The organism is Sphingomonadaceae bacterium OTU29LAMAA1, from assembly GCA_024072375.1.
In the GTDB taxonomy this organism is placed as follows: Bacteria; Pseudomonadota; Alphaproteobacteria; order Sphingomonadales; family Sphingomonadaceae; genus Sphingomonas.
The window spans coordinates 3,419,427-3,533,880 of record CP099617.1; the positions used below are offsets into that span (position 1 = coordinate 3,419,427).

Annotated in this window: 110 protein-coding genes (2 of these 110 only partly in view); 79 read left to right on the forward strand and 31 right to left on the reverse strand. The window is 66.6% G+C overall.

Features of this window, described 5'->3' with window-relative positions:
• The 4 genes from dnaJ to NF699_16390 all read left to right on the forward strand — a co-directional run.
• Positions 1–575 carry the 3' portion of a molecular chaperone DnaJ gene (dnaJ, locus tag NF699_16375; GenBank protein USU04595.1) on the forward strand. The gene continues 544 nt to the left of window position 1, outside the view, so the window shows 575 of its 1,119 coding nt (coding positions 545–1,119); the start codon falls outside the window, past its left edge; the stop codon is at positions 573–575.
• 239 nt (positions 576–814) lie between these two features.
• Positions 815–1,252: a TM2 domain-containing protein gene (locus NF699_16380; GenBank protein USU04596.1), complete on the forward strand. Its 438-nt coding sequence runs from the start codon at positions 815–817 to the stop codon at positions 1,250–1,252.
• A 328-nt stretch (positions 1,253–1,580) separates the two neighbouring features.
• Positions 1,581–3,002 (forward strand): DUF4139 domain-containing protein, encoded by a 1,422-nt coding sequence (locus NF699_16385; protein USU04597.1) that lies wholly within the window; start codon positions 1,581–1,583, stop codon positions 3,000–3,002.
• Entirely contained in the window at positions 3,002–4,555 is a 1,554-nt protein-coding gene (locus tag NF699_16390) for a hypothetical protein (protein ID USU04598.1), read from the forward strand. Before NF699_16385 ends, NF699_16390 begins: the two co-directional genes overlap by 1 nt.
• A 6-nt stretch (positions 4,556–4,561) precedes the next feature.
• Here the strand turns inward: NF699_16390 and NF699_16395 are convergent, their stop codons facing one another.
• Positions 4,562–5,647 (reverse strand): retroviral-like aspartic protease family protein, encoded by a 1,086-nt coding sequence (locus NF699_16395; protein ID USU04599.1) that lies wholly within the window; start codon positions 5,645–5,647, stop codon positions 4,562–4,564.
• 117 nt (positions 5,648–5,764) lie between these two features.
• On the opposite strand from NF699_16395, the gene NF699_16400 reads away from it, so the two are divergent.
• Positions 5,765–6,280 carry a metallophosphoesterase gene (locus NF699_16400; protein ID USU04600.1) on the forward strand — a complete coding sequence of 172 codons (516 nt, stop codon included), beginning with the start codon at positions 5,765–5,767 and terminating at the stop codon, positions 6,278–6,280.
• A 29-nt stretch (positions 6,281–6,309) separates the two neighbouring features.
• Here the strand turns inward: NF699_16400 and NF699_16405 are convergent, their stop codons facing one another.
• Positions 6,310–6,606, reverse strand: a complete 297-nt coding sequence (locus tag NF699_16405; GenBank protein ID USU04601.1) for a response regulator — start codon at positions 6,604–6,606, stop codon at positions 6,310–6,312.
• Between the two features lie 159 nt (positions 6,607–6,765).
• Between NF699_16405 and NF699_16410 the strand changes: the two genes are divergently transcribed.
• The 4 genes from NF699_16410 to gyrB all read left to right on the forward strand — a co-directional run bounded on the left by NF699_16410 (position 6,766) and on the right by gyrB (position 12,178).
• Positions 6,766–7,548 carry a ubiquinone biosynthesis protein COQ4 gene (locus tag NF699_16410; protein USU04602.1) on the forward strand — a complete coding sequence of 261 codons (783 nt, stop codon included), beginning with the start codon at positions 6,766–6,768 and terminating at the stop codon, positions 7,546–7,548.
• A 70-nt stretch (positions 7,549–7,618) separates the two neighbouring features.
• Positions 7,619–8,674: a DNA replication/repair protein RecF gene (gene recF / locus NF699_16415; protein ID USU04603.1), complete on the forward strand. Its 1,056-nt coding sequence runs from the start codon at positions 7,619–7,621 to the stop codon at positions 8,672–8,674.
• Between the two features lie 83 nt (positions 8,675–8,757).
• Positions 8,758–9,516, forward strand: a complete 759-nt coding sequence (locus NF699_16420) for an OmpA family protein (GenBank protein USU04604.1) — start codon at positions 8,758–8,760, stop codon at positions 9,514–9,516.
• Between the two features lie 157 nt (positions 9,517–9,673).
• The gene (gene gyrB, locus NF699_16425; GenBank protein USU04605.1) at positions 9,674–12,178 is read left to right on the forward strand and encodes a DNA topoisomerase (ATP-hydrolyzing) subunit B; all 2,505 of its coding nucleotides are present in this window, start codon (positions 9,674–9,676) and stop codon (positions 12,176–12,178) included.
• A 278-nt stretch (positions 12,179–12,456) separates the two neighbouring features.
• On the opposite strand, the gene NF699_16430 is transcribed toward gyrB, so the two are convergent.
• Positions 12,457–13,341: a LysR family transcriptional regulator gene (locus tag NF699_16430; protein USU04606.1), complete on the reverse strand. Its 885-nt coding sequence runs from the start codon at positions 13,339–13,341 to the stop codon at positions 12,457–12,459.
• An 81-nt stretch (positions 13,342–13,422) separates the two neighbouring features.
• On the opposite strand from NF699_16430, the gene NF699_16435 reads away from it, so the two are divergent.
• Genes NF699_16435 through mmsB form a run of 4 tightly spaced genes read left to right on the forward strand, consistent with a single transcriptional unit; the run spans position 13,423 to position 17,570 of the window.
• Positions 13,423–14,964, forward strand: a complete 1,542-nt coding sequence (locus tag NF699_16435; protein ID USU04607.1) for a CoA-acylating methylmalonate-semialdehyde dehydrogenase — start codon at positions 13,423–13,425, stop codon at positions 14,962–14,964.
• Positions 14,965–14,969: 5 nt separating this feature from the next.
• Positions 14,970–15,512: a hypothetical protein gene (locus NF699_16440; protein USU04608.1), complete on the forward strand. Its 543-nt coding sequence runs from the start codon at positions 14,970–14,972 to the stop codon at positions 15,510–15,512.
• Positions 15,513–15,518: 6 nt separating this feature from the next.
• Complete coding sequence (locus tag NF699_16445; protein USU04609.1) at positions 15,519–16,664, forward strand: acyl-CoA dehydrogenase family protein; 1,146 nt, start codon at positions 15,519–15,521, stop codon at positions 16,662–16,664.
• 33 nt (positions 16,665–16,697) lie between these two features.
• The gene (mmsB, locus tag NF699_16450) at positions 16,698–17,570 is read left to right on the forward strand and encodes a 3-hydroxyisobutyrate dehydrogenase (protein USU04610.1); all 873 of its coding nucleotides are present in this window, start codon (positions 16,698–16,700) and stop codon (positions 17,568–17,570) included.
• A 113-nt stretch (positions 17,571–17,683) separates the two neighbouring features.
• Here the strand turns inward: mmsB and radC are convergent, their stop codons facing one another.
• On the reverse strand, positions 17,684–18,400 hold the full coding sequence (radC, locus tag NF699_16455; protein ID USU04611.1) for a DNA repair protein RadC: 717 nt from the start codon (positions 18,398–18,400) through the stop codon (positions 17,684–17,686).
• A 74-nt stretch (positions 18,401–18,474) separates the two neighbouring features.
• Here radC and NF699_16460 point away from each other — a divergent pair, with 74 nt between their 5' ends.
• From NF699_16460 to NF699_16540, 17 genes are all read left to right on the forward strand, one after another.
• On the forward strand, positions 18,475–21,603 hold the full coding sequence (locus NF699_16460) for a YdbH domain-containing protein (GenBank protein USU04612.1): 3,129 nt from the start codon (positions 18,475–18,477) through the stop codon (positions 21,601–21,603).
• Positions 21,604–21,620: 17 nt separating this feature from the next.
• Positions 21,621–21,827: a YnbE family lipoprotein gene (locus NF699_16465; GenBank protein USU04613.1), complete on the forward strand. Its 207-nt coding sequence runs from the start codon at positions 21,621–21,623 to the stop codon at positions 21,825–21,827.
• 1 nt (position 21,828) lies between these two features.
• Positions 21,829–22,200 (forward strand): YdbL family protein, encoded by a 372-nt coding sequence (locus NF699_16470; GenBank protein USU04614.1) that lies wholly within the window; start codon positions 21,829–21,831, stop codon positions 22,198–22,200.
• Positions 22,201–22,480: 280 nt separating this feature from the next.
• On the forward strand, positions 22,481–22,807 hold the full coding sequence (locus NF699_16475) for an AtpZ/AtpI family protein (GenBank protein USU04615.1): 327 nt from the start codon (positions 22,481–22,483) through the stop codon (positions 22,805–22,807).
• Between the two features lie 50 nt (positions 22,808–22,857).
• Positions 22,858–23,649, forward strand: a complete 792-nt coding sequence (locus tag NF699_16480; protein USU04616.1) for a F0F1 ATP synthase subunit A — start codon at positions 22,858–22,860, stop codon at positions 23,647–23,649.
• A 67-nt stretch (positions 23,650–23,716) separates the two neighbouring features.
• Positions 23,717–23,944 carry a F0F1 ATP synthase subunit C gene (locus NF699_16485; GenBank protein ID USU04617.1) on the forward strand — a complete coding sequence of 76 codons (228 nt, stop codon included), beginning with the start codon at positions 23,717–23,719 and terminating at the stop codon, positions 23,942–23,944.
• Positions 23,945–24,006: 62 nt separating this feature from the next.
• Complete coding sequence (locus NF699_16490; protein USU04618.1) at positions 24,007–24,501, forward strand: ATPase; 495 nt, start codon at positions 24,007–24,009, stop codon at positions 24,499–24,501.
• The gene (locus NF699_16495) at positions 24,494–25,126 is read left to right on the forward strand and encodes a hypothetical protein (protein USU04619.1); all 633 of its coding nucleotides are present in this window, start codon (positions 24,494–24,496) and stop codon (positions 25,124–25,126) included. Before NF699_16490 ends, NF699_16495 begins: the two co-directional genes overlap by 8 nt.
• Before the next feature lie 232 nt (positions 25,127–25,358).
• On the forward strand, positions 25,359–25,679 hold the full coding sequence (locus NF699_16500) for a multidrug efflux SMR transporter (GenBank protein USU04620.1): 321 nt from the start codon (positions 25,359–25,361) through the stop codon (positions 25,677–25,679).
• Positions 25,680–25,744: 65 nt separating this feature from the next.
• On the forward strand, positions 25,745–26,176 hold the full coding sequence (locus NF699_16505) for a hypothetical protein (GenBank protein ID USU04621.1): 432 nt from the start codon (positions 25,745–25,747) through the stop codon (positions 26,174–26,176).
• Positions 26,177–26,222: 46 nt separating this feature from the next.
• Positions 26,223–28,145 (forward strand): excinuclease ABC subunit UvrC, encoded by a 1,923-nt coding sequence (uvrC, locus tag NF699_16510; protein USU04622.1) that lies wholly within the window; start codon positions 26,223–26,225, stop codon positions 28,143–28,145.
• A gap of 73 nt (positions 28,146–28,218) precedes the next feature.
• A complete protein-coding gene (locus tag NF699_16515; GenBank protein USU04623.1) occupies positions 28,219–31,017 on the forward strand; it encodes a DUF3857 domain-containing protein in 2,799 nt (932 codons plus the stop codon).
• A gap of 54 nt (positions 31,018–31,071) precedes the next feature.
• Complete coding sequence (locus NF699_16520) at positions 31,072–32,022, forward strand: polysaccharide deacetylase (protein USU04624.1); 951 nt, start codon at positions 31,072–31,074, stop codon at positions 32,020–32,022.
• Positions 32,019–32,900, forward strand: a complete 882-nt coding sequence (locus NF699_16525; protein ID USU04625.1) for a GNAT family N-acetyltransferase — start codon at positions 32,019–32,021, stop codon at positions 32,898–32,900. The genes NF699_16520 and NF699_16525 overlap by 4 nt, the downstream gene beginning before the upstream one ends.
• A gap of 57 nt (positions 32,901–32,957) precedes the next feature.
• The gene (gene recO, locus NF699_16530) at positions 32,958–33,689 is read left to right on the forward strand and encodes a DNA repair protein RecO (protein ID USU04626.1); all 732 of its coding nucleotides are present in this window, start codon (positions 32,958–32,960) and stop codon (positions 33,687–33,689) included.
• 34 nt (positions 33,690–33,723) lie between these two features.
• Positions 33,724–34,761 carry a 3-isopropylmalate dehydrogenase gene (gene leuB / locus NF699_16535; protein ID USU07128.1) on the forward strand — a complete coding sequence of 346 codons (1,038 nt, stop codon included), beginning with the start codon at positions 33,724–33,726 and terminating at the stop codon, positions 34,759–34,761.
• A complete protein-coding gene (locus NF699_16540; GenBank protein USU04627.1) occupies positions 34,758–35,855 on the forward strand; it encodes a glycosyltransferase family 2 protein in 1,098 nt (365 codons plus the stop codon). Before leuB ends, NF699_16540 begins: the two co-directional genes overlap by 4 nt.
• Here NF699_16540 and NF699_16545 read toward each other — a convergent pair.
• A complete protein-coding gene (locus tag NF699_16545) occupies positions 35,852–37,078 on the reverse strand; it encodes a phospholipid carrier-dependent glycosyltransferase (protein ID USU07129.1) in 1,227 nt (408 codons plus the stop codon). The genes NF699_16540 and NF699_16545 overlap by 4 nt on opposite strands.
• A gap of 187 nt (positions 37,079–37,265) precedes the next feature.
• On the opposite strand from NF699_16545, the gene NF699_16550 reads away from it, so the two are divergent.
• Genes NF699_16550 through NF699_16565 form a run of 4 tightly spaced genes read left to right on the forward strand, consistent with a single transcriptional unit; the run spans position 37,266 to position 40,159 of the window.
• Positions 37,266–38,471: an aminotransferase class I/II-fold pyridoxal phosphate-dependent enzyme gene (locus tag NF699_16550; GenBank protein USU04628.1), complete on the forward strand. Its 1,206-nt coding sequence runs from the start codon at positions 37,266–37,268 to the stop codon at positions 38,469–38,471.
• 10 nt (positions 38,472–38,481) lie between these two features.
• Complete coding sequence (apaG, locus tag NF699_16555) at positions 38,482–38,880, forward strand: Co2+/Mg2+ efflux protein ApaG (GenBank protein ID USU04629.1); 399 nt, start codon at positions 38,482–38,484, stop codon at positions 38,878–38,880.
• On the forward strand, positions 38,877–39,665 hold the full coding sequence (locus tag NF699_16560; protein USU04630.1) for a LysR family transcriptional regulator: 789 nt from the start codon (positions 38,877–38,879) through the stop codon (positions 39,663–39,665). The genes apaG and NF699_16560 overlap by 4 nt, the downstream gene beginning before the upstream one ends.
• Entirely contained in the window at positions 39,662–40,159 is a 498-nt protein-coding gene (locus tag NF699_16565; protein USU04631.1) for a GNAT family N-acetyltransferase, read from the forward strand. The genes NF699_16560 and NF699_16565 overlap by 4 nt, the downstream gene beginning before the upstream one ends.
• Positions 40,160–40,235: 76 nt before the next feature.
• Here the strand turns inward: NF699_16565 and NF699_16570 are convergent, their stop codons facing one another.
• Complete coding sequence (locus NF699_16570) at positions 40,236–41,513, reverse strand: serine hydrolase (protein ID USU04632.1); 1,278 nt, start codon at positions 41,511–41,513, stop codon at positions 40,236–40,238.
• Positions 41,514–41,533: 20 nt separating this feature from the next.
• Complete coding sequence (locus tag NF699_16575; protein USU04633.1) at positions 41,534–42,388, reverse strand: ABC transporter permease; 855 nt, start codon at positions 42,386–42,388, stop codon at positions 41,534–41,536.
• 64 nt (positions 42,389–42,452) lie between these two features.
• Here NF699_16575 and NF699_16580 point away from each other — a divergent pair, with 64 nt between their 5' ends.
• The gene (locus NF699_16580) at positions 42,453–43,148 is read left to right on the forward strand and encodes a GcrA family cell cycle regulator (protein ID USU04634.1); all 696 of its coding nucleotides are present in this window, start codon (positions 42,453–42,455) and stop codon (positions 43,146–43,148) included.
• 284 nt (positions 43,149–43,432) lie between these two features.
• Here the strand turns inward: NF699_16580 and NF699_16585 are convergent, their stop codons facing one another.
• A complete protein-coding gene (locus NF699_16585; GenBank protein ID USU04635.1) occupies positions 43,433–44,272 on the reverse strand; it encodes an outer membrane beta-barrel protein in 840 nt (279 codons plus the stop codon).
• Positions 44,273–44,451: 179 nt separating this feature from the next.
• On the opposite strand from NF699_16585, the gene parE reads away from it, so the two are divergent.
• Together parE and NF699_16595 are read left to right on the forward strand one after the other, a co-directional pair.
• Positions 44,452–46,434, forward strand: a complete 1,983-nt coding sequence (gene parE, locus NF699_16590) for a DNA topoisomerase IV subunit B (protein ID USU04636.1) — start codon at positions 44,452–44,454, stop codon at positions 46,432–46,434.
• 58 nt (positions 46,435–46,492) lie between these two features.
• Positions 46,493–47,764: a hypothetical protein gene (locus NF699_16595; protein USU04637.1), complete on the forward strand. Its 1,272-nt coding sequence runs from the start codon at positions 46,493–46,495 to the stop codon at positions 47,762–47,764.
• 75 nt (positions 47,765–47,839) lie between these two features.
• Here NF699_16595 and NF699_16600 read toward each other — a convergent pair whose 3' ends face one another.
• Positions 47,840–48,106, reverse strand: coding sequence for a hypothetical protein (locus tag NF699_16600; GenBank protein ID USU04638.1), 267 nt, complete (start codon positions 48,104–48,106; stop codon positions 47,840–47,842).
• 299 nt (positions 48,107–48,405) lie between these two features.
• On the opposite strand from NF699_16600, the gene NF699_16605 reads away from it, so the two are divergent.
• The 5 genes from NF699_16605 to queE all read left to right on the forward strand — a co-directional run bounded on the left by NF699_16605 (position 48,406) and on the right by queE (position 53,257).
• Positions 48,406–49,602, forward strand: coding sequence for an aspartate aminotransferase family protein (locus tag NF699_16605; GenBank protein USU04639.1), 1,197 nt, complete (start codon positions 48,406–48,408; stop codon positions 49,600–49,602).
• Positions 49,603–49,745: 143 nt separating this feature from the next.
• Complete coding sequence (gene argF, locus NF699_16610; protein ID USU04640.1) at positions 49,746–50,660, forward strand: ornithine carbamoyltransferase; 915 nt, start codon at positions 49,746–49,748, stop codon at positions 50,658–50,660.
• A gap of 145 nt (positions 50,661–50,805) precedes the next feature.
• Positions 50,806–51,714 carry an Hsp33 family molecular chaperone HslO gene (locus NF699_16615; GenBank protein USU04641.1) on the forward strand — a complete coding sequence of 303 codons (909 nt, stop codon included), beginning with the start codon at positions 50,806–50,808 and terminating at the stop codon, positions 51,712–51,714.
• 207 nt (positions 51,715–51,921) lie between these two features.
• Complete coding sequence (gene queC, locus NF699_16620; GenBank protein ID USU04642.1) at positions 51,922–52,620, forward strand: 7-cyano-7-deazaguanine synthase QueC; 699 nt, start codon at positions 51,922–51,924, stop codon at positions 52,618–52,620.
• Between the two features lie 4 nt (positions 52,621–52,624).
• Positions 52,625–53,257, forward strand: coding sequence for a 7-carboxy-7-deazaguanine synthase (gene queE, locus NF699_16625; GenBank protein ID USU04643.1), 633 nt, complete (start codon positions 52,625–52,627; stop codon positions 53,255–53,257).
• 45 nt (positions 53,258–53,302) lie between these two features.
• Here queE and NF699_16630 read toward each other — a convergent pair whose 3' ends face one another.
• The 3 genes from NF699_16630 to lipB all read right to left on the reverse strand — a co-directional run bounded on the left by NF699_16630 (position 53,303) and on the right by lipB (position 55,230).
• Complete coding sequence (locus NF699_16630) at positions 53,303–54,034, reverse strand: hypothetical protein (GenBank protein ID USU04644.1); 732 nt, start codon at positions 54,032–54,034, stop codon at positions 53,303–53,305.
• Between the two features lie 184 nt (positions 54,035–54,218).
• On the reverse strand, positions 54,219–54,479 hold the full coding sequence (locus NF699_16635; protein USU04645.1) for a hypothetical protein: 261 nt from the start codon (positions 54,477–54,479) through the stop codon (positions 54,219–54,221).
• An 88-nt stretch (positions 54,480–54,567) separates the two neighbouring features.
• Positions 54,568–55,230, reverse strand: a complete 663-nt coding sequence (gene lipB, locus NF699_16640) for a lipoyl(octanoyl) transferase LipB (GenBank protein ID USU04646.1) — start codon at positions 55,228–55,230, stop codon at positions 54,568–54,570.
• A gap of 119 nt (positions 55,231–55,349) precedes the next feature.
• Here lipB and NF699_16645 point away from each other — a divergent pair, with 119 nt between their 5' ends.
• Together NF699_16645 and NF699_16650 are read left to right on the forward strand one after the other, a co-directional pair.
• Positions 55,350–56,222, forward strand: a complete 873-nt coding sequence (locus NF699_16645) for a hypothetical protein (protein USU04647.1) — start codon at positions 55,350–55,352, stop codon at positions 56,220–56,222.
• The gene (locus tag NF699_16650) at positions 56,219–56,974 is read left to right on the forward strand and encodes a hypothetical protein (GenBank protein USU04648.1); all 756 of its coding nucleotides are present in this window, start codon (positions 56,219–56,221) and stop codon (positions 56,972–56,974) included. The genes NF699_16645 and NF699_16650 overlap by 4 nt, the downstream gene beginning before the upstream one ends.
• Here the strand turns inward: NF699_16650 and NF699_16655 are convergent.
• From NF699_16655 to NF699_16665, 3 genes are all read right to left on the reverse strand, one after another.
• On the reverse strand, positions 56,953–57,546 hold the full coding sequence (locus NF699_16655; GenBank protein ID USU04649.1) for a GNAT family N-acetyltransferase: 594 nt from the start codon (positions 57,544–57,546) through the stop codon (positions 56,953–56,955). The two genes, NF699_16650 and NF699_16655, sit on opposite strands and share 22 nt — an antisense overlap.
• A gap of 4 nt (positions 57,547–57,550) precedes the next feature.
• Entirely contained in the window at positions 57,551–58,396 is an 846-nt protein-coding gene (gene hemF, locus NF699_16660; GenBank protein USU04650.1) for an oxygen-dependent coproporphyrinogen oxidase, read from the reverse strand.
• A 178-nt stretch (positions 58,397–58,574) separates the two neighbouring features.
• Positions 58,575–59,036: a tRNA (cytidine(34)-2'-O)-methyltransferase gene (locus tag NF699_16665; GenBank protein ID USU04651.1), complete on the reverse strand. Its 462-nt coding sequence runs from the start codon at positions 59,034–59,036 to the stop codon at positions 58,575–58,577.
• 193 nt (positions 59,037–59,229) lie between these two features.
• Between NF699_16665 and petA the strand changes: the two genes are divergently transcribed.
• The 5 genes from petA to NF699_16690 all read left to right on the forward strand — a co-directional run bounded on the left by petA (position 59,230) and on the right by NF699_16690 (position 63,560).
• A complete protein-coding gene (gene petA / locus NF699_16670; protein USU07130.1) occupies positions 59,230–59,796 on the forward strand; it encodes a ubiquinol-cytochrome c reductase iron-sulfur subunit in 567 nt (188 codons plus the stop codon).
• 14 nt (positions 59,797–59,810) lie between these two features.
• A complete protein-coding gene (locus NF699_16675) occupies positions 59,811–61,097 on the forward strand; it encodes a cytochrome b N-terminal domain-containing protein (GenBank protein USU04652.1) in 1,287 nt (428 codons plus the stop codon).
• A 24-nt stretch (positions 61,098–61,121) separates the two neighbouring features.
• A complete protein-coding gene (locus tag NF699_16680; protein USU04653.1) occupies positions 61,122–61,964 on the forward strand; it encodes a cytochrome c1 in 843 nt (280 codons plus the stop codon).
• A gap of 263 nt (positions 61,965–62,227) precedes the next feature.
• Entirely contained in the window at positions 62,228–62,758 is a 531-nt protein-coding gene (locus NF699_16685; GenBank protein ID USU04654.1) for an adenine phosphoribosyltransferase, read from the forward strand.
• 94 nt (positions 62,759–62,852) lie between these two features.
• On the forward strand, positions 62,853–63,560 hold the full coding sequence (locus NF699_16690; GenBank protein USU04655.1) for a hypothetical protein: 708 nt from the start codon (positions 62,853–62,855) through the stop codon (positions 63,558–63,560).
• A 51-nt stretch (positions 63,561–63,611) separates the two neighbouring features.
• On the opposite strand, the gene NF699_16695 is transcribed toward NF699_16690, so the two are convergent.
• The 3 genes from NF699_16695 to ychF all read right to left on the reverse strand — a co-directional run bounded on the left by NF699_16695 (position 63,612) and on the right by ychF (position 66,949).
• A complete protein-coding gene (locus tag NF699_16695) occupies positions 63,612–64,058 on the reverse strand; it encodes a MaoC family dehydratase (protein ID USU04656.1) in 447 nt (148 codons plus the stop codon).
• Between the two features lie 10 nt (positions 64,059–64,068).
• Positions 64,069–65,250, reverse strand: a complete 1,182-nt coding sequence (locus NF699_16700; protein USU07131.1) for an ectonucleotide pyrophosphatase/phosphodiesterase — start codon at positions 65,248–65,250, stop codon at positions 64,069–64,071.
• 598 nt (positions 65,251–65,848) lie between these two features.
• Positions 65,849–66,949 carry a redox-regulated ATPase YchF gene (gene ychF / locus NF699_16705; protein USU04657.1) on the reverse strand — a complete coding sequence of 367 codons (1,101 nt, stop codon included), beginning with the start codon at positions 66,947–66,949 and terminating at the stop codon, positions 65,849–65,851.
• A gap of 143 nt (positions 66,950–67,092) precedes the next feature.
• Between ychF and NF699_16710 the strand changes: the two genes are divergently transcribed.
• Positions 67,093–67,734, forward strand: a complete 642-nt coding sequence (locus tag NF699_16710) for a trimeric intracellular cation channel family protein (GenBank protein USU04658.1) — start codon at positions 67,093–67,095, stop codon at positions 67,732–67,734.
• A gap of 4 nt (positions 67,735–67,738) precedes the next feature.
• Here the strand turns inward: NF699_16710 and NF699_16715 are convergent, their stop codons facing one another.
• Genes NF699_16715 through sppA form a run of 3 tightly spaced genes read right to left on the reverse strand, consistent with a single transcriptional unit; the run spans position 67,739 to position 70,569 of the window.
• A complete protein-coding gene (locus tag NF699_16715; protein USU04659.1) occupies positions 67,739–68,077 on the reverse strand; it encodes a hypothetical protein in 339 nt (112 codons plus the stop codon).
• Positions 68,078–68,132: 55 nt separating this feature from the next.
• Complete coding sequence (locus NF699_16720) at positions 68,133–68,693, reverse strand: GNAT family N-acetyltransferase (protein ID USU04660.1); 561 nt, start codon at positions 68,691–68,693, stop codon at positions 68,133–68,135.
• Position 68,694: 1 nt separating this feature from the next.
• Positions 68,695–70,569: a signal peptide peptidase SppA gene (sppA, locus tag NF699_16725; protein ID USU04661.1), complete on the reverse strand. Its 1,875-nt coding sequence runs from the start codon at positions 70,567–70,569 to the stop codon at positions 68,695–68,697.
• Positions 70,570–70,703: 134 nt separating this feature from the next.
• Between sppA and NF699_16730 the strand changes: the two genes are divergently transcribed.
• From NF699_16730 to NF699_16750, 5 genes are all read left to right on the forward strand, one after another.
• A complete protein-coding gene (locus tag NF699_16730; GenBank protein ID USU04662.1) occupies positions 70,704–71,441 on the forward strand; it encodes a hypothetical protein in 738 nt (245 codons plus the stop codon).
• On the forward strand, positions 71,438–72,409 hold the full coding sequence (locus tag NF699_16735; protein ID USU04663.1) for a hypothetical protein: 972 nt from the start codon (positions 71,438–71,440) through the stop codon (positions 72,407–72,409). Before NF699_16730 ends, NF699_16735 begins: the two co-directional genes overlap by 4 nt.
• Positions 72,410–72,570: 161 nt before the next feature.
• Entirely contained in the window at positions 72,571–72,858 is a 288-nt protein-coding gene (gene groES, locus NF699_16740) for a co-chaperone GroES (GenBank protein USU04664.1), read from the forward strand.
• 106 nt (positions 72,859–72,964) lie between these two features.
• Positions 72,965–74,608 carry a chaperonin GroEL gene (gene groL, locus NF699_16745; protein USU04665.1) on the forward strand — a complete coding sequence of 548 codons (1,644 nt, stop codon included), beginning with the start codon at positions 72,965–72,967 and terminating at the stop codon, positions 74,606–74,608.
• A 350-nt stretch (positions 74,609–74,958) separates the two neighbouring features.
• Positions 74,959–75,420 carry a DUF3429 domain-containing protein gene (locus NF699_16750; protein ID USU04666.1) on the forward strand — a complete coding sequence of 154 codons (462 nt, stop codon included), beginning with the start codon at positions 74,959–74,961 and terminating at the stop codon, positions 75,418–75,420.
• On the opposite strand, the gene NF699_16755 is transcribed toward NF699_16750, so the two are convergent.
• Positions 75,421–76,407, reverse strand: coding sequence for a sugar phosphate nucleotidyltransferase (locus NF699_16755; GenBank protein ID USU07132.1), 987 nt, complete (start codon positions 76,405–76,407; stop codon positions 75,421–75,423).
• Between the two features lie 228 nt (positions 76,408–76,635).
• On the opposite strand from NF699_16755, the gene NF699_16760 reads away from it, so the two are divergent.
• The 5 genes from NF699_16760 to NF699_16780 are packed head-to-tail and all read left to right on the forward strand — an operon-like array spanning position 76,636 to position 84,235.
• Positions 76,636–78,024 (forward strand): TIGR03013 family PEP-CTERM/XrtA system glycosyltransferase, encoded by a 1,389-nt coding sequence (locus NF699_16760; GenBank protein USU04667.1) that lies wholly within the window; start codon positions 76,636–76,638, stop codon positions 78,022–78,024.
• A 4-nt stretch (positions 78,025–78,028) separates the two neighbouring features.
• On the forward strand, positions 78,029–80,056 hold the full coding sequence (gene prsK, locus NF699_16765; GenBank protein USU04668.1) for a PEP-CTERM system histidine kinase PrsK: 2,028 nt from the start codon (positions 78,029–78,031) through the stop codon (positions 80,054–80,056).
• A complete protein-coding gene (prsR, locus tag NF699_16770) occupies positions 80,053–81,408 on the forward strand; it encodes a PEP-CTERM-box response regulator transcription factor (GenBank protein ID USU04669.1) in 1,356 nt (451 codons plus the stop codon). The genes prsK and prsR overlap by 4 nt, the downstream gene beginning before the upstream one ends.
• Entirely contained in the window at positions 81,401–83,389 is a 1,989-nt protein-coding gene (locus tag NF699_16775) for a tetratricopeptide repeat protein (protein USU04670.1), read from the forward strand. The genes prsR and NF699_16775 overlap by 8 nt, the downstream gene beginning before the upstream one ends.
• A gap of 39 nt (positions 83,390–83,428) precedes the next feature.
• Positions 83,429–84,235 carry an ATP-binding protein gene (locus NF699_16780; GenBank protein ID USU04671.1) on the forward strand — a complete coding sequence of 269 codons (807 nt, stop codon included), beginning with the start codon at positions 83,429–83,431 and terminating at the stop codon, positions 84,233–84,235.
• Here the strand turns inward: NF699_16780 and NF699_16785 are convergent.
• Positions 84,232–86,010, reverse strand: coding sequence for an ATP-binding cassette domain-containing protein (locus tag NF699_16785; protein USU04672.1), 1,779 nt, complete (start codon positions 86,008–86,010; stop codon positions 84,232–84,234). The two genes, NF699_16780 and NF699_16785, sit on opposite strands and share 4 nt — an antisense overlap.
• Before the next feature lie 123 nt (positions 86,011–86,133).
• Between NF699_16785 and NF699_16790 the strand changes: the two genes are divergently transcribed.
• The 4 genes from NF699_16790 to NF699_16805 are packed head-to-tail and all read left to right on the forward strand — an operon-like array spanning position 86,134 to position 89,272.
• Positions 86,134–86,454, forward strand: a complete 321-nt coding sequence (locus NF699_16790; GenBank protein USU04673.1) for a hypothetical protein — start codon at positions 86,134–86,136, stop codon at positions 86,452–86,454.
• A gap of 12 nt (positions 86,455–86,466) precedes the next feature.
• Positions 86,467–87,132: a response regulator transcription factor gene (locus NF699_16795; protein ID USU04674.1), complete on the forward strand. Its 666-nt coding sequence runs from the start codon at positions 86,467–86,469 to the stop codon at positions 87,130–87,132.
• Between the two features lie 10 nt (positions 87,133–87,142).
• Positions 87,143–88,546: a HAMP domain-containing histidine kinase gene (locus tag NF699_16800; GenBank protein USU04675.1), complete on the forward strand. Its 1,404-nt coding sequence runs from the start codon at positions 87,143–87,145 to the stop codon at positions 88,544–88,546.
• A gap of 45 nt (positions 88,547–88,591) precedes the next feature.
• Complete coding sequence (locus NF699_16805) at positions 88,592–89,272, forward strand: HPP family protein (protein USU04676.1); 681 nt, start codon at positions 88,592–88,594, stop codon at positions 89,270–89,272.
• On the opposite strand, the gene NF699_16810 is transcribed toward NF699_16805, so the two are convergent.
• Entirely contained in the window at positions 89,232–90,230 is a 999-nt protein-coding gene (locus tag NF699_16810) for an LLM class flavin-dependent oxidoreductase (GenBank protein USU04677.1), read from the reverse strand. The genes NF699_16805 and NF699_16810 overlap by 41 nt on opposite strands.
• A 95-nt stretch (positions 90,231–90,325) precedes the next feature.
• Between NF699_16810 and NF699_16815 the strand changes: the two genes are divergently transcribed.
• From NF699_16815 to NF699_16835, 5 genes are all read left to right on the forward strand, one after another.
• Positions 90,326–90,991 (forward strand): pyrimidine 5'-nucleotidase, encoded by a 666-nt coding sequence (locus NF699_16815; GenBank protein USU04678.1) that lies wholly within the window; start codon positions 90,326–90,328, stop codon positions 90,989–90,991.
• Entirely contained in the window at positions 90,988–91,800 is an 813-nt protein-coding gene (dapD, locus tag NF699_16820) for a 2,3,4,5-tetrahydropyridine-2,6-dicarboxylate N-succinyltransferase (GenBank protein ID USU04679.1), read from the forward strand. The genes NF699_16815 and dapD overlap by 4 nt, the downstream gene beginning before the upstream one ends.
• 208 nt (positions 91,801–92,008) lie before the next feature.
• The gene (locus tag NF699_16825) at positions 92,009–93,445 is read left to right on the forward strand and encodes a carbohydrate porin (GenBank protein ID USU04680.1); all 1,437 of its coding nucleotides are present in this window, start codon (positions 92,009–92,011) and stop codon (positions 93,443–93,445) included.
• 83 nt (positions 93,446–93,528) lie between these two features.
• On the forward strand, positions 93,529–94,503 hold the full coding sequence (gene glpX, locus NF699_16830; protein USU04681.1) for a class II fructose-bisphosphatase: 975 nt from the start codon (positions 93,529–93,531) through the stop codon (positions 94,501–94,503).
• 265 nt (positions 94,504–94,768) lie between these two features.
• Positions 94,769–95,503 carry a CPBP family intramembrane metalloprotease gene (locus tag NF699_16835; protein USU04682.1) on the forward strand — a complete coding sequence of 245 codons (735 nt, stop codon included), beginning with the start codon at positions 94,769–94,771 and terminating at the stop codon, positions 95,501–95,503.
• On the opposite strand, the gene NF699_16840 is transcribed toward NF699_16835, so the two are convergent.
• The 4 genes from NF699_16840 to NF699_16855 all read right to left on the reverse strand — a co-directional run bounded on the left by NF699_16840 (position 95,475) and on the right by NF699_16855 (position 99,453).
• Positions 95,475–96,236, reverse strand: coding sequence for an ABC transporter permease (locus tag NF699_16840; GenBank protein USU04683.1), 762 nt, complete (start codon positions 96,234–96,236; stop codon positions 95,475–95,477). The two genes, NF699_16835 and NF699_16840, sit on opposite strands and share 29 nt — an antisense overlap.
• On the reverse strand, positions 96,233–97,162 hold the full coding sequence (locus tag NF699_16845; protein USU04684.1) for an ABC transporter ATP-binding protein: 930 nt from the start codon (positions 97,160–97,162) through the stop codon (positions 96,233–96,235). Before NF699_16845 ends, NF699_16840 begins: the two co-directional genes overlap by 4 nt.
• 228 nt (positions 97,163–97,390) lie before the next feature.
• Positions 97,391–98,104 carry a thioredoxin domain-containing protein gene (locus NF699_16850; protein ID USU04685.1) on the reverse strand — a complete coding sequence of 238 codons (714 nt, stop codon included), beginning with the start codon at positions 98,102–98,104 and terminating at the stop codon, positions 97,391–97,393.
• The gene (locus NF699_16855) at positions 98,101–99,453 is read right to left on the reverse strand and encodes a M48 family metalloprotease (GenBank protein USU04686.1); all 1,353 of its coding nucleotides are present in this window, start codon (positions 99,451–99,453) and stop codon (positions 98,101–98,103) included. Before NF699_16855 ends, NF699_16850 begins: the two co-directional genes overlap by 4 nt.
• Positions 99,454–99,624: 171 nt before the next feature.
• On the opposite strand from NF699_16855, the gene NF699_16860 reads away from it, so the two are divergent.
• Genes NF699_16860 through NF699_16870 form a run of 3 tightly spaced genes read left to right on the forward strand, consistent with a single transcriptional unit; the run spans position 99,625 to position 104,068 of the window.
• A complete protein-coding gene (locus NF699_16860; protein ID USU04687.1) occupies positions 99,625–102,159 on the forward strand; it encodes a transglycosylase domain-containing protein in 2,535 nt (844 codons plus the stop codon).
• 56 nt (positions 102,160–102,215) lie between these two features.
• Positions 102,216–103,343, forward strand: coding sequence for a peptide chain release factor 2 (gene prfB, locus NF699_16865; protein ID USU04688.1), 1,128 nt, complete (start codon positions 102,216–102,218; stop codon positions 103,341–103,343).
• Entirely contained in the window at positions 103,340–104,068 is a 729-nt protein-coding gene (locus NF699_16870) for a methyltransferase domain-containing protein (GenBank protein USU04689.1), read from the forward strand. The genes prfB and NF699_16870 overlap by 4 nt, the downstream gene beginning before the upstream one ends.
• A gap of 27 nt (positions 104,069–104,095) precedes the next feature.
• On the opposite strand, the gene NF699_16875 is transcribed toward NF699_16870, so the two are convergent.
• A complete protein-coding gene (locus NF699_16875) occupies positions 104,096–104,485 on the reverse strand; it encodes a hypothetical protein (protein USU04690.1) in 390 nt (129 codons plus the stop codon).
• Positions 104,486–104,582: 97 nt separating this feature from the next.
• Here NF699_16875 and NF699_16880 point away from each other — a divergent pair, with 97 nt between their 5' ends.
• From NF699_16880 to NF699_16910, 7 genes are all read left to right on the forward strand, one after another.
• A complete protein-coding gene (locus NF699_16880; protein USU04691.1) occupies positions 104,583–105,377 on the forward strand; it encodes a thymidylate synthase in 795 nt (264 codons plus the stop codon).
• Positions 105,374–105,838, forward strand: coding sequence for a dihydrofolate reductase (locus tag NF699_16885; protein USU04692.1), 465 nt, complete (start codon positions 105,374–105,376; stop codon positions 105,836–105,838). The genes NF699_16880 and NF699_16885 overlap by 4 nt, the downstream gene beginning before the upstream one ends.
• A 223-nt stretch (positions 105,839–106,061) precedes the next feature.
• The gene (locus NF699_16890) at positions 106,062–107,279 is read left to right on the forward strand and encodes a dipeptidase (protein ID USU04693.1); all 1,218 of its coding nucleotides are present in this window, start codon (positions 106,062–106,064) and stop codon (positions 107,277–107,279) included.
• A gap of 10 nt (positions 107,280–107,289) precedes the next feature.
• Positions 107,290–108,216: a bifunctional riboflavin kinase/FAD synthetase gene (locus NF699_16895; protein USU04694.1), complete on the forward strand. Its 927-nt coding sequence runs from the start codon at positions 107,290–107,292 to the stop codon at positions 108,214–108,216.
• Positions 108,217–108,273: 57 nt separating this feature from the next.
• Positions 108,274–111,072, forward strand: coding sequence for an isoleucine--tRNA ligase (ileS, locus tag NF699_16900; GenBank protein ID USU04695.1), 2,799 nt, complete (start codon positions 108,274–108,276; stop codon positions 111,070–111,072).
• Positions 111,065–111,574 (forward strand): signal peptidase II, encoded by a 510-nt coding sequence (gene lspA / locus NF699_16905; protein USU04696.1) that lies wholly within the window; start codon positions 111,065–111,067, stop codon positions 111,572–111,574. The genes ileS and lspA overlap by 8 nt, the downstream gene beginning before the upstream one ends.
• Entirely contained in the window at positions 111,567–111,977 is a 411-nt protein-coding gene (locus tag NF699_16910) for a DUF3035 domain-containing protein (GenBank protein ID USU04697.1), read from the forward strand. Before lspA ends, NF699_16910 begins: the two co-directional genes overlap by 8 nt.
• A gap of 106 nt (positions 111,978–112,083) precedes the next feature.
• Here NF699_16910 and NF699_16915 read toward each other — a convergent pair whose 3' ends face one another.
• The gene (locus NF699_16915; GenBank protein USU04698.1) at positions 112,084–113,355 is read right to left on the reverse strand and encodes a mechanosensitive ion channel; all 1,272 of its coding nucleotides are present in this window, start codon (positions 113,353–113,355) and stop codon (positions 112,084–112,086) included.
• Positions 113,352–114,454, reverse strand: partial view of a cystathionine beta-lyase gene (gene metC, locus NF699_16920; protein ID USU04699.1) — the 3' portion only. Its footprint extends 103 nt past the window's final position; the window shows 1,103 of its 1,206 coding nt (coding positions 104–1,206); the start codon falls outside the window, past its right edge; the stop codon is at positions 113,352–113,354. The genes NF699_16915 and metC overlap by 4 nt, the downstream gene beginning before the upstream one ends.

Below are 114,454 nucleotides of genomic sequence, written 5' to 3' on the forward strand. Positions count from 1 at the left end.
GCGCCTGCCCGGTATGTCAGGGCGCGGGCGAGATCATCGCGGATCCTTGTGGCGATTGCCGCGGCGAAGGAAGGATCGACAAGACCAAGACACTGAGCGTCAACGTGCCGCCCGGCGTCGATGAAGGCACGCGCATCCGCCTGTCCGGTGAGGGCGAAGCGGGACCGCGCGGAGCGCCGGCGGGCGACCTCTACATCTTTCTCCACGTCAAACGGCATGCGCTGTTCGAACGCGAGGGCACGACCCTGTTCGCGCGTGCACCGATCAGCTTCACGACGGCCTCGCTGGGCGGCGCCTTGTCGATCCCCGGCCTCGACGGGCGGATGCACGAGATCAAGATTCCGGCGGGCATCCAGTCGGGCAAGCAATTGCGCCAGCGTGGCGCGGGCATGCCGGTGCTACAAGGACGTGGTCACGGCGATCTGGTCATTCAGATCGACGTCGAAACGCCGACCAAGTTGTCGGTGCGCCAGCGCGAACTGCTGGAGTTGTTCCGCGAGACGGAAACGGGTGACGAATGCCCGGCGAGTCAGGGCTTCTTCGCCAAGCTGAAGGGCGTGTTCGCGACGGAGTGATCCAGAGCTGGAGGCGATTCACGCGATAGCCCTTGCACTGGAGGGTAGGGTTTGGCGGGGCGGTCATGATTGCTGACCTCGATGAGACCTCCCCAGCCCTCTCCTGAAGAGAGGGTGCCAGTCGGATACGCGGTCCCCGGGTCGAGCGGACAGGCTTTTAGGTTGCGCCCGAAACGCCAATCGCCACAATGCTGCGCTTACGGAATCGGGGGATGTGCATGCGTGGACAGGTGTTGGGTGTGGATTCGCGGACCGGTGAGGGGCTGGTTGCCGGCGATGACGGACAGCGGTATCGGTTCACGCCTGAGGACTGGGCACAACGCGGCGAGCCGGCGATTGGTCTGAAGGTCGATTTCGAATCGAATGGCGATCGCGCGCTCAGCGTGTTTCCGATGCCTGAAGTTGCGGGCACCCGTCACGTGCTGGCACCGCCACCGCCGCGCGAACCGGTGAATGATCGCAACAAGCTGGTCGCGGCTCTGCTGGCGTTCTTTCTGGGACCGCTGGCGTTGCATCGCTTCTACACGGGGCGGACCGGATCGGCGATCGTAATGCTGGTGCTGAGTATGACTGTGGTCGGCATGCTGCTGACCTGGCCATGGGCGCTGATCGACATGATCCGCTATCTCATGATGTCGGACCGGGAATTTGCCGCGCGATATCCGCGCAAGGATTGAGCGGAATGGCCGGACAAGCCGCGCCCTCTCGCCCGGAAGCGGGCCGAAGGGGCGGGCGGGCCGATAGGTCAGAGGGTGGTGATGATCACCCCGACCACCAGCGCCTGAGCCGCGATCGCCAGCATGCTGCTAGCTGCGGTTTCGAACATACGCATTGTGGTAGTCTCCATGCCGGCAAAATATCCGGCAATCAGGAGATGGCGATCATTACATAAGAGCGCAACATTGTTGCTTGCAACTGTGCATGCGTTTCACGCAACTGTAATATTTCAAGCGTTGCCAGCGTATTGCAACCGGGCCACAACCGTCGATGACGGGGAGAGCAACGATGCGGACGGCGGTATTCGGACTGGCGATGCTGATGCTGCCGGAGGGCATTGTAGCGCAGGAGGCGCCCGCGCAGACCGTGCCGGGCGCGTCGCGGGGGGCGCAGGGCGACGTATCGGTCACCATCTACAATAATGACGTCGCGCTGGTGCAGGACGTGCGGCAACTACCGATCGCGCGCGGGCAGGTACGGCAGGATTTCCCCGACGTCAGCGCGTCGATCCGGCCGGAGACGGTGTCGCTCAACATCGCCGATGCGGGGATCGTCGAACAGAATTTCGATTACGATCTGCTCAGCCCGTCGAGCCTGATGGAAAAGGCGGTGGGCGAGACGATCACGCTGTTGCGGACCAATCCGGCGACGGGCGCGGAAACGCGCGAGCGGGCCAGGGTGCTGGCGGTGAACGGCGGCGTGGTGCTGCAGATTGGCGAGCGGATCGAGGTGCTGCGTGACGACGGATTGCCGGTCCGTGCGATTTTCGACCGCGTGCCGGCATCGCTGCGGGCACGCCCGACGCTGTCGGTGATGCTGGACAGCAATCGTGCGGGAACGCGGCCCGCGACGCTCTCCTATCTAAGCCGTGGGTTGGGGTGGAGCGCGGATTATGTGGCGCTGTTCGACGACAGGAGCGGACGCATCGACGTGCAGGGCTGGGTGACGCTGAAGAACACCAGCGGCACGACGTTCGACAATGCGCGCACGCTGCTGGTCGCGGGGGAGGTGGCGACCGAGGATGGCGAGGGCGATCGCAACAGCTATCGCCCGCGTCCGCGAGGCCGGATCGAACGGGCAGGCACCGAAACGGCGTCGCGTGAGCAATTGGGCGATTTCTACCTCTATCCGCTGCCTGGCAGGACGACGATCGCCGACAAGCAGACCAAGCAGGTGAGCTTCCTCGACGTAAAGGGTGCTGCGGCGCAATCGGGCTATGCGTTCGAGAACGGTTGGCTCGGCACCGCGACCGAGCCGCGCAGCGCGGCGAGCGTTCTGCGCTTCGCCAATTCCGCCGGAGCGGGACTCGGCGATGCGCTGCCGGCGGGGACGGTGCGGGTCTATGTCCGCGATGCGCGCGGGCAGGCGCAGTTCACCGGCGAGAACCGGATCGACCATAGCCCGCAAGGATCGCAGATCGCGCTCAAAACCGGCGATGCCTTCGACGTGAAGGTGCTGCCGGTGGTGGTCGAGCGGACGCGGCTGAGCGAATGGAAGTGGCGGACGGCGATGCGGTACACGCTGACCAACGCGAAGCGGACGCCGGTGACGGTGGAACTGACGCAGAGCGGGTTCGACTGGACCGATACGCGCATTATCGCCGAAAGCCGCAAGAGCGAGCGGCGCGATGCCGACAGCACCGTCTGGCAGGTGCCGGTTCCCGCGAACGGCGAGACGATCGTGACGGCGACCTTCGAAACCCGCTACTGATGCGTACGCCCCGGTGGGCCGGAGCTGGCGCGCTGCTCGCCGGTGGGCCGGCGCTGGCGCTGCTCGCCAGTCCTCCTGCGTTGGCGCAGGTCGGCCCGGCGACGGTCGTGTCGCCGGGGCCGGGGCAGGTCGCGGTGACGGTCTATCGCAATCCCGACCGGGGCAGTGCGGGTATCCAGTTGGACTATCTGCAAGGGTTCGCGCTGGTCACCGAAACGCGGACGGTGCAATTGCCCAAAGGGCCGGCGATCGTACGCTTCGAAGGGGTAGCGGAAGGCATCGTGCCGGTGAGCGCGATCATCGACGGCCTGCCCGGCGGGACGATCGAGAAGAACCGCGATGCGCGGCTGCTGTCGCCCGCGTCGCTGATCGACGGTACGCTGGGACGGACGGTTACGCTGGCCCGTACCGACCCTGCGACCGGGCGGCGGCGCAGCGAGGCGGCGACGGTCGTCGCCGGTCCCGCACAGGGCGTCGTGCTGAAGACGGCGGCGGGTATCGAGAGCCTGCGCTGTTCCGGCCTGCCCGAGGCATTGGCGTTCGACGGCGTCCCGCGCGGGCTGTCGGCACGGCCGGTGCTCAGCGTCGCGACCGACACGCCGTCGGCACGCACCGCGACGGTGACCTTGTCCTACCTGACCTCGGGCTTCGACTGGTCGGCGAGTTATGTCGCGACGATGGCGGCGGACGGGCGGACGATCGACCTGTTCGCGTGGTTGACAGTCGCCAACGGCAATCCGGAGACGTTCCGGAACGCGCGGGTGAAGGCGGTGGCGGGGCGGCTCAACCGGACGGCAACCGACGAGTGGATGCGCCGGGCGGCGGGCCTGCGCCTCGCCTGTTTTCCGCTGGGTACGACGACGTCGGACCTGAGAAGCATCGAACTGGAGGAATCCCAGGACATCGTCGTCACAGGCTCGCGTATGATGATGGCGGAGAGCGCGCCACCACCGCCGCCCGCCCCGGCCATGATGGCGCCGCCCCCTCCGCCAGAGGATCTCGGCGATCTGAAGCTCTATACCGTGCCGATGCCGGTGACGGTCGCGCCGCGCGCGCAAAAGCAGGTAGCGTTGCTGCTCGCCAACCGGGTGCCGTTCGAACGGCGCTATCGGCGGCGGATCGGAAAGGGCGAGACGCTGTCCGCTGCGCCGGTCGGCATGGTTCTGGTGGTGCGCAATCGAAAGGAGGACGCGCTGGGACTACCGCTGCCGGACGGCACCACCGCCCTCTATGCGGATCGACCCGGCACGGGCGGACCCGAACGGCTGCTGCTCGGCACCGGCACGCTGGGCGATCGGGCGGTCGGCGAGACGGTGCGGATCGGCGCCGGCACCAGCACGCAGGTACTGGTCACGCAAACGCGGATCGCCGATGGCGACACCGTCCTGACCGTCACCAACGCCAACCGCGGTGCGGTCGATGTCGAACTGCCGATCGGCAGGGCCGGCGAGAAGGTGAAGCCGGTCGGCGCGACCCTGACCGAGATCGACGGTATCGCGACGTGGCGCATGACGCTGCCGGCGCATGGCACGGCGACGCTGCGCTACCGCTAGCCTCCGCTACGGTAGGGCGGCGACCGGCTCGACGGGCGGCATGCGACGCGGGCGAGGCGGGCAACTCGATGCGGGCGGGGTCCCGGTATCGTGCATGAACATCGAGCGTCCGCCGAAGCCCGCCCCGCCGGTCTGGCAGCGCCGCAGCTGGAAGCGCACTTTGCGGGCGCCGAAATCGAGCGAGACACGGCGGAAATTTCCCATCAGGTCGGTGCCGAGCATCATCGCCGGCACATCCCGCAGTTCGAACAGGGCGAAGGGTGGCAGATCGGCGAAGGCGACGGGCACATCGCGCAGCTGGATGCCACCGATCCGCATTTCCGGCACTATCGCGACCGCAACGGCCATCTGGTCGCCGGTCACGCCGACGAGCGTGGCCGAGCTGAATACCGGCGGCTTGCGGCGGCGGAACAGGGCGTCGCGCAACGCCAGATTGCCGATGGTGAGCTGCGAGCCAGTATCGACGACGGCACGGATCGGCACGCCGCCGGCGCGCGCCTGCGTCAGGATCAACTGACCGCCGCGGCGGCGGGCGGTGACGACGATCTCGTCGCGTTGCGCCCGCACCGGACGGCGTGTGTCCTCGATCGCGATCGTATCCGCATCGAAGTCGAGCATCAGGCGCTGCCCGCGCAACGCATCGATGCCCAGCAATCCACTGGCACCCAGAAAGCGTTCGGGCAGCACCGGCGCCGCGATATCCGTGGCGACGCTGCCGCCGACCGCCAGCGTGCCGATCATCACCGTTTCGGTTCGGCTCGCACCCGCCATGCCGTGCAGCATCACCGGGTCGCCGGCAGGCAGGCGCAGGTCGGACGCGAGCCGTTGCCCGATCGCGCTGCGGTCGGCACCACTGTCGACGACGAACCGGTAGGGGCCACGCCCATCGATCCTGACGTCGACCGCCATGCGCGTTTCGATCTGTACCGCGTCGATGTCGTTTCCCGCGATCTCCAGCCGGTCGTCCAGAATCGCCTCGTGCAGCGGGATCGTTGGTGCGCGGCGCGGCGGATCGGGTGCCTGTTGCGGCATCGCCGCCGCCGCCAGCAACAGCGGCAACGTAGCGATGCAGAGAGCGCGTGGCGCGGCCATGACGGATCCTAGCACCGGTGCCGGCAAACAGCCAATGCGGCGTCATCGCGGGCAGGGGAACGTGGGAGCCCGTGCCGTGTTGCAGGCGGAGCCCTCCGGTCAGGACATACCGCTGCCATGGCGATCTGGTTCACCGCCGACACGCATTTCGGCGATCACCGTACGTTGAACATCCACAAGCGCGACTTCGCGGCGACGGCGGCGATGGACGCCGCCATGATTACTGGCTGGAATGCGGTTGTCGCGCCCGATGACGACATCTGGCATCTGGGCGACGTGGCGCGGCGGCTGGACGACGTCGCCCCGCTGCTGGCGCAGCTCAACGGTATCAAGCATCTGGTTCGGGGCAACAACGACGATCCGGCGATCGCGCAGGTGCCGGGTTGGGCCAGCGTCGCCGATTATGCCGAGATCGTGGTCGACGACCGGTTCTGCGTACTGTGCCATTACCCGTTTCGCAGCTGGAACCGCCAGCATCGCGGTGCGATCAACCTGCACGGGCATAGCCACGGCAAGCTGAAGCCGATGCCGCGGCAGTTCGATGTCGGCGTCGATCCGCGCGGGTATCGCCCGGTCGCGCTGGCCGGCCTGACCGGTCAGTCGAACAGCGCCGCGATCGCGACCCGGACCTGAGCATCGGTGAACGGTTTGGCGAGCAAGGGTCAATCCCGAAAGCGATCGGGCATGCTGTGCCGCTGGTTCGCGGAGATGAAGACGAAAGGGATGCCGAGTTCCGCCAACCGGTCGGCGACCGGATAGGACACGTCCTCGTGGAGCTTTACATTGAGCGTCGCCGCACCCGGGAGTGTGTCGGAACCGGTGGGTAGCAGCGCGATCGCCTCTTCGACGCTGGGGACAGGGCCGATGACGATTCCGCCAGCCCGTTCGACGATGGCGCCGAGATGTTCGGCAAGCATCCACTCATCCTCGACGATCAACACGCGTTTATCCGACAGCACCGGCGGCTCCTGCTTGCATCCACTACCGTTCGACAACCGCTTGAAATGTAATCCGATCCCCTGGGATTAGGTCGGAATCCCGGCCGATCTGCGCCGCCCTGTTGAAGATAGGTCCACCATTCGCTATACTGACATCCTTGTCAGTAAGGAAATTGGCCGATGGCGAAGCTTCCTCCCTTTCCCGGCACGACCGGCAAACGCGCGTGGCGCACCGCGTTCGATGCGCTGCGCAAGCTGCTCGCCGATGGCGACGACACGACGCAGGTGTTCCGGATCATGCGATCGCTGAACGTCGGGGATACCGCCAACGGCTATGCCCGGCTGATCGCGACGAGCGATGGTGGCCGCATCGCCTATGAACGCGTCGAACTGTCGCAGCGTTTTTCCGACCGGACGTGGGTGGACGGATTCGTCCCGGGCACGGTCGGCGCAGCCTATCGCGAATTTCTGGCGGCGACGGGCTATTCCGCCGATGGACTGGTCGAGGTGAGCCGGCTCGACCCCGACGAAACCGATGTTGTCCATCCTTATGCCTGGATGGGCCGGCGTACGCGCGACGTTCACGACATCTGGCATGTCCTGACCGGCTACAAGGCGGACGAGACGATGGGCGAGGCATGTCTGGTCGCCTTTTCCTACGCCCAAACGCGGGGCCTCGGCTGGGCCTTCATCGCCGGCGGTGCGGCGCTGAAGTCGTTGCGGGCGACGGGCGGCACCCTGTTCGCCAGGGCGGTGCGCGAAGGCTATCGCAACGGCCGTCGCGCTGCGTGGCTGCTTGGTGAGGATTACGAGGCGTTGATGCACGAACCGATCGACGCCGCCCGGGCAAGATTGAGGATCGCGGAGCCGGTGGCGTACCGGCAGGCACAGACGGTACTGGGCGCGACGCTTGCTTCTTATGCTTCGGCGCAGAAGGAGCGGGCACAGGCGGCTTTGGCATAGGGGCTTCCAGGCGACCTGACGGCTATCACGGCCATTGCCGTCGATAGGTCCGCAGCCTAGTCGCATCGCGATGCTGTCGCGCCTTCGCCTCACCGATTACCGCAATCATGCGGAGCTGGTGCTGGATCCTGGCGCCGGCTTCGTCGTGCTGACCGGCGAGAATGGCGCGGGCAAGACGAATGTGCTGGAGGCTGTGTCGCTGCTGGCCCCGGGCCGCGGGCTGCGGCGGGCGGCGCTGTCCGACATGCAGCGGCAGGGTGGGCCGGGCGGCTTCGGCGTCGCTGCGACGCTGGCGGCGGCGGGCGGCGCGGTCGATGTTGCTACCGGCACGTTGGCCGCGGCGCCCGAACGGCGGCAGGTGCGCATCCAGGGCGCCGCCGCCACCGCCAATACGCTCGCCGAATGGCTGACGGTGTTGTGGCTGACGCCGGCGATGGACCGGCTGTTCGTCGAACCGGCGGGCGAGCGGCGGCGATTTCTCGATCGGCTGACGCTGGCGCTGGTGCCGGCGCATGCGCATCACGCCGCGCGCTACGACGCCGCGATGCGCGCGCGCAACCGGCTGCTGGGCGCGGACGAGCCAGCCGATCCCGACTGGCTGGGTGCGCTCGAAACGCAGATGGCGGACCATGGCGATGCGATCCTGACGGCGCGGCACGACACCGTCGCACTGCTCGGCGGCCGGCTGGTCGAGCAACCCGACGGGCCGTTCGCCCGTGCCGGGATCGCGCTGGAGGGATGGAGCGGCGACGGCGCGGCGCTGCTGGCCGAGCTGCGTCAAAATCGCGCGCGCGACGCCGCCGCCGGACGGGCGCTGGCGGGGCCGCATCGTGCCGATCTGTCGGTGACGCATCTGGGCAAGGGGCAGGCGGCGGCGCTCGCCTCGACCGGAGAACAGAAGGCGCTGCTGCTCGGCATCGTGCTGGCGCATGCCGAGCTGGTCGCGCAGCGGACGGGGCACGCGCCCGTGCTGCTCCTCGACGAGGTCGCCGCGCATCTGGACCCCGTACGGCGCAATGCGCTGTTCGACCGGCTGTCCGGCCACGGGCAGGTGTGGATGACCGGCACCGAGCCGGCGCTGTTCGCCGGCATCGATGATCGTGCGACGCGGGTTTCGGTTGGCTGAACCGCGGCTGTCGGTGCGGGTCACCGGTGGTTCAAGCCCGTTGCTCCATTCCGCCGCCATCGGGCGGGGATATGGAGGATTACATGCTGAAATCGATCGTTATCGCGGCGACCGCGCTGACTGCCGTCGCCACGCCGGCACTGGCGCAGGACCGCTGGGACTGGAGCGGCGGGCGTCCCGGTGACCGTGCCTATCGCCTGATCGGCGCGGGTGTGCAGGGGCTGGATCCCGCATTGCGCGGCACGCCGCGTGGGCGCGCGTTCGTGATGCGGAACTTCGATCGCAATCGTGATGGCCGTATCTCGCCACGCGAGGCGGCGGATGCGAACGCCGCCTTCGTGCGCGTCGCCGGTGCGCGGCGGGATGGCTTCGACTGGGATGCCCGCGATCGGACCGTCGTAGTCGAGACGCGCACCGTCGTACCTGGCCAGTGGGATCGCCGTGCGATGCACGATTACGGCTTTCGTCAGACGCCGCGTGGCGCGACGCTGACCCTGTCCGAGGACGTGCTGTTCGCGACCGACAGCGATGTGCTGCGGCCGGGCGCGATCGAAAAGTTGCGACCGCTGGCGAGCTATCTGCGCTCGAACGGCGGGGTGCGGGTGGCGATCGACGGCTTCACCGATTCGCGCGGGTCCGATGCGCATAATCAGGACCTGTCCGAACGCCGTGCGGCCAGCGTCCGTTCGGCCTTCGACGCGATGGGTGTGACTCGGGCGCGGTTCAGCGTCGCCGGACATGGCGAGGCGAGTCCGGTCGCGACCAACGCCACCGCCGCAGGCATGCGTCAGAACCGGCGCGTCGAGGTGACGCTGCTCGGCCGCCGCGCGACGGAGTTCTGAAGATCGTCCCGATCCTCCCCCGCGTTGGCGGGGGAGGTGGCAGCGAAGCTGAATTAGGGGGCCTTCCCGTGGGTCGCCCAGCTGGTGACGTACCTCCGCCCCGCAGGATGGCGCCATTTTGCTTTCGTTCCGCCCTCGTAATCCCTATATAATCGCTATGGCAGAACCCCAGAATACGAACGACTACGGCGCCTCCTCGATCAAGGTGCTGAAGGGCCTCGATGCGGTGCGCAAGCGGCCGGGCATGTATATCGGCGATACCGACGACGGATCGGGCCTCCACCACATGGTGTTCGAGGTCAGCGACAACGCGATCGACGAAGCGCTCGCCGGGCATTGCGACCGGATCGACATCCAGCTCAACGCCGACGGATCGGTCAGCGTCACCGACAACGGTCGTGGCATTCCGACCGGCATTCACCCCGAAGAGGGCGTGTCGGCGGCGGAGGTCATCATGACCCAGCTCCACGCCGGCGGTAAGTTCGAGAACACGTCCGACGACAACGCCTACAAGGTGTCGGGCGGGCTTCACGGCGTCGGCGTGTCGGTGGTCAACGCGCTGTCCGAATTCCTCGATCTGACGATCTGGCGCGATGGCGAGGAGCATTACATGCGCTTCGCGTTCGGCGATGCCGTGTCGCCGCTGAAGGTCGTCGGTCCCGCGGAGCCGGGCCAGAAGGGGACGCGCGTTACCTTCCTGCCCAGCCCTGCGACGTTCAAGATCACCGAATTCGACTTCGACAAGCTCGAACACCGCTATCGCGAGCTGGCGTTCCTCAATTCGGGCGTGCGCCTGTTCCTCACCGATGCGCGCCACGACGAGCCGAAGACGGTGGAGCTGTATTACGAGGGCGGGATCGCCGCGTTCGTGAAGTGGCTCGATCGGGCGAAGACGCCGCTCTTCCCCGAACCGATCGCGATCAACGGCACGCGCGACGACGTGACGATGGACGTCGCGCTGGAATGGAACGACAGCTATTACGAGAACGTCCTCGCCTTCACCAACAACATCCCCCAGCGCGACGGCGGCACGCACATGGCGGCGTTCCGCGCGGCGCTGACCCGCACGCTCAACAATTATGCCGAGAAGTCGGGGCTGCTGAAGAAGGAGAAGGTCACCCTCACCGGCGACGACATGCGTGAGGGGCTGACCGCGATCGTCTCGGTCAAGCTGCCCGATCCGAAGTTTTCGAGCCAGACCAAGGACAAGCTGGTCTCGTCCGAGGTGCGCCAGCCGCTCGAATCGCTGATGGCGGACAAGCTGGCCGAGTGGCTGGAAGAGAATCCCGCGCACGGCAAGTCGATCGTCGGCAAAGTGATCGACGCCGCCGCGGCGCGCGAAGCGGCGAAGAAGGCGCGCGAGCTGACCCGGCGCAAGGGCGTGATGGACATCGCTTCACTCCCCGGCAAGCTGGCGGATTGCCAGGAGAAGGACCCGGCCAAGTCCGAACTGTTCCTGGTCGAAGGCGACTCGGCCGGCGGTTCGGCCAAGCAGGGTCGCGATCGGCATTTCCAGGCGATCCTGCCGTTGCGCGGCAAGATCCTCAACACCGAACGCGCGCGCTTCGACCGGATGATCTCCAGCCGCGAAATCGGGACGCTGATCCAGGCGATGGGGACGGGCATCGGCCGCGACGACTTCAACGCCGACAAATTGCGCTACCACAAGATCGTCATCATGACCGACGCCGACGTCGACGGTGCGCATATCCGCACGCTGTTGCTGACGTTCTTCTATCGCCAGATGCCCGAGCTGATCGAGCGCGGCCACCTCTTCATCGCGCAACCGCCGCTGTACAAGGCGACGAAGGGCCGGTCGGAAGTGTATCTGAAGGACGATAGCGCGCTAGACGAATATCTGGTCGACGCGGGCGTGTCGTCGATGGTGTTCGAGGCGCCGAGCGGGCACCGTTCGGGGCAGGACCTCAAGAGCCTGCTCGACCATGCCCGCCGCATGCGGACGCTGATGCGCTACGTGCCGCGGCGCTACGATCCGGTGATCATCGAGGTGCTGGCGCTGGGCGGCGCGCTCGACCCGACGTTCACGCGCGAACAGCGCGAGGCGACGGTGGCCGAGGTGACGCGTCGGCTCGAATCGGGCGACGAGGAAGCGCGCTGGACCGCGCGGTTGACGGAGGATGGCGGCATCCACTTCGAACGGCTGTGGCGCGGCGTCACCGATCACCACATCGTCGAGGCGACGTTCCTGGCAAGCGCCGAGGCGCGCAAGCTGCACTCGCTGGCGAGTGAGCAGGCGGAGAGCTTCGTCGCCGCGGGCAAGCTGGTGCCGCTGAAGGGCGCCGCCGCGGCTGCCGAGGATGCGGAGCCGACGCCGGAAGGCGAGGGCCAGATCGGGAGCGTCACCAATGTCGTTGCGCGTGGCGAGAGCCTGGTAGCGCGGCCGTCGCAGTTGCTCGACGCGATCCTCGCTTCGGGCCGCAAGGGGCTGGCGATCCAGCGCTACAAGGGGCTGGGCGAGATGAACGCCGACCAATTGTGGGAAACGACGCTCGATCCGTCGAATCGCACGATGCTGCGCGTGACCAGCGACGACGTATCGGCGGCGGATATGATCTTCACCCAGCTGATGGGCGAAGTCGTCGAGCCGCGGCGCGAGTTCATTCAGGACAATGCGCTGAACGTGGCGAATCTGGACGTGTGATCCTGGGGCGGGCTCCGTCCGTTGTCGGACGGGGCTCCCTCGGCAATTCCCTCGTCACCCCGGACGTGTTCCGCGTCGTTCTGGGGCGAGACAAAAGCCACGGAACCCGTCCTTGCGAGCGTAGCGAAGCAACCCAGAGCGTCGCGCGGAACCCTGGGTTGCTTCGCTACGCTCGCAATGACGGCGTCAGTGATGCGGCCGAACATCGATCCAGACTGGCCTCGTGGCGCCGTGGCCCCCTGAAATCGTCCGGTGGGATGTGGGACGATCGCAAGGCGTCACACGAACCGCGCGCGGTGCGTCTTCACCAGCCCTGTCAGCCAGTCGCGGAAGGTCCGCACCTTCTTCGCCTCGCGCATGTCCTGGTGCGTCACTAGCCAGAACGAGCGGCGGATGGTGCGATCGGGCAGCACCCGCCGTAACGTTTCGTCGGCATCGCCGATGAAGCGCGGTAGCACGCCGAGACCCGCTCCCGCCGCGACCAGCCGGTATTGCGCGTTGATGCTGGAGCTGCGGATGCGCGGCTCCAGCCCTTCCTCGATCTCGGTCAGATAGCGCAGCTCCGGCGCGTACAGCAGGTCGGGGACGTAGCCGATCAGGTCGTGGGCTCGCACCTCCGCCGCCGTCGTCGGCAGGGGATGGCGCGCGGCATAGGCCTGCGATGCGTAGAGGCCGAGCGTATAGTCGGTCAGCTTGCCGCTGACCACCGGTCCGGTCTGCGGCCGCGCCAGCAAGACCGCCACGTCCGCCTCGCGCCGCGACGGATTGAGGAAGCCGCTGCTCGCGACCAGATCGACGGTGAGTGCGGGATGGCTTGCGGCAAAGGCGGGCAGATGGTGCGCGACGAACCACGTGCCGAACCCCTCCGACACGCTGACCCGCAACACGCCGGTCAGGTGATCGGGATCGTCGTCGGGTGCGGCGATCCGCGCCGCCGCCTGCTGCATCGCCTCGACCGTCGCGAGCAGCGCCTGCCCGGCGGCGGTCGGCACCTGCCCCTCGCGCGTCTGTTCGAACAGGGTCTGGCCGAGCGTCGCCTCCAGCCGGCGCAGGTGGCGGGCGAGCGTGGTGGGATCGACGCCAGTCGCCGCCGCCGCACGCGCGATCTGGCCAGCGCGGGCGATCGCCAGGAAATCTTGAAGGTCGTCCCACCGCGGCTGCATTTATGCAGGTGTGTGTCGCACTATCCGGCGTTGCGCACAATGCCGCGGCAGGCGATCCTGCGAGCAATAATGGAGAGGTTCATGCGCAATATCGATCATCTGATCGTCGGCCATGCCGGAGGTGGAGCGGGTGCCGGCGTTCGTTACGGCGATGTCTTCGATCCCAACACCGGTCAGGTGCAGGCGCGCGTGACGCTGGGTACGCAGGCCGACCTCGATCGCGCCGTCGCCGCGGCGCAGGCCGCGCAGCCCGGCTGGGCCGCGACCAATCCGCAGCGCCGCGCCCGCGTCATGTTCCGCTTCAAGGAACTGGTCGAGGCGAACATGGACGCGCTCGCGCACCTGCTGTCGTCCGAGCACGGCAAGGTGATCGCGGACAGCAAGGGCGACATCCAGCGCGGGCTGGAGGTCATCGAATTCTGCTGCGGCATCCCGCACATCCTGAAGGGTGAATATACGCAAGGGGCCGGCCCCGGCATCGACGTCTATTCGATGCGCCAGCCGCTGGGCATCGGTGCGGGGATCACGCCGTTCAACTTCCCCGGTATGATCCCGATGTGGATGTTCGGTGTCGCCATCGCCACCGGCAATGCCTTCATCCTGAAACCGTCGGAGCGCGACCCGTCGGTGCCGGTGCGCCTCGCCGAACTGATGCTGGAGGCGGGCGCGCCCGAGGGCATCCTGCAGGTCGTCCATGGCGACAAGGAGATGGTCGACGCGATCCTCGATCATCCGGCGATCAGCGCGGTCAGCTTCGTCGGGTCGTCCGACATCGCGCATTACGTCTACCGCCGCGGCGTGGAGGCGGGCAAGCGCGTGCAGGCGATGGGCGGCGCCAAGAACCACGGCATCGTCATGCCCGACGCGGACCTCGATCAGGTCGTCGCCGACCTGTCCGGCGCGGCGTTCGGATCGGCGGGCGAGCGCTGCATGGCGCTGCCGGTGGTGGTGCCGGTCGGTGAGAAGACCGCCGATGCGCTGCGCGAGAAGCTGATCCCGGCTATCGCCGCGTTGCGGGTCGGCGTGTCCACGGACGATGCCGCGCATTACGGCCCGGTGGTCAACGCCGCGCACAAGCAGCGCGTCGAGAACTGGATCCAGACCGGCGTCGACGAGGGCGCGGAACTGGTCGTCGACGGGCGCGGCTTCACGTTGCAGGGGCATGAGAACGGCTTCTTCGTCGGCCCGACGCTGTTCGACCGGGTCACGCCCGAGATGTCGGCGTATAAGGAAGAGATTTTCGGCCCCGTGCTCCAGATCGTCCGCGCGCCCGATTTCGAGACCGCGCTTCGCCTGCCGAGCGAGCACCAATACGGCAACGGCGTCGCGATCTTCACCCGTAACGGCCATGCGGCGCGCGAATTCGCCGCGCGCGTCAACGTCGGCATGGTCGGCATCAACGTGCCGATCCCGGTGCCGGTCGCCTACCACAGCTTCGGCGGGTGGAAGCGCAGCGCGTTCGGCGACACCAACCAGCACGGCATGGAGGGCGTGAAGTTCTGGACCAAGGTCAAGACGATCACGCAACGCTGGCCGGACGGCACCGCCGAACTGCCGCGCGGTAGCGAAGACGGCGGACCTTCGCGCGTGCAGGATGCGTTCGTCATTCCCACCATGGGTTGAATCCGATGCGCCTGACGATCCTTTCCGCCGCTGTCCTGCCCGCCATGCTGTTGCTCGCCTGTTCGGGCGGCGAGACGACCAACAACGAATCCGGCGGCAGTGCCGCGGTCGAGCCGACGCCGGGCAATCTGTCGATCGATCCGCAGAACACGCTGGTGCCGCTCGACCCGCCGGGGAATGCGGCGGTCGAGGCACCGGTGCCGCTGCCGACCGCCAGCCCGTCGCCGATCGCGGCGATGCCGGCGGCGTTCACCGGGCGCTGGGGGATGGTAGCGAACGATTGCGATCCAAAGCGTGCCGACAACAAGGGCCTGCTGACGATCGCGGGCAACCGCCTGTCCTTCTACGAATCGCGCGGGGAGGCGGCCAAGTTGCGCCAGACCCAGCCGACGCAGGTCGCGTTCGACCTGCCGATGAGCGGGGAGGGGATGACCTGGTCCGAACCGACGACGCTGACCCTGCTCGACGACGGCAAGACGCTGGTGCGCGAGGCGAAGGGCTCGCCCGATCGCGCCGGCTCGTTCCGCTACAGCCGCTGCCCGGCCTGAGGATTTATGGAAAACCAGTTCGACCTGACCGATGACCAGCGCGAGATCCAGGACCTCGCGCGCCGCTTCACCGCGAATCGCATCACGCCACACGCGGGCGAATGGGACGAGAAGCATATCTTCCCGCGCGACACGATCAAGGCGGCGGCCGAACTCGGCTTCGCGGCGATCTACGTGTCCGAGGAATCGGGCGGTATCGCGCTCGGGCGGCTGGAGGCGGCGCTGATCATGGAGGCGATGGCCTATGGCTGTCCCTCGACCAGTGCGTTCATCTCGATCCACAACATGGCGGCGTGGATGATCGACCGGTTCGGGTCGCAGACGGTGAAGGACAAGTATCTCCCCGATCTGGTGACGATGGATCGCCTCGCCAGCTATTGCCTGACCGAGCCGGGTTCGGGCTCCGACGCTGCCGCGCTGAAGACGCGTGCTGTGCGCGACGGCGACGACTGGCTGGTGACGGGATCGAAGCAGTTCATCTCGGGCGCGGGCGAGAACGAGGTCTACGTGACGATGGTCCGCACCGGTGAGGAGGGGCCGAAGGGCATCTCGGCCTTGGTGATCGAGAAGGACATGCCGGGCGTGTCGTTCGGGGCGAACGAGCGCAAGCTCGGCTGGCATTCGCAACCGACGCGGCAGGTGACGTTCGACAACGTCCGCGTGCCGGCCGAGAACATCGTCGGCGGCGAGGGCGAAGGCTTCCGCATCGCGATGATGGGGCTCGATGGCGGCCGGCTCAACATCGGCGCGTGCAGCCTCGGCGGGGCGCAGCGCTGCCTCGACGAGGCGATCGGCTATACCAAGGATCGCAAGCAGTTCGGCAAGGCGATCGCCGATTTCCAGAACACGCAGTTCACGCTCGCCGACATGGCGACCGAATTGGAGGCGGCGCGCGCGCTGCTGTACATGGCGGCTGCCAAGGTTACCGCGAACGCGCCCGACAAGACGCGTTTCGCGGCGATGGCGAAGCGGCTGGCGACGGACACCGGCAGCAGCGTCGTCGATCGCGCGCTGCAACTGCACGGCGGCTACGGCTATCTGATGGACTATCCGATCGAACGCTTCTGGCGCGACCTGCGCGTCCATTCGATTTTGGAGGGGACCAATCAGGTCATGCGCATGATCGTCGGGCGCGAACTGACGCGGCAGTGAACATCCGACGAGGTTTATAAGGAGAGAGCATCAATGGCACGCGTCGCCTTCATCGGCCTCGGCAACATGGGCGGGGGCATGGCCGCCAACCTCGCGAAGAAGGGTCATGACGTCCGCGCCTTCGACCTCAACGCCGACGCGCTGGCCAAGGCGAAGGATGCCGGGTGCCTGCCCGTCGCTACCGCGGCCGAGGCGGTCGAGGGGGCGGAGGCGGTCGTCACGATGCTGCCCGCCGGCACGCACGTCGAAAGCGTCTACACCGATGCGGTGTTTGGCCGGGCGCAGCCGTCCGCGATCCTGATCGACTGCTCGACGATCGACGTCGCCACCGCGCGCCGCGTCGCCGAGACCGCTGCGACCAAGGGGCTTGCCGCGGTCGATGCGCCGGTGTCGGGCGGGATCGGCGCGGCCAATGCCGGCACGCTCACCTTCATGGTCGGCGGCGCGGAGGATGCGTTCGCGCGCGCGCAGCCGTTCCTCGCCGACATGGGCAAGGCGGTGATCCACGCGGGTGCCAGCGGTGCGGGTCAGGCCGCCAAGATGGCGAACAACATGCTGCTCGGCGCGACGATGATCGCGACGTGCGAGGCGTTCAGGCTGGCGGAGCGACTCGGGCTCGACGCGCAGACGTTCTTCGACATCTCGTCGGTCAGTTCGGGCCAGAGCTGGTCGATGACGAGCTATTGCCCGGTGCCGGGCGTCGGCCCCGACACGCCGGCGGACCACGATTACCAGGGCGGGTTCGCGGCGGCGCTGATGCTGAAGGACCTGCGCCTCGCGATGCAGGCGGCGGAGGAGGCGGGCGCGACCACGCCGCTCGGCCGGCACGCGACCGAGCTGTACGAGGCGTTCGTGGCGGACGGGAAGGGCGGCACGGACTTTTCCGGGATCATCCGTACGCTGTAATATGGACTAACCGGACGATCGTCATTGCGAGCGGAGCGAAGCAACCTAGGGCATCGCGGGCTACCCTGGGTTGCTTCGCTTCGCTCGCAATGACGGCGCTCTCTTCTGAAACCTCAGATCAGCCCCTGCGCCTTAAGGCTGACATGGCCGTTCAGCCCCATGATGATGTGATCGTGCAGCACGATCCCCATCGCCGCGCCGGCATCGGCGATGGTCCGCGTGATCTGGATATCTGCGCGACTGGGCGAGGGATCGCCCGAGGGATGGTTGTGGACGAGAATGATTGCCGCCGAGCCGAGATCGATCGCCCGCCGGATCACCTCGCGCACATGCACCGCCGCCTGATCGATCGATCCCTCGCTCATCACCTCGTCGCGGATCAGCATGTTGCGGGTGTTGAGGTGGAGCACGCGAAATCGTTCGATCGCGTGATGCGCCATGTCGGCGCGCAGGTAGTCGAGCAGCGCCTGCCAGTTGGCGAGCACCGGCCGCTCCGCCACTTCCGCCTTCAGCAGGCGGATCGCGATGGCATGCGCGATCTTGATCGCGGCGGCGGAAGTGTCGCCCACCCCCTTCACCCGCGTCAGCGCCGCCGCATCGGCGGTCAGCAACGCGCCGATCCCGCCGAATTCGCGCAGCAGCGCCTTGGCGATCGGCTTGGTGTCGATCCGCGGGATCGCCAGCATCAGCAGATATTCGATCAGCTCGTGATCGAGCAGCGCCTCGCCGCCGCCATCCAGCAACCGCCCGCGCAGCCGCTCACGATGGCCGGTGGTATCCTCCGGCAGCATCGGAAAGCCCTCGTCGGGCAGCAGGGGAAGCGTCGACATCGGACCCAAGCCTAGAGCCGGTCCAGAGCGGGCGCAATTGCGCCGATGCGCGCGCTCCGTCTATGGAGGCGCAGATGGCCGAGGGGGTTGACCAGTCGAGCGAAACGCCCCCCGCCCGCCTGCGCCGCGCGTCGCGGGTCGCGCTGGCACTCGCGCTGGTGGTGCTGGTGGCGCTGATCGGCGTGTGGCTGGCGCGCAAACCGATCGCGACGCGCGTCATCGATGGCGAATTGCGCAAGCGCGGCATCGTCGCGCATTATGGCGTCAGCGACCTCGGCTTCGGGCGGCAACGGCTAACCAACGTCGTCATCGGCGATCCCGCCGCCGCCGATCTGGTCGCCGACTGGCTGGAGGCCGAGACGCGCATCGGCCTCGACGGGGCGAGCGTCGTCGGCGTGCGGGCGGGGCATGTGCGGCTGCGCGGGCGGCTGGTCGACGGGCGGCTGTCGCTCGGCGAACTCGACAAGTTCATGCCGCCGCCGTCGGGCAAGCCGTTCGCGCTGCCCCGGCTGCACGTCGACGTCGCAGACGCGCGGATGCGGCTGGAGACGCCTTTGGGCGTGGTCGGGCTGAAGATGGCGGGGCGCGGCAGGCTCGACGACGGCTTCGACGGGACGGTCGCGGTGGTGAGCACCCGGCTGGCGAGCGGCGGCTGCGCAGTGGACGGCGTGCAGGCGGCGTTGCGTGTCACGATCGCCAAAGCCGCACCGCATATGGTCGGGCCGGTGCGGATCGCGAATGCGGCATGCGCGGGTGCGACGATCACCCAAGCGCGAGCCGACGTGGACGCGCAGCTCACCCCGGCGTTGGACGGATGGCGCGGATCGGCGCGGCTGGCGAGCGGAGCGGTGCGCGGCAAGGGCGCGCGGGTCGCCGGCCTGCGGGGGACGGTTCGCTTCGACGGCAGTGCCAAGGTTACTGATGGCACAATCGACCTTGCCGCTACCAGCGGTCAAACGTCGGTGGCACGTGCCGGAACGCTCGGGATCGCCGGACGCTTCCGGATCGGCGGAGAACAGGTGTTCGCGGGCACGCTCTCCGCTGGTGATGCCAGCATCGCGCCCCGCTACCTAGCCGCACTGGCGCAGCGCGGCGTCGGAACCGGCACGCCCGTTGGCCCGCTGATCCAGGCAGCAACGCGTGCGACGCAGGTTGCCGGACAGCGTTTCGACGGACAGGCCACGATCACGCTCCGGCAAGCCGACGGCAAAGGGCAGGCACGCGTGACGCAGGCTGCCGTCACCGCGGCGAGCGGCGCACGCGTGCGGCTGGCAGGGGGCAGTGGCATCGCGCTAGCCTGGCCCGATGCTCGGGTGCGGGTCGACACGACACTGGCGATGTCGGGCGGCGGCTTGCCCGGCGTCACCATGACGCTGGCGCAGGCAAGGCCCGGCGCGCCGGTGCGCGGGCGGGCGATCGTTGCGCCTTATGCTGCGGGCGGCGCGCACCTTGCGCTGTCACCGGTGACCTTCACCGCGACGCCGGGTGGCGCGACGCGGATCGCGACGCGGGCGTCGCTGTCGGGGCCGCTCGGCGATGGCCGGGTCGACGATCTGATGCTGCCGCTCGACCTGCGCTGGAACGGGCGCGGCACGCTGATCGCCAATCCGGCGTGTACGCCGCTGGCGATCCGGCGTCTGGCCGTGGCGGGGCTGACGCTGGACCCGGTGCAGACGCGGCTGTGTCCGCTGTCCGGCGCACTGGTCACCCTCGCCGATGGGCGGCTGAGCGGTGGCGCGCGGCTGACGGCGACGCGGCTTGCCGGTCGGCTGGGACAGACGCCGCTGACGCTTGCCGCCAGCGGTGCGCAATTGCGCCTGGGCGACCGTGGCTTCGTGCTCGACGGCGTCGCGGCGCGGCTCGGCAGTCCGGAGCGGGTGACGCGGATCGATCTCGGCCAACTGACCGGCCGGATCGATGGCGGCGCGGTGGCGGGCAGCTTCACCGGCGGGTCGGGCCAGATCGCCAACGTGCCGCTGCTGCTCGGTGCCGCGGCAGGGGACTGGTCGCTGCGTGGCGGCGTGGTGGCGCTGACCGCGGCGATGACCGTCGACGATGCCGCACCCGATCCGCGCTTCCGTACGCTCGCCGCACGCGACGTCGCCTTCCGCCTCGCCGACGGTACGGTCGCCGCGACCGGCACGCTGTACGAACCGACCCGCGACGTGAAGGTCGCCGACGTCCGCATCGGCCATGCGCTGTCGTCGGGCAGCGGCACCGCCGATATCGCGGTGCCGGGCATCGCCTTCGACGAGCGGTTCCAGCCCGATCTGCTGACCCGCCTGACCATTGGCGTCGTCGCCGACGTGCGGGGCAGCGTCACCGGCGAAGGGCATCTCGCCTGGAATGCGCAGGGCGTCACCTCCACGGGGCAGTTCGCGACGAAGGATACCGCGCTCGCCGCCGCGCTCGGCCCGGTCAGCGGCATCACCACGACCGTCCGCTTCACCGACCTGCTGGCGCTGGAGAGCGCGCCGGCGCAGGTCGCGACCGTCAGGACGATCAACCCCGGCATCGCCGTGACCGACGGCACGATCACCTACCGATTGCTCGCCAACCAGCGCGTGCAGATCGACAGCGGCCTGTGGCCGTTCGCCGGCGGGACGATGACGCTGCTGCCGACGACGCTCGACTTCGCCGAAGCGGGCGCCCGGCGGATGACGTTCCGGGTCGACGGGGTGCAGGCCGACCAGTTCCTCGGCCAGTTCGATTTCAAGAACCTCGATGCCACCGGGGTGTTCGACGGCGAACTGCCGATGATCTTCGATATCGAGGGCGGGCGGATCGAGAACGGGCGGCTGGTCGTGCGCCAGGGTGGCGGCACGCTCGCCTATGTCGGCGACCTGACGCAGAAGGACCTGGGATTGTGGGGCAATATCGCGTTCCAGGCGCTGAAGGCGCTGCGCTATCGCAACCTGACGATCGGCATGAACGGCCCGCTGGCGGGCGAGATGGTGACCGAGGTGCGCTTCGCCGGCGTGTCGCAAGGCGCGGGCGCGAAGAGCAACTTCATCGTCCGCCGCCTGCAAAAGCTGCCGTTCGTCTTCAACATCCGGATCAAGGCGCCCTTCAGGGGGCTGCTCGATTCGGCGCAATCCTTCTACGACCCGCGTCGTCTGATCCAGCGCAACCTGCCTGCGCTGCTCGACCGGCAAAAGGTCACGCCGCCCATTCAGCCTCCCGCAAGCGGACCCGTGCCATGAACGAAACAGGATTGAAGATGTCGGAGCGAATCACGACCTTGGGACATATTACGGGTATGGCCGCGATCGGGCTGGCGACGACGATGTTGGGCGGATGCATCAACGTGTCGGCGCCGGACAAGCCGATCGAGATCAACCTGAACATCAGCGTCACGCAGGAAGTGGTGTATCGTCTCGACGGGGAAGCGAAATCGCTGATCCAGCAGAATCCGGGGATTTTCTAAGATGCAAAAGGTCATGATGATGTTCGCCGGCGCGGTGGCCCTCGCCGGCCTGTCCGCCGGGGCGATGGCGCAGCGCGACCCCGCCTATGCCGCCGCACGCGAGGCGAAGCAGGTCGGCGAACAGCCGGACGGCTATCTCGGCGTGGTGAGCGGCGGCGCGTCGGTGCAGGCGATGGTCCGCGACATCAACATCAAGCGCAAGGCCGCCTACACCGCCAGCGCACAGGCGAGCGGATCGACCGTCGAGCAATTCGCCTTCACCAGCGGGTGCAACCTCGTCGCGAAGGTCGGTCAGGGCGAGATGTACAAGACGCCGTCGGGCCAGTGGAAGGAAAACACCGGCACCCCGGAACTGGATGGCCGCTGCAAGTAACCTGCTCCCTCTCCCCATGGGGGAGGGGGCAGGGGTGAGGGGCTGCCAAACAACACTGCCGCCTGAGATCGCCAAGTGGCTGCCGCAGAGCTTCAAGCTCCGCACGACACCGCCCGCGGCAACCCCTCGCCCGACCCTTTCCCGCCGGGGAGAGGGCGCAAACCCGGCCATTCGTTCCCCGGTTGACACTCCGGCACCCCCCACCTAAACGGGCCACGCCTTGGCGGGATCGCTCGCCCTACGCGTTTTCTCCCCCGGCTGAACGATACAGGCGAGGGGTTTGCGCGTGGCGGACGACGATACCGGGCGAGACTTCACCAGCGCGGACGATCCGCGGCTTTCCGCGCTCGACGAGCGGCTGAAGGAAGCCCGGCATCAGGAAGCGTTGCGGACGGGGCAGGGGGCGCCGAACGCCGATGCGGGTTACTCGCTCGGCAATCGCGTGCTCGCCGCCCTGATCGGAAGCCTCGTCGGCAGTGCGCTGATCGGCTGGTGTATTGATCACTGGTTCGGCACCACGCCCTGGGCGCTGATCGTGATGCTGTTCCTCGGAATCGCGGTCGCGTTCAGGCAGATCATTCGGATTGCAGGCGAACGCCCGGAATAACCGGGCGTTTGTCGTATTAGGGAGCGTAGGCCCCAGTGGCGGTGGAGCAGATGGCGGCAGAATCGGGCAGCAAGATCGATCCGATGCACCAGTTCCTGATCGAACCCTTGTTCGGTCGGCATTGGGTCGTCGCGGGATACGACATCTCGTTCACCAACTCCGCGTTGTGGATGGTGATCACGCTCGCCAGCCTGTGGCTGTTCATGCTGGGCGGGATGAAGCGCGAGCTCGTCCCCGGCCGCTGGCAGGCCGCGGTCGAGGGCTTCACCGGCTTCGTCTCCAACATGCTGACGTCGAATATCGGGCCGCAGGGCAAGCGCTTCGTCCCGTACGTCTTCTCGCTGTTCATGTTCATCCTGTTCGCCAACATCTGGGGCCTGACCCCGGTCGGCGTCGTTCCGGGCTGGCATCCGTTTACGATCACCAGCCACCTGACCGTCACCGGCGTGCTGGCGGTGATCAGCTTCGCGATCGTGCTGATCGTCGGCTTCGGCAAGCACGGCTTCCACTTCTTCAGCCTGTTCGTGCCGCACGGCACCCCGGCGCTGATGATCCCGCTGATCTTCGTCGTCGAGCTGATGAGCTTCCTGGTGCGCCCGTTCTCGCTGGGCCTGCGACTGTTCGTCGCGATGACCGCGGGTCACATCCTGTTGAAGGTGCTGGCGGCGTTCGTCATCAGCGGCATCAACATGGGTCCGGGCTACGGCCTGCTCGTGTCGCTGCCCAGCTTCGTGCTGATGATCGGCATCACGCTACTCGAACTGCTGGTCGCCGCGATCCAGGCCTATGTCTTCGCGCTGCTGACCAGCGTGTACCTGAACGACGCGGTCAACCTGCACTAGGGTTCGCCACGCGAGTTTGAACGTCTCAACTTTCTCAACTTTAGCTTTTGAATCGGGAGTAAATGACATGGACGCAGAAGCCGCAAAGATGATCGGTGCCGGTCTGGCCGCGATCGGCATGGGCCTCGCCTCGCTCGGCGTGGGCAACGTGTTCGCCAAGTTCCTCGAAGGCGCGCTGCGCAATCCGGGCGCCGCGGACAGCCAGCAGGGCCGTCTGTTCATCGGTTTCGCCGGCGCAGAGCTTCTCGGCCTGCTCGCCTTCGTGACGATGATCATCCTGCTCTTCGTCGCCTAACATCGACATACGCCGGGCGCTTGCGTCCGGCGGATTGTTCGAGGTCGCGCTAAAGGTCATAAATGCCTCAGATTTCGCAGATCGCCGCCACCTACGCTTCGCAGATCTTCTGGCTGCTCATTACCTTCGGCATCCTGTATTTCGGGATCGGCAAGATGATGGTGCCCCGGGTCATCGCGACCGTGGACGCGCGTGAAGGCCAGATCGCGGCCGACCTTGCCGCGGCCGAACAGGCCCGTCTCGCCGCCGACAAGGTGGAAGAGGCATGGCGCCTGAAGATGGACGAGGCGCGCGCCGCGGCGCTCGACGAGACCAGCGCCGCCAAGGCTCAGGCGACCAAGGCCGCCGAAAGCCAGGTGAAGTCCGCCGATGCGGAACTCGCCGAGCGGCTGGCGCATCACGATCTCGCCGTTGGCAATGCCAAGGCGAATGCGATGCTCAACCTCCAGTCCGTCGCCGCGGAAGTGGCGCAGGAACTGGTGACCAAGGTGTCGGGCCTGACCGTCGGCATCGATGCCGCCGCCGATGCGGTGCGGAGGACCAACGCTCATGGCTAATCCCGCCAGCAACATGGTCGCGGCGAACCTCGCCGACGCGGCATCGTCGCAGACCATGCAGCCACGTGAAATCCGCGATGGCAGCGAACTCACCGCCAACGTGTCCGAACCGGGCGCGGAGCATGTCGTCGAAGAGACGGCACTGGGCTTCAACACGACCGGCTGGGTCGGCATTGCCGCTCTGGTCGTGCTGATCGGCATGCTGGTGGTCAAGGTGCCGGCGAAGATCGCCGCCATGCTCGACAAGCAGATCGCCGGCGTGCGCACGCAACTCGACGAGGCGAAGGCGCTCCGTGCCGATGCCGAGCGACTGCGCGCCGAGTATGAGGCCAAGGCCAAGGCTGCCGAGGCGGATGCGGCGACGATGCGCGCGCATGCCCAGCAGGAAGCCAACCAGATCATCGCCAAGGCGAAGCGCGACGCGGAGGACCTGATGGCCCGCCGCACCAAGCGCGCCGAGGACAAGATTGCCGCCGCCGAGCGCAACGCGATCGCCGAAGTTCGTGCGCTCGCCGCGGAGACCGCAGCCAAAGCGGCAGCCGTGCTGATCGCCGAGCATCACGACGCCGGTGCCGACAGGGCGATGATCGACCGGTCGATCTCGGGGCTCAGCCGCTTGAACTGAAACTTCCAATTCCTCCCTCGCAAAGCGGGGGAGGGCGACCGTTCGGCGTAGCCGAATGGTGGAGGGGGCGTTTCCGCAGGCACTGCATTCGGTGCTCACCTACCCTTTGTCAGGGCCTGGCGGTGCCACCTCTTCCTCGCGGGGGAGGACTCGCTGCCCTCATCGACCAGCGTCTCTTCACGGGTTTCCGGCGCGGTCCTGTCATCACGAGCCCGCGCTAGGAGTAACATCCATGTCGTGGCTCATTCTCGCCATCGCCGTGTTCACCGAAATCTGCTGGGCGCTCAGCCTGAAATGGGCGGCGACGCTCGCGACGTGGCAAGCGTCCAGCGTCCCCATCGTCCTGTCCTTCGTCAACATGGGCTTGCTGGCGCTGGCGATGCGCGGCCTGCCCGCCGGCACCGCCTATGCGGTCTGGACCGGCTGCGGCGCGGTCGGCGTCATCATCGGCGGCATGTTCCTGTTCGGCGACAAGGTCAGCCTCGTCCAGGCCTGCTTCATGGCACTGACCGTGGTCGGGATCGTCGGCACGAAGATGTTCGCGCAGGCCTGACCGTCCCACGGTCGTCGGCCGTGCTACAAGCGGCGACCGCATCCTGCCGGTGCCGAGGTGGTCCGATGTCGATCCTGCTGTCGTTGTTGCTCACCGTCGCCCAGGCGCAAGCCTCCCCCGCCGCAGCGGCCGCGGACAAGTTCGCGCTCGACCTGCCGGCGGACGATACGGCGCCGGCGCCGGCCGAACCCGCGGCAGCGGAACCGACGACACTGCCGGTCTCGACATTGGCCTTCTCGATCGACACGCCGATCGCCGACCTGATCGCCGATCCCCGTGCCAAGGCGATCCTCGACCGCGACGTTCCCGGACTGAGCGACGACGAAAATCTGCCGAAGTTCAAGACGCTGTCGCTCCGCAAGCTGGCCCCGCTCAGCGGCGGCCAGATGACTGCGGCCCTGCTGGAGAAGGTCGGGACGGACCTCGCGGCGATCGGCGCGGACGCTCCCCCCGCGAAGACGGTCGAGGTACGCAGGGCGTTACCCAGCGGTCGCTGACCCGCAGCCCCTAGCCCCCACCCGCCGCGACTCCTACATGGCGGGGATGTCGTCCTACGGCCCTCCCGATCGATTCAACGAAGAACGCGCCACCTACACCGTCCGCGGGTCCGATACGCCGGATCTGGAGGCGGGGATCGCCGCGATCCGCAACGTGCTGAAGACGCTGCCGACCCGCTCCGGCGTCTATCGCATGCAGGATGCCAAGGGCGACGTCCTGTACGTCGGCAAGGCGCGCTCGCTGCGCCAGCGTGTCGCCAATTACACGCAGGTGAAGGGGCTGACCAAGCGGCTCCAGCGCATGATCGCGCAGACGCGGTCGATGACGATCGTCACCACCAACAACGAGGCGGAGGCGCTGCTGCTCGAGGCGCAGCTCATCAAGCGCTACCGCCCCGCGTACAACGTCCTGCTGCGCGACGATAAGTCGTTTCCGTTCATCCTGCTGCGCGGCGATCATGACTTTCCCCGCGTGCAGAAGCATCGCGGTGCGCGGCGCGCGGTCGGCAATTACTATGGCCCGTTCGCCAGCGCGGGCAGCGTCAACAACACGTTGAACGCGCTCCAGAAGCTCTTCCTGCTGCGCTCGTGCACCGACAGCTTCTTCAAGACGCGGGACCGTCCGTGCCTGCTCTACCAGATCAAGCGCTGCTCCGCCCCGTGCGTCGGCCGGGTGAGCAAGGACGACTATAAGGAACTGGTCGACGATTGCCGCGACTTCCTCGGCGGCAAGTCGACCAAGGTGCAGGCGAAGCTCGGCGCGCAGATGCAGGTGGCGGCGGAGAACATGGACTTCGAATTGGCCGCCTTGCTGCGCGACCGGCTGAAGGCGCTCACCTTCGTCCAGGGCACGCAGGCGATCAACGCGGAGGGGGTCGGCGACGCCGACGTGTTCGCGCTCGCCTGCAAGGACGGGACGATGGGCATTCAGGCGTTCTTCATCCGCGGCGGCCAGAATTGGGGCCATCGCAGCTTCTTCCCCCAGCATACCAACGAGGTGCCGGAGGACGAGGTGCTGGCGAGTTTCCTCACCCAATTCTACGAAGAGGTGCCGCCGCCCAAGACGATCCTGCTCGACCGCGAGTTGAACGAGGGCGCGCTGCTCGGCGAGGCGCTCGGCGAACGCGCGGGGTATAAGGTCGCCCTATCGGTGCCGCAGCGGGGCGATCGCCGCCGCATGATGGAGCAGACCAAGCGCAATGCGATCGAGGCGCTGGAACGGCGGCTGGCGGAAAGCACGACCCAAGCGAAGCTGCTGCGCGAGGTGGCGGACCTGTTCGACCTGCCCGAACCGCCCGACCGGATCGAGGTCTACGACAACAGCCATATCCAGGGGACCAACGCGCTGGGTGCGATGGTCGTCGCCGGGCCGGAGGGCTTCCGCAAGGGCCAGTATCGCAAGTTCAACATCAAGGGGAACGAGGCGGCGACCGACAGCGACGTCGGCATGATGCGCGAGGTGTTCCGCCGGCGCTTCGCGCGCGCGCAGGCCGAGGACCCCGATCGCGACGGCGGCGAATGGCCCGATCTGGTGCTGATCGACGGCGGCAAGCCACAGCTGAATGCAGCGAAGGCGGTGCTGGAGGATCTCGGCATCGAGGACGTGTGCATGGTCGGCGTCGCCAAGGGGCCGCACCACGGCCGCGAGGGGCGCGAGGTGTTCCACATGCTCGACGGGCGGGAATTCCAGCTGCCGGTCAACGCGCCGGTGCTGTTCTACCTCCAGCGGCTGCGCGACGAGGTCCACCGCTTCGCGATCGGCGCGCATCGCGACAAACGGTCGAAGGCGATCGGAGCGAGCCCGCTCGACGAGGTTCCCGGCATCGGCCCGGCGCGCAAGAAGGCGCTGCTGATGCATTTCGGCACGGGTCGCGCGGTGCGCAACGCCAGTCTGGAGGATCTGAAGAAAGCCCCCGGCGTGTCGGCGGGCGTCGCGCAACAGGTGTACGACTTCTACCACGCGCGCTGAACCCGCGCGGTTTCTCCATTGCCGCTGCACCGGGCCCCGTTAGACTGATCGCCACAACGGGGATGTTCGAGGCATGACGACGCGGCGGCTGGCGCTTTTGGCGCTATTCGGTTCCACGAGCTGGGCGGCGCAGGCCGCGGACAAGGTCGTCTACCAACCGGTGCCCGGCTGGGTGAAGCCGGCGCCGGCGATCGACCCGGCAAAGATCACGCCCGATTCGCCCGTCCTGCTGCTGCTCGACAACCAGCAGCGGCTGGAGGGGGGCGAGGTGTGGCAATATACCGACACCGCCACGCGCATCGCCTCGCCGGAGATGCTGGGGCAGGCCGGCACGGTGACGCTGCAATGGCAGCCGGCGGCGGGCGACCTGATCGTCCACCGTGCCGAGATCATCCGTGGCGCGGAGCATATCGACCTGCTGAAATCGGGGACGTCGTTCGACGTCCTGCGTCGCGAACAGCAACTGGAGCAGCGCACGCTCGACGGCATGCTGACCGCGACGATGGCGGTACAAGGGCTGCGCGTCGGCGACGTCCTTCATGTCACCTCGTCGATCACCCGCAAGGATCGCGTGCTTGCCGGCAAGGTGCAGGGATTCCAGCCACTGCCTGCCGCGCCGCTCAAGATCGGCTATGCCCGCGCCCGCTTGCTCTGGCCCGCCGCCGATGCGGTGAAGTGGAAGCTGTACCTCGACGCGCCCAAGCCGGTGGAGAGCGTCTCCGACGGCTATCGCGAGATCGCCGTCCCCCTGCCGCTCGCCAAGCAGCCCGATCTGCCGTCCGACATTCCGGCGCGGTTCCAGAAGCTCAACGTGCTGGAGGCGAGCAGCTTTCCCGACTGGGCGAGCGTCGCGAGCGTGATGGCCCCGCTCTACGCCACCGACGGGCTGATTGCGGCGGGCAGCCCGCTCGCCGCCGAACTGGCGAAGATCAAGGCCGCCTCGACCGATCCGATGCAGCGCACCGCGGCGGCACTGCAACTGGTGCAGGAACAGGTCCGCTACCTGTTCAACGGCATGGATCAGGGCAATTACAAGCCGCAGAGCCCGGCGCAGACCTGGGAATTGCGCTACGGTGACTGCAAGGCGAAGACGCTGATGCTGCTCGCGCTGCTGCGCGGGCTGGATATCGAGGCGGAGCCGGTGCTCGCCAACAGCAAGCTGGGCGATCTGGTGCCGGAACGGCTGCCGACGCCGGGTGCGTTCGACCATATCCTCGTCAAGGCGAACGTCGCGGGCGAGACCTTGTGGCTCGACGGCACCGACGCCGGCGCGCGGCTGGCCGACCTGCGCGATACGCCGAACTTCCGCTGGGTGCTGCCGGTGCGTGCCAGCGGCGCGACGCTGACCCGGATCACAATGCGCCCGCATGCGCGTCCGGACATCGAAACGGCGATCGACCTCGACGAGACGGCGGGCGTCGGCCTGCCCGCGCCGATGACCGCGACGATCACGCTGCGTGGTCGCGTCGCGCAGATGCTCCAGGCGGCGCAGGCGCAGGCGAGCAAGGACGACGTCAAGACGATGGCGTCGCGGATGAGCGACGGGCTGGTCGGCTCCGCCACCATCGTCGACCGCAAATTGTCCTACGACCCGGTCACCGGCACCGCCGCGGTCGCGATCACCGGTGTCGCCTACCCCGACTGGACCCGCACTGACCTGCGCTTCCGCAGCGTCATCGACAAGGTGATGGGCGAGATGAAGTTCGAGCCGGATCGCACCCGCACCACCTGGGCCGCGCTGCCGGTATCGACCGGCGACAGCGCCTATTATCGCGCGGTCACCCGCATCCACCTGCCCGACGGCGGCAAGGGCTATACGCTGGAGGGCGACCAGAGCTTCGCACGACCCATGGCGGGGGCGACGATCACCCGCGCGGTGCGCAACGAGGGCGGGGTGGTGACGCTCGACGACCGCACCGTCGGCATCGGCGACGAGGTGCCCGCCACCGAGATCGCCGCCAACCGCCGCGCCATCGCCGCGGCGAAGAACCGCCTGCTCAGCATCGTCGCGCCCGCCGACCTGCCGAGCCTCTACACCCGCGTCGCGGCGATGAAGCGCGTCGGCGCGGTCACGCGGATCGCCGCGCTCTACGATCGCGGCATCGCCGACGCCCCGGACGAGGCGGTCGGCTATACCAACCGCGCGTGGTTCTGGGAGCAGGTGTACGATCGGCCGAAAGCGATCGCCGACATCGGCCGCGCGCTCGCGATCACCCCGACGATCGACAGCTATACCTGGCGTGCGCGGCTGTTCCAGGAGAGCGGCGACCGCGACAAGGCGGTGGCCGATCTGGTCGCCGCGCAGGCGCTCGATTCGTCGTCTGACGATGTCGTCGAACGGCTGGCGATGCTGCGTGCCGACCGCGGCGAAAAGGATGCCGCGCTGGAGCTGATCCAGGAGCGGATCGACGCCGGCGGCAAGAGCAAGGCGGCGATGATCGCGCTCAAGGCGGAGGTGCTGGCGCGCACCGGCGACAAGGATGCGGCGATCGTCGCGATCGATCAGGCGGTGGCGGCGAGCCCCGGCAACCCGCGCCTGCTCAACAGCCGCTGCTGGATCAAGGGCACGATGAACGTCGCGCTCGACACCGCGCTGAAGGATTGCACGCGCTCGATCGAACTGAGCGATTCGACCGTCGCCGCGCTCGACAGCCGGGCGTTGGTGTTCTTCCGGATGAACCGGATGGAGGATGCGCTCGCCGATCTGACCGCGGCGCTCGACATCGATCCGGATATGGCGGCAAGCCTGTACATGCGCGGCGTGATCCTGGGCAGACAGGGCAAGCCGGAGGCGAAGGGCGACCTGATCGCCGCCCGCACCATCCGCCCGCGAATCGACGACGATTACAAGCGCTACGGCATCGTGCCTTAGGGGACGGGGCGATCCGCTAGCCATTTGTTCACGCCCGCGCGCTAACCAACACGCATGGCGACCCCCGTATTCTTCACCGTCGATACCGAATTCGCATGGCGTCATCACGCCGCCGGGCTCGATGTCGAGACGATCTATGCGCGCTCGCTGGAGCCGGCCGGCGTCGGGCTGAGCTATCAGCTCGACCAGCTCGCACGGCACGGGTTGAAGGCGTGCTTCTTCGTCGATCCGATGCCGGCGCTCGTCTTCGGTCTCGCGCCGGTGCAGCGCATGGTCGAAACCGTGCTGGCGGCCGGGCAGGAAGTGCAGTTGCACCTGCATCCCAATTGGACCGGCGCGCATGCCGGCGATCGCGCCGCGACCTACGGCCGGTTCCAGATGCACGAATATACGCTGGCCGAGCAGGTCGCGCTGCTGCGCGGGGCGACCGAATTGCTCGTCGCGGCGGGTGCGCCGCAGCCGATCGCCTTCCGCGCCGGGGGCTATGCCGCCAATGAAGACACGTTGCGCGCGCTGGGCGAACTCGGCTTCGTCTACGACAGCAGCCACAATGGCGCGGAGCCTGCGGAAAGCCGCACCGGCTTGTCGCCCGACACGATCGCCCCGGTCGCGCATCACCTGATCGAGGTGCCGGTGACGGTGATCGAGGACGCGCCCGGCATCTGGCGCACGTTCCAGCTGTGTGCGTTGTCCGGCGCCGAGGCGGCGGCGGCGCTCGACCATGCCGCGGCGGAGGGCCACGCGGCGGTGACGATCGTCAGCCATGGCTTCGAACTCGCCAACCGGCTGGGCACGCGCGCCAACGGTGTGCACGTCCGCCGGTTCGAGACCCTGTGCCGGTTGCTCGCCGATCGGGCGGACGTGCTGCCGACGATGCATTTCGCCGACCGGCCCACGCTGGCGTTGGGGCAGACCGATCGCCCGCTCGAAGCGAACGCGCTGCGTCGGCGGCTGCGACAGGCGGAACAGCTCTGGTCGAACTGGGTGTCGGAGCGTGCGGCATGACCGCGGTCGCGCTCAAGTTTCAGGTCGGCGCGCGCACGCTGGCCTCGGTCAAGCGCCGGCTGACCCGCGTCGCGCTGTCGCTGGACGACGTACTCGCCGGACAGGCGCCGGTGCTGCCAGAGGTGACCGGGGATGGCTATCTGGTCACCTCGCTGCCCGAAGCGCTGGCGGGGGAGGTGCAGGGGGGCGGGCTCATGTCGGTGGTGCGGCAGCGTTACACCCGCTTCTACACCGACCTGACGATCGGCCATGACGCATGGTTCGCCGGTCTGTCCGGCTCCGCGCGCTCGACGCTGAAGCGCAAGACCAAGAAGGCGGAGGCTGCCGGGCTGGAGGTGCGGGCCTATCGGACACCGGCCGAGTTCGAGGTCTTCCATCCGCTGGCGCGTGCGGTGTCCGCCAAGACCTATCAGGAACGCCTGCTCGATGCGGGCCTGCCGGAGGATGCGGGGTCGCTCGCCCATTTGCAGGCGCTCGCCGCCGCGGACGGGCTGCGCGCGTGGCTGCTGCTGATCGGCGGCGCACCGGCGGGCTATCTGTGCTGCACCGCGCAGGGGTCCGCGTTGCGCTACGACCATGTCGGGCACGATCCGGCGCTCAACGATCTGTCGCCTGGCACCGTGTTGCAGGCTGCGGCGATGCTGCAGCTGTTCGACGATCGCTTCGCCCGGTTCGATTTCACCGAGGGCGAGGGGCAGCACAAGCGGCTGTTCTCCACCGGCGGCGTGCCGTGCGTCGACCTGCTGTTGCTGCGCCCGACGCTGGCCAACCGCGCGACCTTGGCAGCGCTGGCGGCGTTCGATGGCGCGATGGCGCACGCGAAACAGGCGACCCGTCATCCCAGGCTGGCCGCGCTGGCGAAGCGCATAAGGCGCTGACCTCGATCCTCCGCGAACCGGGAGGACTTATCTGCGCCAGACCCCTATATTCTCCCCATGCACCTCAGCGCAGAAGCCATCGTTCTCGCCGTCCGCGCGCATGGCGAACATGGCGCGGTGGTGCGGGCGCTTACCCGCAGCGACGGCGTGCAGCCCGGTTATGTCCGTGGCGGGCGATCGCGGCAGATGCGCCCCATCCTGCAACCCGCCAACGCCATCGCCGGCGAATGGCGCGCGCGCACCGGCGAACAGCTCGCCGCACTGACGATCGAGCCGCTGCACAGTCGCGCGGCGCTGCATGGCGAGCCGCTGCCCGCCGCCGCGCTGGCGTGGGTGACCGCGTTGACCGCGACCGCCTTGCCGGAGGCGCAGCCTTATCCCCGATTGTACGACGCGCTGGGCGGTGTGCTCGATGCGATCGAGGCGGCACCCGCGGCGCGCGGTTGGGCGAGTGCAATGGTCCGATACGAACTGCTGCTGCTTGCCGAACTCGGTTTCGGACTGGACCTCAGCGCCTGCGTCGTCACAGGTGGACAGGACGATCTCGCCTTCGTCAGCCCGCGCAGCGGCGGGGCGGTATGTCGCGGCGCGGCGCACGGCTATGAAGAACGGCTGTTCGCACTCCCTCCTTTCCTGACGAACGGTGGTGCTGCGGAATGGCCCGACATCGTCGCGGGACTGGCGATCACCGGCCATTTCCTCGCCCGGGACCTGCTGGTCGAACGTCGTGCCGATCCGCTGATCGCGCGCGAACGGCTCGTGGCGATGCTGAAAAGGGCGGTTGCGTGAGGCGCTGACGCGCGGCAAGGCAGCGGCCATGGCAATGATCGCACTCCTGCCGGGCGACGGCATCGGCCCCGAAGTCATCCAGCAGGCCAGGCGCGTGCTCGACGCGCTCGATCTCGACCTGACGTATGAACACGCGCTCGTCGGCGGCGTAGCCTATCACGCCACGGGTCATCCGTTGCCGGAGGCGACGCTGGATGTCGCACGGCGTGCCAATGCGCTGCTGTTCGGTGCGGTCGGTGATCCGGGCTGCGACAACCTCGAACGCGCGCTGCGGCCGGAACAGGCGATCCTCGGCCTGCGCAAGCACCTCACGCTGTTCTCCAACCTGCGCCCCGCAACCCTGTTCGAGGGCTTGGAGGATGCGTCCGCGCTAAAGCCGGAGATCGCGCGCCAGATCGACCTCGTCATCGTCCGCGAGCTGAACGGCGATGTCTATTTCGGCGAAAAAGGCCGCCGTACGACCGCAGACGGCCTGCGCGAAGGCTATGACATCATGAGCTACGACGAAGCCGAAGTGCGCCGCATCGCGCGCGTCGGGTTCGAGACGGCGCGCCGTCGCAAGGGCAACCTGTGTTCGGTGGACAAGGCGAACGTGCTCGACACCTCGCAATTGTGGCGCGACGTGGTGATCGAGGTGTCGGCCGATTATCCCGACGTGACGCTCACCCATATGTACGTCGACAATGCCGCGATGCAGCTGGTGCGCAATCCCGGCCAGTTCGACGTCATCGTCACCGGCAACCTGTTCGGCGACATCCTGTCCGATCAGGCATCGATGTGCGCCGGGTCGATCGGCATGCTGCCCTCCGCCAGCCTCGATGGCGCGGGCAAGGGGCTGTACGAGCCGATCCACGGCTCCGCGCCCGACATCGCGGGGCAGTGCAAGGCCAACCCCTGCGCCGCGATCCTGTCCGCCGCGATGATGCTGCGACATTCGCTGGGGCAGCCGGAAGTCGCCGACCGGATCGAGGCGGCGGTGGCCCGCGCGATCCGCGACGGCGCCCGCACGGCGGATCTCGGCGGCACGATGACCACCTCCGCGATGGGGGATGCGGTGCTCGCAGTCCTGTGAGCGCACTGTTGGAGATCGCGGTCGTCATCCCGACCTTCAACGAAAAGGCGAACGTCCCCACGCTGATCGCCAAGCTGGATCAGGCACTGGCGGGGCGGCGCTGGGAAGCGATCTTCGTCGACGACGACAGTCCCGACGGCACGGCAGAGGCGGCGCGCGAACTGGGCCGACTCGATTCGCGCGTTCGGGTGATCCACCGCATCGGCCGCCGCGGCCTGTCGTCCGCGTGTATCGAGGGGATGTGCGCGACCGCCGCACCGGTGGTGGCGGTGATCGACGGCGACCTCCAGCATGACGAGCGCCTGCTGCCGCAGATGCTCGACCTGCTTCAGCGCGATGCCGCTCTCGACCTCGTCGTCGGCTCGCGCTTCGTCGATGGCGGCGGGACGGGGGACTGGGATCGCGATCGCGTCGCCAAGTCGGCGTTCGCCACGAAGCTGTCGCGCAAGGTGCTGAAGGGCGACCTCAGCGATCCGATGAGCGGCTTCTTCGCGATCCGTACCGACCACGCCCGCCGGCTTGCCCCGGAATTGTCGGCGATCGGCTTCAAGATCCTGCTCGACCTGATGACGGCGAGCTCCGTCGCGCTGCGCTTCGCGGAACTGCCCTATACCTTCCGGGTGCGGACCGAAGGCGAGTCGAAGCTCGATCACGTCGTCGCGATGGAATATCTGATCGCGTTGTACGACCGGATGTTCGGCCGCTTCGTGCCGGTGCGGTTCGCGATGTTCTCCGGGATCGGCGTGCTCGGCGTCGGCGTGCATATGGGTGTGCTGGGGCTGGCGATGCTGCTCGGCGCGAGCTTCCTGCCGGCGCAGATCATGGGCGCGGTGGCGGCGATGACCTTCAACTTCCTGCTGAACAACGCGCTGACCTATCGCGATCGACGTCTGAAAGGGATGCGGCAGTTGCTCGACGGCTGGGTGTCGTTCTGCGTGGTCTGTTCGGTCGGGCTGGTCGCCAATGTCGGCATCGCCGCCTTCGTTCATGACGCCCGCGACGGCGGGGCCGCGGCATCGGCGTTGATCGGCATATTGGTGGGTGCGGTGTGGAATTACGCGCTGTCGTCGAAGTTCGTCTGGGGCCGCTATTAGATCCAGCTCTTCAGCCACATCCAGCCGTGGAACGATCCCGGTCCCTTCAGCGCCACGGCGCCGAGGATGGGGTAGAAGTGGATGAACAGCACGCCGGTCAGCGCCAGAAACGCTTCGTCCCAATAGCGCAACCGTGCCCGCCAGTGGTCGAACGCCGCCGCGATGGCGATGGCGAGCCAGATGCTCGACAGATAGTAATAATAGAAGAACCCGAGCGATTTGGGGATGATCGCCCACATCGCGACGCTGCCGATCCACAGCAGCGCGATGCCGCCAGCTTTGGCGTTGCCGCTGCGGACCCACGCGGCGAAGCAGGCGAGCACCGCGATCAGCCCGCCCCACATCACCGCCGGATTGCCAATCATCAGCACCCCGCGCTGCGCGCCATCGGCAAACTCATACAGATACCATATGGGCCGCCAGTCGAACGGCCATGTCCACCACGCCGACTGATAGGTGTGCGGTGGCAGCACCTGCGTCTGCCGATGATACATGTCGATCTGGAACGGCAGCAGCGTGCGCCAGGTCAGCGGTTGGTCGGCATAGAGGAACGCCGGCCAGAAAGTCGCCAGATACGCGAGTGCCACACCGCCGCCGAGTAGCACCAGTGCGGCCAACGGATGCAGCCCCGGCCAAAGAGCAGGTCGTCGCCAGCGCGCGATCAGGTAGGTCAGGCCGGCAAAACCGACATAGGGCAGCGCCGTCCATTTGGTCCCGACCGCCAGACCCAGCAGTACGCTGCCGAGCAGCCATCGCCACCACCCGCCCGCGCGCATAGCCCACAACAATGCGGCCAGCCCGGTGAAGACGAAGGCGGCCATGAACCCGTCGAGCATCGCCGTGCGCGCCTGCACGAAAACGGTGAAGTTGAGCGCCGTCAGCACCGCCCCTACGCTCGCCGTCCGCACCCGCCCGAACAGCAGCCACAGGATCGCGAACACGCCCATCACCACCGCGCTCGCCGCGACCGTGGAGAGCGCCCGCCAGCCGAGCGCATTGTCGCCGAACAGCGTCATGCCCAGCGCGATCAAGGTTTTGCCGAGCAGTGGATGTTCGATGTTCACCGGCCCGGCGAGGCTGCGCAGCATGCGCGCGGCGGGTACGTAGTGCACCTCGTCGAACACCAGCACGTGCGGCGTCGTGAGCCGCCAGCAGAAGAGCAGTTGCGCGAGCAGGCCGATGCCGAACGCGGCGGGAAGGGGACGGGAGAGGAACGCGCGCACAGGCTGCTTTGTCTGCGGGATGCTGTAGATTGGCAAGCCGATCGCGTCGTTTCACCATCACCGTCATCCCGGTACTCGCCGGGATGACGGAGGAGGGGGTATGCATCACCTCGCTATCGCCTCATGCCCCGGAGGAGTTAGGCACCAACGCTTGCACCCCCCGCCCGCGTCCGGCAAAGCGGCGCGCATGAAGCGCAAGGCAGGCCAGGACCCCTCGATCACCTCGCAATGGCGTCCCGCGACGCTGGCTGTCCGCGGCGGCACCGCCCGCAGCGAATATGGCGAGACCAGCGAGGCGTTGTTCCTCACCTCCGGCTATACCTACGACAAGGCGTCCGATGCGGCGGCGCGCTTCGCGGGCGAGCAGGAGGGAATGACCTATTCCCGCCTGCAGAACCCGACGGTCGAGATGCTGGAAAAGCGGATCGCGCTGCTCGAAGGCGCAGAGGCGTGCCGGACGATGGCGACCGGGATGGCGGCGATGACCGCGGTGCTGCTGTGCCAGTTGCAGGCGGGCGATCACCTCGTCGGCGGGCGCGCGGCGTTCGGGTCTTGCCGCTGGCTGACCGATACGCTGCTGCCCAGGTTCGGCATCGCCACGACGATCGTCGATGCGCGCGACCCGCAGCAATTCCTCGACGCAGTGCGGCCGGAGACCAAGGTCTTCTTCTTCGAAACGCCGGCCAATCCGACGATGGATGTCGTCGATCTGCGCGCGGTGTGCGCCATCGCGCGCGAACGCGGCATCACGACGGTGGTCGACAATGCCTTCGCGACGCCGGCTTTGCAGCGTCCGATGGACCTTGGCGCGGACGTCACCGCCTATAGCGCGACCAAGATGATGGACGGACAGGGCCGCGTGCTCGCCGGCGCGGTGTGCGGGACCGAGGATTTCATCACCAACACATTGCTGCCCTTCACCCGCAATACCGGCCCGACGCTGTCGCCCTTCAATGCCTGGGTGGTGCTGAAGGGGCTGGAGACGCTTGATCTGCGTATCACCCGCCAGTCGGAGAATGCGCTGAAGGTCGGTCGTTTCCTTGAAGCCCGTGTGCCGAAGATCCTGCACCCGGGCCTGCCGAGCCACCCGCAGCACGAGCTGGCGATGAGCCAGATGGTCGCGACCGGCCCGATCTTCGCGTTCGAGGTCGCCGATCGCGCGCAGGCGCACGGCCTGCTCGACGCGCTCGCGCTGGTCGACATCAGCAACAACATCGGCGACTCGCGTTCGCTGATGACGCATCCGGCGTCGACCACCCACGCCAGTGTCGCCGAGGACAAGCGGATCGAAATGGGCATCGGCGAGGGCATGTTGCGCCTCAACGTCGGGCTCGAGGATGCGCAGGACGTAATCGACGACCTCGATCAGGCGTTGCGGCAGGTCGGCCTGTGAGTACCGGGGCATGAAGGAGTTCTTTCCGCACGCCGAAACCACTGATGGGGTGACCGTACGGGTGGCGGTGAGCTACCTGCCCGAACAATCCGAACCGCGTCGCGGGCGCTGGTTCTGGGCCTATCATATCCGGATCGAGAACCATTCCGAGCGCACCGTCCAGCTGCTGACCCGTCACTGGGTCATCACCGATGGCCGAGGTGCGCGCCATTCGGTCGAAGGGGAGGGCGTCGTTGGCGAGCAGCCGCTGATCGCACCCGGTGCGAGTTTCGACTATGTGTCGGGCTGTCCGTTGCAGACACCGAGCGGGGCGATGCAGGGCAGCTATCGGCTGATCGATGAGGATGGCGCGGCATTCGACGCGGCGATCCCCAAATTCGCGCTGTTCGCGCCGTCGGTTGATTCGTGAAGCGGACGCACCTGCCGCTGAATGGGCTGCGTGTGCTCGACGCGGCGGCGCGGCACCTGAGCTTCACCCGTGCCGCGGACGAGTTGGCGGTGACGCCGGCGGCGGTCGGGCAGCAGATCCGCGCGCTGGAGGATACGTTGGGCGTCGTCCTCTTCCGTCGCACCACGCGCGGACTGGAATTGACGCCGGAGGCTGAGGCGGGACTTGGCCCGTTGCGCGACGGCTTCCTGCAATTCGAAGAGGCCGTGCGGGCGATGCAGGCGGGCCAGTCGTCCAAGTCGCTGACCATCGCCGCGCCGCGCGACCTGACCGAGAAATGGCTGATGCCGCGGCTGGCCGAGGTTGCGCAGCGGGACGGCGAACTGCGTTTCGTACTGCTGTCCTCCGACGATGCGATCGATTTCACCGAAGCCAATCTCGATCTCGCGATCCGCTGGGGTGAGGGGCCGGGCGAGCATGAGGGTGAGGCACTCGAATCGGACGGCATGGTGACGATCGCCGCGCCGCATGCCGGTGACGCGGTGATCGGCTGGCCCGGCTGTCCGGGGGGTGAGGGCGGCGCGCTGGTCCGGGTCGCGGATGCCGGTCTGGCGATCGATGCGGCCGTCGCGGGGCTTGGCCGCGCAACGGTGCCCGAACTGCTCGCGGCGCATGCGATCGCTGCCGGCATCGTCGTGGTGATCGGCGATCCGCAGCCGTCGCGGTTCGGTTATTGGTTGGTCGCGCCGCTGCCGCAATGGCGGCAGGCAAAGGTACGGGCGCTGGTCGACGCGCTGACCGCGTGAGCGCACCGTTAACAACCGCGCGACTGACGCTGCGGCCGAGGGTTCCCGACGATGCAGACGCCCTGTTCGCGGCGATGGCGGACGCCGACGTCATGCGCTGGTGGTCGCGTGCGCCGTTCGCGACGGTAGACGAGCTGCAAGCATATTTCTCGGGCGTACAATGTGCCTGGACGGTGACGCGCACCGGCGACGATCGCGCGATCGGCTTCGTATCGGTGATGCGCCGACGTGAGGGGGTATGCGAGATCGGCTATCTATTCGCGCGCGAAACATGGGGCTGCGGGATCGCGTACGAGGCGGTGTCGGCGGTGATCGCGGATCTGTTCGCTGCGGGCGAGCGGCGCATATTCGCGGATACCGATCCCGACAATATTGGCTCGATCCGCTTGCTGGAGCGGCTTGGCTTCCTTTTCGAAGGCAGGCTGCGCGCCGAGTGGGAAACGCATATCGGCGTGCGCGACACGTTGATCTACGGGCTTTTAAACCCCTGCTAGGTCTTCTTTCGTTTCGAGGGGGGGGGGCGTTAGTCGGCGGTGGGTGATACTTCTTCACATGCTGTGAACTCTTAGCTTACCTCCCCTCCGTCATCAGCGTCAGCGCGCGCGTCACCAGCGGCAGGAATTTCGCTTCGTCCACCGCCGCATCTGGCCGATGCCAGCTGCCGCTCACCGCATACCAGCGACCGGCCTTTGTCCGGGCCAGCAGGTTCAATGCAATCACGCCCGGTTCCGACCCGCCTTTGAACCCCACATAGTCGAATCGCGCGGCCGTCACCGGATCGACGCCGTGGTTGATCGACAGGATGCCACGCACGATCGGCCCGGCCTCCTTCAGCGCCGCCAGCAGCCGCGCCATGTCGCGAGGGCGCGCGAACCATTCGACGCTATCGTTCGCCAGCGGCCCGGCGGAGAACATCATCGGATCGAGTGCCGTCCCGGCGATCCGCGACGCCTGCGCCGCCAGAAGCGCACGACGCTGCGCTGCATCGCCTTTGCTCCAGTCCGCGACCAGCGCGGGATCGCTCTTGATGACGAACGCCTCGCGCGTGGTCAGCACCGGGCCGATTGCACCGAATGTCGCCGCCGTCGCATCGACCCGATCCCGACCCAGCAGCGTCAGCAGCGTATCCGTCGCGGTGTTGTCGCTGATCGAGATCATGAGCGTCGCCAGCGTCTGCACCGTCACCGGCGATCCCGCCGGCCAGCTCTGCAACACGCCCGACGGCAGCGACGGTGTGCCGACCGGCACCACCTGATCCCAGCGCAGCGTTCCCGCCGCGACCTGTCGCGCCGCCTCTGCCAGCACCCATAATTTGAATGCCGATCCAAGCGGGCCGGGACCATCGCCCCGGGTTTCGAACACCGGCGCCAGGGTGGAGCCATCCAGTGCATAGACGCCGATCTGCGCCGTTCCCGGCAGCGCCGCGACCTCCGCCTGCACCCTGGCCGCACTATCGTCGCGTGGGGCGGTTCCGGTGATGAGCAATCCGGCAATCGCATGCGGCGCGGCGGGATCCAGCGTGATGCGCCCGGTCGCGGTCCCCCGGTCGTAGCCGATGACGATGGTTGCTGACCAACGGCCGATTGGCTCGAACCGTTCGATCCCGCGCGGCTCGCCCAGAGTGGTGCGAAGCTGCTGCGTCAACGGACCGAACCGCGCCTCCGGCACGGCCCGCTTGAATGAATCGGCGAACAGCGTGGCATAGCCGGGCTTGCCCGCAAGCACGGGGATCAGCGCATCGGCGCGCGATCGCACGGCCGGGTCGACGGCGATTGCTGGGGCGGCGTCGGCGGCATTCAACGGGGGCGCCGACTGCGCGGCGACAGCGACCGGAGCCAGGATCGCCATCGCCATTCCCAACGCGGCGATTAGTTTTTGAGCTTCCATCCTTTGCGCAGCAGCAGATAGCATGTGACCCCCAGCACGATGTCCACCGCGAGGATCGCGATGCTCCCGACCATGATCGGCGAATCGGCGGTGCCGAGGAAGCCGTATCGAAATCCCGAAATGATATAGAAGAACGGGTTGGCGTGGCTGAATGCACGGAAGGCGGGGGCAAGGCGGTCGACGGAGTAGAAAGTGCCGGACAACAACGACAGCGGCGCGATCACGAAGTTAGTTACCGCGGCGGCATGGTCAAATTTCTCCGCCCAGATCGATGTCAGCACACCCAGGAACGACAGGAACGCCGCACCGAGGAACCCGAACCACAGGATCGCGACCGGATGCACCGGCGTGACGTGGACGCCGGGGTACAGTGCCATCGCGCACCAGCAGATGAAGCCGACGATGAACGCCCGCGTCATTGCGCCGCCGACCAGCGCCGCCAGCAATTCCGCCGTCGATAAAGGCGGTTGCAGGTAATCGACGATCGTCCCCTGAATTTTGCCGACCAGCAGCGAGAAGCTGGCATTGGCGAAGGCGGGACCCATCATACCCTGGCTGATGATAAGGCCAGGGGCGATGAAATCGGCGAAGGGAACGACGATGCCACCGACATGGACCGGGCTTTTCGCGCCGGTCGCGATGGTGAAGACGATCAGAAACAGCAATGTCGTGATCGCCGGCGCCCATACGGTCTGGAGGTGGACCTTGAAGAACCGGCGCACCTCCTTCACATAGAGGGTCTTCAGGCCGCCCCAGTTGACGTTCCGGATCACCGGCACGCCGGGGGCTGACCGGATCGCCGATTGGATTTCGCCGATTGGGGGCTGGCTGCTCATGGGCTCAGCGGGTAACCGCAGCCGCAGCCGCCCGCAACCCGGCGCGAGAGTAAGGAAGACAAGAATGTCGTGGACCGACGAGCGGATCGAAACGCTCAAGACGATGTGGGAGGCGGGACAGACCGCCAGCCAGATCGCCGAGGCGCTGGGTGGCGTCAGCCGCAATGCGGTGATCGGCAAGGCGCATCGCCTCGACCTGCAATCGCGCCCGTCGCCGGTGAAGCCGAACGAGCCGGCCGCGCCCGTGGCAGTGGCCGCCGAACCGGAACCTGCGGTCGCCGCGCCACCACCGCCGCCGCCTGCGCCCCCGGCGCGCCCCGAACCGGCTCCCGTGCCCGAACCGGTGGCTGCCGAGGTCGAGGAAGACGACGAGGATGAGGAGGAAGAGGTCGTTGCGGCACCCGCGCCGGTGCGCGAACCGCAGCCGATCCTGCGGTCCGTCGGTCCGGGCGGTTTCGTCCGCCAGTCACCCGGCGAACAACAGCCGCCCTCCACGCCCGCCCCACCGCGCCGGCTGGTGCCCGCCAAGCCATCGGCCGAGATCGCCGGCAAGACGACCTTGCTCGATCTCAACGACCGCATCTGCAAATGGCCGCTTGGTCATCCCGGCGAGCCGGACTTCCACTTCTGCGGAGACAAGGTGAACCCTGGCTTCCCCTATTGCGTCGCGCATTGCGGCCACGCCTATCAGGCGCAGCTGCCCCGCCGCGACCGGCGCCCCCCGCCGCCGCTGCCGTTCGGCGGCCCGCGCGTACGCTGAGCTGCGTCGGACGTCAGGGGCGTTTCCTGTGACGGCTATTTGATGAGGCCGCTTCCCGCGTGGGAGGCGGCCTTTTTTTTGTTGCTGTGCCGGTAAGCATATGGGCCGGGAAGGTTAGGATAGATCGACCCCATCCGCCTCCGTTCGCCACGAAAAAGGGGTCAGCCCCCTCATGGAAGCTGACCCCTTTCATCATCATACCGAGTCGCCGATCGTAACCGAAGCGACGCCGGTTAGGCCTACACCGCCCAGTTCAGCTTCGCTGATCCGGGCGGTCCTGTGCCTTAGAAGCGGAACGCCGCCGTCGCGCGCAGCGAGTGCCAGCGGAACTTGTCGTCGGAACGACGGAAGTCCGTCGTCGCGCCGCCGGCCGGCAGAATAAACGGGTTGTTCGCCGCTGCCGTACCCTGCGACACGCGCACGCGGGCGTCGTCGTCCTGATACTGGTGGTAGGTGTATTCCATGCCGATCGAGAAGTTTTCGCCGAGCTTCTGCTCGACGCCGCCGCCACCGACGATACCGAACTGCTTGCGCTTGCCGAACTGTGCGAAGCTGTTCGCGGTGTTGGTCGAGGTGAAGCTGCGATCGATGTTCGCATAGCCGGGGCCGAACGTGCCGTAGAACAGCGTCGTACCGGCCGCATAGCCTGCGCGGGCGCGAATGCTCGCTTCCCACTTCACGTCGCGCGTCATCACGTAGTTTGCGGGCGTGGTCGAGAAGGCGCTGACGCTATCGGTGATTTCGGTTTTGCCGAATTCACCCAGTGCACCGACGACGATGTTGCCACGCTGCGTATCGAAGCCGACGCGACCATAATAGGACCAGCCGTCCTTGTCGTTGCGGCAGCTGCCCGGCAGCGGCGTCGCGCCGACCGCGCGGCCGTTGCAGAAGCCCGGCGAGAACGCATTGGCGCCTGCTGCGGTCGACACGGTGTCGCCGAAGCTGCCGTTCGAACCACGATCGAACAGGATCGACGAACCGACGTCGTTCGGCTGAACGTCGTAGCCGCCCGATGCGCCGACGTAGATGCCGCTGAACGGCGCACGATCGGTGGTGTCCTGAGCCTGGGCGGCGGTGGCGAAAGTAGCGGCGGCGACGGCGCCGATAAGCAGGATGTTACGCATGGTCTCTCCCGAGGGGGTGTTGCAGTCGGTCGAGGAACGTCCTTGGCGGCCTTAATATGCATCTATGCTGATGATTTGCCGCAACTGTGGCTTTCAGGCATCACCCGGGACATGGTGTAGCAACATCCGCGGTGGTCTGGCGCTGGCATCCTCGCGGATGTTCCCTTATGGTTCCATCGATGGCCCAAGACCTGTTCGCGTCCCCCGCGGCGCCCGCCAATGCTTATGACGCGTCGTCGATCGAGGTGCTGGAGGGGCTCGAACCCGTCCGCCGCCGTCCTGGCATGTACGTCGGCGGTACCGACGAGCGCGCGCTGCACCACCTTGCCGCCGAAGTGCTCGACAATGCGATGGACGAAGCCGTCGCGGGGCACGCGACCCGGATCGAGGTGACGCTGGAACCCGGCAACCGCCTGACCATCGTCGACAACGGCCGCGGCATCCCGGTCGATCCGCACCCGAAGTTCCCCGACAAGAGCGCGCTGGAGGTGATCCTGTCGACGCTCCACTCCGGCGGCAAGTTCGCGGGCAAGGCCTATGCGACCAGCGGCGGCCTGCATGGCGTCGGCGTGTCGGTGGTCAATGCGCTGTCGTCGGACACGCTGGTCGAGGTCGCGCGCGATCGCCAGCTCTACCGTCAGCGCTTCAGCCGCGGCCTGACGCAGGGGCCGCTGGAGCATGTCGGCGCGGCACCCAACCGCCGCGGCACCTCCGTGGCCTTCACCCCCGACACCGAGATATTCGGCCCCGAACTCGCCTTCAAGCCGAAGCGCCTCTACCAGCTTGCCCGGTCGAAGGCGTATCTGTTCGCCGGGGTCGAGATCCGCTGGCGCTGTTCGCCCAAGCTGGTCGAGGGCACGGACACGCCGCCCGAAGCGGTCTTCCAGTTCCCCGGCGGCCTCGCCGATCACCTCAAGGAACAGATCGGCGGGCGCGAATGCGCGACGGCCGACTTCTTCGCGGGCAATCAGGATTTTCCCAACGAACAGGGCCGCGTCGAATGGGCGGTCGCCTGGCCACTGTGGAGCGACGGCAGTTACAGCTGGTATTGCAACACCATCCCGACCCCCGATGGCGGCACCCACGAACAGGGTCTGCGTCAGGCTCTGGTCCGCGGCCTGCGTGCATTTGGCGAACTGGTCCACCAGAAGAAGGCGAAGGATATCACTGCCGACGACGTCATGGTCGGCAGCGAGTTGATGCTCAGCGTCTTCATCCGGGAGCCGCAATTCCAGAGCCAGACCAAGGATCGTTTGACCAGCCCCGAAGCCGCCAGTCTCGTGGAAAAGGCGGTGCGCGATCATTTCGACCATTGGCTCGGCCACAACATGGACCGCGGCAAGGCGCTGCTCGGCTACGTTCTCGACCGGATGGACGAGCGCCTGCGCCGCAAGCAGGAACGCGAGGTCAAGCGCAAAACCGCGACCAGCGCGCGCAAACTGCGCCTGCCGGGCAAGCTGACGGACTGTGCCAACGACGGCAACGAAGGTACCGAGCTGTTCATCGTCGAGGGTGACTCGGCAGGGGGCTCGGCGAAGCAGGCGCGTGACCGCAAGACGCAGGCGATCCTGCCGATCCGCGGCAAGATACTCAACGTCGCCAGCGCGACCAGCGCGAAGATCGTCGCCAATCAGGAGATCGCCGACCTGATCCAGGCGCTGGGCTGCGGCACCCGCAAGGATTGCGATGCCAGCCAGCTCCGCTACGAACGAGTCGTCATCATGACGGACGCCGACGTCGACGGCGCGCACATCGCGACGCTGCTGATGACCTTCTTCTTCCAGGAAATGCCCGACCTCGTGCGTCGCGGGCATCTCTACCTCGCGCAACCGCCGCTCTACCGCCTGACGGTCGGCGCCAAATCCCTCTACGCCCGCGACGACGCGCATCGCGCCGAACTGGAACGCACCGCGTTCAAGGGCAAGAAGGTCGAGGTGTCACGCTTCAAGGGCCTCGGTGAGATGAACCCGGGCCAGCTGCGCGAAACGACGATGGACCCCAAGACCCGCGGCATGATTCGCATCACCTTGCCGCAGGAATATGAAGAACGCGCCGGCGTAAAGGACTTGGTCGATCGTCTGATGGGTAACAACCCCGCCCATCGCTTTGCATTCATACAGGAAAATGCAGCGCGTCTGGATGAAGAGGCGATCGACGCCTGAGGGATCGACGCTGCGCTATAGTCGTGGCATGCTTCCGTATCGCGGAGGTGATCTGAGCATGATCCTATTGGCATTATCGCTTCAGGCTGTCGCCGCCCCTTCGGTCGCGATGGTGTCGGAAAAGCGGGACATCGTCGTCATCGGTACGCCACTTAAAGACAGCGAACGATACTGGCAGGCATGCCGCAAACGCCATTGCCCGCCTGACGAAGAGATCAAGGCGGCGCTCATCCATGGCGAGAATCTGTTCGTCGCGGGTGACTACCGTCAATCCCGGGCTGTGCTGAACGCGACGATCGCGAACACGCGTGGCAGCGAAGCCCGCTTTCCGGTAGCCGTCAGCGATCTTCGTCGTGCCGAAGCGCGCGTCGCGACGCATATGGGAGAAACCGACGACGTGCGGCGGGGAATGGTCGCATCGCGCGACGCCCTGAAGGCGGGATTGGGCGCCAAGGATCAGCGCACCCTCGCCCAACGACTGCAAATCGGCGACAGCATGATGCTGGAGGGGCCGCAGTCGATGTCGTCGGGTCCCAACATGTTTTACAACGACTATCGCCTCGGTGCGCTCCGTGCCTACGAGTCGGTTGCGCGCGATGCCGAACAGCTTGATCTGCCGGAGATTCGCGGGCGCGCGATGATTCGTGTCGCATCCTTGCTCACGGTTCTCGCCGCCGGCAACCCGTCGGCGTATGAAACCCGGGCGCGGGCAGCGTTACGTCGGATCACGGACACGACCGACCCCAGACTTGCCGTGTTCCGCGACGCCGCGGTCCTGCTCGGGGGCAGGATGGACATTGCGCGGGGCGATCCGGGCGCGGTGGATCGGCTCGTCGCATCGTACAAAGGTCCGCCGAGCGATCGACCCGTCCTGCTGTACGCGCCACCAATCGACTGGAACGCCAGCCATGACCGGACGGCCGCCGCAGCTGGTGTCATCGCCGCGAGTGGGACGGGGCATACCGATGCCGGGCATGCCGACGAATGGATCGACGTCACGTTCGTCGTGCGGCCCGACGGCCGCGTCGAGGATGTGGAGATGCTGCGCGAAAGCGGTAACCGGCGATCGGACTGGGTCGGACCGGTGTTGCAGCAGATCGCCGGGCGTCGCTACGCACCCCTGATGGTAGAAACCGGTGCACCCGGGCAGATGCGGGTCGAGCGTCATACCTATACGGCGAGCTGGGGTGGTGGAACGGGAAGCCGGATTCGCAAACAGGTCGGCAAGCCGCGGGTGGTCGTCCTCGACCTGACTGCCGAGCAATCTGCGGGCCCGCCCGTGACGCGACCCGTTCCGGCAACCGCGTCCGGTGTCGCTCCGCGCGGATAATGGCAAGCCTGTCGACCTGCGCCATATCCCGATCATGCGGAATATGGCGGCCGGCGGACCCAGGGTCGGCAACCCTTACTTGACCACGAAGGTCACGCCTGCGGTTTCCCAGTCGGCGCGGGTCTGGCAGATCGTTTCCGGCATCTCGCGCGTGGCGGTCTTGCCCAGCGTCGTCTTGGGCATGCAGAGGCGGCCGGCGGGGTCCTGAGCGGCCTTGGCGGTCAGCGTGATCTTCGCCGGGCCCTTGGTGCGCGCGAGGGCAGGTGCGGCCACGCCCGTAGCGATCAGCCCGGCAGTGGCGATCAGGGCAACGGAGCGGCGCAGCGATGTCGAATGGGTCATGGGTTATCCTTCTCGGTAATTCGGCGAGACGTTTTCGCCTCGTACCCGGTGCACTGCATTACCCATGCCAAACACTAAAACCCGATGAAAACAGCAGGTTAGTGCCACGGCTGTCACGCCGCTGTCGTATCCCCCCGCCGTGGGTTGGTGAAATCCGCCAAGGACTGGCGAGCTTTCGTCGATACGGTCGTGCGTCATCACGTGTGATGGAGTTGACCCGTCACGCGTGCGGCTCGTATGCAGGAACGGGCGGTCTTTCGAAGGCCGCCCTTTCTCGTTTGGAGAAGAGGAGACCTCTCGTGACCATTACGCCGCTCATGCCCGTCTATCCACGGTGCGGTGTGCGTCCGGTCCGAGGCGAGGGGTGCTATCTGATTGCCGAAGACGGCACGCGCTACCTCGACATGGCGGCCGGCATCGCGGTCAATGCGCTGGGTCATGGCCACCCGCATCTGGTCAGGGCGATCGCCGAACAGGCTGCGACGCTGATGCACGTGTCGAACCTCTACGGCAGTCCGCAGGGCGAAGCGCTGGCCGAGCGGATCGTCGCTAACAGCTTCGCCGACACCGTGTTCTTTACCAATTCAGGCGCCGAAGCGGTCGAATGCGCGATCAAGACGGCACGCCGCTTCCATTATGCCGAGGGCAATCCGCAGCGGCACAAGATCATCACCTTCAACAACGCCTTTCACGGGCGGACGATGGGGGCGATCTCGGCGACCAACCAGCCGAAGATGCGTGACGGGTTCGAGCCGCTGCTGCCCGGATTCGCCTATGCGGCCTTCAACGATCTGGAGGCGGCGCTCGCGTTGATCGACGACGAGACCGCGGGGTTCATGGTCGAGACCATCCAGGGCGAGGGCGGCGTGTCGGTCGGCACGCCGGAATTCATCACCGGCCTGCGCAAAGCGTGCGACGAGCACGGCCTGCTGCTGATTCTCGACGAGGTGCAATGCGGGTACGGACGCACCGGCAAGATGTGGGCGTACGAACATTATGGCATCGAACCCGACATCATGTCGGTGGCCAAGGGGATCGGCGGCGGCTTCCCGCTCGGCGCGTGTCTCGCCACCGAACATGCCGCCAAGGGCATGGTGATCGGCACGCACGGATCGACCTATGGTGGCAATCCGTTGGCAATGGCGGCGGGGCAGGCGGTGCTCGACGTGATGCTGGCCGATGGCTTCCTCGCCAACGTCGAGGCGATGGGCGAGCGGTTGCGCGGGGCGTTGGAGCAGATGATCCCGAACCATGATCATGTGTTCGAAGGCGTCCGCGGCAAGGGGCTGATGCTCGGCCTCAAGTTGAAGGCGGGTGTGGAGCCGCGCGAATTCGTGGCGCATGCGCGTGACAACCATCAGTTGCTGCTGGTCGCGGCGGGCGAGAACGTCGTGCGTATGCTGCCGCCGCTGGTGATTGAGGACGCGCACGTCGCGGAATGCGTCGACAAACTGAGCGCCGCTGCCCGCGTGTTCGTGCCGGCTAGCGACGACTAAAGATCATGCTTCCCCCGCGAGGGGGAGGTGGCAGCCGCAGGCTGACGGAGGGGGAGGTAAGCGGTGAGTTCGGTGTTTTCGGAAACGCCCCCTCCACCAGCTTCGCTGGTCCCCCTCCCCCGCTTCGCGAGGGAGGATTTAATATGCGCCATTTCCTGAACCTGTCGGATGCCGGCGCCGATGGCGTCGCCGCGATGCTCGCCGATGCAATCGACCGCAAGGCCGCCCGCAGGGGCCTCCCCAAAGGCCGCGCCGATGCCGACGCGCCGCTCGCCGGCCATGTGTTGGCGATGGTGTTCGAAAAGAACTCCACCCGCACCCGCGTCAGCTTCGACATGGCGATCCGCCAGCTCGGCGGCACGTCGATTGTCATGGACGCCGGCTCGATGCAACTCGGCCGCGGCGAGAGTGTCGCCGACACCGCGCGTGTCCTGTCGGGCTATGTCGATGCGATCATGATCCGCACAGACGATCACGCCAAGGTCGAGGATATGGCGCGCTATGCCAGCGTCCCCGTCATCAACGGCCTGACCGATTTCTCGCATCCCTGCCAGATCATGGCGGACCTTCAGACCATTCTGGAGGACGGCAAGGCGCTGCCCGGCCTCAAGGTCGCGTGGCTCGGTGACGGCAACAACGTGCTAGCCTCGCTGATGGAGGCGGCTGGGCTGATGCAGTTCGACGTCGTCGCCGCCTGTCCGCAGGGTTTCGCTCCGCCCGAGCAAGACATCGCGCTGGGGCAGGGCCGCGCCCGCGTCGTCTCCAGCCCGCAGGAAGCGGTCGCAGGTGCCGACGTCATCGTCACCGATACGTGGATTTCAATGGGGCAGGCGCATGCGGACACCAAGCTCGCCGCGATGATGCCCTATCAAGTCGACGAGGCGCTGATGGCGCATGCCAAGCCCGATGCGCGCTTCCTCCACTGCCTGCCCGCGCATCGCGGCGAAGAGGTCGTGGACGCTGTGATCGACGGCCCCCAGTCGCTGATCTGGGCGGAGGCGGAGAACCGGCTGCACGCGCAGAAGGCGGTGCTGCGCTGGGTGTTCGGGCAGATCTAAGGTCTCGCACTCATCCTTACCCAGCGCCGGCTACCGCCGTCTCCCTCTCCCGCCGGGAGAGGGAAGGGGCCCGCCGCGTTAACGGTGGGAAGGGTGAGGGCGACCCAAACTTGACCCCCACCACCCCGCATCCCATCTCCCACCCATGCAACAGACCACCGATCTCGATCGCGCGCTCGGCTTCGCGATCCCTTCCCGCTCGGCGCGCGGACGTGTCGTGCGGCTCGGCCCGGCGCTCGACCGGGTCCTCGCCGCACACGCCTATCCGCCAGCGATCGAGGCCCTGCTTGCCGAGGCGCTGACGCTCGCCGCGTTGATCGGGTCGACGCTGAAGGACCCGACCGGTCAGCTTACCATGCAGACGCGCACCGAGAATGGTGTCGTCCAGCTGCTCGTCTGCGACTATCGCGGCGGCGAGGTGCGCGGTTACATCGATTACGACGCTGACAAGCTCGCCGCCGCGCCCGAACAGCCGACGTTGTTCGCGCTGTTCGGCCAGGGCTATCTTGCGATCACCTTCGATCTCGCCACCACCGGCGAACGCTATCAGGGCATCGTGCCGCTGGATGGCGAAACGCTGTCCGAGGCGGCGGAGAGCTACTTCACCCAGTCGGAACAGATCCCCAGCCTCGTCCGCGTCGGCATCGCCCGCGATGCTACGGGGCGGACTATCGCCGGCGGCTTGTTCCTCCAGCATCTGCCGGAGGGGGAGGTCGGCCGCGAGCGGCTACACACCCGACTCGATCATCCCGAATGGGAGCATGTCGAGGCGCTTGGCCGCACCACCGGGGCGGACGAACTCGCCGATCCGTCATTGCCGCTGGAGACGCTGATCTGGCGCCTTTTCAACGAAGAGGAGGACGTTCGCGTGCTCGCGTCGACGCCGCTGTCGCGCGGCTGTCGCTGCACCGGCGAGTATATCGCCAGTGTCCTGTCGAAGTTCTCGATCGAAGAGCGCCGCGAGATGGCGGACGACACCGGCTTCATCCAGGTCGATTGCGCATTCTGTGCGACCAAGTTCCCGGTGGCGGCTGAAACCGACCCGGTTGCCTGACGCAATCGACCTCCGTTGGCCGCATCCGTCGGAACGTTCGATCTTAAACGGATTTTAACCGGCACCCCCTTAGATAAGGCGTGTGCAGGATTTCGATCGTCGCACGCTTTTCTCCCTTAAAGAGCGGGTACGCTCTTCCCCTTCAAAGGGCCGCCTTACCCGCGGCCCTTTTCTTTTGCCGGCCATGGGTCTAGCGCCGCGTGGATCATGACCACCACACCCCTGGCCGTCGTGCTCGTCTCCGGCGGGCTCGACTCGATGATCTCCGCCGCCAGTGCGCGCGAGGCGGGCTATCGCCTGCTCGCCCTGTCGATCGACTATAACCAGCGCCACCGGGTCGAACTCGCCGCTGCACGGCGCGTCGCCAATATGCTTGGCGCGGAACGCCATATCGTCCTGCCGCTCGATCTGTCGGCATTCGGTGGCTCGGCACTGACCGACGACATCGCCGTACCCAAGGATGGCGTCGGCACCGAAGACGGCGGCGGTATTCCCGTCACCTATGTGCCGGCCCGCAACACGATCTTCCTCAGTCTGGCATTGGGCTGGGCCGAGGCGGCAGGCGCGCGCGACCTGTTCATCGGCGTCAATGCGCTCGATTATTCGGGCTATCCCGATTGCAGACCGGAGTTCATCCACGCCTTCGAAGGGCTGGCGGAGATCGCCACCAAGGCCGGTGTCGAGGGCCATCCGTTCAAAATCCACGCGCCGCTTCAGCATATGACCAAGGCCGATATCGTCCGCGAAGGTACGCGCCTCGGCCTCGACATGGGGATCAGCTGGTCGTGTTACGATCCGGCACCCGGTAGCCTGCATTGCGGCACCTGCGACAGCTGCCGCTTGCGGGCGAGGGGGTTCCAGGAGGCCGGTATCGCCGACCCGACGGTCTACGCCGTTCGGCCGTGATCCGATGAGCTACGCGGTCAAGGAGATGTTCCTCACCCTGCAGGGTGAGGGCGTGAACGCGGGGCGGCGGGCGGTGTTCGTGCGCTTTGCCGGCTGTAACCTGTGGAGCGGACGCGAACAGGATCGTGCCACCGCGGTGTGCCGGTTCTGCGATACCGATTTCGTCGGTACCGATGGACTGGGTGGCGGCAAGTTCATTGATGCAAGCGCGTTGGCCACGGCGGTGGCAGACTTCTGGGGACCGGGCGACGACGAACGATTCGTCGTCCTTACCGGTGGCGAGCCGATGCTCCAGATCGACGACGCTCTGGTCGATGCGTTACACGATGCCGGCTTTCGCATTGCAATCGAAACCAACGGTACGCTGCCCGTGCATCCCGGAATCGACTGGGTGTGCGTCAGCCCCAAGGCCGGCAGCGTCGTCGTGCAGCGGTCGGGTGACGAGTTGAAGCTGGTCTGGCCGCAGGTCGGCACCGATATTGGTGAGATCGAACGCTGGGATTTCGCACATCGCCTGTTGCAGCCGATGGATGACGCACGGGGCGTCGCCAATGTCGAGGCGGCGATCGCGGTGGTGATGGAGCGTCCGTGGTGGCGTCTGTCGTTGCAGACGCACAAATACCTCGGACTGCGTTGAGCCTTTGCGCGCAGCGGATGTGCTGTCCGCCCGCGCGCAATTCCCTTACCGTAATGCAGTCTCCGTGCCCGTCGTCCTCGTGGTCGCCGCAACGGCCGTGGTTGCCGGCGGCCAGGCGAAGATGCCGCATTTCTTGGTGACCCACTCGCCCTTCTTGTTCCAGCAGATCGGGTCGAACCGCGGCTTCGACGCGTAATCGCGGCCGAGATAGCGCTGGAAATGCTGCTCGCCGTACGGGATCAGGCTGTTCCGCAATTCACGGATACGGTCCATCGCCAGATCGCCGAAGCTGCCACGCGGCGTGAACGTCGCATCACGGCCGATTTCGCTCGCGGTCTGGCAAAAGCCATATTGCGCCGCGACGGTCGCGAACGTCGAATAGGTGCGCGTGCCGAACTGGTCGAGCGCGTTCTGACCGGCCTTGGGCGTCTTTGCGACGCGATTGAAGTATTTGGTAAGCGTGTCGAACGAACCCTTCAGCTCCGCCTCATGGTCCTTCAGGATCGCATTGTAGTTGTTGACCGTCAGCAGGGTCGGCTCGAACTGGCACTGCAATGCCGCGACGTTGAGCGCCGCGCGCATGTTCCAGGCCATCGCCGCCCGCAACTCCGTCTCGGTCGCGCCCGGCAGGGGCTGGCCGAGCCCGTCTTCGTGGCCCTTCACGGTCGTGCCGCGAAAGTCGTGCGAGCGCAGGAAGAACTGTGCCGAGGCCGGCATCGCCGCCGTCAGGCTGATCGCCGCGCCGCCAAGCGCCAGCGCGGTACGCAACAGGGTCATTCGAACGATCCTCCCGGAGGAAACTTTATCGGGCGATTCTAGATGGTTTTCCGGCCAGACCCAATCCCCGATTAAGCATCTTTGGCAGGAATACGCGAAAAATGCGCCAAAGCGTTGGAACCAAAAGAAAAGGCCGCCCGGTTGCCCGGACGGCCGTTTCACGCACGTAATGATCCCGAAGGGATTACATTGCGTTCGTGGTCATGGTGTCGTTCGACATCATGGTGTCGTTCGACATCATCGTGTCGTTGGCCATCATGCCGCCGTTCATGCTGCCGTCGACGGCAGTCATGTTGTCGCTCATGGTGCCCATGTCGTCGGTAGCGTTCATGTCGGTGACGACGGTGTTGTCGGGGGTCTCGGTCTTCGGGCCACAAGCCGACACGGCGAGTGCAGCGCCGGCGATCAGCGAGCCGGTCAGGACCTTGGAGATGAGTGCACGCATTGGAAGCTCCCTAGATAACGATTTGGACGGCTTGCTGGCCCTTTAATACCCAAATCTCGGTGGACATTAATCGCATAACGCCCCGCCCTCAAGCCTCGTTTTCTGCATTGCAGGAAAGAGTGCCAAGAAACGACGGGGCGCTCAACGCAAGCGCGGCGTCAAAAGTTGCCAGATCATCGCCTTGGCCCAGCGCGGCAAGGCTGGTGACGGGGTATTCCGCAAGGCCACAGGGAACGATCCCGTTGAAATGGCTCAGATCGGGATCGACGTTGACGGCAAGGCCATGCAGCGTGATCCAGCGCCGGACGCGAACGCCGATCGCGCCGATCTTCGCCTCCTCGCCGCCATCGCGGGTCCAGATGCCGACGCGGCCGTCGGCCTGAAATGCCGTAACGCCCAGTCCGCGGAGCGCCGCAATCACCCAATTCTCCACCGCATGGACGAAACAGCGCACGTCGCGACCGCGCCGGTTGAGATCGAGGACGAGGTAGACGATGCGCTGACCGGGGCCATGATAGGTGTATTTACCGCCGCGTCCGGTCGCGATCACCGGAAAGCGCGGATCGATCAGGTCGCGCGCATCGGCGCTGGTGCCCCCGGTGTAGACCGGCGGATGTTCCAGCAACCAGATCAGTTCGCGCGCCTCGCCAGCCAACACCGCCGCCGCGCGCGCCTCCATCGTCGCCAACGCCTCGTCATAAGGCGTCAACCCGGGCGTCACCCGCCATTCGATCCCGTCGATCTCGGTCATGCGGTGGCATGTGCGGGACGGGACCGCCGGTTGCAAGATCGTGCCCCATTCAGCTCGCCGCCCGACCCGGACGTCCAAGGTCATGGCCAAGCCGCGGCGCTTGAGCTAACCGGACGGACTTGCGGGCAGAATGGGGTCGCCGGATGGTCAGGATGGGCAATGTGTGGGATCGCACCGGCGAGGTGCTGAACGGGCGCGGCGGCATGCTGGCCGGTATCGCCATCCTGACGCTGTTCGTACCCGGCGCGATCAATGCCGCCTACAAGATCTTCACGCCGGCGAGCAGTGCATCGGTCGCGGTCGGCATGCTGCTGACGCTGGCGGCCACCGTCGCGGCTCTGTGGGGGCAACTCGCGATCATCGCCGCGGCCAGCGATCCTGCCACGACCCGCGCCGCCGCCAACCGACAGGCGAGCGCCCGGCTGGTCCCGGCCGTGCTCGTCGCGCTGGTGCTGGGTGTGGCATTCTCCATCGCGTTCATGCCCGCGATCCTGCTGCTCGTCGTCGCCGGCTTCGATTTCGCCATCGCCTTCGGGGGTGGCACACCCGCACCGCCGATCGCGCCGGGCGCGGGGCTGCTCGCGGCGCTGTATATGATTGTCGTCCTGATCGCGGCGCTGTTCCTGTTCTCGCGCCTGCTGCCGCTCTATGCCGTCGTGCTGTACGAACGGCTGTCGATCGGTGCGATTGCCCGGACGTGGCGGCTCACCCGCAAGCATACCTGGCGGCTGGTCGGCGTCATCCTGCTGTTCCTGATCGTGCTGATGATCGCGACTTGGGCGGCGCAATCGGTCATCGGCCTCGTCGCCCGGCTGGTGCTGGGCGGAAATGCCACCGCCACCGTGACCTACATCGCGGCGCTGGCCGGACAGGCGGTATCGACGGGGCTGACCCTGGTCGCCGTCGTCTTCTCGGCACAGGCGTACGTTGCGCTGACCGAGCGCGAACGGCTGCTTCGCGAACGTCGCGAACAGACGGTCGCCGCGACGTGAAGGTGACGCTCGCCGCCTTGCTGAGCGATGCGTGGGCGATGTTCCGGCGGGACGCCGATCTGCTGCTGCGTGTCGCGGGGCTGTTCTTCTTCCTGCCGACCTACGCCCTGCTGCTGCTCGTCGGCCCGTTACCGATGCCCGACGCCGAGATCGTCGATACGACCGCGCGGGCGCAGGCGTGGATGACCGCGCTCGATGCGTGGGTGGGCGACTATGGTCTCGGTTCGGTCGGCGCCTATGCCATCACCTATTTCGGGCTGGCGGTCGTGTTCTGTCTGTTCCTGTCGCCGGAGCGCCCGACGGTCGGCGAAGCGGCCCGTCGCGCCGGCCTCACCTTCCCGCGGTTCATCCTGGCGATGGTCGTCGTGTCGATCCCGGCGGGGGCGGGCATGTATATCCTGCTGCTGCCCGGCCTGTGGCTGATGAGCCGGTTCATGCTCGCCGGCCCGATCCTGTTCGCCGAGGCGCCGACCGGCGCGATGGCGGCGGTGGGGCGGTCGTGGCGGATGACCCGGCGCGGCCAGTTCTCGCTGCTCGGTGCGATCGTAACCGTCTATCTCGCCGCCATTCTCGCCGGCCAGCCTTTCATGCTGCTGTCACGCTGGCTGGGTGGCGACGGTAGCGCGAATCCCATCGGAGTCGCGATCGTCGAGGCATTCGCCGCCGGCGTCGCGATGTTGACCCAGCTGGCCGGCGCGTTGATCGCGGTCGCCGCCTATCGCCGGCTGCGTCAGGCCGGGGCGGCCAGATAGGGAATATGACTGCCGGCATCGGGCGGCAGCAGTCCCAGTACGCGCGGATCGGCGAACGTTTCGATCGTCCGCCGGATCGCGACGAAACCCTGCGCGCGGTAGAAAGCGAGTGCAGATGGATGGTCGAGCGTGCAGGTGTGCACCCAGAGCCGCGCGACACCCGGCAGCCACGCGCGCATGAACGTCTCCGCCATGAGCCACCGGCCGTGACGCTTTCCGGCGAGTTCGGGCACCAGTCCGAAATAGGACAGCTCGCACGCATTCGGATGGCGGAAGTCGAGTTCGACCAGTCCGATCTCCACTCCGGCGCGATCGGCCACCGCATGGACCTGAACGTCGCGATCGTGGATGATCGCAGTCAGCGTCGCATCGTCCATCGCCAGCCGCGAATACCATAGCCAGGGCCCGCCGACGCGGCGAAACAGGGTCCGGTAGCGGGCGGGATCCGGACGGTCCCACCGCACCAGCCGCAAGGGCGAGGCGGGCAGGGGGCGCAACGGCGGCCGTCGCGTCATCTCCAGCGTGGTGACGATCGTCGCCAGTTCTTGCGGATCGACGGGGATCAGCGCCACGCCGTCATTCCCATGTCGCGAGGGGCGGCAGGCTCATCAGGATCGCGTCGATATTGCCGCCCGTCTTAAGGCCGAACAGCGTGCCGCGATCGTAGACCAGATTGAATTCGGCGTAGCGCCCGCGCCAGTTCCGCTGGGCCGTCACGTCCGCATCGTCGAACGGATCGTTCATCCGCCGTCGTACGATTCGCGGATAGGTGTCGAGGAATGCCTCGCCCACCGCGCGGGTGAAGGCCAGGTTCGCGTCGAAATCGCCCTCCAGATGATCGTAGAAGATGCCGCCGACGCCGCGATGGACCTGCCGGTGCGGGATGTAGAAATAATCGTCCGCCCATTGCCGAAAGCGGGGATAATGTGCCGGATCGTGCGCGTCGCACGCGGCCCGCAGTGTCGCATGGAAGTCGGCGGTATCCTGTTCCACCGGCAACGGGGGATTGAGGTCCGCACCGCCGCCGAACCATCGCCTGGTGGTGACGAGGAACCGCGTGTTCATGTGCACTGCGGGCACGTGCGGATTGGCCATGTGCGCGACGAGGCTGATCCCGGTCGCGAAGAATCGCGGGTCGTCGCCCGCGCCATGAATGGTCTTGCCGAATTCGCCGTCGAGCAATCCGCCGACGGTCGAGACGTTGACGCCGACCTTCTCGAACACCTTGCCCTTCATCACGCCGCGCACCCCGCCACCGCCCGGCGCCCCCGACGGATCGGTGCGGTCCCACGCGATATAGTCGAACGCCGCATCCGACCCCGCCTCGCGCTCGATGCTCTCGAACTCGGCGCAAATCCGGTTGCGCAGCGATTCGAACCAAGTACGGGCGGTGGTCTGTTCGGCGTCGAGGGTCAGCATCATGGCGCCTTACCGAACCGGGCGTACCGAAGTCGAGCGTCGCGCTGCCCCGATTCACGGGAAGGCGAGAAGAAGGCAGAGCCATGCGGAGGCTCGGAGGCGTCGTACTCACGCCGGCGTCCGCCGCCCTCGCCGTTGTGAAAGCTTCTTCTTCCTTGTTCTCCGCGTCTTCGCGTGAACATCACGTGGGCCACCCACCGGTCTGCCGCAAAGCCTCAGCCGCCACGATCCCCGCAGACACCGACAGGTTCATCGACCGCAATTGCGGTGCCATGGGAATCACCACCCGCGCATCGGCCCGCGCATGCACCTCCTCCGGCACCCCGGCGCTCTCGCGGCCGAACAGCAGCACGTCGTCCGCTGCAAACGCGAAACCGTGCAACGGCGTCGCCCCGCGTGTCGTCAGCAGCACCAGCCGCCCCGTGGCCTGACCGGCGAAGGTGTCCCAGTCGGCATGACGGGTCAGCGACACGTGATCGATGTAATCCATCGCCGCCCGCGCGACCCGCTTGTCGTCCCACTGAAAGCCCATCGGCTCGATCAGGTCCAGCGCGATGCCCAGACAGGCGCAGGTGCGCATCACGGCGCCGACGTTGCCGGCGATATCGGGTTGGTAGAGCGCGATGCGCAGGGCCGTCGTCATGCCGCATCCCTAACGTCGCGCAGCCCGGTGGTAAAATGCTGTTGGCAAAGCGATGGCGTGCCGTCTATCAGGCCAGCAGCCCGCCGTGGGGATGGTAGGGCTCGGTGGGCGCTCAAATCCCGAATCCTCACGGCGGTGAGGCGTTCCTCCGCGATAATAAAGGTTAGGGCAGAGACGAATGGCGACTGACAACATGGTTCCTCCCGGTGAATCGCCGGAGCCGTTCCACGAGGAAGTCCACGACCCCCGCCGCCGCGATTTCATCAATATCGCTGCCGTGTCGTTCGCCGGGGTTGGCGCGCTCGCGATCGTCCTGCCGCTGATCAATCAGATGAACCCGTCGGCGGACGTGCTTGCGCAGTCCACCACAGAGCTCGATCTGTCGAAGATCCAGCCGGGCCAGGCGATCAAGTCGCAGTTCCGCAAGCAGCCGTTGTTCGTCCGCAACCTGACGCCGGCGGAGATTTCCGCCGCCAATGCGGTCAGCATTTCCGAGCTGCGCGATCCGCAGACACTCGCCGAGCGCACCAAGCCGGGCAAGGAAAACTGGCTCATCACGCTGGGCGTCTGCACCCATCTGGGCTGCGTACCGCTCGGCGCGGGCGAGGGTGAGAACAAGGGGCCGTTCGGCGGCTATTTCTGTCCGTGCCATGGTTCGGCCTACGACACCGCGGCACGGATCCGTCAGGGACCGGCGCCGAAGAATCTCGTCGTTCCCGATTACACATTCAATTCCGACACCGTCGTTACGGTCGGCTGAGGGAGACCCGGATCATGAGCTTTCCCTGGGCCAAGCATTACGAGCCTAAGCAACCGCTGATGCGGTGGCTGGACGAGAAGCTGCCGCTGCCGCGCCTCGTCTACAACGCCGTCGGCGCGGGCTATCCCGTGCCGCGCAACCTCAATTATTTCTGGAACTTCGGCGTGCTCGCCGGCGCCGCACTGGCGATCCAGATCGTCACCGGCATCGTGCTGGCGATGCATTATGCCGCCAATGCCGGTGTCGCCTTCGGGTCGGTCGAAAGCATCATGCGCGACGTCAACGCCGGTTGGTTCCTGCGCTATGCGCATGCCAACGGTGCGTCGATGTTCCTGGCGGTCGTCTACATCCACATCGGTCGCGGCCTCTATTATGGGTCGTACAAGGCCCCGCGCGAGATGGTGTGGCTGCTCGGCGTCGTCATCTTCCTGTTGATGATGGCCACCGCCTTCATGGGCTACGTGCTGCCATGGGGCCAGATGAGCTTCTGGGGCGCGCAGGTCATCACCGGCTTCTTCTCGGCGATCCCGCTGGTCGGCGAAACGATCCGCGTGTGGCTGCTGGGCGGTTTCGCGCCGGACAACGCCGCACTCAACCGCTTCTTCTCGCTGCACTATCTGCTGCCGTTCGTCACCGCGGGCGTCATCATCCTGCACATCTGGGCACTGCATATCCCGGGGTCGAACAACCCCACCGGCGTCGAGGTGAAGGGCGAACAGGACACCGTGCCGTTCCATCCCTATTACACCGCCAAGGATGCGGTCGGGCTGGGCGTGTTCCTGCTGCTGTTCGCGGCGCTGATCTTCTTCAGCCCGAACCTGCTGGGTCACCCGGACAATTACATCGAGGCAAACCCGCTCTCGACGCCCGCACACATCGTTCCGGAATGGTATTTCCTGCCGTTCTACGCGATCCTGAAGAGCTTCACCGCCGACTTCATCATCGATGCGAAGCTGTGGGGCGTGCTCGCGATGTTCGGGTCGATCCTGCTGCTGTTCTTCCTGCCGTGGCTCGATACCTCGCCGGTCCGTTCGGCGAACTATCGTCCCAAGTACCGCATCTTCCTCGGCATCCTGCTGCTCGATGTGGTGGTACTCGGCTATGTCGGCGGCGCGGAGGCGAATGCCCGCAACGTCATCATGGGCCAGATCGCCTCGGCCTATTATTTCGCCCATTTCCTGATCATCCTGCCGTGGGTCGCACGTTCCGAACGTCCGCGTCCGCTGCCGAATTCGATCACTGAAGCGGTGCTCGCGAAGCAGGGCGGCACCAGCCCGGTCCAATCCGCGGCGCACGCCTGAACCGACTGGGGATAACAGACCATCATGCCTCGCATCATCGCATCCCTGATCGGCGCAGCGTTCGTCTTCGTGCTCGCGCTGGCGCTCTTCGGCACTGCCCGTACCGCCATCGAGGAGCCGGCGGCGGAAAGTGCCGAACACGTCTTCCATCTGCATCCCGAGGATATCGGGCTGTCCTCGAACGGCTTCTTCGGGAAGTTCGACAACCAGCAACTGCAGCGCGGCTTCCAGGTGTACAAGGAGGTTTGCGCCGCCTGTCACAGCCTGAAGTACGTGTCGTTCCGCGACCTCGGCAAGATCGGCTATTCCGAGCCTGAGGTGAAGGCGATCGCCAATCAGTGGGCGATCGAACAGCCATCGGTGAACCCCGAAACGGGTGAGGCGGCGACGCGCAAGAACGTGCCGTCCGATCGCTTCCCGTCGCCGTTCGCGAACGAGGTCGCCGCCCGCGCCGCGAACAACAATGCGCTGCCGCCCGACCTGTCACTGATGACCAAGGCGCGCCACGACGGTTCGAACTACGTCCATGCATTGCTGACGGGCTATCGCCAGCAGCCGGCGGCGCTGCTGAAGGAGTTCCCGGGCGCGAAGACGCCGGAGGGGCTGCACTACAACCCCTATTTCGCCAATCTTAACATCGCGATGCCGCCGCCGATCACGTCGGATGGTCAGGTGACCTATTCTGACGGCACGAAGGCGACCAAGGACCAGATGGCGCGCGACGTGTCCGCATTCCTGACGTGGACGGCGGAACCCAACCTCAACGCCCGGCACGCGGCCGGCGTCGCGGCGGCGCTGTTCCTGCTGATCTTCTGCTTCCTTGCATGGGGCGCCTATCAGAACGTCTGGCGCGACGTGAAGCATTGATCGCCGCGCCTTCGGGCGTAGCGACCGATCAGAAAACGGCGGCTGGAGCAAAAGCTCCGGTCGCCGTTTTCGTATCATCCCCTTCCGTCATCCCGGCGGACCCCGGGACCCGTCAAGGCAAGCGGCTGGCAGTCGTGCCCGCCCGCGGGATCATCCCATCCATCGATCCAGGCGTTCGTCAGAATAACGCAGCAGGGACGGTGGTGAGTTGGGTCCGCCGCGTCAGGTTGACCTCCCGCCACCACGGCACCACAGCTTCGCCCATGAACGATGATCTCAAGGCGCTGATCCGCACCATCCCCGACTTCCCGAAGCCCGGCATCCAGTTCCGCGACATCACCACCTTGCTGCTCGATCCCGCGGGGTTTGCGACGACGATCGAACGGATGGCGGCGGCGGCGATCGGTCCGATCGATCTCGTCGCCGGGATCGAGGCGCGAGGCTTCATCTTCGCCGCCGCGCTCGCGCTGCCGCTGCGTGCCGGTGTGCTGCTCATCCGCAAGGACGGCAAGCTGCCGGGGGCAACGATCGCGGAGGATTATACGCTGGAATACGGGGAGGACCGGATCGTCATGCATGAGGACGCGCTGGTGCCCGGCCAGCGCGTGTTGCTGGTCGACGATCTGATCGCCACCGGTGGCACCGCCCGCGCGGCAGTCCGCCTGCTCCGCAAGGCGGGGGCGGCGGTGGAACAGGCCCAGTTCGTCGTCGACCTGCCCGATCTGGGCGGCGCGGAAACCGTGCGCGCCGATGGCGTCCGCGTCGATTCGCTGATCCAGTTCGCCGGTCATTAACCGTTCAGCCGGAACTTGCGACAAGTCGCCCTCGTTGAACGACGATCGGCGCGTATCTGCCTTTGCTCGCGCCCCTCGATGACGGGAGAGCATCATGTTCCTGAAGCGTCTGGCCCTTGCTGGCCTTATTTTCGGTGTCGGCATCGGCACCGCGGCTTGTACGGACGGATACGGCTATAGCGGCGTGTCGGTCGGTTACGGCGGTGGCGGTTATTACGACGACGGCTACGGTTATGCCGATCCCTATTATGGCGGCGGCTACGCCGGCTATCCCAGCTATTTCGGCTGGTATGGCGACTATTATTATCCGGGCACCGGGATCTACGTCTACGACCAGTATCGCCGGCCGTTCCGCTGGAACAACACGCAACGGCGCTATTGGGAGGGCCGCCGCAACACGTGGCGCGGCGATCGCAACTTCCGCAACGACTGGAACGGGTTCAACCGCAACAACGGCCAGTGGCAGGGCAATCGTACCCCCGGATACCGCAACGACGGCTATCGTGGCGATCGTACGCCGGGCTATCGCGGCAACCGCGGCGACGGGACACCGGGCTATCGTGGCGACGGCAACCGGGGCGATCGGACACCCGGCTATCGTGGCGACGGTAACCGCGGTGATCGCGGTAACTGGCGCGGCAATCGCCCCAATGTATCCGGGCAGTCCGTCACCACGCCGCGCGTCGCGAGGCCGGACGCCAACCCCGGCGGCAACCAGCGTGGCTGGGGCGGCAATCGGGGCCCGGGCGGTAACAGGGGCTGGGGCGGCAACCGCACCGGCGGCAATCGCGAACGGCGCTGACCTGCACGACCGTCATCTCACGCAGGTGGGATGACGGTTGCGCCCGACGGACTAACGCGGTCTGGTTTCCACCAGACCGTTCGACACGAACGTCATCACCACGATGTCGTCCTGATTGAACACGGACATCCGGCTCTTGAAGATGCCCATTTCGGGCCGGCTGGCGGAGCGACGCTTTTCCAGCACCTCGCTTTCGCAGCGCAGCCGGTCGCCCGGATAGACCGGCTTCAGCCAGCGCAGTTCGTCGATCCCCGGTGATCCCAGTCCCGCCTGGGCGTTCGCCTTCAGATGTTCGACGAGCATCGCCATCGTCATCGCACAGGTATGCCAGCCGCTCGCCGACAATCGGCCGAAATGGGTCTTCGCCGCGGCCTCGTCCGACAGGTGGAACGGCTGTGGATCGTACTTCCCGGCGAAAGCGACCACTTCATCACGGGTCACCGGATAGTCGCCGAAGCTGGCCCTGGTCCCGACCTCGATATCCTCGAAATACTGCACGGCCGCTCTCCTATCGTTTCAACACCTGCCTAAACGGTGCGTCGCTGCCGTCCAGTCCGGCCGCCATGGGCAGTCCGATCAGGTCGCGCAGCAGCGGATTGATGTCGGTGTTGTCGAAGCCCGCGAGCCGCTTGCCACCGACGAAGGCCGGCCCGTTGGCGATGAACAGCGCCGCCATGTCGGGCGCACGATTGTCGTAGCCGTGGGCACCGCCCTGGAAGGCGTCGGCGGTCGCACTCTTCAGGATCAGCCAGCCGGGTTCCGCCAGACAGACGTACGGCGGGATGCGGGGATTGCCGCCATAGCGGAACCGCGCCGGCACTGCATTCTTGCGCCAGCACGTCATGTGCGGATGCGGCCGGAGCAGCGCCGCCTCCAGTGCGGCTTCGCGCCCCGCCACCGGGAACAGCGTCGCATAGGGGCCGCTTTCCAGCAGGCGATAGTCGGTCACGTTCGCCACACGGTCGAGCGGGATCGTGCGCGTGCTGTCGGTAGCGGCCATGCCGTGGTCGGCGACGATCACCAGATTGGCCGGCTGTCGCAGCTCGCGCAGGCCCTGCACCAGTCGACCGATCTGGACGTCGACGTCCGCTACCGCCTGTGTCGTTGCCGCCGCCTGCGGCCCGTTGGCATGGCCGGCACTGTCGACCGTGTCGAAGTATAGCGTCACGAAGCGCGGGCGCGTCGCCTCCGGTCGGCGCATCCAGTCGATCACCGCATCGACGCGGCTCGTGCCGGTCACCGCCTGATTGAACTGCTGCCAAACCTTCGGGCGGGTCGCATCGCGGATCGCGCCATGGCTGTCGGGAATGATCGTCCCGCCCCAGCCCACGTTGGCACCGGGCCAGAACATCGTCGCGGTCCGGACGCCCGCCTTCTCTGCGGTCACCCAGATGGGTTCTGCGGCGTTCCACCAGAACGGGTCGTCGCTCGCCATCGTGAAGGTTTCGCCCGGACGTGCGGGGTCCTCCATCCTGTTGCCGACGATGCCGTGATGGTCCGGCACCTTGCCGGTCACCAGCGTCCAGTGATTGGGGAAGGTGACGGAGGGAAACGACGGCCGCATCGACGCGCTGACACCGCCGGCAGCAAGTTCGGACAGGTTCGGTGTCACCCCGCGGTCGAGGTAATCGGGCCGGAAGCCATCGATCGACACGAGGATGGTGACCGGCGCCCCCATCGTCCGCGGCATCGGTGCCGGGGGCAGGGTCGTGCCCGACGCTGCCGGGGCGGGCTGGGTCACCGGCGAGAGGGCCGGCGGCGTGTAGGGCAGGGCGCAGGCGGCGAGCGACAGAATGGAGCAGGCGAGGGGAATCAGTCTCACGAGGCGATCGTCCCGGACGTTGAAGCCGGAGCCGCCTTACGCGGGAGCAGGCCAGGGCGACAAGGTCACCTGACACCGGTTTTGCGGGTCCTTCCTTCAGGCACTCCGCACCATCGGATGGCGACGTCCTTGCCGAGGCAGGCCGTCGCTTACCTCCCCCTCCGTCACGGCTAACGCCGCGCCACCTCCCCCTCGCGGGGGAGGATTTGAAGAACCGGCCGTTTCAAAGACGAGACGGTTCTCGCTGCTATCCGCGGACTAAATGACGTGAGCTCAACTTCATTCCTCCCCCGCAAGGGGGAGGTGGCGCGGCGTAGCCGTGACGGAGGGGGAGGTACGCGCCGTCTCGTGCGATCGGATCACGACCGCCCGTTCGCTCGACACCGGTCGGGCATCGACGAACGAGGCACCAGCAAAGTTCTCTCCCACGGGGACATCGCCCGTTCCGGATGGGGAGATTACGAGATCACACGTTGAAGCGGAACAGCATCACGTCGCCGTCGTGGACGACATACTCCTTGCCTTCCTGCCGCAGCTTGCCCGTTTCGCGCGCGCCGGCTTCGCCCTTGCAGGCGATGTAATCGTCGTACGCGATGGTCTCGGCGCGAATGAAGCCGCGTTCGAAGTCGGTGTGGATTTCGCCTGCCGCATTCGGCGCCTTCGCACCGGCATGCACGGTCCACGCCCGCGCTTCCTTGGGACCGACGGTGAAGAAGGTCAGCAGGTGCAACAGCTTGTATCCGGCGGTGATGACGCGGGCGAGGCCGGTTTCCTCCAGCCCAAGCTCGGCGAGGAATTCGCCGCGATCCTCGGGCGCCATCGTCGCGATCTCGGCTTCGATCGCCGCGGATACGACGACCGCCTCGGCACCCTCCGCCTTCGCCTTCTCGAACACCTTCGCCGACAGCGCGTTGCCGTTCGCCGCATCGCTCTCGTCGACGTTGCAGACGTACAGCACCGGCTTGGCGGTGATCAGCTGCGCGCCCGCGAACACGCGGGCTTCCTCCGCATCCTTGGGCTGGGTGAGGCGAGCAGGCTTGCCCTCGCGCAGCAACTCGAGCGCCTGGCCGAGTACCGCTGCACCGATCTTCGCCTCCTTGTCGCCCTGCTGACCCTTCTTGATCAGGTTCGGCACGCGCTTTTCGAGGCTTTCGAGGTCGGACAGCATCAGCTCGGTCTCGACCGTCTCGGCGTCGGCGATCGGGTCGACCTTGCCCTCGACATGCGTCACGTCGCCATCGGTGAAGCAGCGCAAGACGTGGACGATCGCATCGACTTCACGGATGTTGCCGAGGAACTGGTTGCCGAGCCCTTCGCCCTTCGACGCGCCGCGGACGAGGCCGGCGATGTCGACGAACGCGAGCTGCGTCTCGATGATCTTGGCCGATCCCGCGATCTCCGCCAGTTTGTACAGCCGCGGATCGGGCACCGCGACGTTGCCGACGTTGGGTTCGATCGTGCAGAACGGATAATTGGCCGCCTGCGCCGCCGCCGTCTCGGTCAAAGCATTGAAGAGGGTGGACTTGCCGACGTTGGGCAGGCCCACGATACCGCAGCGGAAACCCATGGGAACACTCGCGTCTGGATAGGGAAAGCGCGCGCCTTACCGGTTGCGCCGCCGCTTGGCCAGTCGCGAGCCGCCAGTGCCCGTATCCGATCATCGAGCACCCGGTTCAATTCCTGGCGACAATCCTCTAGGCGACGGACACGATGCTGCCGCCGCTTCCCCAGACCGCCTCGCTGCTGCCCGCATTCGCGCCATGGTTCGATGTGGCGGGCCTCGCCGTGTTCGCCGTTTCGGGTGCCCTCGCAGCGGCGAAGCGCGGGCAGACCGCCGTGACGCTGGCCTTTTTCGCGCTCATCACCGGCGTCGGTGGCGGCACCGTGCGCGACCTGCTGATCGATGCGCCGGTGTTCTGGGTCCACGACCCGCGGGCCGCGACCGTCTGCCTGGCGATGGCGGCGGCGGTGTGGGTGACGCCCGAGCGCTGGTGGAAGGATAGCGCGCTCGACTGGTTCGACGCGATCGGCCTCGCCGCCTATGCCGTATATGGCGCGGCGAAGGCGGTCGGCTATGGCGTGCCACCGGTGCCCGCCGCGCTGATGGGCGTCGTCACCGCCTGTGTCGGCGGTATTATCCGCGATGTGCTGGCAGGGGAGCCGTCGATCCTGATGCGGCCGGAGCTGTACGTCACGGCTGCGGCGCTGTCGTCGTCGCTCTACGTCGCATTGGGTCTGGCCGGACTGGCGGGGGCGCCCGCGGCGGTCATCGCCGCCGCCGCCGGTTTTGCCCTGCGCGCGATGGCGATCCGCTATCACATCGCCTTGCCCGCCTATCGCAGCCGTCCCTAGGCGATCAGGACGTCAGCGACTTGACGTACAGATAGAGGAACATGCCGAGTCCGACGGACAGCAGCAGCGGAGAGGCATGGCGATACAGGTTGATCTTGCCCGTCAACGGTTTGCCCGAGAAACGCGCCTCCACGATCAGGCCGGTCGCGAAGAACGAACTGAACGCCGCCACCCCGATCACGACCAGCGCCATGACGACGGATACGGCGGATCGGCCATGCACCTTGTCGGCGAGCGCCGCCACGCCGGCCAGCGAGAAGAGGCATAGCGAGGTGAGATGCTTGAGATAGTCGTACAGCATCGCATCGCCGCTGGTGCCGGCCTGCGCGTCGTCGTCGTTCATGCGTCTGCCTCCCGATCGGCTTCGATCGCGATCGCGGCCTGCGACAGGGGCGTGGTCACCCTCGCACGACGCCGGTGTCCGCGAAACGGCGCGGTTCATCGGGCGGTGTCGTGGGCTCCGCGAGTTCGCACTGCCAATAGCCGACGTCGATCCACTGCCCGTGCTTGTAGCCGATCTCGCGGAAGACGCCGGCGCGGCGGAAGCCCACCGATTCGTGCAGGGTGATCGAGGTGCTGTTCGGCAGCGCGATCCGGCCGATCGCCTGGGTGAAGCCCTGTGCCCGCAACGTGTCGACCAATGCTTCGTACAGCAATCGCCCGACACCCTGCCTTTGCGCCACGTCGGCGACGTAGATGCTGGTCTCGACCACCCAGCGATACGCCTCCCGCTCCGAAAAGCGCGTCGCATAGGCGTAACCCAGCACACCCCCGGTCGCATCGCCGTTGGTGGCGACGATCCACGGGTACAATCCGGCGGACGAGGCCATCCGGGTCCGCATCGCGCGGGTATCGGGCGCCTCCGTCTCGAACGACACCGTGCCGGCAAGCACGTGGGGGGCATAGATCGCGGCGATCGCGCCCGCATCCTCGGGCGTCGCCGGGCGTATCGCGATCATCCTACAGTCCGACCCGGGCCAGGATCAGGTCGAGCAGCCGGGCGTCCGACCCTGCGGTGTCGCTCGGCCCGAGGCCACCGCATTCCAGGCAGCGGACCTGTACCGATCCGGCGGTGGCGAGGCGCTTCACGTCGCCTAGCGCCTGTGCGAGCAGCCCGCGCCGCTCCGCCGCGATCCGCGCGAACACGTCGCCGCCGGTCGCGTCGTCGTCGTCCTTTTCGGCGAAGCTGGCTGCGATCTGTGCCGCGAAGCCGGGCTCCTTTTCCAGATATTCGGCATGGATCTTGGCCGGATCGAGCCGGGCGCGTTTCGCCGCCTCCGCGATCGCGTCCTGCAACCCGCCGAACCGGTCGACCAGCTTCAGCTGCCGTGCCGTGCCGCCATCCCACACGCGCCCCTGTGCGATCTGGTCGACCCGCTCGGGCGTCATGCCGCGCGACTGTGCGACCCGGCCGAGGAACTGGCGATAGCCGTTCTCGATACCCGCCTGCAGGATCGCATCCAGCTCCGGCGTGGTGCCGGCGTACACGTCCGGCTGTCCCGACAGCGGCGTCGACTTCACGCCGTCGGTCGTGACACCGATCCTGGCCAGCGTCTTCTCGAAGGTCGGGATGATGCCGAAGATTCCGATCGATCCGGTGATCGTCGCCGGCTCCGCAAAGATCACGTCACCGGGTGTCGACACCCAATAGCCACCCGACGCGGCCAACCCGCCCATCGAGACGACGATCGGCAGCCCCTTCTTCTTCGCTTCCAGGATCGCCAGCCGGATCCGCTCCGATGCCAGCACCGATCCGCCCGGCGAATCGACCCGCACCACCAGCGCCTTCAGGTTCTTGGTGGCGAGCCCGTTCAGGATCAGCTTGGCGATGGTATCGCCGTGCGCGCTGCCGGGGCCGCCCTCGCCATCGACGATGTCGCCGGCGATCGTGACGACGCCAATGCCGTCGCCCGCCTTCGACAACGGATGGGCGCCGATCCACGCGTCGTACCGGATCGTCGTAAAATTGCCGATCGGCTTGCGTGTATCGCTGCCAACCAGGGCGGCGACGCGCTGGCCGAAGGCGGTGCGGTCGCCCAGCTTGTCGACGATGCCCGCCGACAGATTCGCCCTGGCGATGTCTCCGTTCGCCGCGACGATCACCCGTTCGGGACTGTTGAGGAATTGCGCCACCTGCGCTTTCGGCCGCGCTTTGGCGACCGCGTCCTGCCACTGGCCGAACAGCGATCCGAGCAGTTGCCGGCTCGCCTCGCGCGCCTCCGGGCTCTGGTCGGTGCGGGTATAGGGCTCGACGAAGCTCTTGAACTTGCCGACGCGGTAGACGTGCGTGTTGACGCCCAGCTTGTCGATCAGACCCTTGTAATACAGCTGGTTGCCGCCCGGTCCGGTGAACAGCGTGCCGCCCAGCGGGTTGACCCAGATCTCGCTCGCGTTCGCCGCGAGCCGATAACCGGAATCGGTATAGGCGGTCGCATAGGCCAACACCGGCTTTTTGGTATCGCGGAATCGGCGGATCGCATCGGCGATCTCGTTCAGCGTCGCCGGATAACCGCCACCGAACCGGTCGAGGTCCAGCACCAGTGCCTTGACCCGATCGTCGGTCCGCGCCTCGTCGATCGCGCGCAGCACATCGCGGGCGCGATATTGCCGCGGCATCGACTGCCCCGACAGCGCGGCGAACGGCGCCTGCTCCTCGGGCTGTTCGACGATGGTGCCGTCGAGGTCGAGCACCAGCGCACCCGTCGGGATCGCCTTCGTCCCCGGCCGCGCATTGAGCGCCGCGAACAGCAGACCGAAGAACAGCAGCATCGCGATCAGGACCAGCCCGTCCTTGATCGCCACCAGCAGCTTCCATGCGCCCCGAACCAGCTTCACGTCATGCTCCTACAAACCTGCTCCAGCGCTAGAGCAGGGGAGGGCGCGACGCAACGGCCCGTATTAGGATGGTAAGACAGGGGCGCCGGCATGTTTGTTGAAGGATCGTGGGACCAAAATGCGGTAGCGGTTGGTTGACCGAAGGTGACGGGTCGGTGGACCCGGTCGCTGAGGATGAGGGGGAGCTGACATTGGCGGTCGTCCGATTGTTTTCGCTGGATTCCCGCACCTCGATCGCGCGCTGGCTGGTCGTCCTGGCCTGCGTCCTAGCATCGCTTTGGTGCCTGATCCGACTGTTGCGGTTCGTCGACGGCATTCCGATCATCCCGGTCTGGACGCTGGCCGCGCTGCTGCTCGGCAAGCTTTTCGTCGAATCGGTTCGTCGACTGCACGATTGCGGGCAGAACGCGGGGGTCGCGCTGGCAGGCATGGCCGGAATCGGGATTCTGCTGGCGACGGCATCTCTGAGATGGTCGGGGCACGGCGCAGACGGAATTGCATGGGGCGCGCGGATGTTCGCGATCGTCGCGACGGGCGTGATGTTTCTGCGGCCGGGAAGTGCGTACGCCAATGCATATGGCCCGCCCGCACAAGGCATGGCTTCTCCGGTATCGAGCGTGTCCGGTGGCAAGGCCGGAGTGTTCGTAGCCACGGGTTTTGGACTGGTGGGCCTTGCTGCCGGACTGGGGGTTCTCGCCTGGCAATCTGCCCTCGACAGCCAGCGCGACGCGCGCATGGAACGCGTCGCGACTGATCCGCCGCCAACGTCGGCAGACATCGGAACGCGGTCGGACGACACTCCGCTCGACAACGAAAATGCCGCGACATCCGATCGTATCGATGCCCTGTTAAACGAAGGGGGCGTCCGATGATCACGGGTAACGCAACCCGGCTGAAAGCGGCCCAGACCCTGTTATTGCGGTTCATCGAGATCGGCCGGAATTCCGATCCGAAGCGCCGTCCGGCCCTGCAACGCAGCCCGGCGGGCTGGCCGATTGCGCGTGACCCGTTCGCACGTCAGATCAAGGCGCGCCTCGATGGCCAGCTCCCCAATCAGCTCGAGACATCCTATTGTGGTCCTGCGGCCTTTTTATACTGCCTGTTGCACGATCGTCCCGACGTTTATGTCACATATGCTCTGTCGCTGTGGGAGCGGGGGCATTTCCGATTCGGCAATCGCAATGCCACGCTGACCCTGTCGAGCGACGACGGGCAGGTCGCAGCGGCCAAGGCGTTGACGACCGTACGTGCGAAAGACGCCGGTCACCGGCATATCGACGACATCGACTGGATGACGATGTCCTGTCTCAGCGCATCGACGCGACCGCTGGATGTCGGGGCGGTGAAGCCCAAGGATCAATTCGGCTCGATCTCCTATCCCGGCGTCGTCCGAAAATGGTTCGTCGCAGCCGGTGCGGGCGTCAGGGCCGACACGATGGGTGCAGGGCTTATGAAAAGTTCGATGCTGGCGACGTTGAGTCTGATGAAGCAATGGACCGGCAGCTGGATCGTCCTGCAGATCGATTCCAGCCTGTTGCAGGGCGGCACGACCAACACTTTCACCAAACGACACTGGGTCGTGGTCGATCCGCATCGTCGCCCGATGGTCCGCAAAGGCGCGGGCGGACCTGTGGTCCCGCTCGGTGATGCAGCGGAAGATCTTTGGAAAGAACCATCCGGGGATATCGCGCGCGGATTGCAGGGTGCGCACATGCGGGACTGGGATACGAATCTCAGCATCGTGACATGGGGCGACGAGCATCATGCCATTCATGGGCGAAAGCTCGGGCAGACGATCGGCCGTATCTATGGCGGGTTCGCCTTTTCCCGGTTCAGATAGTCTAGCGGTCGCTCCGCCTGTCCCGCACGATGCATGACTGGTGATTTCCCCGTCGCCACGCCCTTGACGACTCACGCCCTCCGGCACATATCCCCGGCGTTGGCACTCGCATAATGTGAGTGCCAGAAATCTGTCACACTGACCAAAAGAGGGACTCAGCAATGAACTTTCGTCCGTTGCACGACCGCGTCCTCGTTCGCCGCGTAGAGGCGGAAGAGAAGACGGCCGGCGGGATCATCATTCCCGACACCGCCAAGGAAAAGCCGCAAGAGGGTGAAGTCGTCGCCGCCGGCACCGGCGCGCGCGCCGAAAACGGCACGATCACCCCGCTCGACGTCAAGGCCGGCGACAAGATCCTGTTCGGCAAATGGTCGGGCACCGAGGTCAAGGTCGACGGTGAAGACCTGCTCATCATGAAGGAATCCGACATCCTTGGGATCGTTGGCTAACGCCAACAGGCTCGAGAATATCGGCTGATTCTCGCGTCCGGGAGCGATTTCGACCCGGACGTAGTGTCAACTTCCACAACTTCCAATTTTCGAAAGGGTAGCCACCATGGCAGCCAAAGACGTAAAATTCGGCCGCGACGCGCGTGAGCGCATCCTGCGCGGCGTCGATATCCTCGCCGACGCGGTGAAGGTGACGTTGGGTCCGAAGGGCCGCAACGTCGTGATCGACAAGAGCTTCGGCGCTCCCCGCATCACCAAGGACGGCGTCACCGTCGCCAAGGAGATCGAGCTGAAGGACAAGTTCGAGAACATGGGCGCGCAGATGGTGCGCGAAGTGGCCTCGAAGACCAACGACATCGCCGGCGACGGCACGACCACCGCGACCGTTCTGGCGCAGGCGATCGTCCGCGAGGGCATGAAGTCGGTCGCGGCCGGCATGAACCCAATGGATCTGAAGCGCGGCATCGACATCGCCGTCCTGAAGGTCGTCGAGGACATCAAGGCCCGCTCGAAGCCCGTCGCGGGCACCAGCGAGATCGCCCAGGTCGGCATCATCTCGGCCAACGGCGACCGTGAAGTCGGCGAGAAGATCGCGGAAGCGATGGAGAAGGTCGGCAAGGAAGGCGTGATCACCGTCGAGGAAGCGAAGGGTCTCGATTTCGAGCTCGACGTCGTCGAGGGCATGCAGTTCGACCGCGGCTATCTGTCGCCTTACTTCATCACCAACCCGGAAAAGATGACGGTCGAACTGAACGATCCGTACATCCTGATCCACGAGAAGAAGCTGTCGAACCTTCAGGCGATGCTCCCGATCCTGGAAGCCGTCGTCCAGTCGGGTCGTCCGCTGCTGATCATCGCCGAGGACATCGAGGGCGAGGCTCTGGCCACGCTCGTCGTCAACAAGCTGCGTGGCGGCCTGAAGGTCGCAGCGGTCAAGGCTCCGGGTTTCGGCGATCGTCGCAAGGCGATGCTGGAAGACATCGCGATCCTGACCAAGGGCGAGATGATCTCGGAAGACCTCGGCATCAAGCTCGAGAACGTGACCGTCGGCATGCTCGGCACCGCCAAGCGCGTCACGATCGACAAGGACAACACCACCATCATCGACGGTGCGGGTGAAGCCGATTCGATCAAGGGCCGCACCGAGGCGATCCGTGCGCAGATCGAGAACACCACCAGCGATTACGACCGCGAGAAGCTCCAGGAGCGTCTCGCCAAGCTCGCTGGCGGCGTCGCGGTCATCAAGGTCGGTGGCTCGACCGAGGTCGAGGTGAAGGAGCGGAAGGACCGCGTCGACGACGCGCTGCACGCGACCCGCGCAGCCGTCGAAGAAGGCATCGTCCCCGGTGGCGGCACCGCGCTGCTGTACGCGACCAAGGCTCTCGAAGGCGTCACCGGCGTCAACGACGACCAGACCCGCGGCGTGGACATCGTCCGCAAGTCGCTGACGGCTCTGGTTCGCCAGATCGCGCAGAACGCGGGTCACGACGGTGCCGTCGTGTCGGGCAAGCTGCTCGACCAGTCGGACACCTCGTTCGGCTTCAACGCGTCGACCGACACGTACGAGAACCTGGTGACCGCCGGCGTGATCGACCCGACCAAGGTCGTCCGCACCGCGCTGCAGAACGCCGCTTCGGTGGCCGGCCTGCTCATCACCACGGAAGCGACCGTGTCCGAACTGCCGGAGGACAAGGCTCCGAGCATGCCCGGCGGCGGCGGCATGGGCGGCATGGGCGGCATGGACTTCTGATTTCGGTCGGGCGGAGCCAAGGCTCCGCCCGACACGAAATCAGAACCGGCCGGCGGGATCGGCAACGCCGAACCCGTACCGACGTGCCAGCACCGGCTTTGCCGGTGCTCGTTCCAGGCAAAAACGAAGGGCCGGGGAAGCAATCCCCCGGCCCTTCGTCATTCCCGTCAAAGCAACTCACAACCCGTGCTCCTGCGAACGCAGGAGCCCAGTGTTCCGAATACTTCAAGCCGTGGTCCTGCCCCACCCTGGGTTCCTGCGTTCGCAGGAACACGCAGATGCGATGTCATGCGCAAGCCTCGCTTCACCGGACGAAGCAACCCACGCCCCACCCGCACGTTGCCGTCATCATGAACATCGACGCGACCCGCCCCGACATCCCCGCCGACGGCGCGATCCTCGGCTACGGCCCGATGCTTCCGCTCGTCGCGGCCGGCGCGGGCGCATGGCTGCTTCCCCAGCCATGGCCATTCTGGGCGGTGCAACTCGGCATTATCTGGGGTGCATTGGTGCTCGCGTTTATCGCCGGCGTCCGCCGCGGGTTCGGCTTCGGCTATCCGAACGCCTCGAAGCCGGCGGAGATCAGCGCCAGCATCGCCTATTTCACGCTCGCGGGTCTCGCCCTCGTCATCGGCCGCCCGTCGATGGCGTTGATGCCGCTGATCATCGCCTACGGCCTCGCCGCCCTGCTCGATCGCCGTGCCGCACTGGCGGGGAATGCACCCGCCTATTTCGCGACGCTGCGGCCCCGTCAGCTGCTGATCGGCGCTGCGGGGCTGGCGGGTTTATGGGCGTGGACGATCAGCTACTGATCAGGCGTCTTTCATCGCCTCGATCAGCTTCTTGACCTCCTGACTTCGGCCACGCGGCAGGATCAGGACGTCGTTGCCGCTCGCCACGACGATCAGGTCGCTGATCCCGACCGCCGAAACGCGGATACCGTCGGTGCGGATCAGGCAATCGCGCACGTCGATCGCCAGCACCTCGCCACGGTGGGCGTTTCCGTCGCCGTCGCGATCGCTGATCGCATGCAGCGCGTCCCAGCTGCCGACGTCGCTCCAGCCCATATCGACCGGCACGACGGCGACACGCTCGGCGCGTTCCATCACCGCATAGTCGATCGAATCCGACGGGGACGCGGCGAAGGCGTCGGCATCGGGATAGATCCGCCCGCCATCACGCCGCGCCCCGGTCATGGCATCCTGCGCGGCGGTCAGCATCGCGGGAGCATGCGCTGCCAGTTCACCGAGAAAGATATCCGCGCGGAACAGGAAGATGCCGCCGTTCCACGCGTGATCGCCGGATGCCAGCATCTCTTCGGCCCGCTCCCGGATCGGTTTCTCGACGAAGCGGGCGACCCGGTGAACGCCGTTCGTCAGCGGCTCGCCGATCCTGATCCAGCCATACCCCGTTTCCGGCGCGTCGGGAGCGATCCCGAACGTGACCGGCCAACCCTCCGCGACCAGCGGCATCGCTGCCTCGATGGCGGCGTGAAAAGCGGCGACGTCGGCGATGACGTGATCGGACGGCATCACCAGCAACGCATCCTCGCCCTTCGCTGCCAAGGCGGCAAGCGCGATCGCCGGCGCGGTGTTACGCGCGACAGGCTCGAGGATCACCGCCTGCGGCGTCGCGCCTACGGCGCTCAACTGTTCGTCGATGTGATCGGCGTGCCGGGCGCTGGCCACCACGATCGGCGCTGCGAACGCCTCGCCATGCGCTCGCCTCGCGGTCAGCTGCAGCATCGTTTCCTCGGCGGTCAACGCCAGCAGCTGCTTGGGCATTTCCGGGCGCGACATCGGCCATAGCCGGGTGCCTGATCCTCCGGAAAGGATCACGGGAACGATCGTCATGGTGGGTGAGAAACTCCTTGGACGTATCATCATAGCTGAACGAGCCGTAGCTGAACGAATGCAGCGACGAAACGACCCAGATGAAGCGCCTCTTCAAGCTTTCTTTGCTTTTTTCTGCGAGGCGGAAAGTTGCCTGTCGGAAAAGCTTACAGGCGCGGTCGGAAGGAAGCGGGGATGATCCGCGTTTTCAAGCATTACGTTCCCTATGCCGTGCTGCTGCTCGGACTGGTGGATGCGGTCCTGCTGATCGCCTCGGCGGAACTGGGCTGGGTGATCCGTGCGCACCAGATCGGCATGCTGATCGAGCCAACCTCGTCGCGCCTGCCGCAATTGCTATCGTTCGCGTTCGCTCTTCAGATCGCACTGGTCGCGGTCGGCGCCTATGGCGTCGCGTCGTTCCTGTCGCTGCGCTTCGCCGCGGCACGGCTGGCGGTTGCGATCCTGCTGGGGGTCAGCTTCCTCTCCATCCTCTTCTTCCTCGTTCCACCACTGGCATTGTGGCGATCGAACCTCGCCTATGCGACGCTGATCGCGGGAATCCTGCTGGTCGTGGTTCGGGCGTTGCTGGGCCGGACGTTGGGCAGCGAGACCTTCAAGCGGCGGATCATCGTGCTGGGGGCGGGGCATCGCGCCGCCCGCATCGGTGGACTGGCCGCGCTACCGGGATCGAATGTCGTCGTCGCCGGCTATGTCGCGATGGGGGAGGCCAACCCGGTCATCACGGACGCCGTTCCGCGCGACCGGATTCCCAATCTCGCCGCGCATGTCGTCGATAACGGCGCGAGCGAAGTCGTTCTGGCACTCGAGGAACGCCGCAACGCCTTGCCGCTGAAGGATCTGCTGCGCGTCAAGACGACGGGCGTGATGGTCAGCGAGATCTCCAGCTTTCTCGAGCGCGAGACGGGGCGGATCGACCTCAATTCCGTCAATCCGTCGTGGCTGATCTTCTCGGACGGCTTCGCCTCCGGCCGCATGCTGTCGAGCGCCTTCAAGCGGGCGTTCGACGTCGTCGCCAGCCTGCTGCTGCTGTTCCTGACGCTCCCGGTGATCCTCCTCACCGCCGCCGCGATCAAGCTCGAATCCAAGGGCCCCGCCTTCTACCGCCAGCGCCGCGTCGGCCTGTACAATCAGGGCTTCGACATCATCAAGTTGCGCTCGATGCGGCAGGATGCGGAAGTTGCTGGCAAGGCTGTATGGGCGGAAAAGGACGATCCCCGCATCACCCGGGTCGGCCGATTCATCCGTATGGTGCGCATCGACGAACTGCCGCAGACGTGGACGGTGCTGAAAGGCGAGATGAGCTTCGTCGGCCCGCGTCCCGAACGCCCGCAATTCGTCGAACAGCTCGAACAGCAGATTCCGTATTATGCCGAGCGCCACATGGTGAAGCCCGGCATCACCGGCTGGGCGCAGATCAACTACCCCTATGGCGCGTCGATCGAGGATGCCCGCCACAAGCTGGAATACGACCTCTATTACGCCAAGAACTATTCGCCCTTCCTCGACCTGCTGATCCTGCTCCAGACGCTGCGCGTGGTGCTCTGGCCGTCAGGAGCACGCTGAGGCCGTGCCGACGCTGATCCTCTGGGGCCATGCGCTCGCGGCGCTGGCGTTCGGTGGGCTGGCGCTCGCCTGGCTCCGCCATACCCAGCCGCTGGCACCGCGCGCGCCGCTCGCCTGCGCGCTGATCGCCACTGCGCTGTGGGCACTTGCCGTCGCGGGTATCGGCGCGGGCGACGTGGTGGCGCGGCTCGCCGAATCGGTGCGCAATCTCGCATGGCTGGCGCTGATGCTCACCTTCGTCCGGCAGGCACGTAGCGGCAGCATGCCGCTTTACGCGGTCTATGCCGCCGCGGGATCGATCACCGTCTTCGCAACGGCGCTGGCGCTGTTCGAAACCCTGCCGCTCGGTATCGAGGCACAGGCGGCGGTCATCCAGTTCAGACTGATCGCGCGCATGCTCGCGGCGATCGTCGGGCTGATGCTGGTCCATCAGCTCGCCTTCGTCGGTGCACCGCGCAACCGCGGCCGTACCGTCCTGCTCGCCGCCGCCATCGCGACGATGTGGGGTGCGGACCTGTTCGCCGCGGCGCTCGGCTGGGGACTCGGTGGCCGGCCTGTGGTCGTCGTCGCCGCAAGAGGCTTCGTCATGACCGGCGTCGCCCTGTTGCTGGCGCTGGCCGCCCGGCGTGGCGAACGAGGGCTGACCGTTTCGCATGGGGTGGCGCTGCGGCTGTTTTCCGTCGCCGCGGTCATAACGTATGCCGGCTTCACCATCCTGCTGACCCAGATCGCGGAACGGTTTGCCGGCCATACCGCCCGGATCGTCCAGACCGCGATCGTGCTGGGTGCGACGACGGCGCTGGTCACCTTGCTGTCCACCCCATGGCTGCGGGCGTGGGCGAAGGTGAAGGTCGCCAAGCACTTCTTCCGCCATCGCTACGATTATCGCGCCGAATGGCAGCGGTTCACCGCGACGCTGGGATCGCCCGGGCCCGGCGCCGACCCGCTCGACCAGCGGATCGTACGGGCCATCGCGGACCTGACCGGATCGCCTGCCGGCTTGTTGCTGGTTCCCGACGGGGCCGGGCTGGGCCCGGCCGCGGCCTGGCACTGGCCAGACACCGGCAGCACCGAGGCCGCATTGTCGGAGCATCTCGCCGCCAGCACGCGAATCGTCGAGCTCGATCAGGTCCGTCGCGGCGAAGCTCCGGCCGAGGAAGCCGCCGCCGTGCCGCAATGGATCTGTGACCACCCGGAAGCCTGGGCGCTCGTGCCCCTGATCCACGGCACAAGCCTGATTGGCGCCATCCTGCTCGCTCGCCCCCCGATCGACCGTGCTCTCGACTGGGAGGACCTCGACCTGCTCCGCGTCGCCGGGCGACAGGCCGCGAGCTATCTCGCCGAGGATCGTGCGCACGCCGCGCTCGCCGACGCCGCACGGTTCGACGAGTTCAATCGTCGCTTCGCCTTCATTATCCACGATATCAAGAATCTGGTCAGCGGCCTCAGCCTGGTCGCGCGCAACGCCGAACGCCATGCCGACAATCCCGCCTTCCGTGCCGACATGATCGAAACCCTGAAGGATTCCGCGGCCCGCATGAACGCGCTGCTTGCCCGCCTGTCGCAGCACCATCGCGCGGAACCGGAACCCGTGCAGCCGGTCGATCTGGCGGCGCTGGCGCTGCGGCTGGCGGCTGTGCGGCGCGCCCAGCACCCGATCGTGGTCGAGGGTGCGGGCATGGCGCTCGCCCAACCCGGCCGGCTGGACCAGTTGCTCGGGCACCTGTTGCAGAACGCGATCGAAGCGAGCCCTTCGGGCACCCCGGTCACCATCCGCGCCGGGTACCACGACGGCCGCACGGTCGTCGACGTAGTCGATCGCGGATGCGGGATGAGCGCCGCTTTCGTCCGCGATCAGTTGTTCCGCCCGTTCGCCTCGTCGAAGCCGGATGGCTTCGGCATCGGCGCCTATGAAGCGCGCCAGCTTGCCGAGGCGATGGACGGTACCATCGACGTCGATAGCCGGCAGGGCGAGGGGACGCGATTCCGCCTGTCACTGCCCGCGGCCCGCACCATGGAGCAGGCGGCATGAGCACCAAGCCGGTCCTGCTGATCGTCGAGGACGACCTTGCGCTGCAACGCCAGTTGCGCTGGGCCTATGAGGGGTATGAGATCGTCGGCGCAGCCACCCGTGCCGAGGCGATCGAGGCGTTGCGTCTTCACGAACCAGCCGTGGTGACGCTGGACCTCGGCCTGCCGCCCGACCCTGACGGTACGGGCGAAGGCTTCGCGACGCTCGCCGAGATCCTCGCGCTGAAACCCGACACCAAGGTGATCGTCGCGTCCGGCCATGGCGCGCGGGAGAGCGCCCTGAATGCGATCGGACTGGGGGCATGGGATTTCTACGCCAAGCCGATCGACATCGACGCACTCGGCCTGATCGTCGCGCGTGCGTTCCATGTCCATGCGCTGGAGGCGGAGAACCGTCGCCTCGCGGCGCGCGAACCGGGCGGCTCGGGGTTCGGCGGATTGATCTATGCCTCTGACGAAATGGCCAAAGTCGTCCGCACCGTCGAACGGGTTGCCGCCGCCGACGTATCGGTGATGCTGCTCGGCGCGAGCGGCACCGGCAAGGAATTGCTGGCACGTGGCATACATGACACATCGCCGCGGCGGCGTGGCGAGTTCGTCGCGATCAACTGCGCCGCGATCCCCGACACGCTGCTGGAAAGCGAATTGTTCGGGCACGAGAAGGGTGCATTTACCGGCGCGGTAAAGACGACGCCGGGCAAGATCGAACAGTCGGCAGGCGGCACCCTGTTCCTCGACGAAATCGGCGATGTGCCGCTGCCGTTGCAGGTCAAGCTGCTGCGGTTCCTGCAGGAACGCGTGATCGAGCGGATCGGCGGGCGCAAGGCCATCCCGGTGGACACGCGGATCGTCTGCGCCACGCACCAGAATCTGGAGGCGATGGTCGCCGACGGGCGCTTCCGGGAAGATTTATATTATCGACTTGCCGAGATCATCGTCCGGATCCCCAGCCTCGCCGAACGGCCCGGTGACGCCGGCCTGCTGGCACGCACGCTGGTGCGCAAGCACGCCGATGCGATGAAGCTGGCGATTACCGGACTGGCGCCGGATGCGCTGGCAGCGATCGAGGCATGGCCCTGGCCCGGCAATGTGCGCGAACTGGAAAATCGCATCAAGCGGGCGGTGATCATGGCGGACGGAAAGCTGATCACCGCAGCCGACCTCGATCTGGGCGGCGACGCGGGCGAGGCGTTGCCGCTCAACTTGCGCACTGCGCGCGAGCATGCCGATCGCAAGACGATCCGGCAGGCGCTGGCGCGGGCGGACGGCAATATCTCCGGCGCGTCGCGGCTGCTCGGTGTCAGCCGGCCGACGCTGTACGACCTCCTGAAGAGCTACGACCTGCATGGCTGAATCCCGCTATCCGATGATGCGCCGTAGACGCCGTCGCGCGTTGCGACTGCCGCGTCTGCGTCTGGCACATGGCATCGCGCTGGCCATGCTGGTCGCGATTGCGGCGATTCTGGCTTTCGTCCTGCTGCGTCCGGCCCCGCGAGTCGATCCGGTGCGCGCCCTGCACGATTCCCGCGCCGCCTATCGCATCGGCAACTACAGCGCGGCGCGCAATCACGCGCTCGCTGCCCTGGGCGCCGTCCCTGCGTCGCAGCCCACGTTGCTGCTGCTGGCGCGCAGTTACCTGAAACTGGGCGATGGCGTGGCCGCCGAAGGCGCGGTGAGCCGTGCACGCGCGCTGAACGTTCCCGAAATCCGCGTCGCGGGCCTGCGGGCGCAGGCGCGTTTCCTGCAATCCGATTATCAGGGCGCGATCGATGCCGCCGCGATGGCACCGGCAGACGACGTGGATGCCGTTCGCGCACGCGCGCGGGCGCTGGCCATGCTCGGCGATGCCGGCACCGCCGCAGCGCTGCTGGAACACCTGTCGGCGCGAGCGCCGCGGGACGCCGCGATATGGGCCGATCTGGGGCGGGTACGACTGAATGCCGGCGAGATCGCCGGTGCCACCGCAGCCGCCGCGCAGTCCGCGCGACTGTCGCCGGGTGATCCGGTACCGTTGACGCTTCAGGCGGAGATCGTGCGGACACGCTACGGCATTACCGCCGCGTTGCCGTGGTTCGAGGCGGCGTTGTCCCGCGATGCCTATTACCATCCCGCGCTGATCGAATATGCGGCGACGCTGGGCGAGGCCGGGCGCCATGCGGACATGCTCGCCGCGACCCGCCGTGCACTCGCCGCACGACCGGGCAGTCCGCAGGCGTTCTACCTGCAGGCGGTACTGGCCGCGCGGGCCGGACGGCTCGATCTGGCCCGCGAGATGCTTCAGCGCGCCGGAACCACGATCACGACATTGCCCGGGGCGGCGCTGCTCGGCGGCGGGCTGGATTTCGTGGCCGGGCGTTACGAGCGGACGATCGGCAGCTGGCGTCCGCTGGCCGCCGACCAGCCGATGAACGTCGTGCTGCGCCGGCTGCTCGGTGCGGCGATGCTGCGCTCTGGCGATCCCCAGGGCGCACTTGCCCAATTGCGTCCGATCGCGTTGCGCGACGATGCCGACGCCTACACCCTGACCCTGGTCGCCCGGGCGTTCGAGGCGACCGGCGACCGCGTCAGCGCCGCGCGCTTTCTCGACCGGGCGGCATCGGGCGCGCGCGGTGGTCCGGCGGTGTTCGCCAGCGACGACAGTGTCGGCGTGGTGCTGGCCGAGGCACGCGACGATCCGTCCGACCCCAATTACATGCTGGGCGTCATCCGCGCCCAACTGACCGCGGGCGATGCCGCGGGTGCGATCGAGCGAGCGCGGACGCTGGTTGCGGCCAGTCCCGGCGCACCCGCCGCGCAGGTCGCGCTGGGCGATGCGCTGAGCGTCGCCGGCCGGTTCCCCGAAGCGGCACAGGTCTATACCCGTGCCGCGAGCCTGACGTTCGATGAACCGACGATGCTGCGGCTGGTCGATGCATGGGCACGCGCGAACCGGCCGCGCGAGGCGGCGGCGGCGCTGTCGCTCTACCTTCAGCAGAACCCCCAGAGCCTGTCCGGCCAGCGTATCCGCGCGCGCCTGCAAGTGGCGAACGGCGATGCCGACGACGCGATCGAAACACTGGAAGGCTTGCGCCGGATGACCGGCAACCGCGATGCCGCGGTGCTCGCAGATCTGGCGAGGGCCTATGCCGCGAGCGACGACGGTCCGGTCGCGCGCACCTATGGCCGCGCCGCCTATCGTCTGATGCCGATGAACGCTTCGGTCTGCGATGCCTATGCACTGGCGCTGGCCGCCGACGGCGATCTGGCCGGTGCACGGCAACTGGCGGCGAAGGCGGTGGCGCTGGCGCCGACCGATCCGACGATCGCGTCGCACGCACGCCAGATCGCCCGCTGACGGTTGCGCGTGCGCGCGTGCCGCGTCATGAGCGCGACCATGGCCGACCCACTGGAGCGTATCGCCGCGGCGCTCGACCGCCTTGCCCCGCCGCCACCGCCCGGCGACGATGCCGCCGCGCATCCGGCCTATGTCTGGCGAAGCGGTGCGCTGATTGCCGCGCGTGCGTTCGCGCCGTTGCCACTCGATCTGCTGATGCGTGTCGACAAGCAGAAACTGGCGTTGGTCGAGAACACGCGCAGGCTGGCGGCGGGCGCTGCGGCGCAGGACGTGCTGCTGTGGGGCGCGCGAGGAACGGGCAAGTCGGCGCTGGTCAAGGCCGCGATCGGTGCGGTGCAGGCGGATGGCGGAGATGTCGCGCTGATCGAGGTCGGCGATCTGGATGCCTTGCCGGGTCTGTTCGCGCTACTGGCGCCGGTGCGGCGGTCGTTCGCCCTGTTCCTCGACGACCTTGGATTCGATGCCCCCGCGGAAGCGCGGACGCTGCGGTCGCTGCTGGAAGGCGGTGCGGAGGCGCGGCCGGACAACGTCCGCCTGATCGTGACCGCCAACCGCCGTCATCTGGTGCCGCGCGACATCGCCGAACAGGATGGTGCGATCAACCCGCGTGACAGCATCGACGACCAGCTTGCGCTCGCCGATCGCTTCGGACTGAGCCTGGGTTTTCACGCGCTCGATCAGGACGGTTATTGTGCGATCGTCGCCGTTTATGCCGCGCGCTTTGCCTTGCCCTACGACGCAGCGGAGGCGGTCAACTGGGCGACCCGCCGCGGTAGCCGGTCGGGGCGCGTGGCGTGGCAATACATCACCGAACTGGCCGGGCGAGAGGGCAGGGCGCTGCGTTAACCCAACCCCTCGACCTGCTCCGCCAGCTCCAGCCAGCGCATCTCCGCAGCATCCTTTTCAGCCCGCGCCGTCTCGATCGCCTGCGTCAGCGCGGCGAAGCGTTTGGGATCGCGGACGTACAGTGCGGGATCGGCAAGCAGCGCCTCGTCGCGGGCGATCGCGGTGTCGATCGCCTCGATCCGCCCCGGCAACTGGTCGTAATCGCGCTGGTCCTTGTAGCTGAGCTTGGTTCGCGCCTGCGGCGGGGGCGGGGGAGCGGTTCTGGTTGCGGCGGGTTTGCGGGTTTCGCTGGCGCGTTTGCGCTGCCGTTCCCAATCCTCATAGCCGCCGGCGACGACGTCCACCGCGCCCGATCCGTCGAGCCCCAGCGTGACGGTAACCGTCCGGTCGAGGAAGTCGCGATCGTGGCTGACGATCAGCACCGTGCCGCCGTAATCGGCGATCACTTCCTGCAACAGGTCGAGCGTTTCGAGATCGAGGTCGTTGGTCGGTTCGTCGAGCACCAGCAGGTTCGACTCGCGGGCGAATTCGCGTGCGAGCAGCAACCGCGACCGCTCGCCGCCCGACAGCGTGCCGACCTTTGCCTCGACCAGGCTGGGGTCGAACAGGAATTCCTTCAAATAGCCGTGGATGTGCTTGCGCACGCCCAGCACGTCGATCCAGTCGCCGCCATCGGCCAGCACCTCACGCACCGTCTTGTCGGGTGCCATAAGGCTGCGCTGCTGGTCGATGACAATGCCGTCGAGCGTCTTCGCCAGCTTCACCTGACCCTCGTCAGGTTGCAATTCGCCGGTCAGCAGCTTCAACAGCGTCGTCTTGCCGGCGCCGTTGCGGCCGACGATGCCGATCCGGTCGCCGCGGGTAACGCGCAGGTCGAGGTCGCGGATGATGGTCCGCTCTCCATAGCTCTTCGACGCATGCTTCACGTCGATGACGATCTTGGTCTTGCTGTCGTCGGACGACGTGGCGAGGTTCGCCGCACCTTGCGGCCCCATCATCGCGGCGCGTTCGGCGCGCATGTCCTTCAGCTTGGCGAGGCGGCCCTGGTTGCGGCGGCGGCGGCCGGTGACGCCGCGTTGCAGCCAGTGCTCCTCGATCTTCAGCTTTGCGTCGAGCCGCTGGGCATTTCGCTCCTCCTCGGCATAGACCTGCTCGGTCCACGCCTCGAACCCGCCGAAGCCCACCTCGGCGCGGCGGATCGCGCCGCGATCCATCCACAATGTCTGCTTGGTCAGTCGAGTCAGGAAAGTGCGATCGTGGCTGATGACGATGAACGCGCCGCGGAAGCGCCCAAGCCATTCCTCAAGCCAGTCGATCGCGGCGATGTCGAGGTGGTTGGTCGGCTCGTCGAGCAGCAGCACGTCGGGGTCCTGCGCCAGTGCACGGACGATCGCCGCGCGTCGCCGCTCGCCGCCGCTCGCCGAGGCGGACTCGCGGGTGAGATCGATGCCGAGTTGGTCGGCGATCGCCTCCGCCTCGTGCGGCGCGGGCGCATCGTCGCCGCGCAGCACGTAATCGGCGAGCGTCTCGCATCCGGCGAGGCTGGGCTCCTGTTCCAGCAGCACGACACGGGTGCCGGGAACGATGACGCGCCGCCCCTCGTCGCTGTCGATCGTGCCGGCGATCAGCTTCAACAGCGTCGTCTTGCCGGCGCCGTTGCGCCCGATCAGCGCCAGCCGGTCGCGTGCGCCGATGTGGATGTCGAGGTGGCGAAACAGCCAGCCGTGACCCTGGATGACGCCAAGGTCTTCGTAAGCGAGAATAGGTGCGGCCATGGCGGGCGCAGGTAGGGGGTGGAACCCGTCCCGGCAAGCACACCCGCTACGCCGCATTCCGGATGCGGTCGGGTGAACGGCATGCGACCGCTCCATTCACAGGGTGTTCAATGCCTTCTGCCTATGCCAGTCCTTATGAAGATGGTCTTGCCCCTCTTGCTTCTCGCCGTCGTGCCTGCGCTTGCTCCCGTTGCGGCGCAGGCTCCGGATCAGCGTCGCAGCGATCAGGAGCGCGCCTATGACGCCCGCCGCAAGGGTGCGGTGCTCTCGCCGCGCCTGATCGAGGGGCGGGTACTGCCGACGATGAAGGGTTATGAGTATCTCGGCTTCGACCTGGATTTCTCCACGTCCGTTTACACGTTGAAATTCATGCGCGATGGAGTCGTCGTCTGGGTCGACGTCGATGGACGTTCGGGCCAGATCATCGGCCGCACCGGTCGCTAACAGGGGTATGACATGCGCGTTCTGATCGTCGAGGACGAGCCCAATCTCGGCCAGCAGCTGAAGAACACCCTCGAGGGTGCGGGCTATGCCATCGATCTCGCCACCGATGGCGAGGAGGGGCATTTTCTGGGGAGCACCGAGAATTACGATGCTATCGTGCTCGACCTCGGCCTGCCGGAGATCGACGGGCTGACCGTGCTCGATCGCTGGCGCAAGGAGGGCAAGACGATGCCCGTGCTGGTGCTGACCGCACGCGACAGCTGGTCGGACAAGGTCGCCGGCCTCGACGCCGGCGCGGACGACTACGTCGCCAAGCCGTTCCAGACGGAGGAGCTGATCGCCCGTCTGCGTGCGCTGATCCGCCGTGCATCTGGCAACGCATCGTCCGAACTCACCGCTGGCGACGTGCGCCTCGACACGCGGTCGGGCAAGGTCACACGGGCAGGCGAACCGGTGAAGCTGACCGCGCAGGAATACAAGCTGCTCAGCTACCTGCTGCATCACAAGGGCAAGGTAGTCAGCCGCACCGAATTGATCGAGCATATCTACGATCAGGATTTCGATCGCGATTCCAATACGATCGAAGTGTTCGTAACGCGCATCCGCAAGAAGCTGGGTCAGGACGTGATCACCACGATCCGTGGTCTGGGCTACAGTCTCGAAGACCCGGACGCCTGATCGAACCGTCATGGATACGCGGCCGCCAGTTCCCGTTTTGGCCGAAGCCCCGCCGCGCCTGCGCGCGGTCACGACCGGGTCGTTATCGCGACGGATGATCCTGATCGCGACGGCCTGGATCGGGCTGCTGCTGTTCGGCGGCGGCTTCGCGCTCGACCGGGTGCTCGCCAATGCGGTCGAGCGCAACTTCGACGACCAGATGCAATATGTCCTGCGTTCGCTGATCGCGTCGGCGGAGATTGGCCCGGATGGCGAGGTGGTGTTCGCGCGTGACGCGGCGGCCGACCCCCGCTTCCTCGAACCCTATTCCGGCCTTTACTGGCAAGTTTCGGCACCCGGCTTGCCGGTCACCGAAGCCTTTCCCTCGCGATCGCTGTGGGATCGGCGCCTGTCCTTCGGCACCGCGCATGACGACCGCAACGTGCATTTCTACAACAGCAGTCAGTTCGCCGACGAGAAGCTGCGCGTCGTCGAACGTGATGCGCAGCTGCCGAAATCCCGGGTCCACTGGCGCTTTCAGGTGGCGCAAAGCCGCCGCGGCCTCGATGCGCAGATCACCGTGCTGCGGCGGACGCTGGTGCGCAGCTTCGCTTTGCTCGGGCTGGGTCTGGTCGTACTGGCGTGGTTGCAGACGCTTTACGGTCTGTGGCCGTTGCGACGGGTGCGCGAAGAGATCGCCCGGATGCGCGCCGGCCAGTCGAACCGCGTCGATTCGGCCATGCCGATCGAGGTCGCGCCGATGGTCGAGGAACTGAACGCGCTGATCGAACATAACGAACGGCAGGCGGAGGAGGCGCGTCGACACGCCGGCAATCTTGCGCATGCACTCAAGACCCCGCTCACCGTCATCATGAACGCGGCGACGGCGCAGGCGGACGATCTGGCGGATACGGTGATTCGCGAAGCACGGACGATGCGGCGGCAGGTCGACCATCATCTCGCCCGCGCGCGCGCTGTCGGTCGCCGCGGATCTGCGCACAGCCGCGCCGACGTCTGGCCGAGCGTCGAATCGGTCGAGCGCGCGGTCGCCCGGCTCTATCGCCATGTCCGCATCGACGTGACCGGTCCCAAGGACCTGAAGGTTCACGTCGAACGGCAGGATCTGGACGAGATGCTCGGCAATCTGATTGAGAACGCGGCCAAATACGGTGGCGGCAGCGTGTTCGTGACGGTGGCCGCGCAAGCCGGCTTCGTCGAATTGCTGGTGGAGGACGACGGCATGGGCATCCCCGACGAGGATCGCGTCCGCATTTTCGATCGTGGCGTGCGGCTGGATACCGGCAAGCCGGGCACCGGGCTTGGATTGGCGATCGTCCGCGACGTTGCGGAAATCTATGGCGGCACGGTCAGTCTGGAAGAGAGCGAGGATCTGGGCGGTCTGCTGGTGCGGCTGAGGCTGCCCGCCGCAACGTGATCCTGACCGCTTGCGGGGCGCGACAGAGACGCTAACGCGCTGATCATGCGTATCTTTCGTCCGATCCTGTCCGGTGCTGCATGGAACGACCGGCTGCTTGCGGGCGTCGGTGCGGCGTTCGGCATCCTGCTGACCGGGCTCATCACGAGCCTGCTCGCGGGCGGCTGGCCCGTGCCGCAGTTGATGGCTCCGATCGGGGCCAGCGCGGTGCTGGTGTTCGCGGTGCCCGCCAGTCCGCTCGCACAGCCATGGGCGGTGATCGGCGGCAACGGTCTGTCCGCCGCCTTCGCCCTGCTGGTCACGGTGGTCACGCATCAGCCGATCATAGCCGCACCGGTTGCGGTCGGCGGCGCGATCGTCCTCATGTCGCTGCTACGATGCCTGCATCCGCCGGGCGGTGCCGTGGCGTTGAGCGTGGTGCTGCTCCACATGGCCGGCACGCCGGCGGACTGGCATTTCGCACTGTCGCCGGTCGCAGTGAATTCGGTTTTGCTGGTGATCGCGGGCGTGCTGTTCCACCGCATCTCGCGGCACAGCTATCCGCATCGCCCGGCGACTGCCGTGCCATCGCCCGCGTTTCTGACCGAGGACGTGGATGCCGCACTGGCCGAGATGCACGACACCTTCGACATCGCGCGCGAAGATCTCGATGCGCTGCTCGCCGCCGCCGCGCGACACGCGGCGATCAGGCGGGGACGGTCAGGCCGCTCATCACCTCCGCGGTGATCGCCAGACTGCGCTTGCGGGCATCGTGGTCGTAGATCGCGCTGGCGACCATCACTTCGTCCACCCCGGTGCGTTCTATGAAAGCGGCGGTCTGGCGCGCGACCGTTTCGGGCGAACCGACCGCAGAGCATTGCAGCACATGGTCGAGGATCGCGGCGCCTTGCGCGCCCAGACTGGCCCGATAGCCGGCGACCGGTGGCGGCATCTGGCGCGGATTACCGGTACGCAGCGCGACGAACGACTGCTGCTGCGAACTGGCGAGCAGCTCCGCTTCCTCATCGGTATCGGCGGCGAAGACGTTGAAGCCGGCCATGGCATGTGGCTTGGCAAGTTGCGCGGAGGGGCGGAAATCGCGGCGATAGATCGCCAGCGCACTGTCCAGTGCATCGGGGGCGAAGTGTGAGGCGAAGGCATAGGGCAGGCCTAGCGCAGCGGCGAGCTGCGCGCCGAAGGTGCTCGACCCTAAAATCCATAGCGGCACGTTCGCGCCGGCACCCGGCGTAGCGGCGATGCCGGTTCGCCCGTCGTCCGCGAAATAACTCTGCAGCTCCATCACGTCCTGCGGGAAGGCATTGGCATCGCTTTCCAACGTCCGTCGCAGCGCGCGGGCGACGCGCTGGTCCGATCCCGGCGCGCGGCCGAGGCCCAGGTCGATCCGGCCGGGGAAAAGCGCATCGAGCGTGCCGAACTGTTCGGCGATGACCAGCGGCGCATGATTGGGCAGCATGATCCCGCCCGCCCCGACACGGATACGGTTGGTCGCGGCGGCGACATGCGCGATCACGACAGCGGTCGCAGCACTGGCGATGCCGCGCATGCCATGATGTTCGGCGACCCAATATCGCTGAAAACCGAGCGTTTCGGCGTGCCGCGCGAGGTCGGCGGCATTGGCCAGCGATTGCGTCACGGTGCCGCCTTCGACGACCGGCACCAGATCGAGCAGGGAATAACGTGTCATACCCGGAAGATGGGGGCGGAGCCGCGTTCCCGCAATCCGGCGGGCATCGACCGGCGGCTTGTGCCTGCCGTTGCCGCCGCCTAGACGCGCCCGACATGCTTGCCAGCCTCGCCTCTATCGACACCTGGATCTTCGATCTGGACAACACGCTCTATCCGGCGCGCGCGAATTTGTTTGCGCGCATCGACGCCCGGATGACCGCCTATGTCGCGCGCCGCCTCGGCCTGCCCGAGCAAGAGGCTCGTGATGTCCAGAAAGAATACTTCCATCGCCACGGCACGACGCTGACCGGGCTGATGGCGGATCATGGCGTCGATCCGCACGAATTCCTCGCCGAGGTGCACGATGTCGAGATGGATGTGCTGGAGCAGGACGCGCCGCTCGCCGCCGTGATCGCGCAACTGCCCGGTCGCAAGCTGGTCTTTACCAACGGCGACAAGCCCTATGCGCTGAAGGTGCTCGACCGGCTGGGTCTGGGCGAGAGTTTCGAGGCCGTGCACGACATCCATGCGATGAACCTCGTCCCCAAGCCGCACCCGTCGGCCTATGCGGGTCTGTGCGCAGCGTTCGGCATCGATCCGACCCGGGCCGCTTTCTTCGAGGATATGGCGCGTAATCTAACACCGGCGAAGGCGATCGGCATGACCACGATCTGGGTCGACAACGGGTCCGAACAAGGGCCTGAGCCGCGCCGCGATCATATCGACTACACCGTCCACGACCTAGCGCCGTGGCTGCAGCATATCATGGAGGCATCATGAGCCAGCATCTGGCGACCGTCATCGACTCTGCGTGGGAGGATCGCGCGAATCTGGGCTTCGATACCGGTGGCGAGGTTCGCGACGCGGTCGAGGCGGCGCTCGCCTCGCTCGACGCGGGCGAGGCGCGCGTCGCCGAGCCGGACGGTGAAGGCGGCTGGCGGGTCAACCAATGGCTGAAGAAGGCGGTGCTGCTCAGCTTCCGTCTTAACGACAATGTCGTCATGCCGACCGGGCATTTTGACAAGGTGCCGCTGAAATTCGCCGATTGGGACGAGAGCGCGTTCCGTGCCGCGGGCTTCCGCGCGGTGCCCGGCTCCGTCGTCCGCCGCGGCGCCTTCATCGGCAAGGGCGCGATCCTGATGCCCAGCTTCGTCAACATCGGCGCCTATGTCGGTGAGGGCACGATGGTCGATACCTGGGCGACGGTGGGGTCGTGTGCCCAGATCGGCAAGAACGTCCATCTGTCGGGCGGTGCGGGCATCGGCGGCGTGCTGGAGCCGTTGCAGGCGGACCCGGTCATCATCGGCGATGGCGCCTTCATCGGCGCGCGGGCGGAGGTCGCCGAGGGCGTCCGCGTAGGCGAGGGGGCCGTGCTGTCGATGGGTGTCTATCTCGGCGCTTCGACCAAGATCGTCGATCGCGCCACCGGCGAAGTGTTCAAGGGCGAGGTGCCGCCCTATGCGGTCGTCGTGCCAGGCTCGATGGGTGGCGGCGACGGCAAGCCCGGGCTGTATTGCGCGGTGATCGTGAAGCGCGTCGATGCTCAGACGCGGAGCAAGACCAGCATCAACGAATTGCTGCGGGATTGACCGAATAGCACTTGCCCTCCAGCCTCGACCCGTCTTCCGTCATCCCGGCGAACGCCGGATTGCGGACGGGTGGGGAAGGTCGGCTGACGTAGAGCGTGACGCATCCGCCACACGTTCCCGCGAACGCTCCGATCGGCGAACCAAAGCCGGATCGATCCGTTGTCGGCTTCGGCGGTGCGTCGCCGTGCGGATTTCTCGACAGGTTTCGATGACGTTTTCTCCCTTGCGCGCCGCCACGGCCAGCTTCGTTTCCCTGCTGCTCAGCGGTGCGGCCCAGGCGCAACAGGTGGATGTCGGTGCTTCGCCGCCCGCTCCGGATGCTGCAGAGGCGGCGCCGGACAGCAGTCCGGGCGATACCCGTCGGCGTCCCGCGACACCGATCAGCCGTGTGCGCGATACGTCGCCGTCCGCGTTGATCGGTGACACGCAGAGTTCGCCGCCGCCCGGCCTGATCGGTGACTGGCAGACGATCCGGACGCGGCTGGGTGAGCGCGGCATCGGCGTCACCGCGCGCTACGCCTCGGAAAGCGGCTATAATTTTGCAGGTGGCGACCGGAAGCTGTTTCGCGAAACGGGGCAGTTCGATGCGGGCGTGTTGTTCGATCTCGACAGGCTGATCGGGCTGACCGGCGGTGCGCTTCAGGCGACCGTGACGTGGCGGCGCGGGCGTAATCTGACCAGCGATGCTGGCATCGAATCGCTCCAGCAGGTGCAGGAGGTCTACGGGCGCGGGCAGACGGTGCGCGTGACGCAGCTCTGGTACGAACAGCGCATCGGGCCCGCGGTCGAGATCAAGCTCGGCCGTACCAACCCGGGCGAGGATTTCGCGGTCTTTTCCTGCCATTTCATGAACCTCAGCTTCTGCGGCGCACAGCCGGGCAATCTGGTCGGCGATCACTGGCAGAACTGGCCGGTAGGGCAGTGGGGCGCGCGTGTCCGCGTCTCCTTGCCCCGGGACCTGTACGTGCAGGGCGGGGTGTACGAGATCAATCCGCGCAACCTCGACAACAGCTTCTTCATTGCGCGATTCACGGGCGCGACGGGCGTGCTGATCCCGGTCGAGATCGGCTGGACACGGGGCGGCAATACCGGGGAGCGCGGCGGCAACGTCGGGTCGTACAAGGTCGGCGGCTGGATCGGCACCGCGGATGGCGACGACGTGCTGTTGGACCGTAACCGCAACGCGAGCATCGTCACCGGGCTGTCGCCACTTCGACGATCGAGCCGCTACGGCGTCTATGCGACGATGCAGCAGCAGCTGACCGGCACGTCGAAGGACGGCAAGTCGCTGACCGGGCTGTCGATGTTCGCCAATGTGACGCAGGCCGATCGCGCGACTTCGGTCACGGACAATCAGGTGTCGCTGGGGCTGTTGTACAAGGGACTGGTGCCGGCGGTGCCGGGTGACGTGCTCGGATTCGGTTTGGCGCGCACCAACGTGAACGGGCGCGCGGCGCGCACGGACCGGCTGGTGCCGGGAACCGCGGTGCGACACGCCGAATATGCGGCAGAGGTGTATTACAGCATCCATCCCGCCGACTGGCTCGAACTGCGGCCCAACCTGCAATACATCCGTCATCCCGGCGGGATACGGCAGGCGGACGACGTCGGTGTGCTGGGTATGAAGGCAGCGATCACCCTGTAGATCGGCGGCGACCGCTTCCATGCTCGACAAGCCCGACGCACGGGCGTATCGACTTGTTATACACGTTAAACAAAGGGAACAGCATGCCCGACGCCAGCCCCAATTCGAGCCAAGTTCTCGACCGCGTTCTCGTCCTCGAAATGGTGCGCGTGACCGAGGCGGCGGCGATCGCCGCGTCGACGCTGACCGGGCGTGGCGACGAGAAGGCGGCCGATGCCGCAGCGGTCGAGGCGATGCGCGAGGCGCTGAACGAGCTCGACATGGACGGGACGGTGGTCATCGGCGAGGGCGAGCGCGATGAGGCGCCGATGCTGTTCATCGGCGAAAAGGTCGGCACGGGCAAGGGACCGGCGATCGACATCGCGCTCGATCCGCTGGAAGGCACGACGATCTGCGCCAAGGCAGGCCCGAACAGCCTCGCCGTGCTGGCGATCTCGGAAAAGGGCGGTCTGCTCAATGCTCCAGACGTCTACATGGACAAGATCGCGGTCGGGCCGAACCTGCCTGCCGGGATCATCGACCTCGACAAGACGCCGACCGAGAACGTGAACGCGATCGCCGCCGCGAAGGGCGTCAAGCCGAGCGATATCATCGCCTGCGTCCTCGATCGGCCGCGGCACGAGGCGCTGATCGCCGAATTGCGCGGCATCGGTTGCGGCGTGATGCTGATCGGCGACGGTGATGTGGCTGGCGTCATCGCGACCGCCGATCCGGACACCACGATCGACGTCTACATGGGCTCCGGCGGCGCTCCCGAAGGCGTGCTGGCCTGCGCCGCGCTGCGCTGCGTCGGCGGCCAGTTCAAGGGTCGCCTGCTGTTCCGCAACGACGACGAACGCGGCCGTGCGCGGAAGTGGGGGATCGAAGACCTCGACAAGCAATACGATCTCGAGGAGCTAGCCAAGGGCGACTGCATCTTCGCCGCAACCGGCGTCACCGACGGTTCGCTGCTGGAAGGCGTCAAGCGTCGCAAGGGCAAGATGACGACCGAGAGCGTCGTGATGCGCGCCTCGACGGGCACCGTGCGCTGGGTAAAGGGCGAGCATCGTACTGCGTGACGGGATGATGCGGCCCGACGGGCTTACCGTCGTTGCTTCGCCTCGCCCGCAATGACGAACCCGGTGTTGTTCTTTACTCTCTGTCACCACGGACGTGTTCCGGGGTCCACTGCGCCGCTTGGGGGAGTGCCTGAGCCTCAAGCCTTTCCGTTGCCGCACGGTGGAGCCCGGGCACGTCCGGGGTGACGGATTGCATGGAGCGGGCGAGTGCCTGCCTTCGGGCGGCGAATTCCCGGTTTCCTGACCGTCCCGTTATGGGTGAGCGATGCTCGTCTTCATCCTCCTCACGCTGACCCTGGCGTATCAGGCTGCGTTGCTGCGGCGTGGCGGCATGTTCGCGCCCCTCCGCCTGCGCCTGGCATCGCGTCATCTGCGCGGGGCGTCGGCCCTATGGCTTGGCTACGGCCTGCCAGCGCTGGTCGGCCTGCTCGCGACGGTGCGGCTCGCCGGCCTTGCGCACCTGCCGCCGGAATTCCTGCCGTTGGCCTGGTATGTGGGGGTGCCGCCCGGCTCGATCGGTATCGCGCTCGTGCTGGTCGGACTGGGCGCGGGCAGCCTGCTCGGGCTGGTACTGACATGGTGGCGGGCGCGTCGTGGGCGAGCGCCATGGACCGCGGGCGACGTGCGATCGATCATGCCGGCGAGCGATGCCGACCTGTGGCCGGCCGCGGTGCTGGCGGTGTCGGCGGGGGTGGCGGAAGAGTTGTTCTATCGGCTGTGGCTGCCGCTGATCGTCGCCATGGCCAGCGGATCGGGAACCGCGGGGGTGATCGTCGGCACGCTCTGCTTCGCGGCGATGCACCGCTATCAGGGCTGGGCCGGTGTCGCCGCCAACACGATCGGCGGCGGGCTGCTCATGGCGCTCTACATGGGCAGCGGCGCCCTGTGGCTGCCGATCGCGGTGCATGCGCTGGTCGACCTCAACGCGCTGGTGCTGAGACCGGCGCTGTCCGCACGCTGGCGGCGGCAGCTCAGTTCTTCAGCCGCCAGCCGCTCTTGAAGATCCACGCGATCACCGCGAGGCACGCCACCAGGAATCCGAGCGTCACCCCCAGGCTGACCGCGATGTCGACGTCGCCCTTGCCGAAGAAGCTCCAGCGGAACCCGCTGACCAGATAGACGACCGGGTTGAACAGGCTGACCGTCCGCCACGCCGGGGGCAACATGTCGATCGAATAGAAACTGCCGCCCAGGAACGTCAGCGGGGTGATGAGCAGCATCGGCACGAAGTTCAATTGCTCGAAGCTCTTCGCCCAGATGCCGAGGATGAAGCCGAACAGGCTGAACGCCACCGCGGTCAACAGCAGGAACGCGATCATCGCGCCGGGATGCAGGACCGTGATCGGCACGAAGAACGACGAGGTCGCAAGGATGATAAAACCCAACACCACCGATTTCGTCGCCGCCGCACCGACATAGCCCAGCACCATCTCCATCGACGAGATCGGCGCGGAGAGCAGTTCGAAGATCGTGCCGGTGAATTTGGGGAAGTAGATGCCGATCGAGGCATTGCCGACGCTCTGGGTCAGCAGCGACAGCATGATGAGGCCGGGAACGATGAAGCTCCCATAGGCGATGCCGTCCACCGTCTGCATCCGGCTGCCGATCGCCCCGCCGAAGACGATGAAATACAGGCTGGTCGTCAACACCGGCCCGACAAGGCTCTGCCACAGGGTGCGCAGCGAACGCGCCATTTCGAAGCGATAGATCGCCCAGATGCCATGCAGGTTCATGCGCGTGTCTCCACCAGATCGACGAAGATGTCCTCTAGGCTCGATTTGGAGGTCTCGAGGTCCTTGAAGCCGATGTGGCGATCGGCCAGTTCGCGCAGCAGCGAGGGGATGCCGGTATGCTCTTCGGTCGCATCGAAGATGTAGCGCAGCGTCCTGCCATCGTTGACGAGGCTGAGCTGCCAGCGTTCGAGGCCGGGCGGCACTGCGTCGAGCGGATCGACCAGAGCGAGGTCGAGTTCGCGCTTACCGAGTTTTTTCATCAACGCCGCCTTTTCCTCGACCAGCAGCAACTTGCCCTGGTTGATGACGCCGACGCGGTCGGCCATCTCTTCGGCTTCCTCGATATAATGCGTCGTCAGGATGATCGTGGTGCCGCGTTCGCGCAGGCCATGGACCAGTTTCCACATGTCGCGGCGCAAGGCGACGTCGACACCGGCGGTGGGTTCGTCGAGGAACAGGATTTCGGGTTCGTGCGCCAGCGCCTTGGCGATCAGCACGCGGCGCTTCATCCCGCCGGACAGCTCCATGATCCTGGAATCGCGCTTGTCCCAGAGCGAGAGGTCACGCAGCACCTGTTCGATATAGGCGCTGTGGCCCGAGCGGCCGAACAGCCGGCGGGAAAAGGTGACGGTGGCGAGAACGGTTTCGAACATGTCGACCGACAGTTCCTGCGGCACCAGTCCGATGCGGCTTCGTGCGGCCTTGTAGTCGGTGAGCGCGTCGTGACCGGCGACGGTGATCGTGCCGGTCGACGGGGTGACGATCCCGCAGATGATGCTGATGAGCGTGGTCTTGCCGGCACCGTTGGGGCCGAGCAGCGCGAAGATCTCGCCCTTGTTGATCGTCAGGTCGACGCTGTGCAGCGCAGTGAAGCCGCCCTTATACGTCTTGGACACGCCGGCGACGGCGAGGATCGGTTCTGGCATTGGGGTCCCCCTGTGGCCGCGGAGATAGGGGGCGGGATGGGGGAGTGCTAGTGGGCCGTAACTCTCATTCCACCCCCGCGAGCGGGAGGGGGACCGTTCGGCGTCAGCCGAATGGTGGAGGAGGAGGTAGGCGACGCCCTCTGCAATGGGTTCGTCGCTTGCCTCCCCCTCCGTGACCGCTTCGCGGCGCCACCTCCCCCCTGGCGGGGGAAGGCTTTATAGACCAGATTACCCGGCGCGTGCCGCGGCGATCGCTTTTTCGATCTCCTCGATCGGTAGTGCGCCCGACAATATCCGGTTGCCGACGACCCAGCTCGGCGTGCCGTTCATCCCCAGCTTCGCCGCGGTCTGCATATTCTTCGCGATTTCCGCATCCACCGCACCGACATCGATCGCCGCCAGCGATACGCTTGCCTTCGCCGCCGCAGCCTTGATCGACGCCTCGCTCACCGGCCCGCCCGCATACAGGGCATCGTGGAAGCCGAGGAACTTGCCCTGCTGCGCCGCCGCCAGGCTGGCGCGGGCGGCGATGCGGCTTTCGTCCGACAGGATCGGCAGATCGCGGTAGACGACGCGCAGCTTGGGATCGCGCTTGATGAGGTCGGCGATCAGCGGCAGCGCCGCACGGCAATAGCCGCAATTATAGTCGAAATATTCGACCAGCGTAACATCGCCCTTTGGATTTCCAGCCCATGCGCTGCCGAACGGCGTCGTGATCGCGTCGCGGTTGGCGGCGACGGCCTGACCCGATTGCTGATCCTGCAACTTCTGCATCGCTTGCGGGATGAGCTCCGGGTGCGCGAGTACGTAATCGTGAACGACGCGTTCGATCCGCGCCTGATCGGCGCCACCGGGCGCGGCAAAGCGATCGTAGCTGAAGACGGCGCCCGCGCCGATCACCGCGCCGAGCCCGGCGATCAGCGGTAAAGTATAGCGTTTCACCGTTTTTTGTACTTCTTAGGGTTGTCGTCCATGTCGTTCTGCGCGGCCATGGCAATGTCCTGCGCGCGGATCCAGTCGGACGTGTTGGCGGGAATATTGGCGAGCGCGTAGCGCGCGCTTTGTGCGGCGGTACGATGATCGCCGTTCATGCTGGCACGTTCGGCGGTGGCGAGCGCGGCGCGGGCGGTGTCGCCGGTCAGTTCGTAGGCGGTGCCTAGTTGATACCAGGCGAATGGATTCTCGTCGTCCCGCCCGGTGGCGACGCGCAGCACCTTGATCGCCTCGGGGTAGTTCGCCTTGTCCTCGGTCGCGATCAACGCATGGCCGAAGGTGGTGGCGATCAGCGAATTGTTGCGCGTGCCCTCGGTCGCCGCCCGCAGCGGTGCGATCGCATCGGCCGGGCGGCCGGCCTCGAGCAGGATCTGGCCACGGATTTCCTGAAAATAGGGATCGTTCGGATCGGCCCTGACCAGCGCCAGCGATTCGGCGTCCGCCTTGTCCGGATAGCCGGCCTTGTGAAAGGCGTAAGCGCGGGCATACCGAGCGTAGATACTGGTGTCGGTTACCGGAAAGTCGCGCAGCGTACGGTCGGGCGACATGACATAGCCCTCCAGCTTCGCCTTCACCCGGCGAAAGCGCTCTTCCAGCGCCGGGTCCGATGGCTTGCTCCATGCGGGCGAAGCCTGAAGATCGGCTGTCAGGTGCGCGATGCGGTCGCCCGATAGCGGATGCGTCTGCATGAACGGATCGATATTCTCGACCCCGTAGCGATATTCCTGCTGCTGCAACGTCTTGAAGAACGACAGCATGCCCTTGCCGGTGATCCCGGCGGTGGTGAGGTAGCGCGCGCCGGCGGCGTCGGCGGCGGATTCCTGGGTACGGCTGAACGACAGGTATTTGCCCATGCCGGCGGACTGGCCCAACGCCATGATCCCGGCGCCGGCCTCGCCCGCGCCCGCAGCGATCGCGGCGAGGCCCAAGACCATCGACAACAGGGTGATGTTCATCGCCGGCTTGATGCCCGCGTCCGCCAGCACGACGTGGCCGTCGGCGATATGGCCGAGTTCGTGCGCGATCACGCCCTGCACCTGATTGGCGTTGGCCGCTGCCTGCAACAGGCCCGAGTGGACGTAGACGGTCTGGCCGCCGGCAACGAAGGCGTTGATCGATTCATCGTTGATGAGGACGACCTTGACGTCGCGTGGACTGAGGCCGGCGGCTTTTACCAGCGGCACCGACATATCGGCGAACATCGCCTCCGTCTCGGCATCGCGCAAGATCGACTGGGCGTAGGTCGGCTGAGCAAACAACAGCGTGGCCGTCGCGGCGGCTAGGGCGAAGCGCTTCATAGGGCAGGACCGCTGAGGGTGGGCACGAGGTGAAGCATAGGCACCGGGGCGGGTAAGGTCACGGGTAAACGGGCGTGCATGCGACGGGATGTAGTTCGCCGCGGTGAACGGCGGGTGAGCGGGCAAGGCTGGCAACCATCCGCGAACCTGCTACACGCCATTTCCAGTATCATGGCGTCCGAAACTCCCCGCATCACCCGATTCACCGTGTTCCGCGACAAGGGCGGCGTGCGCGGACTGACGCGCCGCCTGTGGGCACGCTGGTGGGTCAAGGGGCTTGCGATCCTCGCGGGTATCGGCCTGATCGCTTATGGCGTTTTGTGGGTGACGATCCTGCGCGGTCTGCCGTCGGTCGATCAGCTGCGCACCTATGAACCGCCGCTGCCGACCAACGTGCGCGGCATCGATGGCACGCCGATCCAGTCCTATGCGCGCGAGCGGCGGGTAGAGCTGAGCTTCGCCGAATATCCACCGATGCTGGTTCGCGCTTTCCTCGCGGCGGAAGACAAGACGTTCTTCGAGCATCACGGGGTCGATTACCCGGGCCTTGCCGGTGCGGTGATCGATTACGTGCAGAAGTTCGGCAGCGGCCGGCGCGCCAAGGGCGGATCGACGATCACCCAGCAGGTCGCGAAGAACCTGTTGATTGGCAATGAATATTCGCCGACGCGTAAGCTTAAGGAGGCTATCCTCGCCTATAAGATCGAGGATGCGTTGACCAAGCCGCAGATCCTGGAGCTGTATCTCAACCAGATTGCGCTGGGACGAAACGCGTTCGGTGTCGAGGCGGCGAGTCATGCATATTTCGACAAGGAACTCGACGAGCTGACGCTGGCGCAGCTCGCCTATCTGGCGATCCTGCCCAAAGGTCCCTCCAACTACGATCCCGTGCGCAACGCCGATCGTGCGATGACGCGGCGCAATTACGTGCTGGGGGAGATGCTGCGCAACGCGTTCATCAGCCGCGCGCAATATACGCAGGCGATGGGCGAGCCGCTCGGCACGATCCTGCGCCGGACGCCCAAGTATGAGCGTGTCGGCGGCTATTTCGTCGAAGAGGTCCGGCGGCAGTTGATCGACAAGTTCGGCGAGACCGACCGGGACGGGCCGTACAGCGTCTACGCCGGCGGTCTGTGGGTGCGGACCTCGCTCGACACGCGGTTGCAGGATCTGGCGGCGGAGGCGCTGCGCGACGGGCTGTTGCGCTACGACCGAGGGCGCGGCTGGTCCGGGCCATTGCGCCATGTCGAACTGCGTGAGGACGGGTCGTGGTTGCAGCCATTGCTCAATACCAACATCGGGCTCGACTACGGCAATTGGCGGGCTGCGATTGCGATCGCGCGCGACGGCAATGCGTGGAGCATCGGTTTCGCCGACGGCAAGACCGGCTCGCTGCCGCGCTGGGCGGCGCAGATGCCGGTGCGTGGCAAGGGCGGCACCAGCTTCGCCGCGATCGAGCCGGGCGACATCATCGCGGTCGCGCCAAGCCAGGAATCAGGGGAGGGCGACGAATTCGCGCTGCGATCGGTGCCGAAGGTGTCCGGCGGCTTCGTCGTCGAGGAGCCGGCAACGGGCCGCGTGCTGGCGATGCAGGGTGGGTTCGACAGCCGTTTGCAAGCGTTCAACCGCGCGACGCAGGCGCTGCGTCAGCCCGGATCGACGATCAAGCCGATCGTCTATTCCGCCGCGCTCGAAAACGGCATGACCCCCGCTTCGATCATCATCGACGGCCCCTTCTGCGTCTACCAGGGTGCGCGACTGGGGCAGAAGTGCTTCCGCAACTTCGGCAACATGCGCGCCGCCGGGCCGCATACGATGCGTTGGGGCATCGAACAGTCGCGCAACCTGATGACCGTGCGCGCCGCGGCGACTACGGGTATGCCCAGGGTCGTCGATACGATGAAGCGGATGGGCGTTGGCGACTATCAGCCGTATCTCGCCAATGCGCTCGGGGCGGGCGTCACCACGGTGACGCGCATGGTCAATGCCTATGCGACCCTCGCCAACAATGGACGGGCGCACAGTCCGACGCTGATCGATTTCGTACAGGACCGGCACGGCAAGGTGATCCTGCCGGAGAACTGGCGCGCCTGCGACGGCTGCAACGCTAAGGAATGGAACGGCAAACAGATGCCGCGACCGGCCGATCGCACGCGACAGGTGATCGATGCGATGACCGCCTATCAGATGGTGCATATCACGGAAGGCGTGATCCAGCGCGGTACCGCGGTCGTGCTGCGCGATCTCGACCGGCCTATGTTCGGCAAGACCGGTACGACAACGGGGCCGACCGACGTGTGGTTCGTCGGCGGCACGCCGCAGTTCGTCGGCGGGCTGTACGTCGGCTACGATACGCCGACCAACCTCGGCGGTTATGCACAGGGCGGGACCTTCGCGGCACCGATCTTCAAGCAGTTCGCGATCAAAGCATATGAGGGGCTGGAGAAGCTGCCGTTCCGTGCGCCCGCCGGCATCCGTATGGTCCGCATCGATCGCGGCAGCGGGCGCCCGGTGTATGGCACCTTTCCGACCGATACCGATCCGAAGGCGGGTGTGATCTGGGAAGCGTTCAAGCCGCAGAGCGAACCGCGTCGGGCAATCCGCCGTGGCGGCCCTGCGCCGGCTGCGGTTGCCACGGCGGCGCCGAAGCGGGCCGAGGCGCCGCGCGACAGCGATTTCTTGCAAAGGGAAGGCGGAATCTACTAGCGCCGCGTCCTATATAGGCGCTTCCCCGTCCAACCTGATTTTTCCGGAGAGTTTCCATGCGCGCCGAAGCGCAATCCCACGTCGACAGCATCAAGGAGGCACTGGCGCTGCTGCGTCGGTTCCTCGACTGGGATCGTGCGCTGCGCCGTCTCGACGAGCTGAACGCCCGCGTCGAGGATCAGGCGTTGTGGAACGATCCCAAGGCCGCGCAGGAGGTGATGCGCGAACGTCGCCGGCTGGACGAGGCCGTGACCGCGACGCGAGCGATCCAGTCCGAGATGGACGATACGGTCGAACTGATCGAGATGGCCGAGGCCGAGGGTGACACCGCCATGGAGTTGGAGGGCGTCGAGGCGCTCGCTGCGCTGGCGAAGCGGGCCGACCACGACAAGATCCAGGCGCTGCTGGCGGGCGAGGCGGACGCCAACGACACCTATGTCGAGATCAACTCGGGCGCCGGCGGCACCGAGAGCCAGGATTGGGCGGGCATGCTCCAGCGGATGTATACGCGTTGGGCCGAACGCCGCGGCATGAAGGTCGAGCTGGTCGACTATCACGCCGGCGAACAGGCCGGGATCAAGTCGGCGACGCTGCTGATCAAGGGCGAGAACGCCTATGGCTATGCCAAGACCGAAAGCGGCGTGCATCGGCTGGTCCGCATCAGCCCATACGACAGCGCGGCGCGGCGGCACACGAGCTTTTCGAGCGTGTGGGTCTATCCGGTGATCGATGACGACATTCAGGTCGAGTATAACGAGAGCGACCTGCGTATCGATACCTACCGGGCTTCCGGCGCCGGCGGGCAGCACATCAACACGACCGATTCGGCGGTGCGCATCACGCACATCCCGACGGGTATCGTCGTGCAGTGCCAGAACCAGCGTTCGCAGCACAAGAACAAGGCGGAGGCGTACAACCAGCTCCGCGCGCGTCTGTACGAGCGCGAGTTGCAGATCCGCGAGCAGGCGGCAAATGCCGAGAATGCGACCAAGACCGATATCGGCTGGGGGCATCAGATCCGCAGCTACGTGCTCCAGCCGTACCAGCTGGTGAAGGACCTGCGCACCGGCACGACCTCGACCGCGCCGAGCGACGTGCTCGACGGCGATCTCGACCCGTTCATGGCGGCGGCCCTGTCGCAGCGCGTGACCGGCGAGAAGGTCGAGGTGGAGGACGTCGATTGATCCTGCGTCGGACCTTGGCCGTGGCGGTGCTGGGCGGGCTGTCGCTTGTCCTGACGGGATGCGACGGGTCCAAGCCGCTGATCAAGCGCGCGGAAAAGGCCGAAAAGTTTCCCGCCGCCGATCGCCCGGTCGCGCACATCGTCTCGTCGCGCTGGTCGAACGAAGAGGCGCGCGATCGGCTGAACGAGGCCGGCGAAGTGATGGACAAGGCGGGTATCGCCAAGGGCATGACGGTCGCCGATATCGGTGCGGGCGAAGGCTATTATACGATCAGGCTGGCGCAGCGCGTTGGCGCGGAAGGCCGGGTGCTTGCGGAGGACATCGTCGCCAGTGTCCGCGACACGCTGGCGGAGCGTGTGGCGCGCGAGGATCTAGAAAATGTGTCGGTCCGCCTCGGCGCACCGGCCGATCCCAGGCTGCCGGCCGCGAGTTTCGACCGGGTGCTGATGGTGCATATGTATCACGAGATCGAGCAGCCATATGAATTCCTGTGGCGGCTGCGGCCATCGTTGAAGCCGGACGGGCTGGTGGTAGTCGTCGACGCCAATCGCCAGACCCAGAACCACGGTACGCCGCCGGCGCTGCTGCGATGCGAGTTCGCGGCGGTGGGCTATCGTCAGGTCGCCACCAGCGAGATGCCGTCCGCCGGCGGCTATATGGCGACCTTCCGTGCGGTCGGGCCCCGGCCGAAGCCGGAAGCGATCAAGGGATGCGTGTTGCGCTGACCCGACCGGTCGTCGGCGACGGCGTGGTCACATCCATCCCCCGTCACGCAGACTGATGGCCCGGTCAGCCGTCAGGATCAGATGGTCTACCACCGCGATATCGACCGCCGCGGCGATCCGGATGAGGTCGCGGGTGCAGCCAAGGTCTGCGGCACTCGGCGTCGCCACGCCGCCGGGATGGTTATGGGCCAGCACCAGCGCCGCGGCGTCGAGACGTAGAGCCTCGCTCAGGATAATGCGGAAAGGCGGAGCGATGGCCGCCACCGTGCCGCTGAAATCGGAACGGCCCAACAACATCCATTCCGGATCGAGATACAGGACGACCGCCCGTTCGATTGTGCTGTCGGCGACGGCTCCGCAAAGCGCGACGACACTTGCGGCGTCGATGATGCATGGCGTGGCGGGGGCAGCCGTCATGCTCCCCCTTGCCACCTGTGTCCCCGCATGTACGGCCGGGCGAATCCGTTTCGGCGGCATGCTTGGCGACTCACGACATCCGCGTTAGGTCCGCGGCATGCGCCAATATCTCGACCTTATGGACCGCGTACTGACCAGCGGTGCCGAGCAGATGGACCGGACCGGCACCGGCACGCTGTCCGTGTTCGGGGCGCAGATGCGCTTCGACCTGCGGCAGGGTTTTCCGGTCCTCACCACCAAAAAGCTGCACCTGCGATCGATCATCATCGAATTGCTGTGGTTCCTGCGCGGCGACACCAACGTCCGCTGGTTGCAGGATCGCAAGGTCAGCATCTGGAACGAATGGGCGGATGCGGACGGCGATCTGGGGCCGGTCTACGGCAAACAATGGCGCGACTGGGAGACGGCGGACGGTCGCCACATCGACCAGATCAAGGACCTGATCGAACAGATCAGGACGCAGCCCGCCTCGCGTCGCCAGATCGTGTCGGCGTGGAATCCCGGCGAGTTGCACGCGATGGCGCTGGCCCCGTGCCATTGCCTGTTCCAGACCCATGTCGCGAACGGCCGGCTGTCGTTGCAGCTCTACCAACGCTCGGCGGACGTCTTCCTCGGTGTGCCGTTCAACGTCGCGAGCTATGCATTGCTGACACACATTCTGGCGCAGCAATGCGGGCTGGAGGTTGGCGACTTCATCTGGACCGGTGGCGACTGCCACCTGTATTCGAATCATCTGGATCAGGCGCGGCTGCAATTGACGCGCGATCCCGGGCCGCTGCCGCGGCTGGAGATCGTGCGGACGCCGCCGGCGATCGATGCGTACGAATATGAGGATTTCGTGCTGCACGGCTATGAGGCGCAAGCGCACATCAAGGCGCCGGTGGCGGTGTGATCAGCTTTCACCTCGCACGGGCCGATAATGGCGTGATCGGACGGGATGGCGGATTGCCGTGGCGGTTGCCCGCGGATTTGAAGCGGTTCAAGGCGCAGACGATGGGCCGGCCGATGGTGATGGGCCGCAAGACGTTCGAGAGCTTCCCGGCGCCATTGCCGGGCCGCCGGCATATCGTGCTGACGCGCGATCGTACGTGGGCCGCCGTGGGAGCGGAGGTGGTGCATTCGGTGGAGGATGCGCTGGCGATGGCCGGGGACGATGTGGCGGTGATCGGCGGCGCGGAAGTATTTGCGCTGTTCCTCGATCGCGCGGACCGGGTGGAACTGACCGAAGTGCACCTGGAGGCGGAAGGCGATGTGAGCATGCCGGCGTTCGATGGCTGGCGCGAGGTGTCGCGAGAGGATGTCGCCGCCGAGGGGGGGCGTCCGGCGTATAGCTTCGTGACGCTGCTGCGCTGACCATCATTCCTCCCGCAAGGGGGAGGTGACGCTGCGGAGCGGTGACGAAGGGGAGGTAAGCGGCGTCCTCCACAATGATACGCCGCCTACTTCCGCCTCCACCACCTGCTGACGCCGAACGGTCCCGCTGGTCAGGGAGGACGTGTGCACGAACTATCTTCGTTGTTCCCGCTCCCGCATACTCCTCCCACGGAGCGTGCGACTCCGCAGGTGGAGGGCGTGGATGCGGAAGTGGCTGATCGCTGGCGGCGTGCTCGTCCTGATGGCGCCGGTGGGCTTCTTCGGGATCGCGCCCGGGGTCGTCGAGCGGTCGATGAACGTCGTCGCGCCCTTACCGATCCGGATCACGCCGCAGGCGCGGGCGCTGCACCGGACGCTTGCCATAGCCGACATGCATGCGGACACGCTGCTCTGGAACCGCGACCTGCTCGACCGGGGCACGCGGGGGCAGGTCGACCTGCCGCGGCTGGAAGAGGGGAATGTCGCGCTCCAGATCTTTTCCTCTGTAACCAAGACCCCGAAGCACCAGAATTACGATGCGAACGGTGCCGACACCGACAATATCACGCTGCTGACGGTCGCGCAGATGCAACCGCCACGCACATGGACGTCGCTGCTGCAACGCTCGCTGTGGCATGCTGCCAAACTGCGGCGAGCGGTCGCCGGATCGGACGGGCGGCTGCGGCTGGTGCGCCGTCCCGCCGACCTCGACCGGCTGATGCAGGCGCGGCGCGACTGGACGCATTGTTTCGGCGAGCATTGCCTGACCGGGCCACCGGTCGGCGCGATGCTGTCGATCGAGGGTTTGCAGGATCTGGAAAGCGATATCCGCAACCTCGACCGATTGCATGCGGCAGGATTCCGGATGGCGGGGATGGCGCACTTCTTCGACAACGAGGTCGCGGGGTCGATGCACGGTATCGCCAAGCGCGGGCTGACACCGCTGGGCCGTCAGGTGATCGCGCGCATGGAGGCGAAGGGCATGATCGTCGACGTCGCGCATGCCAGTCATGCCGCGGTCGCCGATATCCTGCGCGTCGCGCGTCGACCGGTGGTTTCGAGCCACGGCGGGGTGCAGGCGACCTGCAAGGTCAACCGCAACCTGACCGACGATGAAATCCGCGGGATCGCTGCGACCGGCGGCGTGGTGGGCATCGGCTATTGGGAGGCGGCGGTATGTTCGACCACCCCGGCGGCGGTAGCGCGGGCGATTGCGCACGTCCGCGATCTGGTGGGGGTGGATCACGTCGGACTGGGATCGGATTTCGACGGGGCGGTGACGACCGGGTTCGATACCGGCCAGCTCGTCGGGATCACGCAGGCGCTGCTCGATCGCGGCTTCACCGCGGACGAGGTAGCCAAAGTGATGGGCGGCAACGTCCTGCGGGTACTGCGTGCGGGAATAGCGCCCGCTGTTGCCCCGGGCGTGCGCCAGCCGTAAGGCGCCGACGATGGAGCGGCTGGACGGCGGCTCGACGGTGCCGCCGCATCTGGCCGGCGGGATCGTCGCGCTCGGCAATTTCGATGGCTTTCACCTCGGGCACCAAGCGGTGGTCGGGCGAGCGGTGGCGCGCGCGCGGGCCGAGGGGCGACCGGCGCTGGTCGCGACGTTCGATCCGCATCCGGTGCGGCATTTCCGGCCCGGCACCGCGCCGTTCCGGCTGACGACGCTCGATCAGCGCCAGCGGTTGTTCGCCGGCGCCGGGGTCGATGCGATGGTGGTGTTCCACTTCGACGGTGATCTGGCACGGGTGTCGGCAGAGCAGTTCATCGCCGACCGGTTGCACGCCAATCTTCAGGTTGCGGGTGTCGTGACGGGGGAGGACTTCACCTTCGGCAAGGGCAAGAGCGGCGACGTCGGCTTGCTGGCGACACGCGGCGGGGTGCATGGTTTCGTCGCGGAAACGGTGGGTGCCGTGACTCTGGATGGCGAACCGGTGTCGTCGACGCGCATCCGCGATGCGTTGCGCGGCGGTGACCCGCGCACGGCGGCGCGGCTGCTGACGCGACCCTTCACGATCGAAGGCGTGGTGCAGCACGGCGACAAGCTGGGGCGGACGATCGGCTATCCGACCGCCAATGTCGACATGGGAAAATATTTGCGGCCCGCCTACGGCATCTATGCGGTGACCGGGCGACTGTCAGATGGACGGGTGCTGAAGGGCGCTGCGAACCTGGGCATCCGCCCGACGTTCGATCCGCCCAAGGAGTTGCTGGAGCCGTATTTCTTCGATTTCGCCGGCGACCTGTACGGCCAGCCGATCGAGGTGGCGCTGGTCGACTATCTGCGTCCCGAAGCGAAGTTCGACGGGCTCGATGCCCTGACCTCGCAGATGGAGCGGGATTGCGCCCGTGCGAGGGCGCTGCTGGATGCTTAACCAAAGTCGTTTATGCGCTTTGTGCTGCTCGACTCACACGGTAAGACCCCCGCACTTATGACCGACGCCCCTGCTACACCCCCGGTCGCCGCCAAAGATTGGCGCGACACCGTCTTCCTGCCGAAGACCGATTTTCCGATGAAGGCGGGGCTCGCCGCGAAGGAACCGGTGATCCTGGAGCGCTGGGCGAAGATCGGCGTCTACGACCGCTTGCGCGAACAGCGCAGCGGTCGCGAGAAGTTCATCCTGCACGACGGCCCGCCCTACGCCAACGGCGACATCCACATGGGCCATGCGATGAACAAGGTGCTGAAGGACATCATCGTCCGCAGCCAGTCGCTGATGGGCAAGGACGCGCCCTATGTTCCCGGCTGGGACTGCCACGGCCTGCCGATCGAATGGAAGGTCGAGGAGGCGTATCGTGCCAAGAAGCAGAACAAGGACGAGGTGCCGGTCGCGCAGTTCCGCGCCGAATGCCGTGCCTATGCCGATCGTTGGGTCGGCGTGCAGCGCGACCAGTTCCAGCGGCTTGGCGTGATGGGCGACTGGGCCGACCCGTATCTGACGATGAACTACGACGCCGAGGCGACGATCGTCGGCGAATTGCTCAAGTTCGCCGAGAGCGGCCAGCTGTATCGCGGCGCCAAGCCCGTCATGTGGTCGCCGGTCGAAAAGACCGCGCTGGCCGAGGCGGAGGTCGAATATGAGGACATCGTCTCGACCCAGATCGACGTCGGGTTCGAGATCGCATCTGCGCCCGAGGCCGACGTGCTGGTCGGCGCGACTGCGGTGATCTGGACGACGACGCCGTGGACGATTCCGGTCAATCAGGCGCTCGCGTACAATCCGGCGCTCGATTACGTGCTGTTCGGGTGCGGCGGGCGGCGGTTCCTCGTCGAGGAAAACCTGATGGGTGCGTTCATGAAGCGCACCGGCATCCAGATGGAGGAATTCCTCGCGCTGGTGAAGGGTGCTGCGCTGGAGGGTGCGACCGCGCTGCATCCGATGCATGCGCTCGGCGGGTTCTTCGCGAAGCCGCGGCCGTTCCTGCCGGGCGAGTTCGTGACGCGCGATGCGGGTACGGGCCTCGTCCATATGGCGCCGGATCATGGCGAGGACGATTTCCTGCTGTGCAAGGCGCATGGGCTGGAGCCGGTGTTCGCGGTCGACGGCGCGGGCATGTACCGTGCCGACTGGGGCTGGCTCGGCGGGCAGGGCAGCGTCATCAACAAGAAGTTCGTCAGTGCCGATGGACCGATCTGTACCGATCTGCGCGAGGCAGGTGGCCTGCTGTCGGCATCGGATGATTTTGCGCACAGCTATCCGCATTCGTGGCGGTCGAAGGCGAAGGTGATCTTCCGCGCGACCCCGCAATGGTTCATCCCGATGGATCGCGCCATCCTGAACGGCGGAGAGGGGGCGAGCAACGGCGCGACGCTGCGCGAAACCGCGCTCGACGCGATCGAGCACACCCGCTGGGTGCCCGCGCGCTCGCAGAACCGCATCCGATCGATGGTGGAAGGACGGCCTGACTGGGTCATCAGCCGCCAGCGCGCCTGGGGCGTGCCGATCGCGCTCTACGTGCATCGCGAAACGGGCGAGTATCTCAATGATCCCGCGGTCAACGCCCGGATCATCGCCGCCTTTCGCGAAAACGGTGCGGATGCGTGGTTCACCGCGGACCATCAGTTGCTGCTCGGGGCGGATTACGACCTCGCCAATTATGAGCCGCAGAAGGACATTCTCGACGTCTGGTTCGACAGCGGCTGTACGCATGTCTTCACCGTCGAGGCGCGCTATGGCGCAGACGTTCGCGCCAACCTGTATCTGGAGGGAAGCGACCAGCATCGCGGCTGGTTCCAGTCGTCGCTGCTCGAAAGCTGCGGCACGCGCGGGCGTGCGCCCTATGACGCGGTGCTGACTCACGGCTTCGCGCTCGACGGGCAGGGGCGCAAGATGTCGAAGAGCCTCGGCAACGTCGTCGATCCGCTCAAGATCATTGGCGAAAGCGGCGCGGACATCCTGCGCATGTGGGTCGCCTCGACGGATTATTTCGACGACGTGCGGATCGGCAAGGAAGTGCTGTCGACCGCGTCCGACGCCTATCGCAAGCTGCGCAACACGTTCCGTTACATGCTCGGCGCGCTCGACGGGTTCGACGAGAGCGAACGCGTCGCGGTCGAGGCGATGCCGGAGCTGGAACGCTACGTCCTGACGCTGCTTGGTCAGTTGGACATGGACCTGCGCGAAGCGGCGGACGGTTTCGAACTCAACCGCTATCTGCGCCGCCTGACCGATTTCGCGAATGAGGATCTGTCGGCGTTCTTCTTCGATATCCGCAAGGATTCGCTGTATTGCGACGGCGCGACCGATCCGAAGCGGCGCGCGTACCGGACGGTGCTCGACACGCTGTTCCATGCTCTGGTCCGGTATGCCGCACCGATCCTGTGCTTCACCGCCGAAGAGGTCTGGCAGGCGCGTTTCCCGAGCGAGGACGGCTCGGTGCATTTCCTCGAATGGCCCGAACTGCCGGCATTGCCGGGCGATCAACCGCTGAGCACCGACTGGGCCGACGTTCGCCGCCTGCGCACCACAGTGACAGAGGCGATCGAGCCGCTGCGCCGCGAGAAGACGGTACGCTCCAGCCTCGAAGCCGAGGTGACGGTGCCGGATATGCCGCTGTCGGCGGATGCGCTGGCGGAGACGTTCATCGTCGCGCGTGTGTCGCAGGCCGAAGATGTCGGCGTCACCCGCACCGATTACCTGAAGTGCGGACGCTGCTGGCGGCATCTGCCCGAAGTGAGCGCGGACGGCGAATTGTGCGCGCGCTGCGAGGACGTGGTCGGTCATGCGTAATGCTCCGATCGCGGGCTTCGTGACCGCGGCCGTATTGTTCCTTGCGGATCAGGCGTCGAAGATCGCGGTGACTGATGGCTTGCAGCTCAACGAGTTGACGGCCGAACGCGTCATCACGCCGTTCTTCAACCTGCGCTTCGTCGCCAACCACGGTATTTCGCTGGGACTGCTCCACGCCGACACCAACACCATGCGCTGGGCGCTGGTGGCGATGACCGGCGCCATCGCGGTCGCGGTCGCGGTGTGGATGACGCGCGAGCCGAACCGCGCCGACCGTATAGCGCTGGGCGCAATCCTGGGCGGTGCGCTCGGCAACATCGTCGATCGCGTGCGCTTTGGCTATGTCGTCGATTTCGCCGACCTGCATTTCGGCGACTGGCGGCCGTTCCTCGTCTTCAACGTCGCCGATGCGGCGATCACCCTCGGTGTGCTGGTGCTGCTTGTCCGCGCGCTCCTGATGCGCGACAAGCGCGATGTTTCCTCGGAGAATCCCCATGCGTAAGTCAGTTCCGATTCTCGCCGGCCTCGCCTGCGTCGTCCTCCTCTCCGGTTGCGCCAAGAGCGGCTACGATCGCGCTCGTCCGGACGAATTCGCCGTCGCGCGGCAGGCCCCGCTGGTAATCCCGCCCGATTATTCGCTGGTCCCGCCACAGCCCGGCGCCGCCCGCCCACAGGACAACGCGACGCAGGCCCAGACGCTAAATGCGCTGTTCGGCGGCAATACGCAGCGCTCCGCGGCGGAGAACGGCGTCGTGACCCAGGCGGGCGGGGAAAGCGCGGACGCAGGTATCCGATCGTCGGTCGGCGATCCGTCGACCAACGTCGTCGACAAGGGCGCGACGACCCGGGACATCGTCGCCGCGCCGGAGGGCGATGGTCAGGACGCGAAGGCTTCGGCGCAATAGTCCGGGCGATCGTCATGGCGAGCGCAGCGAAGCAATCCGGCGTTCCGCGTGGAGCCCCGGGTCGCTCGCTGTGATCATACTGACGGGGCGCGGTCGCGGAAGCCGCTCAGTCTTCGCGGCGGCTGCGGATATAGATTTCCTGCCGCGGCACGGGCACGACGATGCCGTTGTCCTTGAACATCCACCACAAGCGGTTGAGCACGTCGGATTTGACGTTGCCGACGCCGCTTTCCGGATCACTGATCCACGCGAGGATCTCGTGCTCGACGGCATAATCGCCATAGGACGTCAGCCAGACGTTAGGCTTGGGGCTGTTGAGCACGCGGGGTGAATCGGTCGCCGCCTTCAGCATCAGTTCCTGTGCCAGCCTGAGGTCGCTTTCATACGCCACCCCGACGGGGATGCGGACGCGAACGTTGCGGTTGGTGTAGGACCAGTTCTCCACCTCCTGCGTCATCAGATTCTCGTTTGGAATCAAATGCTCCTTGCCGTCGCGCGTAACGACGGACACGGCGCGCACGCCGATCTTGTTGACCCAGCCGAAGCTGTCGCCGACGACGATCACGTCGCCCGGCTTGATCGACCGGTCCATCAGCAGGATGATGCCGGCGATCAGATTGCCGATCGTCTTTTGCAGGCCGAAACCGACCGCGAGCCCGAATGCGCCCGAAAAGACGGCGAAGGCGGTGAGGTCGATGCCGAGCAGGTCGATACCGATGAAGAAAGCGGCGATGACGACGGCGATCGCCGCGATCTTCTGGCCCAGCAGCTTCTGCGTCGCGTCAAGTCCGTTTGAACGACCGATGGCGTGACCGATGATGCGGTTGGCGAGCCGCACGATCGCGATCAGCGAGATCGACACGATCAGGATCGTCACCAGCGACAACAGCGAGAAGCGGCGTGCGCCGACGTTGAACCCGACGAGGTCGAGCGTGTCGCTGATCGGCTGCAATCCGCCGACCGCGCGGCTGAACAGGCCGACGAACAGGATCCCGGCGACCAGCCACGACGCCCAGCGCGGGATGCCGACGCCGCGGAGCAGCTGGTGCATAAACAGCGCCGTCGCCGAGCCGAGCGCCAGCCCGATCGGCACCCCGGCATAGGCGTGCCAGCTATATGCGTTGGCGACGATCGCCAGCGCCAGCGCGCAGCTGCCGTGACGGACGATCAGGCACATGCGGGGGCCGAGCCCCTCGGCATGATTGGCGACGTGCGCCTTCCACGCGGTGGCGAGCCGCTGGCCGATCGTACGTCCGGCCAATACGCCGAGCACGAGGCAGAGAAGCACCAGCCCACCGGCTGCGGCAGTCTCGATTGCATCGGCCTGCGTCGGCAGCGGCAGGCCGGTTTCCCGCCACCAGCCGCGCAGCGTCGTCACGCCAGCGCCGCCCGGAAGGCCGCGAGCCCATGGTCCAGATCGGCTATCAGATCCGCCGTATCCTCCAGCCCGATCTGCAACCGCACCAGCGGCCCGGCATAATCGCGCGGCGCGGCGGTGCGGATGCGGGCCGGATCGGCGGGAATGGCGAGGCTCTCGAACCCGCCCCAGCTGTATCCGATCCCGAACAGATCCAGCCGGTCGATCAACGCCGCCCGTGCCGCCTCGTCGCCGCCGTTCAGCACGAACGAGAACAACCCGCTTGATCCCTTGAAGTCGCGCGCCCAGACGTCATGGCCGGGGCAGGAGGGCAGGGCAGGGTGCAGCACCTGCGCCACCTCCGGCCGTCCTTCCAGCCAACGCGCGATCTCCAACGCGCTGTGCTGATGCTGCGCCAGCCGCACTGCCATCGTCCGGAGGCCGCGGCTGCCGAGCCAGCTGTCGTCGGGCGAGGCGACTTGTCCCAGCAGATGGCTCATATCGCGTAGCTTGGCGAAATGGCCGGGGGCGGCGGTGACCGATCCGAGCATGACGTCACTATGCCCGACGACGTATTTGGTGGCGGCAAGGATTGTCAGGTCGACGCCCTGTTCGATCGCCGGAAAGAACAGCGGCGTCGCCCAGGTGTTGTCGAGCAGCGTCACCAGCCCGTGGCGCTTGGCGACGGCGACGATCGCCGGCACGTCCTGCACCTCGAAGGTCAGGCTGCCGGGGCTTTCCATGAAGATCGCCTTGGTCGCCGGCCCGATCAGTTCGGCGATGCCGGCGCCGATCAGTGGATCGTAGAAGCGGGTGGTGATGCCGAAGCGCTTGAGCAACTGCATCGCCTGACCCCGCGTCGGATCGTAGGCGCTGTCGACCAGCAGCAGCTCGTCGCCCGGCGACAGGACCGACAGCAACGCCGCCGCGATCGCCGCCACGCCGGACGGATAGAGGAACGTCGCCTCCGCCCCCGGCTCCAGCGACGTTAACGCGTCGGCCAGACTCCACTGCGTCGGCGTGCCGCGGCGGCCGTAATACAGCCGGTGGTGGGTGTCCTTGCCGGCACTGGCGCGCAGGTCGGCGATGCTGTCGTACAGGATCGTCGAGGCGCGCCAGA

Excerpts from the sequence above, each read along its gene's own strand:
- NF699_16385 (USU04597.1), top strand. The coding sequence starts at position 1,581 with ATGCGGACGGCGGTATTCGGACTGGCGATGCTGATGCTGCCGGAGGGC.
- NF699_16390 (USU04598.1), top strand. The coding sequence starts at position 3,002 with ATGCGTACGCCCCGGTGGGCCGGAGCTGGCGCGCTGCTCGCCGGTGGG.
- NF699_16395 (USU04599.1), bottom strand. The coding sequence starts at position 5,647 with ATGGCCGCGCCACGCGCTCTCTGCATCGCTACGTTGCCGCTGTTGCTG.
- NF699_16400 (USU04600.1), top strand. The coding sequence starts at position 5,765 with ATGGCGATCTGGTTCACCGCCGACACGCATTTCGGCGATCACCGTACG.
- NF699_16410 (USU04602.1), top strand. The coding sequence starts at position 6,766 with ATGGCGAAGCTTCCTCCCTTTCCCGGCACGACCGGCAAACGCGCGTGG.
- recF (USU04603.1), top strand. The coding sequence starts at position 7,619 with ATGCTGTCGCGCCTTCGCCTCACCGATTACCGCAATCATGCGGAGCTG.
- NF699_16420 (USU04604.1), top strand. The coding sequence starts at position 8,758 with ATGCTGAAATCGATCGTTATCGCGGCGACCGCGCTGACTGCCGTCGCC.
- gyrB (USU04605.1), top strand. The coding sequence starts at position 9,674 with ATGGCAGAACCCCAGAATACGAACGACTACGGCGCCTCCTCGATCAAG.
- NF699_16430 (USU04606.1), bottom strand. The coding sequence starts at position 13,341 with ATGCAGCCGCGGTGGGACGACCTTCAAGATTTCCTGGCGATCGCCCGC.
- NF699_16435 (USU04607.1), top strand. The coding sequence starts at position 13,423 with ATGCGCAATATCGATCATCTGATCGTCGGCCATGCCGGAGGTGGAGCG.
- NF699_16440 (USU04608.1), top strand. The coding sequence starts at position 14,970 with ATGCGCCTGACGATCCTTTCCGCCGCTGTCCTGCCCGCCATGCTGTTG.
- NF699_16445 (USU04609.1), top strand. The coding sequence starts at position 15,519 with ATGGAAAACCAGTTCGACCTGACCGATGACCAGCGCGAGATCCAGGAC.
- mmsB (USU04610.1), top strand. The coding sequence starts at position 16,698 with ATGGCACGCGTCGCCTTCATCGGCCTCGGCAACATGGGCGGGGGCATG.
- radC (USU04611.1), bottom strand. The coding sequence starts at position 18,400 with ATGTCGACGCTTCCCCTGCTGCCCGACGAGGGCTTTCCGATGCTGCCG.
- NF699_16460 (USU04612.1), top strand. The coding sequence starts at position 18,475 with ATGGCCGAGGGGGTTGACCAGTCGAGCGAAACGCCCCCCGCCCGCCTG.
- NF699_16465 (USU04613.1), top strand. The coding sequence starts at position 21,621 with ATGTCGGAGCGAATCACGACCTTGGGACATATTACGGGTATGGCCGCG.
- NF699_16470 (USU04614.1), top strand. The coding sequence starts at position 21,829 with ATGCAAAAGGTCATGATGATGTTCGCCGGCGCGGTGGCCCTCGCCGGC.
- NF699_16480 (USU04616.1), top strand. The coding sequence starts at position 22,858 with ATGGCGGCAGAATCGGGCAGCAAGATCGATCCGATGCACCAGTTCCTG.
- NF699_16485 (USU04617.1), top strand. The coding sequence starts at position 23,717 with ATGGACGCAGAAGCCGCAAAGATGATCGGTGCCGGTCTGGCCGCGATC.
- NF699_16490 (USU04618.1), top strand. The coding sequence starts at position 24,007 with ATGCCTCAGATTTCGCAGATCGCCGCCACCTACGCTTCGCAGATCTTC.
- NF699_16495 (USU04619.1), top strand. The coding sequence starts at position 24,494 with ATGGCTAATCCCGCCAGCAACATGGTCGCGGCGAACCTCGCCGACGCG.
- NF699_16500 (USU04620.1), top strand. The coding sequence starts at position 25,359 with ATGTCGTGGCTCATTCTCGCCATCGCCGTGTTCACCGAAATCTGCTGG.
- NF699_16505 (USU04621.1), top strand. The coding sequence starts at position 25,745 with ATGTCGATCCTGCTGTCGTTGTTGCTCACCGTCGCCCAGGCGCAAGCC.
- uvrC (USU04622.1), top strand. The coding sequence starts at position 26,223 with ATGTCGTCCTACGGCCCTCCCGATCGATTCAACGAAGAACGCGCCACC.
- NF699_16515 (USU04623.1), top strand. The coding sequence starts at position 28,219 with ATGACGACGCGGCGGCTGGCGCTTTTGGCGCTATTCGGTTCCACGAGC.
- NF699_16520 (USU04624.1), top strand. The coding sequence starts at position 31,072 with ATGGCGACCCCCGTATTCTTCACCGTCGATACCGAATTCGCATGGCGT.
- NF699_16525 (USU04625.1), top strand. The coding sequence starts at position 32,019 with ATGACCGCGGTCGCGCTCAAGTTTCAGGTCGGCGCGCGCACGCTGGCC.
- recO (USU04626.1), top strand. The coding sequence starts at position 32,958 with ATGCACCTCAGCGCAGAAGCCATCGTTCTCGCCGTCCGCGCGCATGGC.
- leuB (USU07128.1), top strand. The coding sequence starts at position 33,724 with ATGATCGCACTCCTGCCGGGCGACGGCATCGGCCCCGAAGTCATCCAG.
- NF699_16550 (USU04628.1), top strand. The coding sequence starts at position 37,266 with ATGAAGCGCAAGGCAGGCCAGGACCCCTCGATCACCTCGCAATGGCGT.
- apaG (USU04629.1), top strand. The coding sequence starts at position 38,482 with ATGAAGGAGTTCTTTCCGCACGCCGAAACCACTGATGGGGTGACCGTA.
- NF699_16570 (USU04632.1), bottom strand. The coding sequence starts at position 41,513 with ATGGCGATCCTGGCTCCGGTCGCTGTCGCCGCGCAGTCGGCGCCCCCG.
- NF699_16575 (USU04633.1), bottom strand. The coding sequence starts at position 42,388 with ATGAGCAGCCAGCCCCCAATCGGCGAAATCCAATCGGCGATCCGGTCA.
- NF699_16580 (USU04634.1), top strand. The coding sequence starts at position 42,453 with ATGTCGTGGACCGACGAGCGGATCGAAACGCTCAAGACGATGTGGGAG.
- NF699_16585 (USU04635.1), bottom strand. The coding sequence starts at position 44,272 with ATGCGTAACATCCTGCTTATCGGCGCCGTCGCCGCCGCTACTTTCGCC.
- parE (USU04636.1), top strand. The coding sequence starts at position 44,452 with ATGGCCCAAGACCTGTTCGCGTCCCCCGCGGCGCCCGCCAATGCTTAT.
- NF699_16595 (USU04637.1), top strand. The coding sequence starts at position 46,493 with ATGATCCTATTGGCATTATCGCTTCAGGCTGTCGCCGCCCCTTCGGTC.
- NF699_16600 (USU04638.1), bottom strand. The coding sequence starts at position 48,106 with ATGACCCATTCGACATCGCTGCGCCGCTCCGTTGCCCTGATCGCCACT.
- argF (USU04640.1), top strand. The coding sequence starts at position 49,746 with ATGCGCCATTTCCTGAACCTGTCGGATGCCGGCGCCGATGGCGTCGCC.
- NF699_16615 (USU04641.1), top strand. The coding sequence starts at position 50,806 with ATGCAACAGACCACCGATCTCGATCGCGCGCTCGGCTTCGCGATCCCT.
- queC (USU04642.1), top strand. The coding sequence starts at position 51,922 with ATGACCACCACACCCCTGGCCGTCGTGCTCGTCTCCGGCGGGCTCGAC.
- queE (USU04643.1), top strand. The coding sequence starts at position 52,625 with ATGAGCTACGCGGTCAAGGAGATGTTCCTCACCCTGCAGGGTGAGGGC.
- NF699_16630 (USU04644.1), bottom strand. The coding sequence starts at position 54,034 with ATGACCCTGTTGCGTACCGCGCTGGCGCTTGGCGGCGCGGCGATCAGC.
- NF699_16635 (USU04645.1), bottom strand. The coding sequence starts at position 54,479 with ATGCGTGCACTCATCTCCAAGGTCCTGACCGGCTCGCTGATCGCCGGC.
- lipB (USU04646.1), bottom strand. The coding sequence starts at position 55,230 with ATGACCGAGATCGACGGGATCGAATGGCGGGTGACGCCCGGGTTGACG.
- hemF (USU04650.1), bottom strand. The coding sequence starts at position 58,396 with ATGATGCTGACCCTCGACGCCGAACAGACCACCGCCCGTACTTGGTTC.
- NF699_16665 (USU04651.1), bottom strand. The coding sequence starts at position 59,036 with ATGACGACGGCCCTGCGCATCGCGCTCTACCAACCCGATATCGCCGGC.
- petA (USU07130.1), top strand. The coding sequence starts at position 59,230 with ATGGTTCCTCCCGGTGAATCGCCGGAGCCGTTCCACGAGGAAGTCCAC.
- NF699_16675 (USU04652.1), top strand. The coding sequence starts at position 59,811 with ATGAGCTTTCCCTGGGCCAAGCATTACGAGCCTAAGCAACCGCTGATG.
- NF699_16680 (USU04653.1), top strand. The coding sequence starts at position 61,122 with ATGCCTCGCATCATCGCATCCCTGATCGGCGCAGCGTTCGTCTTCGTG.
- NF699_16685 (USU04654.1), top strand. The coding sequence starts at position 62,228 with ATGAACGATGATCTCAAGGCGCTGATCCGCACCATCCCCGACTTCCCG.
- NF699_16690 (USU04655.1), top strand. The coding sequence starts at position 62,853 with ATGTTCCTGAAGCGTCTGGCCCTTGCTGGCCTTATTTTCGGTGTCGGC.
- NF699_16700 (USU07131.1), bottom strand. The coding sequence starts at position 65,250 with ATGCCGCGGACGATGGGGGCGCCGGTCACCATCCTCGTGTCGATCGAT.
- ychF (USU04657.1), bottom strand. The coding sequence starts at position 66,949 with ATGGGTTTCCGCTGCGGTATCGTGGGCCTGCCCAACGTCGGCAAGTCC.
- NF699_16710 (USU04658.1), top strand. The coding sequence starts at position 67,093 with ATGCTGCCGCCGCTTCCCCAGACCGCCTCGCTGCTGCCCGCATTCGCG.
- NF699_16715 (USU04659.1), bottom strand. The coding sequence starts at position 68,077 with ATGAACGACGACGACGCGCAGGCCGGCACCAGCGGCGATGCGATGCTG.
- NF699_16720 (USU04660.1), bottom strand. The coding sequence starts at position 68,693 with ATGATCGCGATACGCCCGGCGACGCCCGAGGATGCGGGCGCGATCGCC.
- NF699_16735 (USU04663.1), top strand. The coding sequence starts at position 71,438 with ATGATCACGGGTAACGCAACCCGGCTGAAAGCGGCCCAGACCCTGTTA.
- groES (USU04664.1), top strand. The coding sequence starts at position 72,571 with ATGAACTTTCGTCCGTTGCACGACCGCGTCCTCGTTCGCCGCGTAGAG.
- groL (USU04665.1), top strand. The coding sequence starts at position 72,965 with ATGGCAGCCAAAGACGTAAAATTCGGCCGCGACGCGCGTGAGCGCATC.
- NF699_16750 (USU04666.1), top strand. The coding sequence starts at position 74,959 with ATGAACATCGACGCGACCCGCCCCGACATCCCCGCCGACGGCGCGATC.
- NF699_16755 (USU07132.1), bottom strand. The coding sequence starts at position 76,407 with ATGTCGCGCCCGGAAATGCCCAAGCAGCTGCTGGCGTTGACCGCCGAG.
- NF699_16760 (USU04667.1), top strand. The coding sequence starts at position 76,636 with ATGATCCGCGTTTTCAAGCATTACGTTCCCTATGCCGTGCTGCTGCTC.
- prsR (USU04669.1), top strand. The coding sequence starts at position 80,053 with ATGAGCACCAAGCCGGTCCTGCTGATCGTCGAGGACGACCTTGCGCTG.
- NF699_16775 (USU04670.1), top strand. The coding sequence starts at position 81,401 with ATGGCTGAATCCCGCTATCCGATGATGCGCCGTAGACGCCGTCGCGCG.
- NF699_16780 (USU04671.1), top strand. The coding sequence starts at position 83,429 with ATGGCCGACCCACTGGAGCGTATCGCCGCGGCGCTCGACCGCCTTGCC.
- NF699_16785 (USU04672.1), bottom strand. The coding sequence starts at position 86,010 with ATGGCCGCACCTATTCTCGCTTACGAAGACCTTGGCGTCATCCAGGGT.
- NF699_16790 (USU04673.1), top strand. The coding sequence starts at position 86,134 with ATGCCAGTCCTTATGAAGATGGTCTTGCCCCTCTTGCTTCTCGCCGTC.
- NF699_16795 (USU04674.1), top strand. The coding sequence starts at position 86,467 with ATGCGCGTTCTGATCGTCGAGGACGAGCCCAATCTCGGCCAGCAGCTG.
- NF699_16800 (USU04675.1), top strand. The coding sequence starts at position 87,143 with ATGGATACGCGGCCGCCAGTTCCCGTTTTGGCCGAAGCCCCGCCGCGC.
- NF699_16805 (USU04676.1), top strand. The coding sequence starts at position 88,592 with ATGCGTATCTTTCGTCCGATCCTGTCCGGTGCTGCATGGAACGACCGG.
- NF699_16810 (USU04677.1), bottom strand. The coding sequence starts at position 90,230 with ATGACACGTTATTCCCTGCTCGATCTGGTGCCGGTCGTCGAAGGCGGC.
- NF699_16815 (USU04678.1), top strand. The coding sequence starts at position 90,326 with ATGCTTGCCAGCCTCGCCTCTATCGACACCTGGATCTTCGATCTGGAC.
- dapD (USU04679.1), top strand. The coding sequence starts at position 90,988 with ATGAGCCAGCATCTGGCGACCGTCATCGACTCTGCGTGGGAGGATCGC.
- NF699_16825 (USU04680.1), top strand. The coding sequence starts at position 92,009 with ATGACGTTTTCTCCCTTGCGCGCCGCCACGGCCAGCTTCGTTTCCCTG.
- glpX (USU04681.1), top strand. The coding sequence starts at position 93,529 with ATGCCCGACGCCAGCCCCAATTCGAGCCAAGTTCTCGACCGCGTTCTC.
- NF699_16835 (USU04682.1), top strand. The coding sequence starts at position 94,769 with ATGCTCGTCTTCATCCTCCTCACGCTGACCCTGGCGTATCAGGCTGCG.
- NF699_16840 (USU04683.1), bottom strand. The coding sequence starts at position 96,236 with ATGAACCTGCATGGCATCTGGGCGATCTATCGCTTCGAAATGGCGCGT.
- NF699_16845 (USU04684.1), bottom strand. The coding sequence starts at position 97,162 with ATGCCAGAACCGATCCTCGCCGTCGCCGGCGTGTCCAAGACGTATAAG.
- NF699_16855 (USU04686.1), bottom strand. The coding sequence starts at position 99,453 with ATGAAGCGCTTCGCCCTAGCCGCCGCGACGGCCACGCTGTTGTTTGCT.
- NF699_16860 (USU04687.1), top strand. The coding sequence starts at position 99,625 with ATGGCGTCCGAAACTCCCCGCATCACCCGATTCACCGTGTTCCGCGAC.
- prfB (USU04688.1), top strand. The coding sequence starts at position 102,216 with ATGCGCGCCGAAGCGCAATCCCACGTCGACAGCATCAAGGAGGCACTG.
- NF699_16875 (USU04690.1), bottom strand. The coding sequence starts at position 104,485 with ATGACGGCTGCCCCCGCCACGCCATGCATCATCGACGCCGCAAGTGTC.
- NF699_16880 (USU04691.1), top strand. The coding sequence starts at position 104,583 with ATGCGCCAATATCTCGACCTTATGGACCGCGTACTGACCAGCGGTGCC.
- NF699_16890 (USU04693.1), top strand. The coding sequence starts at position 106,062 with ATGCGGAAGTGGCTGATCGCTGGCGGCGTGCTCGTCCTGATGGCGCCG.
- NF699_16895 (USU04694.1), top strand. The coding sequence starts at position 107,290 with ATGGAGCGGCTGGACGGCGGCTCGACGGTGCCGCCGCATCTGGCCGGC.
- ileS (USU04695.1), top strand. The coding sequence starts at position 108,274 with ATGACCGACGCCCCTGCTACACCCCCGGTCGCCGCCAAAGATTGGCGC.
- lspA (USU04696.1), top strand. The coding sequence starts at position 111,065 with ATGCGTAATGCTCCGATCGCGGGCTTCGTGACCGCGGCCGTATTGTTC.
- NF699_16910 (USU04697.1), top strand. The coding sequence starts at position 111,567 with ATGCGTAAGTCAGTTCCGATTCTCGCCGGCCTCGCCTGCGTCGTCCTC.